The 115,343-nt window shown below is 36.4% G+C and carries 108 protein-coding genes, 1 other RNA gene and 3 pseudogenes (1 of these 112 running past the window's edge); 78 read left to right on the plus strand and 34 right to left on the minus strand.

The genetic code is table 11. The features are described from left to right. Nucleotides 1-157: 157 nt before the first annotated feature. Nucleotides 158-892 (plus strand): Gfo/Idh/MocA family protein, encoded by a 735-nt coding sequence (locus ACIQX2_RS06140; RefSeq protein WP_402847755.1) that lies wholly within the window; start codon nucleotides 158-160, stop codon nucleotides 890-892. Between the two features lie 46 nt (nucleotides 893-938). Here the strand turns inward: ACIQX2_RS06140 and ACIQX2_RS06145 are convergent, their stop codons facing one another. Next, a complete protein-coding gene (locus ACIQX2_RS06145) occupies nucleotides 939-2,294 on the minus strand; it encodes a GGDEF domain-containing protein (RefSeq protein WP_402847756.1) in 1,356 nt (451 codons plus the stop codon). Nucleotides 2,295-2,506: 212 nt separating this feature from the next. Between ACIQX2_RS06145 and ACIQX2_RS06150 the strand changes: the two genes are divergently transcribed. The 13 genes from ACIQX2_RS06150 to ACIQX2_RS06210 all read left to right on the plus strand — a co-directional run bounded on the left by ACIQX2_RS06150 (nucleotide 2,507) and on the right by ACIQX2_RS06210 (nucleotide 19,488). Next, nucleotides 2,507-3,523 carry an NAD-dependent epimerase/dehydratase family protein gene (locus ACIQX2_RS06150; RefSeq protein ID WP_402847757.1) on the plus strand — a complete coding sequence of 339 codons (1,017 nt, stop codon included), beginning with the start codon at nucleotides 2,507-2,509 and terminating at the stop codon, nucleotides 3,521-3,523. Then, nucleotides 3,523-4,578: a dihydrodipicolinate synthase family protein gene (locus tag ACIQX2_RS06155; protein WP_402847758.1), complete on the plus strand. Its 1,056-nt coding sequence runs from the start codon at nucleotides 3,523-3,525 to the stop codon at nucleotides 4,576-4,578. The genes ACIQX2_RS06150 and ACIQX2_RS06155 overlap by 1 nt, the downstream gene beginning before the upstream one ends. Before the next feature lie 12 nt (nucleotides 4,579-4,590). After that, the gene (locus ACIQX2_RS06160; protein ID WP_402847759.1) at nucleotides 4,591-5,592 is read left to right on the plus strand and encodes a zinc-dependent alcohol dehydrogenase; all 1,002 of its coding nucleotides are present in this window, start codon (nucleotides 4,591-4,593) and stop codon (nucleotides 5,590-5,592) included. 17 nt (nucleotides 5,593-5,609) lie between these two features. Beyond that, nucleotides 5,610-6,662: a Gfo/Idh/MocA family protein gene (locus tag ACIQX2_RS06165; protein ID WP_402847760.1), complete on the plus strand. Its 1,053-nt coding sequence runs from the start codon at nucleotides 5,610-5,612 to the stop codon at nucleotides 6,660-6,662. Continuing rightward, the gene (locus ACIQX2_RS06170) at nucleotides 6,663-8,231 is read left to right on the plus strand and encodes an FAD-dependent oxidoreductase (protein ID WP_402847761.1); all 1,569 of its coding nucleotides are present in this window, start codon (nucleotides 6,663-6,665) and stop codon (nucleotides 8,229-8,231) included. A gap of 17 nt (nucleotides 8,232-8,248) precedes the next feature. Next, nucleotides 8,249-9,232 (plus strand): acetylxylan esterase, encoded by a 984-nt coding sequence (locus ACIQX2_RS06175; protein WP_402847762.1) that lies wholly within the window; start codon nucleotides 8,249-8,251, stop codon nucleotides 9,230-9,232. Nucleotides 9,233-9,245: 13 nt separating this feature from the next. Further along, the gene (locus ACIQX2_RS06180; RefSeq protein WP_402847763.1) at nucleotides 9,246-10,109 is read left to right on the plus strand and encodes a sugar phosphate isomerase/epimerase family protein; all 864 of its coding nucleotides are present in this window, start codon (nucleotides 9,246-9,248) and stop codon (nucleotides 10,107-10,109) included. Then, nucleotides 10,084-10,821 (plus strand): hypothetical protein, encoded by a 738-nt coding sequence (locus tag ACIQX2_RS06185; RefSeq protein ID WP_402847764.1) that lies wholly within the window; start codon nucleotides 10,084-10,086, stop codon nucleotides 10,819-10,821. Before ACIQX2_RS06180 ends, ACIQX2_RS06185 begins: the two co-directional genes overlap by 26 nt. After that, entirely contained in the window at nucleotides 10,818-11,801 is a 984-nt protein-coding gene (locus ACIQX2_RS06190; RefSeq protein ID WP_402847765.1) for a Gfo/Idh/MocA family protein, read from the plus strand. Before ACIQX2_RS06185 ends, ACIQX2_RS06190 begins: the two co-directional genes overlap by 4 nt. Before the next feature lie 87 nt (nucleotides 11,802-11,888). Further along, nucleotides 11,889-13,574, plus strand: a complete 1,686-nt coding sequence (locus ACIQX2_RS06195) for an alpha-glucuronidase family glycosyl hydrolase (RefSeq protein WP_402847766.1) — start codon at nucleotides 11,889-11,891, stop codon at nucleotides 13,572-13,574. 28 nt (nucleotides 13,575-13,602) lie between these two features. After that, entirely contained in the window at nucleotides 13,603-15,201 is a 1,599-nt protein-coding gene (locus ACIQX2_RS06200; RefSeq protein ID WP_402847767.1) for an FAD-dependent oxidoreductase, read from the plus strand. Between the two features lie 25 nt (nucleotides 15,202-15,226). Continuing rightward, a complete protein-coding gene (locus ACIQX2_RS06205; protein ID WP_402847768.1) occupies nucleotides 15,227-16,174 on the plus strand; it encodes a GNAT family N-acetyltransferase in 948 nt (315 codons plus the stop codon). 203 nt (nucleotides 16,175-16,377) lie between these two features. Then, nucleotides 16,378-19,488, plus strand: a complete 3,111-nt coding sequence (locus ACIQX2_RS06210) for a hypothetical protein (RefSeq protein ID WP_402847769.1) — start codon at nucleotides 16,378-16,380, stop codon at nucleotides 19,486-19,488. Between the two features lie 58 nt (nucleotides 19,489-19,546). On the opposite strand, the gene ACIQX2_RS06215 is transcribed toward ACIQX2_RS06210, so the two are convergent. After that, a complete protein-coding gene (locus ACIQX2_RS06215; RefSeq protein WP_402847770.1) occupies nucleotides 19,547-20,716 on the minus strand; it encodes a M20 family metallopeptidase in 1,170 nt (389 codons plus the stop codon). Nucleotides 20,717-20,848: 132 nt separating this feature from the next. Here ACIQX2_RS06215 and ACIQX2_RS06220 point away from each other — a divergent pair, with 132 nt between their 5' ends. After that, nucleotides 20,849-21,388 (plus strand): YhcN/YlaJ family sporulation lipoprotein, encoded by a 540-nt coding sequence (locus tag ACIQX2_RS06220; protein WP_402847771.1) that lies wholly within the window; start codon nucleotides 20,849-20,851, stop codon nucleotides 21,386-21,388. 51 nt (nucleotides 21,389-21,439) lie between these two features. On the opposite strand, the gene ACIQX2_RS06225 is transcribed toward ACIQX2_RS06220, so the two are convergent. Both ACIQX2_RS06225 and ACIQX2_RS06230 read right to left on the minus strand, forming a co-directional pair. Continuing rightward, nucleotides 21,440-22,963, minus strand: a complete 1,524-nt coding sequence (locus ACIQX2_RS06225; RefSeq protein ID WP_402847772.1) for a solute symporter family protein — start codon at nucleotides 22,961-22,963, stop codon at nucleotides 21,440-21,442. Continuing rightward, nucleotides 22,960-23,361, minus strand: a complete 402-nt coding sequence (locus ACIQX2_RS06230; protein WP_402847773.1) for a DUF485 domain-containing protein — start codon at nucleotides 23,359-23,361, stop codon at nucleotides 22,960-22,962. Before ACIQX2_RS06230 ends, ACIQX2_RS06225 begins: the two co-directional genes overlap by 4 nt. A gap of 258 nt (nucleotides 23,362-23,619) precedes the next feature. Between ACIQX2_RS06230 and ACIQX2_RS06235 the strand changes: the two genes are divergently transcribed. After that, on the plus strand, nucleotides 23,620-27,441 hold the full coding sequence (locus ACIQX2_RS06235) for a DEAD/DEAH box helicase (protein WP_402847774.1): 3,822 nt from the start codon (nucleotides 23,620-23,622) through the stop codon (nucleotides 27,439-27,441). A gap of 26 nt (nucleotides 27,442-27,467) precedes the next feature. Beyond that, complete coding sequence (locus ACIQX2_RS06240) at nucleotides 27,468-28,232, plus strand: hypothetical protein (RefSeq protein ID WP_402847775.1); 765 nt, start codon at nucleotides 27,468-27,470, stop codon at nucleotides 28,230-28,232. A 206-nt stretch (nucleotides 28,233-28,438) separates the two neighbouring features. Here the strand turns inward: ACIQX2_RS06240 and ACIQX2_RS06245 are convergent, their stop codons facing one another. Beyond that, a complete protein-coding gene (locus ACIQX2_RS06245; RefSeq protein WP_402849112.1) occupies nucleotides 28,439-29,236 on the minus strand; it encodes a S1C family serine protease in 798 nt (265 codons plus the stop codon). A gap of 108 nt (nucleotides 29,237-29,344) precedes the next feature. On the opposite strand from ACIQX2_RS06245, the gene ssrS reads away from it, so the two are divergent. From ssrS to ACIQX2_RS06320, 15 genes are all read left to right on the plus strand, one after another. Continuing rightward, nucleotides 29,345-29,538: non-coding RNA, 6S RNA (gene ssrS, locus ACIQX2_RS06250), on the plus strand. A 390-nt stretch (nucleotides 29,539-29,928) separates the two neighbouring features. Then, the gene (locus ACIQX2_RS06255; protein ID WP_402847776.1) at nucleotides 29,929-31,242 is read left to right on the plus strand and encodes a GntP family permease; all 1,314 of its coding nucleotides are present in this window, start codon (nucleotides 29,929-29,931) and stop codon (nucleotides 31,240-31,242) included. 92 nt (nucleotides 31,243-31,334) lie between these two features. Then, nucleotides 31,335-32,090, plus strand: a complete 756-nt coding sequence (locus tag ACIQX2_RS06260) for an SDR family oxidoreductase (protein WP_402847777.1) — start codon at nucleotides 31,335-31,337, stop codon at nucleotides 32,088-32,090. A 167-nt stretch (nucleotides 32,091-32,257) separates the two neighbouring features. Further along, nucleotides 32,258-33,169, plus strand: coding sequence for a LysR family transcriptional regulator (locus ACIQX2_RS06265; RefSeq protein WP_402849115.1), 912 nt, complete (start codon nucleotides 32,258-32,260; stop codon nucleotides 33,167-33,169). A 340-nt stretch (nucleotides 33,170-33,509) separates the two neighbouring features. Further along, nucleotides 33,510-34,955: a GMC oxidoreductase gene (locus ACIQX2_RS06270; protein WP_402847778.1), complete on the plus strand. Its 1,446-nt coding sequence runs from the start codon at nucleotides 33,510-33,512 to the stop codon at nucleotides 34,953-34,955. A 164-nt stretch (nucleotides 34,956-35,119) separates the two neighbouring features. Next, entirely contained in the window at nucleotides 35,120-35,743 is a 624-nt protein-coding gene (gene cdaS / locus ACIQX2_RS06275) for a sporulation-specific diadenylate cyclase CdaS (RefSeq protein WP_402847779.1), read from the plus strand. Between the two features lie 134 nt (nucleotides 35,744-35,877). Further along, complete coding sequence (locus tag ACIQX2_RS06280) at nucleotides 35,878-36,294, plus strand: MarR family winged helix-turn-helix transcriptional regulator (protein WP_402847780.1); 417 nt, start codon at nucleotides 35,878-35,880, stop codon at nucleotides 36,292-36,294. 81 nt (nucleotides 36,295-36,375) lie between these two features. Next, entirely contained in the window at nucleotides 36,376-37,359 is a 984-nt protein-coding gene (locus tag ACIQX2_RS06285) for a ring-cleaving dioxygenase (RefSeq protein WP_402847781.1), read from the plus strand. A gap of 17 nt (nucleotides 37,360-37,376) precedes the next feature. After that, nucleotides 37,377-37,982: an NADPH-dependent FMN reductase gene (locus tag ACIQX2_RS06290; RefSeq protein WP_402847782.1), complete on the plus strand. Its 606-nt coding sequence runs from the start codon at nucleotides 37,377-37,379 to the stop codon at nucleotides 37,980-37,982. Nucleotides 37,983-38,129: 147 nt separating this feature from the next. Then, nucleotides 38,130-39,071, plus strand: a complete 942-nt coding sequence (locus ACIQX2_RS06295; protein ID WP_402847783.1) for a ring-cleaving dioxygenase — start codon at nucleotides 38,130-38,132, stop codon at nucleotides 39,069-39,071. Between the two features lie 46 nt (nucleotides 39,072-39,117). Continuing rightward, a complete protein-coding gene (locus tag ACIQX2_RS06300) occupies nucleotides 39,118-40,056 on the plus strand; it encodes a ring-cleaving dioxygenase (protein ID WP_402847784.1) in 939 nt (312 codons plus the stop codon). A gap of 17 nt (nucleotides 40,057-40,073) precedes the next feature. After that, nucleotides 40,074-40,676 carry a flavin reductase family protein gene (locus ACIQX2_RS06305; RefSeq protein WP_402847785.1) on the plus strand — a complete coding sequence of 201 codons (603 nt, stop codon included), beginning with the start codon at nucleotides 40,074-40,076 and terminating at the stop codon, nucleotides 40,674-40,676. 56 nt (nucleotides 40,677-40,732) lie between these two features. Next, on the plus strand, nucleotides 40,733-41,341 hold the full coding sequence (locus tag ACIQX2_RS06310; protein WP_402849117.1) for an alpha/beta hydrolase: 609 nt from the start codon (nucleotides 40,733-40,735) through the stop codon (nucleotides 41,339-41,341). 223 nt (nucleotides 41,342-41,564) lie between these two features. Then, complete coding sequence (locus ACIQX2_RS06315; RefSeq protein WP_402847786.1) at nucleotides 41,565-41,975, plus strand: MarR family winged helix-turn-helix transcriptional regulator; 411 nt, start codon at nucleotides 41,565-41,567, stop codon at nucleotides 41,973-41,975. 9 nt (nucleotides 41,976-41,984) lie between these two features. Continuing rightward, on the plus strand, nucleotides 41,985-43,178 hold the full coding sequence (locus ACIQX2_RS06320; RefSeq protein WP_402847787.1) for an MFS transporter: 1,194 nt from the start codon (nucleotides 41,985-41,987) through the stop codon (nucleotides 43,176-43,178). A gap of 66 nt (nucleotides 43,179-43,244) precedes the next feature. Here ACIQX2_RS06320 and ACIQX2_RS06325 read toward each other — a convergent pair whose 3' ends face one another. After that, a complete protein-coding gene (locus tag ACIQX2_RS06325; RefSeq protein ID WP_402847788.1) occupies nucleotides 43,245-43,634 on the minus strand; it encodes an SLAP domain-containing protein in 390 nt (129 codons plus the stop codon). Nucleotides 43,635-44,344: 710 nt separating this feature from the next. Between ACIQX2_RS06325 and ACIQX2_RS06330 the strand changes: the two genes are divergently transcribed. From ACIQX2_RS06330 to ACIQX2_RS06360, 7 genes and pseudogenes are all read left to right on the plus strand, one after another. Then, complete coding sequence (locus ACIQX2_RS06330) at nucleotides 44,345-48,745, plus strand: S8 family serine peptidase (RefSeq protein WP_402847789.1); 4,401 nt, start codon at nucleotides 44,345-44,347, stop codon at nucleotides 48,743-48,745. A gap of 387 nt (nucleotides 48,746-49,132) precedes the next feature. Next, complete coding sequence (locus ACIQX2_RS06335; protein WP_402847790.1) at nucleotides 49,133-50,596, plus strand: hypothetical protein; 1,464 nt, start codon at nucleotides 49,133-49,135, stop codon at nucleotides 50,594-50,596. Between the two features lie 225 nt (nucleotides 50,597-50,821). Beyond that, entirely contained in the window at nucleotides 50,822-51,115 is a 294-nt protein-coding gene (locus ACIQX2_RS06340) for a PadR family transcriptional regulator (protein ID WP_402849120.1), read from the plus strand. Beyond that, a complete protein-coding gene (locus ACIQX2_RS06345) occupies nucleotides 51,112-52,212 on the plus strand; it encodes a DUF2812 domain-containing protein (RefSeq protein WP_402847791.1) in 1,101 nt (366 codons plus the stop codon). Before ACIQX2_RS06340 ends, ACIQX2_RS06345 begins: the two co-directional genes overlap by 4 nt. A gap of 124 nt (nucleotides 52,213-52,336) precedes the next feature. Then, a complete protein-coding gene (locus tag ACIQX2_RS06350; RefSeq protein WP_402847792.1) occupies nucleotides 52,337-52,570 on the plus strand; it encodes a hypothetical protein in 234 nt (77 codons plus the stop codon). 230 nt (nucleotides 52,571-52,800) lie between these two features. Then, nucleotides 52,801-53,460 (plus strand): hypothetical protein, encoded by a 660-nt coding sequence (locus ACIQX2_RS06355; protein ID WP_402847793.1) that lies wholly within the window; start codon nucleotides 52,801-52,803, stop codon nucleotides 53,458-53,460. Nucleotides 53,461-53,525: 65 nt separating this feature from the next. Further along, a pseudogene (locus tag ACIQX2_RS06360) lies at nucleotides 53,526-53,627 on the plus strand (alpha/beta hydrolase); the annotation flags it as partial. Between the two features lie 119 nt (nucleotides 53,628-53,746). Here ACIQX2_RS06360 and qoxD read toward each other — a convergent pair. From qoxD to ACIQX2_RS06395, 7 genes are all read right to left on the minus strand, one after another. After that, nucleotides 53,747-54,028: a cytochrome aa3 quinol oxidase subunit IV gene (qoxD, locus tag ACIQX2_RS06365; protein WP_402847794.1), complete on the minus strand. Its 282-nt coding sequence runs from the start codon at nucleotides 54,026-54,028 to the stop codon at nucleotides 53,747-53,749. A gap of 1 nt (nucleotide 54,029) precedes the next feature. Beyond that, nucleotides 54,030-54,626, minus strand: a complete 597-nt coding sequence (qoxC, locus tag ACIQX2_RS06370) for a cytochrome aa3 quinol oxidase subunit III (RefSeq protein ID WP_402847795.1) — start codon at nucleotides 54,624-54,626, stop codon at nucleotides 54,030-54,032. Further along, the gene (gene qoxB, locus ACIQX2_RS06375) at nucleotides 54,623-56,572 is read right to left on the minus strand and encodes a cytochrome aa3 quinol oxidase subunit I (protein ID WP_402847796.1); all 1,950 of its coding nucleotides are present in this window, start codon (nucleotides 56,570-56,572) and stop codon (nucleotides 54,623-54,625) included. Before qoxB ends, qoxC begins: the two co-directional genes overlap by 4 nt. Before the next feature lie 46 nt (nucleotides 56,573-56,618). Continuing rightward, on the minus strand, nucleotides 56,619-57,542 hold the full coding sequence (qoxA, locus tag ACIQX2_RS06380) for a cytochrome aa3 quinol oxidase subunit II (protein ID WP_402847797.1): 924 nt from the start codon (nucleotides 57,540-57,542) through the stop codon (nucleotides 56,619-56,621). Between the two features lie 271 nt (nucleotides 57,543-57,813). Then, complete coding sequence (locus tag ACIQX2_RS06385) at nucleotides 57,814-58,116, minus strand: YunC family protein (RefSeq protein WP_402847798.1); 303 nt, start codon at nucleotides 58,114-58,116, stop codon at nucleotides 57,814-57,816. Nucleotides 58,117-58,200: 84 nt separating this feature from the next. Further along, nucleotides 58,201-59,067 (minus strand): hypothetical protein, encoded by an 867-nt coding sequence (locus tag ACIQX2_RS06390; protein WP_402847799.1) that lies wholly within the window; start codon nucleotides 59,065-59,067, stop codon nucleotides 58,201-58,203. A gap of 106 nt (nucleotides 59,068-59,173) precedes the next feature. Beyond that, entirely contained in the window at nucleotides 59,174-59,395 is a 222-nt protein-coding gene (locus tag ACIQX2_RS06395) for a small, acid-soluble spore protein tlp (protein ID WP_402847800.1), read from the minus strand. A gap of 147 nt (nucleotides 59,396-59,542) precedes the next feature. Here ACIQX2_RS06395 and ACIQX2_RS06400 point away from each other — a divergent pair, with 147 nt between their 5' ends. The 4 genes from ACIQX2_RS06400 to ACIQX2_RS06415 all read left to right on the plus strand — a co-directional run bounded on the left by ACIQX2_RS06400 (nucleotide 59,543) and on the right by ACIQX2_RS06415 (nucleotide 62,191). Beyond that, nucleotides 59,543-59,800 carry a hypothetical protein gene (locus ACIQX2_RS06400; RefSeq protein ID WP_402847801.1) on the plus strand — a complete coding sequence of 86 codons (258 nt, stop codon included), beginning with the start codon at nucleotides 59,543-59,545 and terminating at the stop codon, nucleotides 59,798-59,800. A 169-nt stretch (nucleotides 59,801-59,969) separates the two neighbouring features. Continuing rightward, a complete protein-coding gene (locus tag ACIQX2_RS06405; protein WP_402847802.1) occupies nucleotides 59,970-60,920 on the plus strand; it encodes an MBL fold metallo-hydrolase in 951 nt (316 codons plus the stop codon). Between the two features lie 174 nt (nucleotides 60,921-61,094). Further along, nucleotides 61,095-61,892 (plus strand): VLRF1 family aeRF1-type release factor, encoded by a 798-nt coding sequence (locus tag ACIQX2_RS06410; protein WP_402847803.1) that lies wholly within the window; start codon nucleotides 61,095-61,097, stop codon nucleotides 61,890-61,892. Nucleotides 61,893-61,993: 101 nt separating this feature from the next. Next, nucleotides 61,994-62,191 carry an alpha/beta-type small acid-soluble spore protein gene (locus tag ACIQX2_RS06415; protein WP_093061509.1) on the plus strand — a complete coding sequence of 66 codons (198 nt, stop codon included), beginning with the start codon at nucleotides 61,994-61,996 and terminating at the stop codon, nucleotides 62,189-62,191. 425 nt (nucleotides 62,192-62,616) lie between these two features. Here ACIQX2_RS06415 and ACIQX2_RS06420 read toward each other — a convergent pair whose 3' ends face one another. Both ACIQX2_RS06420 and ACIQX2_RS06425 read right to left on the minus strand, forming a co-directional pair. Beyond that, nucleotides 62,617-63,105 (minus strand): SRPBCC domain-containing protein, encoded by a 489-nt coding sequence (locus tag ACIQX2_RS06420; protein ID WP_402847804.1) that lies wholly within the window; start codon nucleotides 63,103-63,105, stop codon nucleotides 62,617-62,619. A 19-nt stretch (nucleotides 63,106-63,124) separates the two neighbouring features. Next, nucleotides 63,125-63,409 (minus strand): annotated as a pseudogene (locus ACIQX2_RS06425) (ArsR/SmtB family transcription factor); the annotation flags it as partial. Nucleotides 63,410-63,858: 449 nt separating this feature from the next. Between ACIQX2_RS06425 and ACIQX2_RS06430 the strand changes: the two are divergent. Next, nucleotides 63,859-64,275, plus strand: coding sequence for a hypothetical protein (locus ACIQX2_RS06430; protein ID WP_402847805.1), 417 nt, complete (start codon nucleotides 63,859-63,861; stop codon nucleotides 64,273-64,275). Between the two features lie 814 nt (nucleotides 64,276-65,089). On the opposite strand, the gene ACIQX2_RS06435 is transcribed toward ACIQX2_RS06430, so the two are convergent. After that, on the minus strand, nucleotides 65,090-65,626 hold the full coding sequence (locus ACIQX2_RS06435) for an MFS transporter (RefSeq protein ID WP_402847806.1): 537 nt from the start codon (nucleotides 65,624-65,626) through the stop codon (nucleotides 65,090-65,092). After that, on the minus strand, nucleotides 65,623-67,053 hold the full coding sequence (locus tag ACIQX2_RS06440; RefSeq protein WP_402849123.1) for an FAD-binding protein: 1,431 nt from the start codon (nucleotides 67,051-67,053) through the stop codon (nucleotides 65,623-65,625). Before ACIQX2_RS06440 ends, ACIQX2_RS06435 begins: the two co-directional genes overlap by 4 nt. A 193-nt stretch (nucleotides 67,054-67,246) precedes the next feature. On the opposite strand from ACIQX2_RS06440, the gene ACIQX2_RS06445 reads away from it, so the two are divergent. The 4 genes from ACIQX2_RS06445 to ACIQX2_RS06460 all read left to right on the plus strand — a co-directional run bounded on the left by ACIQX2_RS06445 (nucleotide 67,247) and on the right by ACIQX2_RS06460 (nucleotide 70,255). Beyond that, a complete protein-coding gene (locus tag ACIQX2_RS06445) occupies nucleotides 67,247-67,705 on the plus strand; it encodes an NUDIX hydrolase (protein ID WP_402847807.1) in 459 nt (152 codons plus the stop codon). Nucleotides 67,706-67,798: 93 nt separating this feature from the next. Further along, nucleotides 67,799-68,806 carry an SMI1/KNR4 family protein gene (locus ACIQX2_RS06450; RefSeq protein WP_402847808.1) on the plus strand — a complete coding sequence of 336 codons (1,008 nt, stop codon included), beginning with the start codon at nucleotides 67,799-67,801 and terminating at the stop codon, nucleotides 68,804-68,806. Between the two features lie 257 nt (nucleotides 68,807-69,063). Then, a complete protein-coding gene (locus tag ACIQX2_RS06455) occupies nucleotides 69,064-69,609 on the plus strand; it encodes a hypothetical protein (RefSeq protein ID WP_402847809.1) in 546 nt (181 codons plus the stop codon). 268 nt (nucleotides 69,610-69,877) lie between these two features. Next, nucleotides 69,878-70,255 (plus strand): peptidylprolyl isomerase, encoded by a 378-nt coding sequence (locus tag ACIQX2_RS06460; RefSeq protein WP_402847810.1) that lies wholly within the window; start codon nucleotides 69,878-69,880, stop codon nucleotides 70,253-70,255. Between the two features lie 686 nt (nucleotides 70,256-70,941). Here the strand turns inward: ACIQX2_RS06460 and ACIQX2_RS06465 are convergent. Beyond that, nucleotides 70,942-71,574: a flavodoxin family protein gene (locus tag ACIQX2_RS06465; protein WP_402847811.1), complete on the minus strand. Its 633-nt coding sequence runs from the start codon at nucleotides 71,572-71,574 to the stop codon at nucleotides 70,942-70,944. 712 nt (nucleotides 71,575-72,286) lie between these two features. On the opposite strand from ACIQX2_RS06465, the gene ACIQX2_RS06470 reads away from it, so the two are divergent. Together ACIQX2_RS06470 and ACIQX2_RS06475 are read left to right on the plus strand one after the other, a co-directional pair. Then, entirely contained in the window at nucleotides 72,287-72,949 is a 663-nt protein-coding gene (locus tag ACIQX2_RS06470; RefSeq protein WP_402847812.1) for a Type 1 glutamine amidotransferase-like domain-containing protein, read from the plus strand. A gap of 256 nt (nucleotides 72,950-73,205) precedes the next feature. Beyond that, the gene (locus ACIQX2_RS06475; protein WP_402847813.1) at nucleotides 73,206-73,706 is read left to right on the plus strand and encodes a GNAT family N-acetyltransferase; all 501 of its coding nucleotides are present in this window, start codon (nucleotides 73,206-73,208) and stop codon (nucleotides 73,704-73,706) included. Between the two features lie 220 nt (nucleotides 73,707-73,926). On the opposite strand, the gene ACIQX2_RS06480 is transcribed toward ACIQX2_RS06475, so the two are convergent. The 5 genes from ACIQX2_RS06480 to hutU form a co-directional block, all read right to left on the minus strand. Beyond that, nucleotides 73,927-74,061 carry a sporulation histidine kinase inhibitor Sda gene (locus ACIQX2_RS06480; RefSeq protein ID WP_402847814.1) on the minus strand — a complete coding sequence of 45 codons (135 nt, stop codon included), beginning with the start codon at nucleotides 74,059-74,061 and terminating at the stop codon, nucleotides 73,927-73,929. A gap of 711 nt (nucleotides 74,062-74,772) precedes the next feature. Continuing rightward, nucleotides 74,773-74,946: a hypothetical protein gene (locus tag ACIQX2_RS06485; protein WP_402847815.1), complete on the minus strand. Its 174-nt coding sequence runs from the start codon at nucleotides 74,944-74,946 to the stop codon at nucleotides 74,773-74,775. Between the two features lie 163 nt (nucleotides 74,947-75,109). Continuing rightward, on the minus strand, nucleotides 75,110-76,624 hold the full coding sequence (gene hutH, locus ACIQX2_RS06490; protein WP_402847816.1) for a histidine ammonia-lyase: 1,515 nt from the start codon (nucleotides 76,622-76,624) through the stop codon (nucleotides 75,110-75,112). 39 nt (nucleotides 76,625-76,663) lie between these two features. Beyond that, on the minus strand, nucleotides 76,664-77,923 hold the full coding sequence (hutI, locus tag ACIQX2_RS06495) for an imidazolonepropionase (protein ID WP_402847817.1): 1,260 nt from the start codon (nucleotides 77,921-77,923) through the stop codon (nucleotides 76,664-76,666). Further along, the gene (gene hutU / locus ACIQX2_RS06500; protein WP_402847818.1) at nucleotides 77,916-79,595 is read right to left on the minus strand and encodes a urocanate hydratase; all 1,680 of its coding nucleotides are present in this window, start codon (nucleotides 79,593-79,595) and stop codon (nucleotides 77,916-77,918) included. The genes hutI and hutU overlap by 8 nt, the downstream gene beginning before the upstream one ends. A 211-nt stretch (nucleotides 79,596-79,806) precedes the next feature. Between hutU and ACIQX2_RS06505 the strand changes: the two genes are divergently transcribed. From ACIQX2_RS06505 to ACIQX2_RS06520, 4 genes are all read left to right on the plus strand, one after another. Continuing rightward, complete coding sequence (locus tag ACIQX2_RS06505) at nucleotides 79,807-80,691, plus strand: DUF4349 domain-containing protein (RefSeq protein WP_402849126.1); 885 nt, start codon at nucleotides 79,807-79,809, stop codon at nucleotides 80,689-80,691. A gap of 160 nt (nucleotides 80,692-80,851) precedes the next feature. After that, nucleotides 80,852-82,747 (plus strand): PrkA family serine protein kinase, encoded by a 1,896-nt coding sequence (locus ACIQX2_RS06510; protein WP_402847819.1) that lies wholly within the window; start codon nucleotides 80,852-80,854, stop codon nucleotides 82,745-82,747. Nucleotides 82,748-83,496: 749 nt separating this feature from the next. Next, a complete protein-coding gene (gene yhbH / locus ACIQX2_RS06515; protein WP_402847820.1) occupies nucleotides 83,497-84,654 on the plus strand; it encodes a sporulation protein YhbH in 1,158 nt (385 codons plus the stop codon). Then, nucleotides 84,654-86,048, plus strand: coding sequence for a SpoVR family protein (locus ACIQX2_RS06520; RefSeq protein WP_402847821.1), 1,395 nt, complete (start codon nucleotides 84,654-84,656; stop codon nucleotides 86,046-86,048). Before yhbH ends, ACIQX2_RS06520 begins: the two co-directional genes overlap by 1 nt. A gap of 186 nt (nucleotides 86,049-86,234) precedes the next feature. Here ACIQX2_RS06520 and ACIQX2_RS06525 read toward each other — a convergent pair whose 3' ends face one another. Together ACIQX2_RS06525 and ACIQX2_RS06530 are read right to left on the minus strand one after the other, a co-directional pair. Further along, on the minus strand, nucleotides 86,235-86,366 hold the full coding sequence (locus ACIQX2_RS06525; protein WP_402847822.1) for a YjcZ family sporulation protein: 132 nt from the start codon (nucleotides 86,364-86,366) through the stop codon (nucleotides 86,235-86,237). 584 nt (nucleotides 86,367-86,950) lie between these two features. Then, on the minus strand, nucleotides 86,951-87,829 hold the full coding sequence (locus tag ACIQX2_RS06530; RefSeq protein WP_402847823.1) for an SDR family oxidoreductase: 879 nt from the start codon (nucleotides 87,827-87,829) through the stop codon (nucleotides 86,951-86,953). A 159-nt stretch (nucleotides 87,830-87,988) separates the two neighbouring features. Between ACIQX2_RS06530 and ACIQX2_RS06535 the strand changes: the two genes are divergently transcribed. From ACIQX2_RS06535 to ACIQX2_RS06555, 5 genes are all read left to right on the plus strand, one after another. After that, nucleotides 87,989-88,711 (plus strand): gamma-glutamyl-gamma-aminobutyrate hydrolase family protein, encoded by a 723-nt coding sequence (locus ACIQX2_RS06535; RefSeq protein WP_402847824.1) that lies wholly within the window; start codon nucleotides 87,989-87,991, stop codon nucleotides 88,709-88,711. Nucleotides 88,712-88,779: 68 nt separating this feature from the next. Continuing rightward, nucleotides 88,780-89,865, plus strand: coding sequence for a threonine aldolase family protein (locus tag ACIQX2_RS06540; RefSeq protein ID WP_402847825.1), 1,086 nt, complete (start codon nucleotides 88,780-88,782; stop codon nucleotides 89,863-89,865). Nucleotides 89,866-89,921: 56 nt separating this feature from the next. Then, nucleotides 89,922-90,089: a hypothetical protein gene (locus ACIQX2_RS06545; RefSeq protein WP_402847826.1), complete on the plus strand. Its 168-nt coding sequence runs from the start codon at nucleotides 89,922-89,924 to the stop codon at nucleotides 90,087-90,089. Between the two features lie 133 nt (nucleotides 90,090-90,222). After that, the gene (locus tag ACIQX2_RS06550; RefSeq protein ID WP_402847827.1) at nucleotides 90,223-91,095 is read left to right on the plus strand and encodes a patatin-like phospholipase family protein; all 873 of its coding nucleotides are present in this window, start codon (nucleotides 90,223-90,225) and stop codon (nucleotides 91,093-91,095) included. Nucleotides 91,096-91,165: 70 nt separating this feature from the next. Continuing rightward, a complete protein-coding gene (locus ACIQX2_RS06555; protein WP_402847828.1) occupies nucleotides 91,166-91,585 on the plus strand; it encodes a pyridoxamine 5'-phosphate oxidase family protein in 420 nt (139 codons plus the stop codon). Between the two features lie 36 nt (nucleotides 91,586-91,621). Here ACIQX2_RS06555 and ACIQX2_RS06560 read toward each other — a convergent pair whose 3' ends face one another. Beyond that, on the minus strand, nucleotides 91,622-92,452 hold the full coding sequence (locus ACIQX2_RS06560; RefSeq protein ID WP_402847829.1) for an EcsC family protein: 831 nt from the start codon (nucleotides 92,450-92,452) through the stop codon (nucleotides 91,622-91,624). A 265-nt stretch (nucleotides 92,453-92,717) separates the two neighbouring features. Between ACIQX2_RS06560 and ACIQX2_RS06565 the strand changes: the two genes are divergently transcribed. From ACIQX2_RS06565 to ptsP, 6 genes are all read left to right on the plus strand, one after another. After that, nucleotides 92,718-94,154, plus strand: a complete 1,437-nt coding sequence (locus tag ACIQX2_RS06565; RefSeq protein WP_402847830.1) for a PTS mannitol transporter subunit IIBC — start codon at nucleotides 92,718-92,720, stop codon at nucleotides 94,152-94,154. Between the two features lie 70 nt (nucleotides 94,155-94,224). After that, the gene (locus ACIQX2_RS06570; RefSeq protein ID WP_402847831.1) at nucleotides 94,225-96,330 is read left to right on the plus strand and encodes a BglG family transcription antiterminator; all 2,106 of its coding nucleotides are present in this window, start codon (nucleotides 94,225-94,227) and stop codon (nucleotides 96,328-96,330) included. A 15-nt stretch (nucleotides 96,331-96,345) separates the two neighbouring features. Continuing rightward, nucleotides 96,346-96,783: a PTS mannitol transporter subunit IIA gene (locus ACIQX2_RS06575; RefSeq protein WP_402847832.1), complete on the plus strand. Its 438-nt coding sequence runs from the start codon at nucleotides 96,346-96,348 to the stop codon at nucleotides 96,781-96,783. A gap of 1 nt (nucleotide 96,784) precedes the next feature. After that, on the plus strand, nucleotides 96,785-97,948 hold the full coding sequence (locus tag ACIQX2_RS06580; RefSeq protein ID WP_402847833.1) for a mannitol-1-phosphate 5-dehydrogenase: 1,164 nt from the start codon (nucleotides 96,785-96,787) through the stop codon (nucleotides 97,946-97,948). Between the two features lie 25 nt (nucleotides 97,949-97,973). Next, nucleotides 97,974-98,243 (plus strand): phosphocarrier protein HPr, encoded by a 270-nt coding sequence (locus ACIQX2_RS06585; protein ID WP_402847834.1) that lies wholly within the window; start codon nucleotides 97,974-97,976, stop codon nucleotides 98,241-98,243. Further along, the gene (gene ptsP, locus ACIQX2_RS06590; RefSeq protein WP_402847835.1) at nucleotides 98,240-99,958 is read left to right on the plus strand and encodes a phosphoenolpyruvate--protein phosphotransferase; all 1,719 of its coding nucleotides are present in this window, start codon (nucleotides 98,240-98,242) and stop codon (nucleotides 99,956-99,958) included. The genes ACIQX2_RS06585 and ptsP overlap by 4 nt, the downstream gene beginning before the upstream one ends. Nucleotides 99,959-100,022: 64 nt before the next feature. Here ptsP and ACIQX2_RS06595 read toward each other — a convergent pair whose 3' ends face one another. Both ACIQX2_RS06595 and ACIQX2_RS06600 read right to left on the minus strand, forming a co-directional pair. Then, nucleotides 100,023-100,178 (minus strand): YfhD family protein, encoded by a 156-nt coding sequence (locus ACIQX2_RS06595; protein ID WP_402847836.1) that lies wholly within the window; start codon nucleotides 100,176-100,178, stop codon nucleotides 100,023-100,025. 120 nt (nucleotides 100,179-100,298) lie between these two features. Then, complete coding sequence (locus ACIQX2_RS06600; RefSeq protein WP_402847837.1) at nucleotides 100,299-100,730, minus strand: hypothetical protein; 432 nt, start codon at nucleotides 100,728-100,730, stop codon at nucleotides 100,299-100,301. Between the two features lie 413 nt (nucleotides 100,731-101,143). Here ACIQX2_RS06600 and ACIQX2_RS06605 point away from each other — a divergent pair, with 413 nt between their 5' ends. Then, entirely contained in the window at nucleotides 101,144-102,130 is a 987-nt protein-coding gene (locus tag ACIQX2_RS06605) for a YecA family protein (protein ID WP_402847838.1), read from the plus strand. Nucleotides 102,131-102,386: 256 nt separating this feature from the next. On the opposite strand, the gene ACIQX2_RS06610 is transcribed toward ACIQX2_RS06605, so the two are convergent. Beyond that, on the minus strand, nucleotides 102,387-102,581 hold the full coding sequence (locus ACIQX2_RS06610) for a hypothetical protein (protein ID WP_402847839.1): 195 nt from the start codon (nucleotides 102,579-102,581) through the stop codon (nucleotides 102,387-102,389). A gap of 133 nt (nucleotides 102,582-102,714) precedes the next feature. On the opposite strand from ACIQX2_RS06610, the gene ACIQX2_RS06615 reads away from it, so the two are divergent. Beyond that, nucleotides 102,715-102,942, plus strand: a complete 228-nt coding sequence (locus ACIQX2_RS06615) for a hypothetical protein (protein ID WP_402847840.1) — start codon at nucleotides 102,715-102,717, stop codon at nucleotides 102,940-102,942. Nucleotides 102,943-103,021: 79 nt separating this feature from the next. Continuing rightward, nucleotides 103,022-103,459, plus strand: coding sequence for a YusW family protein (locus tag ACIQX2_RS06620; protein WP_402847841.1), 438 nt, complete (start codon nucleotides 103,022-103,024; stop codon nucleotides 103,457-103,459). A gap of 190 nt (nucleotides 103,460-103,649) precedes the next feature. Here the strand turns inward: ACIQX2_RS06620 and ACIQX2_RS06625 are convergent, their stop codons facing one another. Next, a complete protein-coding gene (locus ACIQX2_RS06625) occupies nucleotides 103,650-103,802 on the minus strand; it encodes a hypothetical protein (RefSeq protein WP_402847842.1) in 153 nt (50 codons plus the stop codon). Nucleotides 103,803-104,132: 330 nt separating this feature from the next. Here ACIQX2_RS06625 and ACIQX2_RS06630 point away from each other — a divergent pair, with 330 nt between their 5' ends. The 3 genes from ACIQX2_RS06630 to ACIQX2_RS06640 all read left to right on the plus strand — a co-directional run bounded on the left by ACIQX2_RS06630 (nucleotide 104,133) and on the right by ACIQX2_RS06640 (nucleotide 106,730). Further along, the gene (locus ACIQX2_RS06630; RefSeq protein ID WP_402847843.1) at nucleotides 104,133-104,975 is read left to right on the plus strand and encodes a YflT domain-containing protein; all 843 of its coding nucleotides are present in this window, start codon (nucleotides 104,133-104,135) and stop codon (nucleotides 104,973-104,975) included. A 326-nt stretch (nucleotides 104,976-105,301) separates the two neighbouring features. Further along, entirely contained in the window at nucleotides 105,302-106,222 is a 921-nt protein-coding gene (locus ACIQX2_RS06635; protein ID WP_402847844.1) for an exonuclease domain-containing protein, read from the plus strand. Nucleotides 106,223-106,436: 214 nt separating this feature from the next. After that, the gene (locus ACIQX2_RS06640) at nucleotides 106,437-106,730 is read left to right on the plus strand and encodes a hypothetical protein (protein WP_402847845.1); all 294 of its coding nucleotides are present in this window, start codon (nucleotides 106,437-106,439) and stop codon (nucleotides 106,728-106,730) included. Between the two features lie 75 nt (nucleotides 106,731-106,805). Here ACIQX2_RS06640 and xerA read toward each other — a convergent pair whose 3' ends face one another. Beyond that, nucleotides 106,806-107,645 (minus strand): site-specific tyrosine recombinase/integron integrase, encoded by an 840-nt coding sequence (gene xerA / locus ACIQX2_RS06645; RefSeq protein WP_402847846.1) that lies wholly within the window; start codon nucleotides 107,643-107,645, stop codon nucleotides 106,806-106,808. 187 nt (nucleotides 107,646-107,832) lie between these two features. On the opposite strand from xerA, the gene ACIQX2_RS06650 reads away from it, so the two are divergent. Continuing rightward, the gene (locus tag ACIQX2_RS06650; protein WP_402847847.1) at nucleotides 107,833-108,060 is read left to right on the plus strand and encodes a hypothetical protein; all 228 of its coding nucleotides are present in this window, start codon (nucleotides 107,833-107,835) and stop codon (nucleotides 108,058-108,060) included. A gap of 181 nt (nucleotides 108,061-108,241) precedes the next feature. Here the strand turns inward: ACIQX2_RS06650 and ACIQX2_RS06655 are convergent, their stop codons facing one another. After that, a complete protein-coding gene (locus tag ACIQX2_RS06655; RefSeq protein ID WP_402847848.1) occupies nucleotides 108,242-109,261 on the minus strand; it encodes a DUF2268 domain-containing putative Zn-dependent protease in 1,020 nt (339 codons plus the stop codon). A 260-nt stretch (nucleotides 109,262-109,521) separates the two neighbouring features. Between ACIQX2_RS06655 and ACIQX2_RS06660 the strand changes: the two genes are divergently transcribed. The 4 genes from ACIQX2_RS06660 to ACIQX2_RS06675 all read left to right on the plus strand — a co-directional run bounded on the left by ACIQX2_RS06660 (nucleotide 109,522) and on the right by ACIQX2_RS06675 (nucleotide 112,946). Continuing rightward, on the plus strand, nucleotides 109,522-109,896 hold the full coding sequence (locus tag ACIQX2_RS06660) for a hypothetical protein (RefSeq protein ID WP_402847849.1): 375 nt from the start codon (nucleotides 109,522-109,524) through the stop codon (nucleotides 109,894-109,896). A gap of 242 nt (nucleotides 109,897-110,138) precedes the next feature. Next, nucleotides 110,139-110,393: a hypothetical protein gene (locus tag ACIQX2_RS06665; protein ID WP_402847850.1), complete on the plus strand. Its 255-nt coding sequence runs from the start codon at nucleotides 110,139-110,141 to the stop codon at nucleotides 110,391-110,393. Between the two features lie 403 nt (nucleotides 110,394-110,796). After that, complete coding sequence (locus tag ACIQX2_RS06670) at nucleotides 110,797-111,513, plus strand: class I SAM-dependent methyltransferase (protein WP_402847851.1); 717 nt, start codon at nucleotides 110,797-110,799, stop codon at nucleotides 111,511-111,513. A gap of 416 nt (nucleotides 111,514-111,929) precedes the next feature. Continuing rightward, complete coding sequence (locus tag ACIQX2_RS06675; RefSeq protein WP_402847852.1) at nucleotides 111,930-112,946, plus strand: STAS domain-containing protein; 1,017 nt, start codon at nucleotides 111,930-111,932, stop codon at nucleotides 112,944-112,946. 89 nt (nucleotides 112,947-113,035) lie between these two features. Here the strand turns inward: ACIQX2_RS06675 and ACIQX2_RS06680 are convergent, their stop codons facing one another. Together ACIQX2_RS06680 and ACIQX2_RS06685 are read right to left on the minus strand one after the other, a co-directional pair. Then, nucleotides 113,036-113,365, minus strand: a complete 330-nt coding sequence (locus ACIQX2_RS06680) for a hypothetical protein (RefSeq protein ID WP_402847853.1) — start codon at nucleotides 113,363-113,365, stop codon at nucleotides 113,036-113,038. 211 nt (nucleotides 113,366-113,576) lie between these two features. Next, nucleotides 113,577-114,077 (minus strand): annotated as a pseudogene (locus tag ACIQX2_RS06685) (IS1595 family transposase); the annotation flags it as partial. Between the two features lie 189 nt (nucleotides 114,078-114,266). Here ACIQX2_RS06685 and ACIQX2_RS06690 point away from each other — a divergent pair. After that, complete coding sequence (locus tag ACIQX2_RS06690; protein WP_402847854.1) at nucleotides 114,267-115,043, plus strand: hypothetical protein; 777 nt, start codon at nucleotides 114,267-114,269, stop codon at nucleotides 115,041-115,043. A gap of 207 nt (nucleotides 115,044-115,250) precedes the next feature. Continuing rightward, nucleotides 115,251-115,343, plus strand: partial view of a hypothetical protein gene (locus ACIQX2_RS06695; protein ID WP_402847855.1) — the 5' end (the start) only. The gene runs 288 nt beyond the window's last position; 93 of the gene's 381 nt are visible here — the first part of the coding sequence; its start codon is at nucleotides 115,251-115,253; its stop codon lies beyond the right edge, outside the window.

Raw genomic sequence — 115,343 nt, forward strand, 5'->3', positions numbered from 1 at the left:
ACACCTATCTATTGGTATTGTTGGTTTAGATACTTCCCACGTCATTGCTTTCACAAAGCTTTTAAATGATTCGGATAATCCTCATTACATTAAGGGCGGGAAAGTAGTTATTGCTTTCCCTGGAGGATCACCAGATTTTGAACTTAGCAAATCTAGAGTGGAGAAGTTCACGAAGGAATTAAGGGACACTTACGCTATCGAAATTGTTCAATCAATTGACGACGTGGTAAGAAATAGTGATGCGATTCTACTGGAGTCCGTAGATGGAGCGGTTCACTATGAACAGTTAAAAGAAATAATAGCATGGAAAAAGCCAGTTTTTGTTGACAAACCTTTTAGTTTAAATACCAAAGAAGCAAAAAAGATGGTTCAATTGTCTAAGCGGTACGGTGCACCATTAATGAGTTCATCAGCACTTCGATATTCAGAAAGCTTAACTCGTATAATGCATAACTCTGAAAAAGGAGAAATAATTGGAGCTGATTGTTTTGGACCGATGGAGTTAAACCAAGCAGGCTACTTTTGGTACGGTATTCATATAGTAGAAATGCTATTTGCTATATTAGGGCAAGGAGTAAAATCCGTAAAAACAGTAAAGACAGTTGATCATGACGTATTTACAGCTGTGTGGAATGATGGGCGAATAGGAACAATAAGAGGGAATAGAAAGGGAAATAATCAGTTTGGTGCAGTGATTCATTTTGAAAAAGGTAGTGAATACGTGAATGCGGACTTGGATATTAAACCTTACTATGCAAGTTTGCTAGAGCAAATAATGAATTTTTTCATTGATGGAAATACTAGAGTTCCCTTAGAGGAAACGACAGAAATTATTCGCTTTTTAGAAGCAGCTACTGAAAGTAGTTATAGTGGGGAAGAGGTTATTATTTAATTTTAAAAAGAAGGGGCATGAACACCCCGACTTTGGAAGAAAAGCCTTATCGTTGTTCTTCATCAATAAAGCTTAAACGATAAATGCGGCGAGGTCTTCCTTTGTGAGTTACTTTTTCTTCTCCAACAATATCGACTAATTCAGCATCAGTCCATTTCAACAGAATACGGTTTGCGCTTCGGATTGTGACATTTAGAGTGGATGCTAATTCTTGAGCGGTATATTCAATTTTTTTATGCCTAGAGACACGAGCCATTAGTTTTGTCATATAGGATGCGGACATTCCAGCTTTTTCAGCTTTGTCTAGTAATTGCGGATCAGTAATTGCCAAATTGTATTGTTCATATTGTTTGTATGTTGTTATGTCCACTGGGCCCATGACACTTTGGTCTTCTCGTACTATGTAACAGACGTTTCCACCTAAATCGAGCGATTGTCGAAGTGCCAATCTAGCATGATTTCCTGATTCAGCAGCTGTTCGTCCGAAACCTACACCGAGACTTATCGTTACACCAAGTTCATTTTTTACGTCTTGTAATAGGGGAATAAATTTGTAACCTCTTGTTTCACGCTCGAAAATACCTCGAGTAGTGATAAAAGAATATTCATTTCCGCCTAGGTTAATGAGGTGTCCATCTAGCATTTTAATATATTCTAGTAGCATTTGTTGCAATTTCAATTTTAACAATTGCACATCATGCTCAGAGGAATATTTTGCGGTGACATTTTTAAAGTTATCGATATTGATTAATCCAAATACAATTTGAGATTCTTTGTTTCTTCTAGTGTCTGTTGCTAGTAAAGCTCTCTCAAAAGAGACAATCATATCTTGCTGTGTCGGTGTTACCCATTGATAGGGTATTTGAAGATTGTCTAATTGTTTAGCGACATCCGTAATTCCAGTAAGAGCTATTGAGTTATTACTTCTGTAGTTATCAATGTGGAAGTTAACAATCTCATTGATTCCTGAACTAGGTCTATTGCTCTTATAGACTAGTAAATTATAGTTATCCTCTTCAAGTTCTAACAAAATCTGTTCAACGTAATCTTTATCAAAAGTATCAATGGATAAACTAGTTAAATGATATGCAATTTTAATAAGAAATAACGATCTGTAAAGTCCGGTGCCCATTAGGGGCATGTGATGTACGGGGATTTTAAAATCGACTAGTTGTTTCGCAATATTATAAGCATGAAATTCTGTGAACATTAATACTTCTACATCTTTTATTAATTCTTTCGTAATGTCATGAATTTGACTGTCCTGTTCAATAATACGAAACACAGGTTTGAAATTAGGGAAAGCCATTAATGTTTCTCTTGATTCATTCACTAAATCTTTTGGTCCAATAATCCCGATTTTTATATCGGAGGTATCATTTAATGCCTTTTTACTTGTCACATGCTATTCCTCCTATAAAACACCAGTTTTTAGGTAGAGGTGTCTTTAAATGTAATGTTCAATCTATCTTAAGTTCTGTATATGAAAATGTCAAAATATATCGTAAATACTAATGTTGAAGTATCATTAGAAGTTTAGTCATTTAAAGACAGTTTAAAGACATAACCTTTAGTGATCAATTAATTTATAAAATAATATGAAGGAGTGATTAAATGAAGACGTTAGCAGAATTAGAGGATTTTATGACAAAGCCATCTGCCGAACTAATTGAGGATATTAAATTAGTTGATGGAGATATTTTGATATTAGGAGTGGGTGGAAAAATGGGACCTACTTTAGCAAAAATGACAAAACGTGCAATTATGGAAGCTGGTATACAAAAAAGGGTAATTGGCGCATCTCGATTTTCGTCAGGCGACTTAAGAAAAGAACTTGAAGAGTATGGAATCGAGACAATAGCGGTAGATTTACTCAATGATGAAGAGCTTCAAGCGCTTCCCGAAGTGAAAAACGTCATTTTTATGGCAGGAAATAAATTTGGTACAACAGGTAATGAGCATTTTACATGGGCAATGAACGCTTATTTACCAGGAAGAGTAGCTGAAAAGTTTAATAACTCAAGGATCGTTGCATTCTCGTCTGGTAATATATACCCATTAACAAACGTAATTAATGGAAACTGTTCAGAGGAAGTATCACCAAACCCAATTGGTGAGTACGCTCAATCTTGCTTAGGTCGTGAACGTGTATTATCTAGTTTTTCTCATAAAAACAAAACTCCAATGCTTATGTTTCGCTTAAATTACGCAATTGACTTAAGATATGGGGTTTTATTAGAGATTGCTAAAAGTGTTTTAGAAGGTAAAGCGGTGGATCTTACAATGGGAACTGTGAACGTTATTTGGCAAGGTGATGCCAATGAATATGCAGTTCGCTCTTTATTATACTGTAACACTCCACCGAGATTATTGAATATTACTGGTCCTGAAACACTATCGGTTCGTTGGTTAGCGGAGGAATTTGGCAAGCGGTTTAACGTTTCTCCTGTATTTGTAAATGAAGAAAAGAATACTGCATTGTTGAATAATGCATCTAAAGCACATCAATTATTTGGCTATCCAAAAGTCTCGCTTCAGCAAATGCTTGATATGACAGCTGATTGGTTAATTAACAAAGGCGAAACTTACAATAAACCAACTCACTTCCAGGAGAGAAAAGGGGCGTTTTAATGTTGAAGCAAGAGGTGAAGAACAGCTTACTGAAAGGCGCTATGATTCCTGCTCATCCACTAGCTCTTACTGAGGATAGACAATTAGATGAAGCTGGTCAGAGAGCGCTAACCCGATATTATATAGACGCAGGAGTTGGAGGGATTGCAGTTGGAGTCCATACAACTCAGTTTGAAATAAGAGACCCTCAATTTAATTTGTACGAAAGAGTTTTAACTCTCGCGATAGAAGAAATGGCCAAAGCTAAGGTACCTGATTCTTTCATTAAAATTGGAGGCATTAGTGGACCTACCGAACAGGCGATAGCAGAAGCAACGTTTTTAAAAAGAGTAGGCTATGACCTTGGTTTGCTAAGTATGGGTGGACTTCAAGACACTTCAGAGGAAGAGTTAATTGCTCGCACTAAAAAAGTAGCGGAAATTATTCCTGTTATCGGATTTTATTTGCAACCGGCGGTAGGAGGCAAGGTTCTTTCCTATGATTTTTGGAGGCAGCTAGCTAATATCCCTAATGTTCATGCGATAAAAATTGCTCCTTTTAACAGGTATCAAACGATTGATGTTATTCGAGCAGTATGTAATTCGGAGCGAAATGAAGAAATAGCTATTTATACGGGCAATGATGACAATATAGTAAATGATCTATTAACAACTTATAAAATTAGTGTTGGAGATAAAAAAATAACAAAACAAATTGTTGGTGGACTACTTGGTCATTGGTCTGTTTGGACAAAAACAGCAGTAGAGATATTTGAGGAGATTTCTAAATATAGGTCAGCGGAACAAATTCCTAGTGAATTGTTAACATTAGGTCAAGAAATAACAGATGCAAATGCTGCCTTTTTTGACCCAAACAATCAATTCAAGGGAAGTATTGCTGGGATAAATGAAGTGTTGACTAGACAAGGACTACTTCAAGGGAATTGGTGTTTATTGGATAAAGAAAAGCTAAGTCCAAATCAATTTGAAGAGATTAATCGTGTGTATACAGAGTATCCTCATTTGAATGACGATACTTTTGTGAGTGAAAATCTAACAAAATGGTTCTCCAAGTAAGGAGTGTGTCAAATGAATTCAATTGCCGCAAGTAATGGTGCAGTGCGAATATTAGAAAAAGAAAAGCCGACAATCAAACCTTCTTTTTTATTGATAAAAACGCTATTTTCCGCTGTGTCACCAGGAACAGAGATTGAAATTATCGGAGTTAGTGAGGGGAAGGAAATCTCTTTAGGATATAGTGCAGTGGGAGTCGTGGAAGAATGTGGAGAAGATGTCTCTGACTATCAAATTGGAGATATAGTAGCATGCTACGGTGCACCATATGTAGGTCATGCGGAGTACCTTCTAGTTCCTACAACATTATGCGCTAAAGTACCTGAAAATATGGAGACTAAACAAGCTGCTTTAGCAGGTATAGGAGCTATTGCTATTCATGCATTAAGAGTGGCTAAACTTGAATTTGGAGAAACGGTAGTTGTGGTCGGTTTAGGCTTACTGGGACAAATGATTGCAAAAATAGCTAACGCAGCTGCTTTCAATGTTATTGCACTCGATATCTCAGAGGAGCGAGTAAGTATGCTGCAACAGGAAGGAATAACTTCTTTTTCTTCGGTGGGCAATATGGAAGATGAAGTAATGCAAGCTACACATAGTAGAGGAGCAGACGCCGTTTTATTATGTGCAGGTGGAAAGCGTTCACCCCTAACGCACGAAAGCTTAAAGTGGATTAGAAACCAAGGGAAAGTAGTAATTGTAGGAGATATAGAGCCTGATTTTCCTCGTGAACTAATGTTTGCTAAAGAAGCGCAAATTCTTATTTCTCGAGCTGGTGGACCAGGAAGATATGATAAACAATATGAGTTACAAGCTATAGACTATCCATATGGTTATGTTCGCTGGACGGAAGGTAGAAACGTTGCTGAATATCTTCGATTAGTAAACACAAAGCGAATAGATGTTCAACCATTTTTATCAGAGACGGTTGATTTTAATGATGCTCCGGGGGCTTATAAAGATTTATTAGATAAAAAATCACAAGTTTTAACGTCCATTATTGCTTATAACAATTAGAAAGAGGAGGAAAAATTATGTTAAAGGTTGGAGTAATCGGTGGTGGCTCTATATCAGAGTTTCATATTAATCCATATATTGCTAACGAGAAAGCTCAGTTGTTTGCATTGTGTGATAGCAATGACCAACGTCTAGCTAATGCAGGTGAAAAATACGGAGTTACAAATCTTTATAACAATTATAAAGAACTACTACAAAATAGTGAGATAGATGCTATAAGTATTTGTACGTGGAATAATACACATGCAGAAATTGCAATCGCAGCCTTAGAAGCAGGGAAACATGTACTTGTAGAAAAACCACTTAGTTTAACGGTCGAAGAGGCATTGGCTGTGGAAGCAGCCGTAAAAAAAACCGGTAAGATTCTACAGGTTGGTTTTGTTAGAAGGCATGGAAGTAATACAAAAATTCTTAAACAATTTATCGATCAGGGTGAGCTTGGAGAAATATATTATGCAAAAGCTTCTTGTATAAGAAGATTAGGAAATCCTGGAGGTTGGTTCAGTGACAGCTCAAAATCTGGAGGGGGGCCACTTTTAGACCTAGGTGTGCATATGATTGATATCTGTTGGTATTTGATGGGGAAACCGCGTCCGGTCTCGGTAAGTGGGAATGTATATGCTAAGTTAGGGAACAGAAGCAATATAGAAAATCTGTCATTTTATAAGGCTGCAGACTATAATTCTAGCTTAAATGATGTGGAGGATTTAGCAAACGCGCTTATTCGATTTGAAAATGGTGCATCATTATACGTCGACGTTAGTTTTACGCTGCATGCAAAGGAAGATGAACTCTATGTGAAGCTGTTCGGGGAAAAAGGCGGAGCAGAAATAGAACCAGAGATAGCAATGGTAACCGAGAAAAATAATACTATATTAAACATCACTCCTCAAATCGATAATTTAAGTTTTGACTTTGTTAGTGCATTTACAAACGAAATAAATCATTTCGTTGATTGCTGTATAGCTGGAAAAGAGACGCTAGCACCAGTTGAAGATGGCGTTCAAGTGATGAAGATGTTAAATGCTGTATATGAATCTGCTAAAACTGGGAAAGAAATATATTTGTAAATGAATACAAAAAAATTAGATTTGGTAATCGTTGGTGGTGGGCTAGGCGGCTGTGCTGCAGCTTTATCAGCATGCGCAAAAGGATTAAGGGTAATTTTAATAGAGGAGACAGATTGGATTGGAGGACAGTCAACTTCACAGGGAGTTCCTCCTGATGAACACCCATGGATTGAAGAGTTCGGTTCAACTAAAAGTTACCGAACATATCGGGAAAAAGTGAGAGAGTTTTATACAAATTTGATGGATCCTCAACAGAAAAACAATAAATTAAATCCTGGAAATGGTCTAGTAAGTAATCTTTGTCATGATCCACGAGTGAGTCTACATGTTTTAAATGAAATGCTTTTACCATACGTTTTAAGAAACTTGCTAACAATCGAGTTAAATACGGTAGTGAAGTCCGTAAATAAAGAGGATAGAAAGTTATATGATATTTCTGTTGAGAATATAAAAACTGGGGAAGTAGCAAATCATACAGCCTTTTATTTTGTAGATGCAACAGAATCAGGTGATTTACTTCCTCTAGCGAATTTACCGTACGTAACGGGAGCTGAAGGTAAGAGTGATTGGAATGAACCTAATGCATTAGAAGAAGCAAATCCCATTGATATCCAAGCTTTTACGTATGTACTCGCTATGGAAAATCGAGAAGGAGAAAATCACATTATCGAAAAGCCGGAAATGTACACATTTTGGCAAGAGTTCCACCCGAATATTTGGCCAGACAAATATTTGAGTTTCTTTGCTCCTCATCCTATAACGAAGGAAAAAAGAAGATATACGCTGTTCCGTGAAGAAAATGGATTTCCACTATGGGAGTATCGTCGTATTTATGACGAAAGCCAGTTTCGTTCGCTTAATGATTCAAAAGACGTTAGTTTAATGAATTGGCCTCAAAGTGATTACTTCTTAGGCAATATTTACGATGTATCTATCGAAGAAAAAGAAAAAAATTTATATCAAGCAAAACAATTAAGTCTCTCTCTTTTATATTGGTTGCAAACGGAAGCTCCAAGACCTGATGGAGGGAAGGGATATCCGGGATTAAAGTTACGTAAGGATATATTCGAGACTGAGGATGGATTGGCGAAAGCTCCTTATATTAGAGAATCTAGACGTATAAAAGCTGAATATACGATTGTCGAACAGGATGTTTCACCACTATTTAATGTCGGAAATATAGGGAAGTTATATGAGGATCGAATTGGTATAGGTTCATATAGTATCGATTTACATCCTAGTATTTCTGGGCGCACATATCTTGATATTAAGGCGCTACCTTACCATATTCCACTAGGAGCAATTATTCCGAAGGATGCAGATAATATCTTGGCTGGTTGTAAAAATATTGGAACTACACATATAACGAATGGCTGTTATCGATTGCACCCAACGGAATGGAATATAGGAGAAGCATGTGGAGCATTAGTGGCTTTTTGTTTAGAAAAAGACATCATTCCCAAAGAGGTTCGAGAAAACAAACAAATGTTAGTGGAATTTCAAAAGCGACTAAGAATGGATGGTTTTGAATTAGAGTGGCCGGAATCATTTTATGAAAAATCTAAATAAATGATAGTGTGGGATAAATGATGGGAAGACAGGTTGGAGATTTACCAATAGAAGCACTAAGAGAATACAAGCCGAAGCTTACTAATAAACCTACGGACTTTAAACTATTTTGGGAGAAACAAAAGAATGACTTAATATCAATTCTTCCAAGTGTAGATGTAGGGTGGAGAAACTATCCTGTGCCGACAGTTAAGGTTGCGGATATTACATTTAAAAGCTGGGATGGTACACCATTGTCAGGTTTTGTAATAAAGCCAAAATCTGTTGATAATTGTCCCGTTATTATAAACTTCCATGGCTATACTGGAAGTCGCGGATTGCCGATGGATTTTTTGAAATGGACTTCCCTAGGTGTAGCTGTATACTCCTTTGACGTTCGTGGTCAAGGAAACTCTCCGGATTTTGCTAAATATGTAAATGGTAGTAGAACTCCTGGATGGATGTTAAATGGGATTCAGGAACCAACAAATTACTACTATACAAATGTCTATAAGGACCTAATTATGCTAGAACGATGGATAAGATCTGTCGATGCCCCAGTAGCATTGACTACGTTAGGATTAGCAGGTTCCTCACAGGGAGGTGGATTAGCACTTAGCTTAGCAGGAATCGTTGGTAATGTTGATCTTGTGATTGCAGACTATCCATTTAATGCTCATTTTGAACGTGCGTTAGAAGTGGCGAATTTAGGACCGTATATGGAGATTGTCAATTATTTTAAGCTATCTGATCCGCAATACAAAACATATGATAATGTAATGCGCACTTTAGGTTATATAGATTCAGTTCATTTCTGTGAAGAAATTACTTGTCCAACTCTAATGACGATAGGGCTCGAAGATGCAGTAACTCCACCTTCTACGGTATTTGCTGCGTACAATCATTTGTCATCAATGGAAAAAAGAATAGAGGTATATCCTCAATTCACTCATGAGAATAATCCATTTCACGAAGAAAATAAATTGTCATTTATCATGAAACATTTGGTGAATGCAATATAAAGGCGGAATTATGATGAAGGTAAGTGTAAGTATGTACAGTTTAGCTTCTACTATAAAGAAAGAAAACTGGTCTGTTCTTGATTTTATTGATTATGCAAAGAGTATTACTTTAGATGGTGTAGAGTTATTAGATTTTTACTGGAAAAATCCTGACGATAAAGATGAGGAGATTAAATCAGTAAAAGAGGCTTTGAAGAAAAATAATTTACAAGTTTCTGCTTATGATGTATCAAATAATTTTGTAAAGGAATCTAAAGAAGAGCAGGAAATAGAAGTGCTTAAAGTTTTAGACGGTATTCGGGTTGCCAAAAAGTTAGGTACTAATATAGTTCGTGTATTTTGCGGAGATATCCATGAGAATTTGACTTTTGAAAACGGTGCCGACTTAATAGTGAACGGTCTAAAAGAATGTGCCGAGATGGCTGAAAAAGAAGGCGTGTATCTTGCTCTAGAAAACCATGGTTTATTAGCGGGAAAAAGTGCTCAAGTGAAAAATATAATTCAAAACGTTAATAGTCCATATGTAAAATCGACATTTGATACAGGGAATTTTTTGCTCGTTCATGAGCCTCCGGAGGAAGCATTTGAACAATTGAAAAAGGAGATAGTTCATGTTCACTTCAAAGATTTTCGTGAAAAAGTAGACAAAGAGCAGTTGATTGGTTTTCGGTCGACACAGGGTATCGAATTAATCGGTGTGATTCCAGGCGATGGGAAAGTAAATCTTGAGTATATTGTAAATGGTTTAAAGGAAGTTCAATACAATGGATGGTTATCGATAGAGTATGAAGGTGTAGATGATGCGAAGTTGGCAAATGAAGAGGCTGTTAATCGTTTAAGAAAATTGTTAAATGAGGAGGGCGGAAACCATCGCTAATATTATTTTCTGCAATATAGAAAAACTAGATACTCACTCCACTTTAGCAAATCCAACCATATTAAAGTCTCTAGATGAAATTTCAGGTAGTAGTAATGAAAATACGAATTACGTAGTAGCTGCGACTGAATATGAAAAAGCTATAGCAAGAAAAAAAGAAAATATATATTTGCCTTACAGCTTATTAATGGAGAAGCATAGGAACGATCAAGTCTTCGTTTATTTTGAATTGGAAGCCTTTCCATTTTTCCAAAGTTTCTTCAAAATCGTAAAAAATGAAACTCATCCAAGAGGAGTTTTTAGATTTAGACGCACTAGTAGAAAAGAAAGTCTTCAATCATCGATGGCTGGAGAATTATATTTATTTTCTTCTTTGTTTGGGGAACTAAAAGATATTCATATAAAGAAAACTGATTCATCCAAAGTTCCAAGGCATATTATCATCATGATAAATTTTGAGAACGGAACAATGGCACATATCGAATATACTGTCGGTGATCAAGAGAAAATAGAACTTGAATGGAGTGGCATAAAAAATATTGTTGAATTTGATAGTGATCAAATGAAACCGATAATTCCAAACGATAAGACGAAATCTCCATTAACTTATTCGGCAGATGCTATCCTAAACTCCGCTAGGGTTTTAGATGAAAAAATGATTTTACAATTAGAAGACTTCCAAAAACTATTGAATGGAGGTGCTCAAAAATGAAGATTGGAATAATGAGCTTTGCCCATATGCATGCTTTTAGCTATGCAGATAGCTTAGAGAAAATCCCTCATGTAGAGATAGCGGCTATTTTTGATGAAGATATTAACAGAGGCAAAGAGGTGTCTGCTAAATATAATGTGCCCTATTATTCTAATCAGGCAGATTTTTTAAACCTCAATATGGACGCTGTAATTATCTGTAGTGAAAATAGTCGTCACAAAGAGATGGTATTAAATGCTGCAAAAGCAAAGAAACATATTTTGTGTGAGAAGCCTATCGCAACGAATGTTCAAGATGCTAAAGAGATGATTGAAGCTTGTAAAAAGTATAATGTTACGTTGCAAATTGCTTATCCAGTTCGATTTAGCTCTCCAATTCAGGAACTTAAAAAAATAATTGATCAAGGTGAGTTAGGAGAAATACTAGCCTTTCGGACAACAAATCGAGGCCAAAATCCAGGTGGTTGGTTTATAGATGAAGCTCAATCAGGTGGGGGAGCGGTATTAGATCATACAGTGCATATGGTGGATATAATGCGCTGGTATTTAAACGAGGAAGTTGTAGAGGTGAAATCTTACGTCGATTCATACTTCCATAATATAGATATTGATGACGTTGGCTTACTAACATTAGAATTTGCAAATGGTGTCATTGCTTCCCATGATGCAAGCTGGTCCCGATTTACTGAATATCCAACTTGGGGAGATGTCACAATTGAAGTAATTGGTACAAAAGAAACTGTGAAGGTAGATGCTTTTAAAGAGCATTTTAGAATTTTTTCTAACGGAAAGAAATCGCTTGAACACCATTTCTTTGGTAATGATATGGACTTCGGCTTAATTTTGGACTTCGTTAATTGCATAAGAGAAGGTAAACAGCCATCGATAACTGGATTCGATGGATTAAAATCATTAGAAGTCGCTTTAGCTGCTTACGAGTCGAGTGAACTGAAAAAAGCGGTCATACTAAATGATATATAAAAGCTACTAATTGTTTAGAAGGACTTTGGGGGATTTGGCTACAGAGTGGCGTCGTCTGCTGATTTTCTAAGAAAGGTGTTAATAATTGTGCTGAAAATAATTTATTGTCAAAGTCACGAGACTATTCTATTTGCAGTCGAAGAGTTAAAAAGGCTAGTAGAAAAAGCTGGCTATGAAAGCTCCATACATGATAAAACCTATCTTTCAGAAGCAAATGAAGCTGATATAAGAATTATCTTAATTACTACTATTCAATACCGGGAAATGATTTCGACAGAAAATGTTCCGAATATTAATGCTGATGGCTTCGCGTTCGTTTCAGCTGGCGAAGACTTGTGGATTATTGGAAATGAACCTAGAGCCCTTTTATACGGAGTGTACTCGTATTGTAAAAAATACTTGGGCTATCAGTGGATTCACTTGGATAAAGAGGAAATAGTAGAACAAAAACATAGTGAGAAAAAGAAATTATTTATCCACGAACCGATGTTTGTTAGGCGAGGAAATATTTTGGAAACGATAAATGACCCTGGGTACATAAACTCCCTCATTGATTGGGGTGTGAAAAACGGTCAAAATGAATTTTTCTTTACTTTATTTTTGTGGGATGAAATAAAATCCTACGTTAGATCCGAGTTAAAAAAACGTGATGTTCAAGTAACGTTAGGAGGGCATAGCCTAAAGTATTTACTTGGCATAATTCAAAAAGAAAAAGAAAATAATCAGATAGATAATTACGAGAACCTAGAGTTTTTTGCGGAAAATGTAGAGCTTCAAGATGAAGTGATTAATAAAATAGTATCGATTTGTAATGAGGAGGAAGTAATAACAAGAATTTCGCTATGGCCAGAGGATGTAGGAATAGAAGAAAAAAATGCAGATGGATTTTTATCTAATTATATTCGTTTTACGGAAAGACTAAATTCATCGTTAAAGGCTGCTGACTTAGCGGTCGAGGTTGAATATATTGTTTATAATGCCGGACTTTCTTGGTACATGCTCGAAAGGAAGAAAACGGAAGTATCTGCTGAAGTAGATGTCTTATACGCATATTGGGGGAGAGATTACTCCAATTCACTACATTCCAGGGAACCTAACCAAGTCAAGGCAAAACGTACTTTAGAGGATTGGAACACCCAAGCATATAGCAAGGGACGTTCATTAACAGTCTTAGAATATTATAGTGATCACTTTATGTTAAGTGAGCTTTTTCCGCCCCTTCTTACTAGAATAGCAAGTGATTTAGAGGATTATAAACAATTGCAAGTCCAAGGTGTATTAAATTTAATTGTTCCAATACATCGAAAGCAAGCAAATCAGATAGTAAGTGCTAATTATCCTTGGAAATGGATTCATCATTTGAATAATTACTTATACTCGCGTGTAGCATGGGGCGAAGAGCTTGAGAGTGTATTAGAAGAGTACTTCTCTGTTTTCCAGGATGAAAAAGAAACTTTTCGACAGATGCTATTAGATTTAGAAAAATTAATTTCTCCATATACTAAATGGAATGTCCCGCTATTTCCAGCACGAGTTGTTGACCCAGAAAAAGTGATGGAATATGCGAATTCAAAACAAATTTCCACTGAACTCAAGGAAGTAGATAAGTATTTATCCACTATTGAGTTATCAGAAATAGAATCATTGTTAGTGCTTCAAAGGAAGGATAACTATAATTCTTTTTCTCTAAAAGAGATGACACTATTTTATATTCACCATCTTCGACTGTTAAACAAAATTTATGCAAAAGAGTGGGGAAGCATTGGCAAATAAAAAGAAGTAGTAAAAGGAGGTCTTATTAATGGATTTTAACAATCTACATTATTATGTGCCAACTGAAAAAAAGGAAGACCCGGCTGTGATTGAAAAGGATTTGGTTATCTATGGAGGGACTCCTGCTGGAATAACTGCAGCAGTTCAAGCGAAAAGAATGGGTCTGAGTGTTGTTATTGCAGAATTCAGTGACAATATCGGTGGGATGACAACAAGTGGATTAGGAGCGACAGATCTTGGTGCAGAGCATGCAGTCGGAGGGCTCTCAAGAGAATTTTACGATGCAATCGCACATTATTATGATAAACAAAAGCAATGGAAGTTTGAGCCAAAAGTTGCTCGGCAAGTGTTTGATCAATGGATTGAAAAGTTTGATATTCCGGTCTATTATAGACAACATTTAAAAGAAGTGAAGAAAAATCAAACAAATATTTCTGAAATACAGATGGAGGACGGTAATTCATATAAGGGGAAGATTTTCCTGGATTGTACATACGAAGGTGATTTACTAGCGCTCGCTGGAGTTTCCTATTTTGTAGGCCGAGAATCCAATTCTACCTATAAAGAAATATACAATGGTGTGCAATTTGGTGCACCGCATCATAAGTTTGAAAAGTGGATAGACCCGTATGTCGTGGAAGGTCTGCCAGAGTCTGGGCTGTTGCCAGGAATTACTGAAAACAGTCAGCATTCACTTGGTTTTCAGGGGCAGGGAGATCATAGAATTCAAGCTTATAATTTTCGTATTTGTTTAACGAAAGATGAGACTAATCGTATCCCTTTTCCGAAACCCCCTGTCTACGATTCACACCGGTATCAATTGCTACTTCGATACATCAAAGCGGGTGTTTGGGATGCGATGAAACTCCATACTGCACTGCCGAATGGTAAATCTGATTTAAACAATCATGGAGCTATTTCAACGGATAATATTGGAATGAATTACGATTGGCCAGAAGGTAGTTATGAAAAACGTGAACAAATATATCAAGACCACTTGAATTATGATCTGGGGTTATTGTATTTCTTGTCAAATGAACCTGAAGTTCCACAATCAATTCGCGATGAAGTCTCTGTATGGGGACTACCTAAAGATGAATTTGAGCGAACAGGACATTGGCCACATCAGTTATATATCCGAGAAGCTAGAAGAATGATTTCTGATTATGTTATGACAGATCGAAATTGTTTAAAACAAGAATTCGTTAATGATTCTATCGGACTGGCTTCCTTTCATATGGACTCCCATAACTGTCGGCGGGTTGTTATAGATGGTAGATGTATGAACGAAGGAGACGTGCAAGTACCAATTTCACCGTATGAAATTTCCTATCAATCTATTCGTCCAAAAGCTGATGAATGTACCAATTTATTAGTTCCCGTTTGTTTGTCCAGTTCGCATATCGCTTATGGTTCTATTCGAATGGAACCGGTGTTTATGATTTTAGGGCAGTCTGCAGCAATCGCAGCAGCACTTGCTATTAGGAATAAAACTTCTGCTCAAGACGTGGAGTATGAAATATTGAAGAAGGAACTATTAAATTGCGGACAGGTATTAAATTGGAGCTCTGAGATGGAGGATGACCCAATTAAACGAATGGAAGAAACTTTTGGGGAAAATTTATAGAGTACTTTTAGAAAAGGAGACTGTTATGAAACTGATACCATGGGATAGAATTCGTGTAGATGAATTAATATCACTTTGGAACAACGAATTGGGTACTCATTTTCCAATGCGTAAAGAGTTATTTATTCAAAATAGCTTTGCAGATGTCAATGTCTTAGAGCAAGGGTCATTTATAGTGGAAGATAGTAATGGGAAAGTTATTGGATTTGTAGTCTCCAAAATGTGGCGAGAAAATACACCAGTCGTAATGGATTCGAAAAGAGGATGGATTCAAGTTCTTTTAGTAGACAGTGAGCATCGTGGACATGGTATAGGTACTACTTTACTGAAACATGCCGAAGCAGCTTTGATAGAGAATGGTGCAGAAGTATTACAGCTCGCTGGAGACCCTTTTCATTATTTTTCAGGAATTCCTGACGAATATTCTGAAGTTCAACGATGGTTTGAGAAATTTGGTTACTACAATAAAATAAATATATTTGACTTAATTAATCATATGTTTAAAAAATATCCTTTTCCTGAAAACAGCTCAGCATCCTTTTCAATACTTTCAATTGGAGAGAAAGAAGATTTTTTATCATTTTTAAAAAGATGTTTTCCGGGAAGATGGGAGTACGAGGCGATTAAATACTTTGAGATGGGAGGAACAGGAAGAGAGTTTGTCGTGGCAAAGAAAAATGGAAACATTATTGGATTCTGTAGGATGAATGATGCGTTATCACCATCTATTGCACAAAATGTATATTGGAGTCCTTTGTTTGAAAAGGAGATTGGTGGAATTGGACCATTAGGTATCGACCCACTTGAGCAAAAACAGGGGTATGGTCTAGAAGTTGTAGAAGCGGCTATGGCTTATTTACAAGAAAGAGATATAGAGACAATTATTATTGATTGGACAATTCTAGTTGAGTTCTATGAAAAGCTAGATTTTAAACCTTGGAAAAAGTATGGAATTTATTTAAAAGAATTGTAAAGGAACTTAGATTACTTATTTGCGAGATTAATTTTCTTAATATTCTGTTTGTAATTGTGGAGGACTAGGAAAATAAGTACCTCCCTATCCTTCTAGCTTAAGTGTTTGCTATGATTCACTTCAAGATTCTCAGCAACGGCAAAGTATAGGCACTTATGCTTTTAATATTTGCAATACAAAAAAATTATTAGGGGTGAATCGTTTTGAAAAATAATTATCGATTAATTGGACATACGATTATTTGCACAATGGTAGTGATAGGTCTATTACCTTCTGTACCTGCCACCACTTTTGCTGAGGAAGATTCAATTGAAAAAATAGTGTCGCAGCAAGCTGAAGAGATATCAAATGGAATTGTAAATTCAGGTTTTGAAATGCCTCTAGAAGATGAGATAACTATTACTGGGTGGACACCAGATAGTGGGACGCCTGGAGTTTCATTAAGCACTGACAAATTTAATAGTGGCACTCAAAGTTTAAAGTTTGAGGATGGATCCGATAAAGCAGGACTAAGAGTATTGAGTGAAAAAGTTGCAGTAATTCCAGGAAAGTCCTATTTGGCGAAAGTTATGACAAATGTAGAATCACAAACTCATAATATTGTATACGAAGTTCACTATTATGACAGCAATAACAAAGAAATTAGAGACAAAGTGAAAGTAGAACTATTTGGTAACCTTCCTAAAAATAAGTGGACGGAACTAAAAGTGTTTACTGACGTTCCTGAGAATGCTGCCTATGCCAGGTTAGCTTTTTATTCTGGAGGAATAAGTTTAACTAAGGCATATTTTGATGATGTGACATGGGAATTAGAGGTAGGAGATGTACCTTTGGATCGAAACTATGAAACTCCTGTTAATCATGGAGAAATGGTACAAGTTCAACTAGGACAAGCTTCCGTCATTCAAGAAAATTCCCTAGGTGAGAATGAAGTATATTATCATTCTAATGGGCTTCCAGGGACATTCTCTGTACTAGACGCGGAAACGGGTGAACTTAAGTTTTCGCAAGTGATTGCGGATACGGAAGCTCTATGGGCAATGACAGTAGGAAGTGATAAGAATGTCTATTTTGCTGGGACAGCTGATGGCAAGCTATATCGCTATTTACCTGAACAGAAGGTAGTGGAGGAATTAGGTGCGAACCCTTCAGATGCATGGGTATGGGATCTAGAAGCTTCAACAGATGGAAAGATCTACGGATCGACGTATCCACATGCTAGTGTTTTTGAATATGATATCGCTACTGGTGAATTCAAAGATTATGGAAATGTCAAAGAAGGCCAGCAGTATGCGAGAGGTATAGCTGTAACGGATAAATATATATATGTAGGCATTGGAACTACAAAGCATCTATTCAAAATAGACAGAATTACTGGTGAGAAAGAAGAGGTAATTATTGAAGGACATTCCGGTCAAGATGGAATGATTGAAAATATGTTTGTCGTAAATGGGAAGTTATTAGTTTCAGTTGGATCCATAACTATGCTTGTCCTCGATTTAGAAACGAATGAAATACTTAATACATTTAGTTATAGCAATATGATTTCAGAACCATCACCTCTAAATGAGAATATTATTTACTACAAATTTAAAAATGAATTATTCCAATATGATTTTGATCTCAATGAATCAAAGGTAATTGAAGGTATTCCGTTGTTACCTGACACGGTGCGTGTAAAAGACATGGAGTGGATAAACTTAAAGAGCGGTGAAACAATATTGGCTATGGTGACTCAATACGGAGAATATATTCTATATAATCCAACTAGCAATACAGTTGAGTTTGTTGAACTTGATATATCTTCACAAGCAGTGGCGATTCAAGCGCTTCATAGTGGAGAAGATGGAAAACTATATATGGGTGGCTACCAGCGTGGATTGAGTATATATAATCCTTTTACAGATGAAATTGAAGTAAATATACCATCTTTTGCACAACCTGAAGGCATCGGATTCTTAAATGGGAAAGTTTACTATGGTACCTATGTTGGGGCAATAATGTATAGTTATGACCCGCTAAAGCCAGTAGATTTAAATAGTAATCCTAATTTTGAGTACGATATTACAGACCATCAAGATCGACCATTTACAATTACATCTGGGGATGACAAATTGTTTGTTGGAACTGTGCCTGACTATGGAGTTTTAGGTGGTGTCCTAGCAATTTTTGATGAAAAGACGGACACTTGGTCGCAATATCGTAATGTTGTACAAGATCAAAGTATTATTGGATTGGCGTATAAAGACGGGAAGCTATATGGAAGTACTTCTGTTTGGGGCGGTCTAGGTATTGATCCAAAAGCTAAAGAAGCAAAAATATTCGTATGGGATGTTAAAACAGGACAAAAAATAGAAGAGTTTACTCCAGAGATCCCTGGAATAGATGAAACACCTAGGATGATTGGAGAACTGTCATTTGGACCTGATGGAAACCTATGGGGAGCAATTGATGGAACAATTTTTGCGATGAATCCCGATACGAAAGAAATTGTTAAAAGTAAAGTAATTCGTCCGAGTCTATATAATAGTAGTAAATGGTTACCGTACAGACTACAATGGGCTCCAGATGGAATGCTATATACAACATTATCACGTAAACTTATAGCTATTGATCCGGAAACTTTGTCGCATAAAGTACTTGTAGAAGACTTTATGAATAATATGACGGTGGGAGCAAACGGTAGTATTTACTATGCACTTGGAAGTGAACTGCACGAAATCGCAATCCCTGAGACAGATTCCACATTAGCGTCTATTCAGGTGGATGGAGAATTATTAACTAATTTCACGCCAGGATTGCAGGAATATACGGTTTCTGCAAAAGATAAAAGTAGCTTAGTAGCAGAAGCCAATCAGCCTGAAGCACTAGTTAACATAATAGAAGGTGAAGAAACATCGATTATTCAAGTTTCGGCAACAGATGGAAAGTCTGTAAAGGAGTATAGAGTTCATTGGGTAAATAAACCCGAGTACGCTTCAGACATAACAGCAACATTTGTTGGTAAAAAGAACAATGTAATCGAAAAATTATTACCTAATGAAAAGATAACTGCAAATGTTGAAGTTTTTAATAAACAGAATAAAAACCAAGATATCCTCATGCTGTTGGAACTTCTAGATGAGGAAGGTAATGTTGTGGCTTCTTCGCATTCTTCTAGAACAATTCCTAAAAACAAAACAATGCAAATGTCTACAAAACTAAACACGCCTGCATATGTGAAAGGGTACACATTAAAGCTTACAACATGGGAAGGTAAGAAAATTATAGAAAACATGGTGCCGTTATCGGATGAGTTTGTAATTAAAAATTAAATGATCAAAAACCGCATTAGAGTATCCTTCTAATGCGGTTTTTAAATTGTGCTATTTACTATTTATATTGAAAATTAATCGCAGCCATTCCTAACGTTTTTGCTGCTAGGAGCATTGCGCGTTCATCGAAATCGAACATTGGACTATGATGGGGGTATACATCGCCATCTGGCATAGCACCTGTAAAGAAGAAAGTACCTGGTATTTCTTCTAAATAGTAACCAAAATCCTCTCCAATCATCAATAATTCGGATTCGTTCACTTCTTTGACTCCAGGAACAGTTCTTGCAATCTCAGCTAAATACTCTGTCTCATCTTTATGATTAATTACAGGGGGATAACCTCTTTCATATAGGAAAGAATAAGAACAATCTGCTGTATAACATGTACCTTCAATTACACGTTTTAATTCATTTTCCATTAAGTCTCTCACATCGGGTTTAAATGTGCGCACGGTTCCCGTCATTTTCACAGTGTCTGCGATAATATTAAATGCATTGTCTGCTATGAAAGATCCCACAGAAAGTACTGCAGACTCAGTAGGATTCACACGTCTTGAAACTAATTGTTGCAAGTTACCAACTAATTGTGAAGCTACTACGATAGAATCCTTTGTATCATGCGGATTTGCCCCGTGTCCACCTTTACCTTGAACAGTGATAGAAAAACGATCTGCCGCCGCCATAATGGGACCACTCTTATATTCGACGGTTCCTAGGGGAGTTTGAGACCATAAATGGGTACCAAAAATTACATCAACTCCATCTAAACAGCCAGCCTCAATCATTGGTTTAGCACCACCTGGAGCATATTCTTCTGCATGCTGATGGACAAAGACATATTCACCTGCCAGTTGGTCCTTAAATTCATTTATTGTGCGAGCGAGAATAAGCAGTGTAGCAGTATGTCCATCGTGACCGCATGCGTGCATTACACCTGGTACAGTAGACTTATAAGGAACATTTTTTTCATCTTGTATCGGAAGAGCATCAAAATCTGCTCGCAAAGCAACAGTTTTCCCTGGTAATGCGCCTTTTACTCGTGCAACTACTCCATTACCACCAACATCTGCTTGGAATGGTATTTCTAAGTCTGTATAGAATTTTTGTATATATTTTGCTGTTTCAGTTTCTTGAAAAGATACTTCGGGATGCATATGTAAATAGCGTCGAATACTGACCATTTCTTCGTATGATGCCTCAAGCTTTTTGATAATATCCATACTCATTTTAATAATCTCCCTCTATTTTGAATTATATAAATTATAGCAGAAATTAACTTCATTTTTACGAAGTTTCGCATATTTCACTTTAAATTGAACAAGCTATTTGTATAGCAAATTATAAGGAGGAAAGATTAGATGAATAACTTAATGAAAATAGTGTTTATGATGCTACTCATCGGTTTACTGACTGCATGCGGAACGAATAATAATGACAATAAGGCAACTGACAATGCGGATAACGCAACAGAAAACAATGATATGATTGATGAAGATGTGAATGATAACGATAATGGTAACAATGATGCTGCAACAGGAAATGGTACAGAAAACAATGATGCTACAAATGCACATGTTGAACTGGCGGATGAAGTAGCAAATAAAATCACAGAATTGGAAGAAGTAAAATCAGCAAATGTACTCGTAACGGACAATAATGCATACGTGGCAGTTGAACTTAAAGAAGGTGTAAATGAAACGGAAGAACTAAAAACTAAAATTTCAGATGCAGCAAAGGCTGAAGATGCTAGCTTCAACAATGTATATGTGTCCGCAAACCCTGATCTTACAAAACAGTTTAATGAATACGGAGAAAGAGTTAGAGCAAATGAACCAGTTGAAGGATTCTTCGACGAGTTCACCGATACAGTAAAAAGAGTGTTTCCAGACGCAAAATGAGTAAAAACCGATTCCCACGAGGAATCGGTTTTTTACATAGAGATAAATATATTACTTCAACCCAATATTTGCTTTTACATCGACTTCGGCATATTTTCGTTGGTCTGCACGGGCTCCAATCAATGTTCCGATCCAACCACCTAAAAATCCGAGAGGAACCGAGACTAAAGCAGGATTAGTCAATGGGAAGAGAGCTTCCCCTGTAAAGGCCATCGAGCCGTCAGCAGACCAAAGGTTAGGGCTTAGGGCAACGAGTACAAGTGCAGTAACCAGACCAGTGATAATTGCCGTCAAAGCACCAGTTGTATTAAAGTTCTTCCAGTAAATTGTGTAAATGATTACTGGAAGGTTGGCGCTTGCTGCGATACAAAATGCAAGGGAAACTAAGAATGCCACGTTCATAGATTGTGCACCTAAAGCTAACAAAATGGAGAATAGAGAAACTCCAACAGAAGCAAGGCGTGCCGCATTCATTTGTTCTTTTTCTGTTACTTTTCCTTTTTTAATAATTTGTCCATATAAGTCATGTGCAAATGCGGATGCCCCCGATAAAACAAGACCTGCGACAACTGCCAAAATGGTAGCGAATGCAACTGCCGAAACAAACGACATCAGAATATCTCCACCTAAAGCTTGAGCAAGTAATGGAGCAGCCATATTTCCAGCGGGATTTGCAGCTTTGATTGCATCAGAACCTACCATTGCAGCAGCACCAAATCCTAAGAAAATAGTTAATACGTAGAAAATCCCTACAATCCAAGTAGCGTAAACAACCGAGCTACGAGCAGTTTTTGCATCTTTTACAGTAAAGAAACGCATTAATATATGTGGTAAACCAGCAGTTCCAAGTACTAATGCAATCATCATAGATATCGTATCTAAGCCATTTGTATACTTCACTCCGGGATGTAAATAAGCTTCACCATTAGCGGTGGCGGATTTCATTTCGGTAAACATCCCTAAAATATTAAAGTCAAATTCCCATAATACCAAGAAAGAAATTAGAACTGTTCCGACCATTAACAAAGCCGCTTTAATAATTTGTACCCAACTAGTAGCGGCCATTCCACCCCAAAGTACATAAATGGTCATCATAACGCCCACTAATAGTACGGCAATCCAGTAATCGATTCCTAACAATAATTGAATAAGTGCGCCTGCACCTACAAGCTGTGCAATCATGTAAAATAAAACAATCGTCAATGTACTAATTGCTGCTGCTGCACGAATTTTCTTTTGATCGAAACGAGCTGTGATCATGTCAGCGAGGGTATACTTTCCGAGATTTCGAAGTGGCTCAGCTACAATATACAACACGACCAAGTAAGCTACTAAATATCCAATACTATAAAAGAAACCATCGAAACCAAAAAGTGCGATTGCCCCTGCGATACCTAAAAAGGAAGCAGCTGATAAGTAATCTCCAGCAATCGCAATCCCGTTTTGCCAACCAGATAATCCTCCACCAGCTGTATAAAATTCACTTGCTGAATTTGTTCGTTTGGAGGCGATATATGTAACAAATAAGGTTAGTCCTACTATTCCTACAAAAAATGATAATCCTATTGCATTCATTCATAATCACCAGCCTTCTCTTTTTCAAAAATTTTCTCAGCTTCTTTATCAAAGTCATTAGCTCTACGCACGTAAATCATGCATAATGCCCATGTCATTACAAAGAGGGCAAGTGCATAAATCCATACCCAAGCGATATCTCCGAATGCATTGTTATTTAATACAGTCGTATAAGAGGTCAGAATTGGTAACAAAATGTAGCTGAGTAGGAAAAATATTGTCATCGGTAAAATAAACTTATTTTTTTTCCTTTTCAAGGTCTTGAATTCTGTACTTTCTGCAATTGCGGAATAGTTAGGAATCTTCGTTTCGTTTGAACCTGACACTTTCTTTGACATTTGTTTCTTTTTTTCTAGGGGTTTCACCGTATTTAAAGCACTTTCCATATTATTCGCCATCCACTTTCCTCCTAAAAAATATTCAATTTTTAGAATTTTCAACTTAAAAACTGTAAGTCTATCATAATAAACATTCATAGAGTTAGCAATAAATAGTTCACAAAATATTCATATTTATGACATAAATCCTATTGGAGTTAAATAGAAATAGTTTTAGAAAAATATAGATAAGTTGGATTATGCAATTTCTCGCGCAAAAATGATAACATAGATAGGTTGGACAAAATATAAACGCTACATTATAAAGGAGGTTTGTTCATGAGCCAATCAGCAACCTTAGTTAAAACGATGCGCTGCAATTTAATGATTACAAATAAGGCGCGCAAAGGAATTCAGGAATGGTCAACTGATGAACATGCCTTTTTTAACATACAGAGTTCTTTTGAAGTACATATTGAAAAGCGACCGGTAAATAATCATGGAAATACGTCTCTTTCCGTTTATTTTGATAATGTTACAAACGATAAGTTAGCTGAAAAAGTAAATAGTCGAGTAGTAGTGATGGAGTGTATCTTGCAAAAGGACGGCTTACTTGCAACGGGTCTTTATGTTAGAGGTCCTAAAGTACCTGTACGTAATAATCGCCGTCTTCCAGTTACTTTGACTTTTGTTACCGCTAAAAATAACGGAGCAGGAATGCCCCTTGCTTTGCACACCAAAATTCAAGATCTTCCTGTTGCAGAAGAACGTTCAGAGTATGTGAAAAAAAGAATATCTAGCTGGGAAGGTTACTTGAAGATTCAAGAGCGTAATGCAGATATCGCAGATATCACGAGTCCCTATTCTAAACTTTTTTTCAATGCGGATTTTAGTCGTATGACATTGCATGGCTGCATGATGAATGCTAACGAATGGAAAAATCTAAGAGGACTTAGTGTAACGTTAAAAGGATTTCAAAATGACGTAGGCGATATCTTGAAAGCAGATCGACTAAAACAAACAATAGAAATAGAGATCAAACCTAAATTTCGTGAGATTGCAAGAAAAAACGAGTGGAATCCTAAGTCGAAAGAAGCGGTATTCAGCAATTTCGCATCCCTCAGCCAAATAAGACGTCTCCGTAAAGGATTTGAAGATTTACAAAATGGCTTTGCTGCCAATCCAAACCTCGAGAAAATCTTATTTGAGGATCGCCCGACCATTCGCATGAACGCAAAGCGTAAGGAATTGGAATTTCATAATCAGCTAAACGAATTCCAACAAGAAGCTGTTATAGGTGCGATGTCTGCAGAGGATTTGTTTGTTATTCAAGGTCCACCCGGAACTGGAAAAACGACCGTAATTTCTGAAATATGTCAGCAAAATGCCAAGGCAGGCTTACGTACACTTGTAGCGTCCCAGTCTAATTTGGCAGTAGACAATGCTCTTAGTAGATTACTTTCAAACAAAGAAATTCGTATTTTACGATTTGGTAGGACGGAAAGTATTGAAGAAGAAGGCAAGAAGTTTATAGAAGAAAACGTAGGACATTACTGGAAAGAACAAACTTTAGCAGCTTTACAAAAAGAACTGGACGAGCATACTTTAAAAGATGGCCAACTTCTTAAACAAATAGCTGGATGTGAGCTTCAAATTGAAGTGCTTAGTAAGGAACAAATATTACTAAATAAAGCTATTGTACAAAAAGCGGATGCAAAAGTGGAACTCGAAGTAAGAATAGAAGAGATTAAACAGTTAAAAAAGACATTGGTTTTATTGAAAAAAGACCGTGAAAATCTCGAAGCGAATCTTCTGAAAGAACGAAAAAAGTTAGAAACTTTAACAGATGAGATAAATACTATGGAAGAGTTCGTTGATTCGAACCCTTCAAGAGATCAATTGCTGGAAAAGATAGAACAGTTGCAGATTGAAACAAAAGTAATACAAAACCACCTTTCATATCGAGAGGCAATAGATTCCTTAAACATAATAGAGTCAACTATGGAAGAAGCAAGAGAAAAATACGAAAGTACGCAAGTGAAACTAAATCGTCTAGAAATGTTCCAAAAAGAAATAGATTCGATTCGGAAAATAGACCAGCTAAAAAGTCAAATGGTGGAATATGGTTTGGAGCTTTCAATGTCCCTGCAACAGCAAATTGCGGAGTTAGATGAACTAATTGATCATATTAAAACCTTCGCTGATTGGCAGGATTTAAACGCTCGCCTATTAGCTGCAATAGATTACGTGGAAAAGTTACTTCGAAAATACAAATTTCCCGTGGAAAATGTTCGCAATAATATTGGGAGAAGTGGTATCCTGTTTGATTCCTCGTATACGATAAAGGAAATTCATCAATTTATGAATCGTTTAAAGAATATGATGACTTCTGGCGATGACGATCTTACTACAGAGAAATTAGCAATTTTACTAGAAGGACTCTATGTGAGAGAAAAATTTGTTATGAAGCAGAAATCGGCCGTTCAGTTGGCAAAAAATAGTTCTATAAAAAAGTTTCAAACGATTAAAACACAGGTGGTTAGCGATACTAGCAGGGAGCAATTAGCGCTTCAACAACTCAAAAGTGAATTAGTTAATAAGGCAACTAGTCAAAAAAATCAGCTTGAGCTTTTGCAAAGAACAGTGAATCAGCTAGAAACAGAAATGGATACAACCGATTTACTATCGACCTCATCAGAATTAAAAGACAAAAAATTCGAGCTGGAGGACTCTATTTTAGCATTGAAGAAAACGGATGAAACCGTTACAAGCTATCTGGAACAACTAGAAACGAAAAAGTCTCATTTACAAAAATTGGCTCAGGAACTAGAGGAGATTGAAGCGATTCTTCAAGAAAATGAAATAAAAACTAAACAAGTGAATGCAGATGGTTTAGAGCAAGAGCGTACACTAAAAGCTTTAGATGAAATTCTGCTTCAAAACCCTGAACATGCACTCGCAAAAACAGTTGAAGCGATAAAGGAAACTGAAGAGGAAATAGTAAAACTTAAGCTAGAGAAGGACCACCTCCCAATCACCCAAGCGATCCAAAAAGAATGGTATTCATTATTAAAAGAAGCAAATGAACACGATCTTGATGAAATTCGTAAACTTTACGTGCGCCATGCCAATGTGATTGGAACAACATGCGTTGCATCTGCTCGTAAAGAATTTATGGAAAACTACCCTGTATTTGATGTAGTTATTATAGATGAGGTTTCAAAAGCGACACCACCTGAATTGCTTTTACCAATGTTAAAAGGGAAGAAAATAATATTGGTAGGTGACCATCATCAGCTTCCACCACTTGTTGGGGAGGATACGCTAGATGAAACACTACAGGCAATTCTAGAAGAAAGTGAAAGTCTTGAAGAAAAAGATGAGTTAAAAAAGCTTTTGAAGGAATCCTTATTTGAACGTTTATTCAAAAATTTACCTAAGATGAGTAAAACAATGCTAGCTATTCAATATAGAATGCATAAAAGCATCATGGAGACAATCACACCATTTTATGAGGAAGAAAATTATCGACTGCAGTGTGGGCTAGTCGATTCAGATTCTGCACGCGATCACCTATTGGAATCGCGCTATGTAAATAGAAGAGACCATCTGCTATGGCTAGATATGCCAAATGAAAAAGCCTATTTTGAAGAGCGAATGAAAGATGGGAAAAGTAGGTTCAACCAAGCAGAGTTAGACGCTATCGGTGATGTACTTATAGATTTGAATGAAGCTACAGCAATTGCTAAAAAAGAAGGAAGAATGAACCCAGATGAACGTAAAAGTATTGGGGTCATTAGTTTTTATGGAGAACAGGTCAAACGAATTGACCGTCTTATAGGGCAACAGGTGAACTTATCTCATTTGACCTTCCGAACAGGAACTGTAGATAAGTTTCAAGGGATGGAAATGGATGTCATTCTATTAAGTATGGTAAGGAACAATCAAGAAAAGAGTGGAGACATTGGATTTGCCAATGACTATCGTCGCTTAAATGTGGCATTATCACGAGCGAGAGAGCTGCTTGTTTTAGTCGGGAGTTCCGAGATGTTTACCAAACGGGCAAAACAAAGAACTTCTAGAGAAATGTATGGCCGCTTGCTTCAAATTGTAAAAGATAAAAACGGTCTAACCGACCCACAAGGGAATAGGAAAAAATAGCAATTTGGTTATAGGAGTATAATAAAATGATTGAACTAGAGAAACGTCTTAAAAAGGAATTACAGCAAAATATTCAAGCTAAGATAGTTTCATCCAATGCGTGGACGATTCCACTTCATACAATTGAAGTAGAATACAAACCTGTAAAACGTATAAAAATGGATGTTTTAATGAAAATGATGTTGATAACCTGCCAAAAAGCAAAAATGACAACTGCTAAGCAAATCAGTGAGATACTACTTGTGGACCAGCTATTTATAGAAGACTTGGTCAATATTATGAAGAGAACTCGTTTAATCGAAAAAAAAGAACACGTATTTACACTAACAGAAAAAGGGATCCAACAACTTGAGGATGGAATTTTTGAAGAAGAACTAGATGCCCTCAGTCAAAATCTAATTTATAGCCCAAGTCATCACATTTTTTTGCAGGGGGAAATAAAACCTGCACTGGATGGGGAGGAAGCATTGAACCTCTATCGTTATGCCCCGGAGAAAAAGGCTAGAATAAAGTGGGACGATGCGGTACTTATAGATGCTCTTCAAGCAAACCGAATGGAGATAGTGGATAGCGAACTTCAAACGGTAGTTTCTGAAATTGTCTCCGACTCTGAACTATATGTGGATGATGTTCCTTGCTTTGAATTTGTTTTGTACAATAAATCAGAGGATCTCCTATACGCTCGAGTCTGGAACACATTCCTTGACCAATGGGATGAAACACTGGAAAACGAGCTAAACGAAAAAGAACGAGTTGTTTGGCGGGAGAAATATTTAAAAGTAGATAAATGAGTGCTGTGCGAGAGTAATTCAGTTCTAACCGAGAGAATTGCAGCCAAGCAAGAGTAAATCGGTGTTAAGTGAGAGGATAAACAGGTTCCATCTGAGAGAACCGCAATAATGCGATAGTAAAACAAGCGCAAACGAGTGTTATTTCAGCACAGCCGAGAGAAATAAAAGAAAACCCGCTTAGCAAATGCTAAGCGGGTTTTCTGCAATCATTTTTGGGTTTTATAATATTCCTCAATCGGTACAAATAGTCCAACTTTTCCGTGCTCATCATGATCAAGAGTGGCAAATACAACTCCAATTACTTGCCCGTCTTTATCCAACACAGGACTACCACTATTTCCTCGATAAACTGGGGCTTCCATCATCATCACGGGTACATCCCAATCACTTAATTGATAAGTTTCAATTAAAGATCCCTCATTCGCAATACCAGTAAATTTGAGTGGATTTCCGATAAAAGTGATAGGATCACCAAATTCATAAGAAGGGTTTTCCGAAAGTTCTAGATATGGCAATTCCTCTTCATCCACTTGCAACACTGCAAGGTCTATAGACGGATAGGTTTGTATAACATCAGCCTTAAAACGTCCTGCTTCAGGAAAACCGACTATTACGCTATCATTATCCTCGACAACATGATAATTAGTGAGAACCTTACCTTCACTTGAAATGGAAAACCCAGTTCCTTTGCTATCATCCGTTAAAACAACAACGACAGCCTCTTTATATTGAGCAATATCCTCTTGTGCCGATAACCTAGCGGAGGTTTTGATAAATTCAATGGCTGGAATGGAGTAAATCTGAAAAATCATCGCAAATGTATTGACGAACAAGACGAAAGCCATTGTCCAAAATATCCATCTTGGAAAAGGACGTTTTGGTTTTGGTCTAGTTTTTTCTAATGCCTCTTTTTCAAGTGCTTCTTGTTGTGCTTCTAAAACTAGCAATTGTAATTCTTCATCACTAATTTCTTCAATCTCTCCGTCTATTGGCTTCTTATTCATATCCACTACATCACATCCTCATCCCAGCTTCTCTATTTTCTATTATACCTGATTAAAGGTTGAAATCATTTCCATTGAAAAACTGTAGAGAAAGGTATATTATATAAACATAAGCTGCATTGTACGTATGGATATTAAGTTTTAACCTTTAAGCTGTAACAGGGAGTTTTATATAGAGCTGGAATGACAAGCCTTATTCTCTTCGGACAATGAGGACATGCAGGATAGTTTCTGCGAACACCCACTTTGAGGAGTGGTGGTTTAAAACTTTCTAATGAATGTACGGCAAAGGCGGCTTACTAAAAAAAATAATATAGCAACACTTATAGAGCACTCTTGCCAGGAATGGTAAGGGTGTTTTTTTGTGCTTAGTATTAATTACGAAGTAAATTTTATAATATCCAGAAACTAAGTTTAACAAGAATAAATGAATGCCATAACTAAAATTAAAGACTAATTGAGAAGGTGGGTATAAAGGCTTAATTAAATAAAAGACTTATTTATCTAATAATTATAGTGACTTGTACACCAACGTTTTGATAGTGCTATAACATTTTAGTTATAGAAATAATAACCTTTCTACTATTTTTCATAAAAGATATATTGTGCAATAATGTGTCTTGTGTTTAGACATCAAATATCCACATTATTGATGAATTATTGTCACAAAGCAGGAAAAGGAGATAATCAAAATGGGTACTATCGGTATAGTAATTGCGATTGCGTTAATCGTCATTCTAGCAATGAAGGGTTATAGCATCGTTTTCATAGCACCACTTGCAGCAATTGTTGTAATTGTGACAAATGGTATGGATTTCTTTCCATCATTAATAGGAAATGAAAGTTCATTTATGACAGGTTTAGCAGGTTTTATAATTAATTATTTTGCAGTGTTTTTATTAGGGGCGATTTTAGCTCAATATATTGAAAAAAGTGGGGCAGCTCAATCCATAGCGCAAAAAGTATTATCCATTACAGGAACGCAAAAACCATTTTCTGTATTGGTTGCAGTTCTAGTAATTAGTGCAATTTTAACATACGGCGGAATTAGTTTGTTTGTCGTATTGTTTGTTGTTATTCCATTAGCGAAACCATTATTTAAAGAGCTAAATATTGCATGGAACTTAATCGTTATCCCAGTATTCATAGGGATTGGAACGTTTACTATGACGATGATGCCGGGAACACCGTCTATCCAAAACGTTGTTCCAACGAAATATTTAGGAACGACACTAACCGCCGCACCATTAATGGGGTTTGTTGCAACGCTAGTAGCGATTATCGTTGGTCTTGTATATATGCGATATGCTTTGAAAAAGAGCATTGCGGAGGGTAATACTTTTGCTCCTTATGCGGAGGGAAAAGAAGAGGCGCTTGCTTTAAAAGAAAAAATTCCTTCATTCTTTTTAAGTATCTTACCAATTCTACTATTAATCGTCATCATATTTATAGGTAGTGCGATGAAAGTGGATAATATCGTATTAATCGGCTTAGGTGCAGCGATTTTGACTGCAGCAGTACTGTTTCATCGTTATATTCCTTCGCACAAAACAGCACTTAGTTTAGGTGCAAATGGGTCCATCACACCTATATTCTTTACTTCAGCGGCTGTTGCTTTTGGTGTTGTAATTACAATGGCACCAGGGTTTAAGGTAATATCAGATTTTATCTTAGGTATTCCTGGTAATCCATTAATCAGTTTAACGATTGCTTCGGCTGTACTAGGAGCAATTACGGGTTCAGCTTCAGGTGGTCTTGGAATAGCGATGGAAGCATTTGCACAGACATATTTGGATATGGGCGTGAATCCTGATGCGATGCACCGTATTTCCGCGATTGCATCCTCTGTACTGACGGGGTTACCACATTCTGGTGCAGTTTTGTCATTGTTTGCATTGGCAGGATTAACTCATAAAAATTCATTTAAATATGCATTCATAAGTATGACATTGCCAATTTTTATTGCACTAATCGTAGCATTAATAATAGGTATTACATTCTATTAATAAAAATCATTGGGGGGAAAGTTTAGAGTCTCTCCCCAGTGAACAAAAATAAACAAACCAATCAAAATAAAAAAGTTGGAGGGTATTTAATTATGAAAACAAATCGTACAGTATTAATCACTGGTGCTGCGCAAGGTATTGGTTATGCAATAGCACAAGAATTTATTGCAAATGGTGACTTCGTAGCGATCTTTGACTTAAATGAAGAGGCTGCTATCGCTTCTGCTGAAAAATTAGGTAACGCAAAAGGTTACAAAGTAAATGTAGCTGATGAATCTTCAGTTAAAACTGCTATCGACACAGTAATCGCTGAGCGCGGTTCTGTAGACGTAGTTGTTAACAACGCTGGTTTACAATTTATCTGTAAAACAGAAGATTTCCCAGTAGAAAAATGGGATCTATTAAACGATGTTATTTTAAAAGGTACATTCTTAATGACGAAACACTCTTTAAAATCAATGCAAGCTCAAAACTACGGTCGTATCATCAACATCGTATCTGCACATGGTCGTATTCCAGATGCGTACAAATCAGCTTACTGTGCTGCTAAAGCAGGACAAACTGGTTTCTCTAAAGTGGTAGCTTTAGAAAATGCTACTAACGGTATAACTGTTAACTGTATCGAACCAGGTCCAGTACGCACTGAGTTAATCGAAAAACAAATTCCAATTTTAGCTGAAAAAGACGGCACTACTGAAGAAGAAGCAGTAGCTCATCACATCTTAGGTAAACAATGGATCAAACGTTTACTAGAACCTTCTGAAATCGGTAAAACTGCGGTATTCTTAGCTTCTGAAGGTGCTGCTGCTATTACAGGTGAATCAATTCCTGTAACTGGTGGTATGTAATTTAATACGCATTTTTAGAATTGTCTCCTTTCATAGGAGGCAATTTTTTTATCCTGTAACACGAGGAGAATTATTGTTGAGTTCTTATCCTCTTATATTTCAATAGAAATTGATTATAATGAAAGTGTTATGAGTTATAGGTAAAGGAGCGACCTGGTTTGAGTCAAATGAAAGACATGTCGGCCTTATATTTAGATACAATTCTGGAATATGGGAATATTTCACATGCTGCGAAAGCGCTTTATATCTCACAACCTTACTTAAGTAAATATATTAAAAATATTGAGTTAGAACTTGGGGTTGAGCTTGTTAATCGTCAAGTGACACCATTAACACTTACTTATGCCGGCGAACGATATCTTTCATATATGAAGGAAATCGAAGAGAAATATGTGAAAATGAAACATGAGTTTGAAGCAATTTCAGATTTAAAAAAAGGAAGACTTACTATAGGTATTAATCCTACTTTAGCATCCTATACATTGTATAAATTTCTACCTAAATTTATAAAAGCTTACCCAGGATTAGAAATTGAACTAGTAGAAGAAACCGCTTCGGTTATGGAGTCCTTACTTTTACAAAACAAAATTGATATTTGTTTAAATATGCTGCCTATTACCAATCCTGAATTAGATTATGTAAAGCTATATGAAGAGAATCTGTATCTATTGGTACCGAAAGGGCATCGATTACACGAATCAAAGTATAAAGGACCTACGCATATCCCTTTTAATCCGAAATTTTTGCAGCATGAACGTTTTGTCTTACTAAAACCTGGACTTGGTTTACGTAGACTGGTAGATCGAGTTTTAGACCATTATAATATAGAGCCAGAAATAGTTCTCGAAACGGAGAACGTTGAAAATGCATTTAGATTATCGAATAACGGTTTGGGTCTAACAATTATTCCAGGCTGTGTGGTTGAACGAGATAACATTATAACGGAGGCGAATTTATTTACTTTAGGAAATCCTGCATTTAAAAATATAGTGGTTATTAGCTATATGAAAAATGCAACATTGTCACCTGCAGCCATTGCTTTTTTACAGATGACGATAGAAGAGTATGCCAGATATTAAAATTTAAATTGTTTAAGACGACTCCCATTCAAGGATTGTCTCAAGCGACAAGCATAAGAGGGAGACGAAGAAAGCCCCTGATTGAAGTTTCACTTTATAGAGCACTCTTGCCAGGAATGGCGGGGGTGTTTTTTAAATTTTGACCTGGGTAAATAAATGGGAAGAGTCAAGTTAATTCAAACCCACAGTAATGTTGTGTGTAAATCTGTCCAAGGCCCACTTGAAACGATACAGAACAGCTTTTGCCTAAAGGGCGTTAAAACTTACCGTATTTGAACAAATCAAACAGTGGTGCATATCTTAAAGTGATAATTAAGAAAGAGGAGAGTGTACTACTATAGTGGTGAAATATAAGAACAATTGGATTCCAACGAAAACACTTGAAGAGATGTCAGGGACAAATTACGATGTACTTATTGTAGGAAGTGGTCCTGGTGGAGGAGCAACACTGCAAAGGCTCTGCGAACTGTGGAAAGGTCAAGGTGCAAAAAAAATAGGAATACTTGAAATGGGTGATAAATTGTTTCATTCTCATTCCCTAAATATTCCAACGCAAAATGTTAATACAGCAAGAGATCAACTCCTTCCAGACAATTCAACAGTAGTTGGCGAACGATTGCCAGAATTCTCCGGTGCCAGAATGGTATATGCACTTGGTGGCAGATCATTGTTTTGGAATGCGGCCACTCCAAGACCAATTCGAGAAGAACTCAATAAATGGCCAATTCACCGTCAGGAATTAAATGTATATTATCGGATGGCCGAGAAATTATTGCATGTGACAACCGATTATGCGGAAGGATCATCTATGCAAAAGATTCTTTTAAGAAAGCTTCATGCAGGGGGGATCCTCGAAGCGAATGATATGCCAGTTGCTTTTGATATGACACCTTCTCGTCAAGGAGAAGTCCACTCAAATCCTTGGTTTAGTTCTATCAATGCTCTTGCAGCCGCCCTTTTTGATCATCCATATGATCTTGCAATAAATGCCAATGTGTCACGAGTATTTTTGGAAAACGGGAAAACAGCTGGCGTAGAAGTATTTTCTCCAGATAAAACAGCGCATTTTATTCGAGCTAAAAATGTAGTGTTATCTGCGAGTACTTTAGAGACACCTCGTATATTGCTTAATTCAGGAATTCAAGGTCCTGCTATTGGACGCTACTTAACTGGGCACGTGTCCATCATTGCAATTGGAACAATAGGTAGAAATCAGTTTTCCGATAAAAATGGAAATTTATCAATCTTGAAATTTGAAACAAAGGAATCTCCATATCAAATCCAAATCTTAGGCCCAGATCAGTATTTTTCTTACCAGCAATTTGAGGACAAAGAGCTAAAGGATACTTTGATAATCGCATTCGCTGCATTTGGAAGGGTTGAGCCTAGGGCTGAGAACAGAGTGTATATTGATCCAGATGAAAAGGATGAGTTCGGTGTACCTTTACAACAAGTTCAATATTCATTAAGTGATAAAGACCTTCAAGTGGCTGAACAAGTTAAGCAAGGAATTATCGAATCTGCAGCCGCTATGGGAGTTACTTTAGATACTTCTACTCTAACTCTTCGTCCACCTGGAAGTGATATGCACGAGGCTTCCACTTGTAGAATGGGTGACGATCCAAATACTTCAGCTACAAATCTCCACGGTCAAGTACATGGTGTTCCAGGACTATTCGTCGCCGATAATAGTGTTCTTCCAACGTTAACAGCAGCCGGACCCGTTCTTTCTAATGTTGCTTTAGCTATAAGATTAGCAGATCATATTGTTCGCCAATCGAGTTAAATAATCTTATTTCAGCCCCGTTCTACTATTGGAATGGGGCTATATTTGTTTAAAATAACCCAGGCCAACAGATGGTCGTTCTATGTATGATTTACTACATTTTGGGTCAAATTAAAGATACACAGCAAGCTGTCGTTATTATTTTGAAACGAGGTATCTAGATTATGTCTCAGAATGTTTTTGATTTATCACAACTAAAATTGAAATTAACGGAAAGCTTAGAAAATATATCATTTGATATAAATAAAGGAATAAAAACTTTAAACAATGATAGTTATTGTGTTTTGGGGGAGCTTAAAGACCTCAAAGATAAGTTTGAAGAAGTAGAAACGATGGCTGCTACCTTTTATCTTAATAATTATTTGGCGCCTTATACCGATAAATACTTGGAAATATCTACTTGCATTCAGCATTTGTCTCACCAAAGACATGGAGCATTAATAGTTATTGAACGTAAAGATCAAGTGGACTTATTCATTCGAGCTGGTACGTCTATTGGTGCGACATTAACACAATCATTATTAGAGTCGATTTTCTATCCAGGAAATCCATTGCATGATGGAGCAGTATTAATAAGAGGAGATAAAATATATTCTGCAGCAAACGTACTCCCTTTATCTGGCATAGGGTCAGGGGGTAAAAAACTCGGTACTCGACACCGTGCGGCAATAGGACTCTCTGAAAAATGTGACGCGTTAGTACTTGTAGTTTCAGAAGAGACAGGGGTAATTTCTTTTGCAATAGAAGGAAGTCTTTTTCCCATGAGTGTGACTAGTTCGATGATTTGATGGGTTAAATTTATTATTTATTGATATTTACAAAACTGTTGACAGCTATAATGCTTTCATGTTATATTTAGTTCGAATTAAAGATACTTTAATTGAAGATAAATTAATTATAAGTATTAAGAGGAGTGATACGATTGGATTTTGCCACAGAAAAATTGAATGCTGTTACCGATATCCTTCGTGCCTCCCAATCGATTCAAGAAATTATTAGAAAAGATGCAGCTAGATATGAATTGAATCCTACAGAGTTTGCTGTATTAGAATTACTCTTTCAAAGAGGAGATCAGCCGATTCAAGTAATTGGGAAAAAGGTACTTATTTCAAGTAGTAGTATCACTTATGTGGTAGATAAACTTGAGCAAAAGAAGTTTGTTATTCGTAAAGCATGTCCGGAAGATCGTCGTGTGACTTATGCTAGTCTGACGAGTCATGGAAAGTCACTTATGGAACGGATTTTTCCTCAACATGAGAAAATGAAGAGTGGAGTATTTTGTAAGTTCACAAAAGCCGATTTGAACAAAATGATTGAACTGCTAAAAAAAATTGAATAATTGGTTTTAAATAATATTTTTTTAATAATTATCTCGAACTGAAGAATAATTAATTCTATATAAAAATTAGGAGGAAACACGATGAATCACTTAAAAGGTATACATCACGTAACAGCAATTACAAGTAGTGCAGAAAAAAACTATGAGTTTTTCACATTTGTATTAGGAATGAGACTAGTTAAGAAAACTGTCAATCAGGATGATATTCAAACGTATCACTTATTCTTCGCAGATGATAAAGGATCGGCTGGTACAGATATGACGTTCTTCGATTTCCCAGGCATTCCTAAAGGAACCCATGGAACGAATGAGATTTATAAAACAGCTTTCCGTGTACCGACAGATGCGGCTTTAGATTACTGGGTGAAACGCTTCGAAAAGTATGAAGTAAAAAACACTGGTATTAAAGAAGTGTTTGGTAAGAAGACTATTTCATTTGTGGACTTTGATGATCAACAATATATGTTGGTTTCTGATGAATTTAATGAGGGTATTGCATCAGGGACACCTTGGCAAGATGGACCAGTTCCATTGGAATTTGCGATTACAGGTTTAGGACCAATTCATATTCGTATCGCACAGTTTGATTATTTTAAGGAAGTATTGGAAAAAGTAATGTTAATGCGTGAAATCGGACATGAAGGTTCCTTGCATCTATTTGAAGTTGGAGAAGGTGGAAATGGTGCACAAGTAATTGTAGAACATAACACGATTCTCCCAGCAGGACGTCAAGGTTTCGGAACAGTACACCATGCAGCCTTCCGCGTAGAAGACACGAAAGTATTGTATGAATGGATTGACCATATGCAAGCGTCTGGTTTTGGTACTTCTGGTTATGTAGACCGATTCTTCTTTGAATCTTTATACGCTCGCGTAGCACCTGGAATCCTTTTTGAGTGGGCAACTGATGGCCCTGGATTTATGGGAGACGAGCCTTATGAAACAGTAGGAGAAATCTTGTCGTTACCACCATTCCTTGAAGGAAAACGCGAACAAATCGAGGCAGCTGTGCGACCAATCAACACCGTTCGCAGCACGCTCAACATAGAAAAAGAGTACTTATAAGGAGGTGAAATTAAAAAATGGGCTTTTTAAATAAATTATTTGGATCACAACAACAACAACAAGAGGAGGAAAAAACAATGACAAAATCAAATATAGGTATAATTTTAGGTTCGACACGTGAGGGACGCGTAAGTCCACAAGTAGGGGCATGGGTAAAAGAATTAGCGGACAAACGTGGAGATGCAAACTACACAATTATCGACATCGCAGAATACAAATTACCACTTTTAGGTGAAGCAGGCGGAGACGCATCAGGTGCAGCAGCATGGTCAGAAATCATTTCTAAACAAGACGGATTCGTATTCATCGTTCAAGAATACAACCACTCTATTACAGGTGCACTTAAAAATGCATTAGATTACCTACGTGAAGAATGGAACAACAAAGCTGCAGGTATCGTATCATACGGTTCAGTAGGTGGAGCTCGTGCAACAGAACATTTACGTGGTATTTTAAGTGAATTATTAGTAGCACACGTACGTGTACATCCTGCATTATCATTATTCACAGATTTCGAAAATGGTACAGACTTCAAACCAGCTGCAGTACAAGCAGATTCAGTAAACCAAATGCTAGACCAAGTTATTCCTTGGACAAACGCATTAAATACAGTTCGTAAATAAGGTATTTGATAGTGAATTCTTTAAATTACAAAATGTGCATGAGCGCATGTACATTTTGTGATTTATAAGATTAAATTCTGAACAAAACGCTATCAAGTATATTGAAGGTTTTGTTCAGAATTTAAAGCAAAAAAGGGAGGAAGTAAAATGAACAAGATAGCTGGCCATCATCATATTTCCATGATTACGAAAAAAGGCCGCCAAAACAACCAGTTCTATCAAAAAGTGCTCGGGCTTCGTAGAGTGAAAAAAACGGTCAATCAAGATGATCCAAGTATGTATCACCTATTCTATGGAGATTTAACAGGAAGTGCTGGAACTGAGCTTTCGTTTTTTGAAATACCTATGGTAGGGTCTACAAAAAGAGGGACGGATGCAATTACTCGTATAGGTTTACTCGTTCCATCTTATGATAGTTTACTATATTGGAAGAATAGATTGGAATTACTCGATGTACAGCATGGAGAGATTACTACCTATGCCGGACGTGATGCACTTCATTTTGAAGATTGCGAGGGGTTACGACTTGTCCTTTTAAATAATAATGGAGATGAAGTGCCAGATTACTGGCAGTCTTGGTCGGATTCAATCGTATTAGAAGAGCATCGTATTCTTGGTATGGGTGCAGTAGAAATAACCGTAAAATCTCTTGAAAGTCTAGCAAATACATTAGAGAATTTATTTGAATATGAGCTTGTTTCACGTAATGACAACGAAGCTATCTACCAATCGGTAAAAGGTCAGACATTTGGTGAAATTGTCATAGTGGAGCAGGACGGTCCAAAAGAAAAACCGGGTAAAGGCAGTGTACACCACGTAGCTATCCGTGTAAAAGATGGAGAAGAACTGCGACAGTGGCAACAGCGTATTAAAGACTTTGGTTTTAGTGTAATGAAAATTACAGACCGGTATTATTTTGAGAGCTTATATTTTAGAGAAAACAACGGAATATTATTTGAGTTAGCAACAGACGGACCAGGTTTTACAGTGGATTCAACGATTGAATCTTTAGGTAAAGAATTAGATTTGCCACCATTTTTAGAGGGCAGACGAGCAGAAATTGAAGCAAAATTAGAACCGATTGATTAAAAATAAATTAAATTGAGAAATTTAGCTTGTTGAGAGGAACATAATAATGAAAAAACAAACAGCAGGTATTCACCATATTACAGCAATCGTTGGTCATCCACAGGAAAATATTGATTTTTATGCGGGAGTATTAGGTTTACGTTTAGTTAAACAAACGGTGAACTTCGATGATCCTGGCACTTACCATTTATATTTTGGGAATGGCGGAGGAAAACCGGGTACAATTATTACATTTTTCCCTTGGGCAAATGCTTATCCAGGAAAAATTGGGGACGGTCAAGTTGGGGTTACAACGTATGTAGTGCCATTAGGGTCATTAAGTTTTTGGGTAAATCGATTTGCAACATTATCGATTCCATTTAAAAAAGCAGAGCGTTTTGGGGAACAAGTGATTCAATTGGATGACCCTCATGGCTTGCAATTGGAGCTTGTTGAACGTGCAGAGGGTGAGCAAAACGACTGGACATTTGGCGGAGTAACACCAGAAGTTGCGATTAAAGGTTTTGGTGGGGCCGTACTATATTCAAGTAGACCAGAAGAAACTGCTAAAACATTAACAGAAGTAATGGGACTTGAAGTAGTTGGAACAGAGGGAGATTATACACGTTTTAAAGCTCCTGCTGATTTAGGAAATATTATCGATCTAAAAATGGTAACAGGAGAACGTGGCACAATGGGTGTTGGTACTGTTCACCATATTGCTTGGCGTGCACAGGATGATGCAGATCATCTTGAATGGCAACAGCATGCAATTAGTCTTGGTCAGCGTGTAACGGAAATAAAAGATCGTTACTACTTTAATGCATTGTACTTCCGTGAATCAGGAGAAATATTATTTGAAATTGCAACAGACCCTCCAGGATTTGCACATGATGAGTCTCAAGAAACTATGGGCGCACAGTTAATGTTGCCATCGCAATATGAACAGCACCGTGACCAATTAATGAATTCACTTATTCCAATTCAAGTGCGTCCAATCGACTAACAGAGGGGCTGAACTTATTGATTTCTATTGATCCTAAACAAAATAGTGAGCGAGATAATTATAAACTTTTAATTGGGTCTATAATTCCAAGACCTATTGCTTTTGTGACCACACAATCGAGCAATGGTGTTGTTAATGGCGCTCCATTTAGCTATTTCAATATTGTTTCATCTAATCCGCCGATGGTATCCGTTTCTATCCAGAGACCAAATAAGCTAAAAGATACAGCACGTAATATTTATGATAACGAACAATTTGTTGTGCATATTGTGGATGATGAGAATGTAGCGAAAATCAATGAAACAGCTGCTTCATTACCTCCTGCAGAAAGTGAAATCGAATTAGCAAATCTGACACTTGTACCTAGTACAAACATTTCTGTTCCTGGTATAAAGGAATCGAAATTTCGAATGGAGTGCAAACTTGTGCAAGCCATTCCTTTAGGTGGAGATGGACCAGGAAGTGATTTGTTCATCGGAGAAATTGTAACATTTCATGTCGATGATGCAATTTATGAAAATGGTCGTATTGATCCAAGAGGTTTAAACGCGGTCAGTCGTTTAGCTGGCTCCAGCTATGCAAAAATCGGAGAAATCTTTTCAATAGATAGACCTAAATGAGGAACCTAATTTTATACTTTTAAACTAGCTCTTTTTGAAAGGAGAGAATAATGACTATGCAACATATTTTCAAGCAAGGAACAAATAGCGAAAAACCAGTTCTATTACTATTACATGGTACTGGTGGCAATGAACATGATTTACTATCTTTAGCCGATATAGTGGACCCAGATGCATCTGTACTCAGTGTACGAGGTAATGTATTAGAAAATGGGATGCCCCGTTTCTTCAAGCGCCTAGCAGAAGGTGTATTCGATGAAGAGGATTTAATATTCCGTACAAACGAGCTTAATGCTTTTTTAGATGATGCTTCGACGAAGTATGAATTTGATCGTCAAAACATTGTTGCTATTGGTTATTCCAATGGAGCAAATATTGCAGCAAGCCTACTATTCCATTTTAAAGATGCACTTAAGGGTGCGATTTTACATCATCCGATGGTACCAAGACGCGGCATGACTCTTCCAGATTTAACAGGAACCGAAGTGTTTATCGCTGCAGGAACAAATGATCCAATTTGTCCTCAACGAGAATCAGTTGATCTTCAACAACTATTAGAAGATGCTAATGCTACGGTTGGTGTTCAATGGGTAAATACTGGACATCAACTTACAATGGCAGAAGTAGAAGCTGCAAAACAATGGTACCAACAAATTTTTAAATAAAACTATGAGGTAGTATTAGGGGGATATTTGATACCCTTTATAGAGCACTCTTGCCAGAAAAGGTGAGGGTGTTTTTTTGAGTTTGTCGAAAGGTCTAAAATAGTAAACGGGTCCAGCAAAAGTAATTGTGTATTAAAGTTCCTTTACAAAACAAGTCAAATGCTTTTTAATTAATTAGGTTAACTAACTAATTTTGATAAGTTTTTAGGAGGGTACTACTAGTATGTATTCGATGTTTGCTAAATTTAAAATTTTTCATCGACCTTATGCGAATAATTTACAGCAAGTGTTAAGCCCTTATCATATGTCAGAAGCCCAGTGGGGATTAATCCGATATATATATGAGGTTGGTCCTGCAACAAATTCAGAAATTGCTTTATATTGGAGTGTTGAGAAGCCTTCTGTCACAGTACTTGCGCAGAAACTAATAGATCAACATTTGATATACGTACTTCACGGAACAGATAAACGCAAAAAAGTAATGCATTTAACAGAGGAGGGCATAGTAAAATATAAGCAATTAAAAAAGGCAGTTCATTCTTTCCAGTCTTCTCTTTTAGAGGGTGTTACAGAAGAAGAATGTGAGATAGTGGAAAAGGTTTTAGACAAATTACAACAAAATATAAGAAAGTAGTGGTAGGTGATGAACAAGGAAAAACTTTGGACAAAGGAATTTATAATCGTTTCAACTATCAACTTTTTAGCAACATTAATATTCTTTTTGTTAATGGTAACAATCGCATCTTATGCAAAATTGGAATTTGGGGCCACTACTAGTACGGCGGGCTTAGTATCAAGTATTTTTATAATTGGTTCATTGTTAGGGCGACTTGGTGCTGGACGTTTCATCGGTCAAAAAGGACCTATTAAAATTTTATGGATTGGTTTAACTTTCTTTGCTACTACATCGGCACTTTACTTCTTGGCGAATAGTATTCCCCTACTATTGGCTAACCGATTAGCGCAAGGGATTGCCGTTGGAATTATTGGTACTGCAACGGGCACCATTGTGGCTCATATATTACCAAGTGCTCGTAAAGGAGAGGGGATTGGCTACTTTAGCTTAAGTGCTATATTAGCAACAGCTGTTGGTCCATTTATCGGGATTCTACTATTAAAAATGGATGATGGATTTAAAATCATGTTCACGATGAACCTAGTTTTGTCCGTCGTTTGTATATTATTCTTTGCAGCTGTAAAACTAAAATTACCTCCTATTAAACAGCCAGAGATAAAAGAAGAAAAAAGCTCGATTTTTTCTCAATTTATCGAACCGAAGGCAGTACCTATTTCTTTTATTGCATTGATTATCGGCTTTAGTTATTCTGGCGTTATGACATTTTTGTCATTTTATGCGGAGTCCATTAATCTAGTTAGTGCAGCTAGTTATTTCTTCTTAGTTTATGCAATTGTAATTATTTTCTCCCGTCCATTTACAGGTAAATTAATGGATACTCGAGGTGCGAATATCATTGTTTACCCTTGCATAGTTATATTTGCAATCGGCATGTGGTTCTTTAGCCAAGCTACGGCAGGATGGATGCTACTTCTTGCAGCAGCATTTATAGGATTTGGTTACGGTAACTTTAATTCAATCGCACAAACGATTGCAGTTAAAGTGACAGAGCCTCATCGTTTTGGTTTAGCTACTGCAACCTATTTTATCTTATTTGATATCGGTTTAGGTATAGGACCTTACGTTCTAGGTTTTATCGCACCAGAGACTGGGTACCGTGCAATCTTTGTTGCAATGGTTTTAGTAATTATTCTTTGTATTCCACTTTACTATTTACTACATGGTAGAAAAGATAAAGAATTAATAAAATCTGAGCTTTAAAAACACAACGCCTAACGAAATATCATTTCGTTAGGCGTATTTTCTATTTTACTTGAATTTAGGTCTTTAAAGACGTTTTGTTTCCATTTCTAACTTTCCATTCCCACAAATTTCTTTCCTTATTAAACCTTCAATCGGAAAGATAAATGTCCAAGGTGTACTTGTTATTGGATTTATAATTAGTTTTGGAACAGTAAATGTATGCTCTGCAATAATTGTTTCCTTTTCTATATAGGTAAGTTTTTGATTTTGAAATGTCAGTTCCGTATCGGTAAAGTTATGAATCAAGACAGTAATCAAAATCTCTCCTTTATAATTCATCGCTTCCCAAATGGGCTCCAATCGAATACTTTGTCCATCTCCCTCTTTACTATTTTGAAAAATATCGGTTATTAGTTCTCTATCCTTGATAGCAATAGCCTTTTCCCATGAAGATTCAAATTGTAACTTTTGCATACACAAAACTCCTTCGTTAAATAATCCACTTTAACCATACCAGTTAACTTCACACAGTAAAATCTTTCAACTTTTTAGCTGTGATACATGTCGAAATGAGCTCTGTATTATTCGACAGTTTGGAAGGAGTAGTTCTAAAAGTATAGGGATTATTAGAGTTTATAGTATAAATATACTTTCTATTCTTTGTGATGCAGAATAATTTTATTCTTAATAAAAATGATAGAAAACATTGGATTACTGTCTATTTACAAGAGATTAATTATAGTTAATAAGGACTATTTAGAAAAGTAGATAAATTTATTAGTACAGACCCGCTTTATGAAACTGGGTAGAATTAATTATTTATTTAAAAGTATAAAAAATATGTAGAAATAACAAAAAGTTATTATTTGCACTATTCATATTGGTACCAACGATTCTATGGATTTTTTTCTCATAGTTTGATTTTGAAAGCAGTTACTATTAACCTATGAAAAAAATATTAAAAATAGTTGATTATTATTAATTTTGAAAATTCGGATAATTGGCGACATAGTTCGACAGTAATTAGAATTAGTTTCCTTTATTGTTGTAGATACACCAAGAGAGATTTAGATTGTCACCATTGATTCTATTTACCAAAATATTTTGGGAAGGAGGAGAAGGTGTTTTTTTGTGGTCTTTTGTAAGTTCTTTTGGTAATAAAATCTAACAAAATTCAGGGAGGAATGAAGTTGAAGAAGAAAAAAAGTCAAACTAAAGTTCTTAGTGTTGTAGCTAGCGTACTTATGACGTTTTCACTTGTTGCACCAAATGTTGTAAGTGCTGAAACAGCAAACAAACTTCACCAATCGTTCAGGGATTCAAGCTCTAATTCTATTTCTGCGAAGGGCAAGCTGAACAGTCGATTACTGGAAAGCTTCAAAAGCGATGATAAAGTTACGTTTCTAATAAAATTCAAGGAAAAAGCAGATTCTTTACAAGTAGCTGAGGAAGCTAGGGAAGATGCTGAAAAGGCAAATTTGTCTTCTCATAATGCTAAACTTATCCAACGCTCTGCAGTTGTATCAGAGCTGAAATCTACTTCCTTAGAATCTCAACAAACCGTCACAGAGTTTCTAGAGCAAGAAGTGGCGAAAGGGAATGCGAAGGATATTGAATCGTACTATATAGTAAATGGAATGTCTGTTACAGCAACGCAGGAAGTTGCTGAAAAATTGGCTACATTCCCAGAGGTAGAGAAAATCTTGCCGAATGAAACCCGTCAATTATTTACTACAAAAACAGAAAATGCAGTCGCTCCAAAGGCGGAAACTGCAAATGTCGAATGGAATGTGGAACGCGTCAAAGCGCCGGAAGTATGGGATATGGGGATTGATGGTGCGGGAACTGTTGTAGCAAGTATCGATACAGGTGTTCAATGGGATCATCCTGCTCTAAAGGAAAAATACCGTGGCTATAATAAGGCAAGTGGAGCAGTTTCTCATGACTATAACTGGTTTGATGCAACTGCAGGACGGGCTACACCATATGATGACCAAGGGCATGGAACACATGTAACGGGAACAATGGTTGGTAGTGAACCGAATGGTGCAAACCAAGTCGGGGTTGCTCCAGGAGCAAAATATATTGCAGTTAAAGCATTTACTGCAAGTGGTGGTTCAGATACGGATTTACTCGAAGCAGCTGAGTGGATTTTAGCTCCAACGGATGCAGCGGGCAATGTACGTGTCGATATGGCTCCAGATGTTGTGAATAACTCATGGGGTGGCGGAGCCGGACTGGATGAGTGGTACCGTGATGTCGTGATCAATTGGCGTGCAGCAGAAATCTTCCCTGAATTCTCTGCGGGTAATACTACACTTTCAAACCCAGGTGGACCAGGGTCTGTAGCAGCACCTGCGAATTATCCTGAAGCATTTGCTACAGGAGCAACAGATATTAATAATGCTGTAGCTGGTTTCTCATTAAGAGGACCTTCTCCATACGCAGAAATTAAACCTGATATTTCTGCACCGGGTGTTAATATTCGTTCATCAGTACCTGGAGGCACCTATGAGGGTGGGTGGAATGGTACTTCGATGGCTGGTCCAGCTATATCAGGTGTAGCCGCTTTACTTCGACAAGTGGATGCGAATCTAACAGTCGATGAGATGGAAGAGATTCTTTTGAATACTGCAATTCCATTGACAGATTCGGTGTATCCAACAGTGCCGAATCATGGATACGGGTATGGATTAGTAGATGCCTATGAAGCAGTTGGGTCAATCATTACAGGTCTTGGAACATTAAAAGGGCAAGTTTCAAAACAAGGCGATGACAATGAGGCGCCTGTATTTGAACATACTGCACCAAGGGAAACGTATACAGGAATGGATTTACCTTTGACAATCTCAGTTACTGACAATATTAGTGTTGCTTCAGTTAACCTGAACTATAAAGATGCAGATGGTGTATGGCAAATGATTGAAGCTAGACGCACATCTGGCGACTATACGGATGGAGTATATACTGTATTGGTACCTGGAGATTTTATTACAGGTGAAACATTAACGTACAAATGGACAATAAATGACTTTGGTAATAATGAAGTAGTTAGTGAAGAATATGTAATTCAAGTGAATCCAGGTATTTCCGTAGGTTATTCAGAAGACTTTGAAACGACTCCTGTCGGCTGGACATCTTTTGGACAGAAAAATAGCTGGGAATGGGGTATTCCAACAGTAGGCCCTGAAAGAGCGGCATCTGGTGAAAAAGTATACGCTACTAATTTAGATGGAACTTATGAAAGTTCTATGAATGCGACACTCGTTATGCCTCCAGTAGATTTACCAGAAGGAAATTCATATTTGCAATTCAAGCAATGGCATGAGTTTGAACAGTCTTCTTCAGGAAGAGCGTGGGATTATGGTCATGTATTTATTTCTACAGATCAAGTCGAGTGGACACAACTGTTAAAGGTTCAAGGAACATCTAACGGATGGATCGATGCAGAAGTTGATTTGTCAGCATATGCAGGGCAACGTGTTTACATCGGATTTAACGCTTTTTCAGATGGAAGTGTTGTGAAAAAAGGCTGGTATTTAGATGATGTTGTTTTAGCAGACCTTTCTCAAACTGGAAAAGTATCAAAAGGAAATAGTTCAAAGAAGGAAAACAAAGATAAAAACAAGGAAACAGACAAAAAGTCATTAAAAGAAGCAATTGATCCTAAAACAATTAGACCTGTATTGCCAGTAAAAGAAGCACCTCCAGTAGTAGACACAATCGTTAATCCAACACTTCTACCACTAGGTGCTCAAGTAAGTGTCTTAGAATCTGGTCGTTCGGTATATTCAAGCCCAGCTGACGGGACATATTCACTAACACATGGTGCAGGAACATTTACAGCTAAAGCAGAAGCTTATGGATTTGAATCGGAAGAAAAATCAGTAATCATTGAAGCAGATGGTACTACAACTGCAAACTTTACATTAACGGAAATTGCAGAAAATACGGTAAGTGGTTCTATTACTGACCAATCGACTGGAGAAGGAATTGAAGGTGCCACAATTATCCTTGTCGAAGATGCAAATATTACACCTGTAGTTACTGATGCATCAGGTAACTACTCGCTAACAGCATATGAGGGAGACTACACATTAAAGGTAATTGCTCGTGGCTATCATAGCCAAGAAGTTACCATCACAATCGGTTCAGATGCGACTGTACAAAATGTTGCCTTAGAACCTTACTACACATATCCAGGTGGAGAAATTGGCTATGATGATGGAACTGCAGAAAATGCACGTGCTTTCAATGCAGCAGGAAACGCTTGGGCTGTGAAAATGTCACTTCCGGAAGGCAAAGAGAATGGAATTGTTACGGATGGAGTTTTCCGTTTCTGGGATACTGAATGGCCAAACCCAGGTGGTACGGCATTTGCAGTTGAAGTATGGGATGCGACTGGTGCAGATGGTACCCCGGGTAAAAAACTTGCAGGTCCTATAGATGCAACAGCACTTCGTAATGGTCAATGGACTGTAGTCGACCTTACGGAACACAATATAACCGTGAATGGTGACTTCTTTATGGTGTATCGTCAAACTTTTGCGAATCCCAATACACCTGGATTAGCAACAGATGAAAACGGAGTAAACGCAGAAAGAAGTTATCAAGGAGTTTCCGGAGCATGGTCGCCTTCTCCAGCAGCAGAAGGGAATTACATGATTCGTGCTCGTGTTAGTTATGAAGTAGTTGGTCCAATTATTACTTCGCCAGAGGCTGGTTTAGTAACAAATGAACCACAGTTTACTGTAGAAGGAACAGCTTCGCCTACAACTACAATTAAGCTAAAACAAAATGGCGAAGATGCTGGCTCTGTGGTCGTTGACGAAAGCGGTAAATTCTCTATTGAAACTGAATTGACAGAAGGGTCCAATAAATTTGTAGCAGTTTCTGTGTTAAACGATCGAGTAACAGGTCAATCAGAGCCGGCAACAGTTATTCTGGATACAGTCAAACCTAAACTAACTATCGATAGCCCAGTAAACGGTGAAAAAACAAATCGTGAAACTGTAACTGTTCAAGGGACTATTGCAGATGAAAATCTAAACTTTGTTCGTGTGAATGGAGAAGTTGCTACCGTTTCAAATGGTAAATATTCTAAACGAATTCTTTTAGATGAAGGAATCAACGAAATTGTAGTGAAGGCTAGTGATAAAGCTGGTAATAGTGAATCCAAAAAAGTCACAGTTACAGCAGATTACAATGCTCCTGAAATTACAAACCTGAAGCCTGCAAGCGATCTTTATCTAGCAACAGGTAGAAGCGTCAAAATTGAATTTGATAGTGACCCAGGATTAAAACCTTCATTTGTTATCCATATGCCATTAACAAATGTAGGGAATGTGAACAATGCAACAGAGCTACCAATGATGGAACAAGGCGCTGGACATTACGTTGGGTATTGGACAGTACCTGCTGATACTGTTGCGAATGGAGCAGTTATCGAAGTAAAAGTGGTAGATGAATTTGCAAATGAAACAAGACAAAAAGCTACAGGTAAACTATTTATCAATGTTCCTACACCAGCGGGAGGCGCTACAGCAGTAAAAGAAGAAACACCACTCAAAGATATAGCAGAATAAGTTCAATATAAGGATGCTAGAGAGGAAAATTTCCTCTTTGGCATCTTTTTGCTTGGAAAAAGATACTTGATCAAGTAAATAAAATGCGATACCAAGTATTTTTTTGACTAAAGTAGAGAGAGAGAATATTTCTCCCGGTTTAACAGGTTGTAATACCCCCACATAGAACATAAACGAAAAACGCCACAATATGTGGCTTCATCTATGTTACTCACATCCTGTGAGCCTCGGTTAAACAGGATGTTGGCCACCCAGGCATACCGCACTACGCGGCGATATTTGACTGAGTTCAATTTTTTCATTAGAGGGGAACGAAGAAGAAAGAACCCTCCACTGATGGAAGTTTCATTTTATTGGAGCATATGATGGTTTAAAAGGGGTGTAAACGTGAATGATTATGTGAATGTGCTATTGAATTTTCTACCACCAACCGCATCCATCCTTGAATTAACTGGACTTCCTAATAATCCAGCGGTGTTGTTGGCTGATATCGATGATGATCAAATCAGTGAATTAATCGGAGCATACAAATATAAAGACCAAAATTACCTTGTAATTCTAAAAAAAGTCCATGACCAGTGGCTACCTTTAATACATATAAAAGGAAGTGGATATGGCATTTCAAGCCTAATGGCGGCACCAATTACAACTAATTGGGTGAACACACTCATTGTCGGCTGGCAAATAGGTAGTGAATGGTCCGTGTTAGATTTATTACAATGGGTGGATGGTGGAATTATACGATTGCCTACATCCAATATAGCTTATAGCAAATTGGATGTAGAAGACATGCCTGGTCTATACGGCCCTGATGGTCAATATGAACTCGCTATATGGGTTCATGATACAGGAGAAGCGTATAAAGTAGATGTATACCGTTTCGAAGAGAATAAGCTAGTTTTAGCTAAGGATGTATATCCGTATTACTTTAAGAGAGTAGAGGATTATTATGAAAGACTACTACAATCCAATGATTTCTCTTATTATTGGTACTATTTAGCAGAGGCTCAGAAGAAGGCAGGTGATTTTGAACAGTTTATGATCTCTATTGATAAGGCTTTGTCTTTCAGTGAACCGTACCCTTCACTTGAGTATTTACTAAATATGAGGCGGCGAGTGTTAGAGCATATGCAAAATAATAGCCCTAACAATGATGAGATTATTGTTTATTCTAGAGGTGATTTGACCGGGAATGGATTTTTGGACACTGTTTATCTAACTGGGGAAAAGACGAAGGGAAGTCCATTTTGGCAGAACATCACTTTAAATGTTTTGTATCAACATGAAAATACGTTAGAGAGAATTTATCTGAACCAAAATGTTGGATATAATCCGACCATTTTTCTTGGTGACTTTACTGGTGATCAAGTAGATGACATTTTAGTTGTTATTGATACTGGAGGAAGTGGGGGGACAATTTATGCATTTGTCTTTTCCTATTTTGATGGGAACATGCAACAAGTATTTAACGTAGAAGAGTTTAATGAAACCTCCAAATATGAAGTTCATTATCAAAACTACTACCAAGTTAAAGTAGTTAGCTCTTATCCAAACAAGCAATATATATTAGATCTGACGTATAAAGGGAAAGAATATTTATCGGAAATTTATGATGAAGACGGAATTCTAAAGGAACCGATAGAGGGCTGGGTAGACCCTGTTAGTGGGTTGTATCCTATTGACTTTGCTAGGGACGGTACCTACGAACTAATGGCTTTTCAAGAAATTGCAGGAAGATATCATGCAGATGCATTGGGATATGTTGAAACAGTACTTAAATGGGATGGGCAAAAGTTTATATCTGATAGGCAGAATGTTTCCATTTACGGAGAGGATATCTCTTCGGATTAGTCAAAAGAATTGCTACCAAGTTCTCAATTTGGGGCAATTCTTTTTTGATGCAAGACTATTAATCCTTGGTCAACCAAGTAAGCTTGCTATATTCTCCTACAATAGCTTCATGATGAAGAAACAAATGAGAAAAAATATTGCATGTTTATGTCGCATCGTGATATAGTCGTATCGTGACATAGTGGAGGTGCGGAATTGGAAAAAATACTAAAAAAATATATACCGATGTCTGAAACAGCCTTTTATATATTGCTTTCTTTAACTGAACCATCTCATGGATATGGAATTATTAAACGTGTCGAGGATTTAACAAACGGTAGATTAAAACTAGGGTCAGGTACTATTTATGGCACTTTAACCAAAATGCAAAACGATGGAATGATTATCGTATTTTCTGACGAAAAGCGTAAGACCATTTATGAAATAACTAAGCTTGGCAAAAATGTAATGCAAGCAGAAATTGGTCGCTTAAAAGAATTGCACACGAATGCATTAAGTTTAGAGGAGGAATTCAAATGAAAAAGATGAGGTGGTTGTGGAGTTATCGAATCGATTCGACTGAAAAGTGGTTCGAAAATCTGATGGGAAAAGGTTTTCACTTAAAAAGTTTTAACCGTTTTTCAAGAATTTTCACTTTTGAGAAAGGAGATTCTATAGAAAGAAAAGTACGAATTCATTATGGTGAAAAAGTTATTGCCCCTAAGCTTGTTTCTGCTGACTGGAAAACTGCAGCGGTGTCCGGAAAGTGGCAAGTGCTTACAAATGAGAACATGGATATTTCCGTTTTTCCTAGCAAGGATCAATTATTTAAACGTACTCGAATGCATGCTTATTTGTATTTGTTACTCTCGGCCTTTTACTTATCTTCCTATTTATCATTTATATTTTTGTTTGGCATGCTTATTAATATTACTAATGAAACTTTTCAAATTGGACCACTATTAGTACCTATTATTATATATGTTGGACTAGTGACGTTAACCATTATTGTGTTTAAAGCTTATCGTAGGTTTGAAAAGCAATTACTTGGTACTGACGTCATCAAAAAGTCTGGAAATAAAATTCGTAGATTTCGTCCTGGTTGGATGTATGAACCACTACGAACCAAGATTTGGCTCGATGAAATGGTAAAACAAGGTTTTGAACTTGAGTCCGTTTTTGCAACGATTTTTACATTCCGCCCTAAGAATAAAAATAACATTGCCTATGAAGTAACATTTGAACCTAAAATTAATGCTAACTACTTTCAGCTTCACAAGGATTTTGGGTGGGAGTTAAAATACACATCCAATATTACATGGTTGAATTATACGATCTGGGGGATGCCTTATGAGGAAGAGAGCGAAAAACCTGCATTTTCCTATGATGAACTAGAGAGAAAAAAAGCGGCTAAAAAGGCGTTTATGATGAACATTGGAATGACTGTCCTTCTATTATTAGTCATGGCACAGTCTATATATATTAATATTATCGCCTTTAAGCATTCATTTTTTGAATGGTCTATTATGGGGGCCATTCGTTTAATGCTAGTAGTAATGAGTGTGTTTTGGCTTGTAATGTTTGTTCGGATTGTTATGGGATATCGAAAAGAATTGAAATTAATTAATTCATACTAATTTTGACATGAGATGTAATCCTTTTTGTTTTGCTTATACTAGATAGCAGTTCACAAATTAGACAATAATAATTGACAAATTTGTGAACGTGTTGAATAATATAAGTATAAAGGAGTGTTACAGTATGGAAAATTACGTTAAAATGTTGCACGCCACTAAATATGTTGGTGCTACTTTACTTACAATAGGAATTGCTATCTTTTTATACGGAGCATTAATCAGCGGACTAAGTACAGCTATAGGTATTGGAATAGGTGTTGTTATGGGAGCGGTTTTCATCTTTTTAATCGGAATGATTTTAGTTGCTTCGGAAGAAATGATTCTTAACTCCAATCAATGCAAAAAAGAAAGTATCTAAAATAATAATGGGTTCCTTTACCCTATCGTAAACATTCAAAATGTAGTAAAAAATGACTATCAAATTGTATATCAATTTGATAGTCATTTTTGTTGATATCTTTAAAAAACATTTTTAAAAGCAAATAATAACTTTAATACTAAAGACGCAATACACCAAGAAGATGACATTGTATTTTCATGGCATTTTTGGCGGATACAAGACATACCTTCTTCTACAGGAGGGATTATATGTTTAAAAGGATATTGATTATTTTTGGAATATTTATAGTGGGAATATCCTCATTAAACCTGTTAAATAAGCCTTTAGAAGTTAATACTTCTGTTGCAAATAAAGAGGAACAAGACCATTTATTTACTAAGGAAGAAGAGCTAAATATTTCTACAATGAACATTGTAACTGAAAAAATTCATGAGAAATATAAGGAGTTGCAGTTTGCTGTAAGCTCGAATTCAAAGAAAGAGCTGAAGATACAAGTTGAAGAGAATGAAGAATATTTTGATTCGGTTAATAAGGATATTGAGTCCATTGCAAAAAGAGTAATTATATCCTCCACATTAAAAGATTATACAGTTTTTGTAGAAAGACTAGATTTATCGTCCCTTACCGAAAAAGTTGAAGATATTAACCAAGAACTTCTCCACTTATCATCTACTTTAATGAAAGGGCTTGAAGCTTACGGCGTAATCGGAAATATAAATACTGATTATCAAAAATCCATTAACATTCAAACGTCAATAAAAGGTTCAGATAACGATGCACTTAAGCTAGCAATGCAAATCGAAGAGACAGTAAATGAAATCTTAGATTATAAAGAACTAAAATCTGTATCTCATATTGACTCTTATGAAATTAATATATTGAATAACAAAGGGAATGTAGTAAATTAGTCAGCTTATTAGGCTAAATAGTATTTGCGTATTAAGAGCTGAAAAATATTTCAATATGATTAAACGAACAAAAGGAGTTTATTTCTTTTGAGCAATCCACTCATTATCTACAATTTGAAGAAAAAGAAAAGTTTTTTGAATGGTTGTCCGATACATTTATAAAGTAAATAAAGGTAGGTTTAAGTCAATATAGTTTTAAAAAGTTAAAAAAAGGAGGATCGAGACTGTAGTCCCGATCCTCTTTTCAATATAGTTAGAGTTTGTACAAACACTCCGGACGAACTTCTTACATATCCCAAACCAACACAAGTAGTGTACCGAAAATAGTAACTAGAGCAATGAGTAGAGCATAGTAGATATTAAGATAGATTGAACCTTTATCCTTCGTCTCTCCAGCATGCATAAAGACAACTACCTGCAGTCCTGCTTGAACGAAAGCAGTTATTAGAAGTACTGTCATACCCACAGTGTAGGACATGTCAGTAAAGTAAACTAATAGTGCCACTACAGTTAGAACTAAAGAAAATGCAAAGCCCATTACTTGTTTAATAGGGAATAATTCTTTCATATTACATCATTCCTTTCAAGTAGATGAAGCTGAAGATGAAAATCCAAATGATATCTAGGAAATGCCAATAAAGTGAGAAAATAAATGACTTATTAGCTGTTTCTGGAGTTAATCCACGTTTTTTTATCTGTAGTAGTATAAAGAATCCCCAGAATAATCCCAATGTAACGTGCAGACCATGCGTCCCTAAAGTTGTTAATAGAGCTGCAGTAAATGCACTAACTTGAAGCCCTGCACCAACATGTACATAATGGGTAAACTCATAAATCTCTACTCCTAGGAAAGCTAATCCTAATATCAATGTGACGATAAAGAATCCCATTGTTGCTTTTTTCTTATTTAAACGCATAGCATGTATACCTAGACCAATGGTAAAACTGCTTGTTAAAAGTAAAATAGTTTCTATTAGAACTGGTGTGATCTCAAAAATCTCTGCACCAGTGGGGCCGTTGCCAGTACGATCTACTAAAGTGAAATATGCAGTGAAAAGTGTTGCAAAAAGCATAATTTCAGCACCAATGAAAATCCAAAACCCTAGGATCTTCAGGTTGTTTTCTTCCGTACTGTATTCAAGTGGAAGCGAGTTATCTACCTTCATTTTTTAGCACCTCGCAATCTGTTTTCTGTTTCTTTAATTTCTTCGACAGAAATATATCTTCCGTGATCTTTTTCAAATGAACGGTAAGTCATACAAGCTAATATACCGATTAATGTGATTATTGCCAGTGGCCATATACTAAAGATCATAGCAAAGCCAAATACAAAGAATATACAACTCATGATAAATGGCAAACCACTGTTATTTGGCATATGAATTTTTTCTATATCGCCTTTAAATAACTCATGTCCATTTTTCTTTGAGTCCCAGAATGATTGAGTAGAAGCAACCTGTGGTGTAATCGCAAAGTTATATTCTGGTACTGGAGTATGCGTAGCCCATTCAAGTGAGCGCGCATCCCAAGGATCACTACCGATATTTCTTGGAGAATATCGAATACTATAGTAAATGTTATAAACAAGTAGAACAAAGGCAATTGCCATAATGGCAGCACCGACAAATGAAACCATGTTCAATAAACTAAAACCAGTAGATTCAGAGTACGTATACATACGACGTGCCTGACCATCTAAACCAGTAATATACATTGGTATAAAGGCTAATACAAAGCCGATTGAAAGTATCCATGCAGTCCATTTACCAAGTCTTTCATTCAGCATGAAGCCAAAGATTTTTGGCCAATAGTACGTTAGACCAGCTAGCATTGCATAAACTACTCCTGGAATAATTACGTTATGGAAGTGAGCCACTAAGAACATCGTATTATGATATTGATAGTCTGCTGCTGACATCGCTAACATTACACCAGTAACTCCACCTAATGTAAACAGTGGGATAAAGAGCATTGAATAAAGCATTGGTGTAGTAAAATCGATTTTTCCTTTCCACAATGTGAAAAGCCAGTTAAATATTTTAACACCCGTTGGAACAGCAATTGCCATTGTTGTAATAGAGAATATACTATTTGCTAATGGACCTTGACCCATTGTAAAGAAATGGTGTGCCCAAACTAAGAAAGATAATACAGAAATAACAACCATTGAAGCAACCATCGATTTATAACCATACAGATTGCGTCGTGCAAACGTTGGAATGATTTCACTGTATAGACCAAAGGCTGGTAATATCAAAATGTATACCTCAGGATGTCCCCAAACCCAGAAAAGGTTAGCCCAAAGCATATCCATACCACCATTATCTGTTGTAAAGAAGTTTGTTCCAAATAGTCTATCCATTGTCCCCATTGCTAGTAATACTGTTAACACAGGGAAAGCAAAGACAATGATAACGTTGGCTATGAAAGCTGACCATGTGAACATTGGCATTTTCATAAGAGTCATGCCAGGTGCTCTCATTTTTAAAATAGTCGTAATAAAGTTAATACCAGTCATTAATGTACCAATACCTGCTATTTGTATAGCAATCATGTAATAGTTCGTACCAACAGACGTACTAAATTCATTACCTGCTAGTGGGAAGTAAGAAGTCCAACCTGCATCAGGTGATCCACCTACTATAAATGAGATGTTAAATAACCCCATACCCATAAAGAATAACCAAAAACTTAAAGCATTTAAGCGTGGAAATGCAACATCTCGTGCACCTATTTGTAGTGGAACAAGATAGTTAAAGAAAAATATAATGAATGGCATAGCCATAAATAGAATCATTACTACTCCGTGAGTAGTGAAGACTTCATTATAATGTTGTGAATCTAAAAATGTATTTTCAGGCATAGAAAGTTGATAACGCATCATAATTCCATCTACACCACCGCGGAACAGCATTAGTAATGCTGATAGCAAATACATGATACCAATTCGTTTATGGTCAACAGTAGTTATCCATTCGCGCCATAGGTATCCCCATTTCTTAAAGTAGGTGATTCCTACAACAATCGCAAGCATAGTTAGTCCAATACCAACCATGGATGCATATATTAAAAAGCTTGGATGTGGTACTGCAAAGCGATCAAAGAAATCCATACTTTTTGTAACTCCTTTCAAAACAATAGTGTGTAGCTATCGTGCATTAATGATTTGAATGCTCTTCTGAATTATGTGAATCGTGTTTCTCATGACCTTCTAAATCTGATTCTTCTGTATTGTTATCAGTGGAACCATGGTCATGTTCAGGTGGAGGAGCAAATTCTAAGTGTGTTCCTGTATAAGTAGAACGGCCGAGATGTCCTGGCTCTAGCAATTCTTCAAACTTTTCTTCTGTAAGAGGTGAAGCAGTTTCATGTACTTCCTCTACCCATTCCTCGTAATCTGCAGGAGACATTGCAGTAACCTCAAACGTATTTTCAGCAAATCCAGCTCCACTGAAGTTTGCGTTTCTACCCATGAATTCTCCAGGTTGATCTGCAGCTAAGTGTAAAGTTGTGATCATATCAGACATAGCGTACTTTTGACCTCCTAGCTGTGGAATCCAAAAGCTTGTAATTGGACCATATGAATATAGTTTAAATTCAATAGGACGGTCCTCGGGGATATATAAATAATTTACTGTTTCGATATTTTCTTCTGGATAACTAAAATGCCATTTCCAGTTAGATGAAGAAGCATAAATAATTAAAGGTTCTTGGTCTTCGTATCCTGCTGGAGTTGCTTCGACTTCATAGTTACTTTTTACAGAAACGACTGAAAGAAAAGCAACGATAATAATTGGAATACCGATACAAATTGCTTCAACTATTGGACTTCCTTCAATATGTGGTGGCTCGTAGTCTTTCGGTTGTTTAGAAGCACGGTATTTTAATAAAACAAACACTAAAATAGCTAAAACGACAACAACTATACCCAGCATAAGCCAAATTGATAACATAATATCGTCAGCCTGTGTTTTTGCTTGAGGGCCTTTCGGATCTAAAACTAATAATGGTTCACAACCGGTTAACACGGTGGAAATAGTGATAACCATCGTTAAAAGAATCCATTTCATTTTTAACTTCATCGTTTTACCCCTTCCTAGATTATTTAAGTAATCGCATCAGAAACAGAAGTTGTCTCTGTATGCCTTAATCTTATTACCATGGATTGAAAATACAAAATGATAAAACGCGACTTCACAAAACGTTCATGAAGATATGAACAAATTAAATAAAATTGGTCACGTAATTGTGACTTCTACTGGAATCTGTGGGAATCTAGGAATAATTAGGCATGTCAAAAGGCTACAGAACAACGGTATGTTGTTCTGTAGCCTTTGAAAGTGAAAAATATCTTTATATCATTTTTAATAGAGCTTCTCTTCCTATCATACCTTCAGTGATACCGAGTTCCTCTGCTTCATAGGTAATTGATTCGAGTGGAGCATCTAGAAGCTGGGGAATTGTTTTTACTCCTACTGCTCTTCCAGCAATGACCTTCCGATCTTTCAATTTCTCATTAAGTAATGCAACATCTAGAGCGCCGCACATTATATACCCTTTGTCATTAGTAACAACGAGTAAATTCGTTTTAGGTAGCTCCACAGAAATCGATAAAAAAGTATATCCCTCAATATTAATTGGTTCTAGGCTAATCATGACTAAACAGTCCTCCTTTTCCTATCTCTACAATTTATGTAATCAATAGAAAAAGCGTGTTTATTTTCATTTTAACGGGTTTACTTATTTAAATTGAAAGAATTTATGAAAGGGTTCTTTAGGCAGGTTTTCTAATTCCAATTCGAACTCATACCATTTCCGTTCGGCTTCTGTCATATTGCTAATTATGAAAGGGATATTGTTATCCTGTGCAATGTCTTTAATTTGATTGCCTACATGAAGATCATGTTCGTGCAAATTTTGAAATCTATAAAGAACGTCCTCATTTGAATCAGATTCTATTACCATTGTCCAAGATATATGTGTTTCATCATTTTTATTACTTAAACGAGCATAGTGAACATAAGGGTCTATATAAATTCGAGTGACATTCTCCCAGGGGATAGATTCTTCCACACCATTCCATTTATTAGTGACCAAACCTTTATCTGCATGAATTCCTCTATAATCCTCCCATAAGACATACAAAGAGATGCCATATGCAAAAAGAGTAACTACTATTAATAAATTTGGTATCCATTTCCGACGTATTTCCGTACTAAATATACGTATCCCCACAAATAATATCAGAGAATACATACAACCAAAAGAAAGACCTTCTACATTAAATGAGGAACTAGACTTATATAGAATGAAGTAATCGTTAAAAGTCTCTGATTTTAATTGTTCATAATGTGTATAGCTAATAAATAGAAGAGGAATGAACAAAGCGACAAATGCATAAGCGACAGACCACTTTATTAACTTCTCTTTGAAAATTATTAAAGTTCTATGTAATCGATGTCCTAAAATATAGAGTGGATAGCTGACTAACATTATGATTAGTATGTACGTTAGGGTATTCTCTGGAAAATTTTCTAAATTAGCATAAGCAATGACTATACTTAACGCTATAAGTATTATTCCAATTATTTCTATTAATCTTTTCATTATCTCACCTCAACTTCTCTACGAAATGAAGTTAAAATAAGTTTCGATTTGTGAAATGAAAAAAGCTAGCCTCGATATATTTTATATCTGGCTAGCTAAAAAAGTGTTATAGGTATCCTTTTAATCCTAAATTTTCTGCTGCGTTTATTTCTTTCTCCAACTCTTCTATGCTTTTTGCACGTTGTTCATTTTTCTTTTCAATTCCAGCAAGGTCTTTTGCTGGTGCGTATTCCTTCGCTATTTCAGCAGCTTCCATATGTCTGATTGTTTTCTTTAGTCTTTCTTCACTATTCGAACGATCATTTGGGCCACGTCTGGTTTTAGGCATAACTTTTCCTCCTTATAATTTGAAGCTTTCAGAAGATAGTGTTCCCGAATCTAATAAGACTATGAGCTACCATGTTAATCCACCGGTGAATAAATATAGGCTTAAGTTGCCATAGTAATCCTAATAATAACTAAGGGGGACTTTAATATGGATCACACTCAAGTAAGTTGGAAAGAAGATAATGTTATTGCTCGATTACACAATTCTGTGGATAATGTCACGCTCGCTGTTGGTCAAGCTTTAACAAATCCTACCGAAAGGTCCATCCAAAATGCAGAGGATATGATAGAACGTGCCAATCGATCAGTTAAAATGGCCTTAGAAAGTAGAGGGAACTTGGAGCCTATAAGTACACTTCAGGAGCAGCTGCATCAAAATATACAAAAACTAAATACGTTACACTAGCTAGAACCAATATGCGACAAACCTACTGCCATTTTAAAGCAGTAGGTTTTTTTAGGCTTGAATTTATTAATTGCGGCAGTTGCGTAGTTATTCAGAAGAACAATGGTAAAATAAATGAAAGGATTTATTTACGCAATATTCAAAAATATAAATATGGAGGGAAAGGAAAATGGGAAATAAGTATCCAAAAAAAATAAATGAACGTATATATTTAATCGATGGATTTGATATGGGTGAATCAGAACGTACAGGTACATATGTCATTGACGAGGAACAGCTAACTATAGTAGAAACGGGACCAAGTCCATCGATCAAGCATGTGAAAAGTGGATTGGAAGCAATAGGTTTCTCACTAGACCAAGTGAAATACATAATCCTTACACATATTCATTTGGACCATGCAGGTGGTGCCGGGCTGTTATTGAAAGAATGTCCAAATGCACAAGTGGTAGTTCACCCAAAAGGAGCAAGACATCTGGCGGAACCAGCAAGGCTGATAGCTGGAGCAAAGGCTGTTTATGGGACAAAATTTGAAGAGCTATTCGATCCGATTATTCCTATTCCAAATGAGCGACTGATTATAAAAAACGATGGGGATTTATTAAAAATAGGGGAAACATGTATATTAAAGTTTTTTGATACGCCTGGTCATGCTAACCATCATTTTAGTATATTTGATCCAATTAGTAATGGTATGTTTACGGGTGATACTGTTGGCGTTCGATACGAACAATTGATAGCAGACGGTGTTTCTTTCTTCTTGCCATCTACTTCCCCGAACCAATTCAATCCAGCTGCAATGCAAAAGGCAATAGAGCTTTTTGCTGCAATGGATCTTCAATATATTTATTATGGACATTATGGAATGACGGATACTCCAGAAGAAGCTCTTTCTCAAGTTTCCATGTGGTTGAATATTTTTCTGTCTGAAGCAGAAACTGTGTATGCAGAAAAAGGTGGATTTGAAGAAATAGCAAGTAGACTGGCTAAGCTGGTGAAAGAGCATCTGAAAAATGAAGGTATATCTAAAAGTCATCGTGTATTTAGATTGATCAAAGTGGATTTAGAAGTAAGTGCGATGGGATTGATGGATTATTTAGCAAAAAAGGTAAAAGTATAATAACCAAACGTGCCGAATGATTTCCGTCAACGGCATATGTAGTTATTTATCTTCTAAGACCGGACACCTATTTGTCCGGTTTTTTTATTTTACAAAATTTAATCATTCTTTTTTCGGTGTAATCCTTTAATCGAAGGTGATACTACAAAGAGTTAGACGAAGGAGGAAGATAGGATGACGATTAATAAAGAAATTGAAGCGTTGAAAGCATACACCACTATTGATCGAAGTGTTTTGAGTATTTATTTGAATACCAATCCGGCTGATCCTGAGCAACTAAATGGTGCTTGGGCGATTCATCTGAAAAGTGGTTTGAAGCGTATCGGTGAATATATAGAAGCCTCCGGTGATGAGAAGGAATTAAAAGCATTTAATCATGTGAAAGAAAAAGTAAAAAACGAAATGGAAAAAAACTCATTGGAGTTACGTAAGGGTGCCGTCATTTTTGCCAGTGGTGCAAATGATGATTTATGGTCTGTACATTATGTGCAGGTGCCTGTAAAAACTAATTTCTATTGGGAGAATCATCCTGTCACTGAGCAACTCGAGTATATGTATAAAGCATATCCAGAAGCAGGTATAATCATGCCTAGCTTTGGAGAAGTTCGCATTTTAGATACGGCATTAGGATTTGTTCGTGACGATGTAACATTCAAATATGACCCCGTTTCAGAAACGTGGAATGAAAAGGTCAAATTAGATAGTCGTGGAAAACGAGCAGCTGCTGACAGTAAAACAGCTGTGCTGGAACCACAATATAGAGTGAATGCGAGTACTTTTTACAAAGGGATGAGAACCACCATTGAGCAGCTAAAGAAAAAACGAGGCTGGCGTGAGTTTCATGTAGCAGGAGAAGCAGAAATGGCGAATGCCTTTACTGACACGCTCAGGGATTCACCAGCAAGCTGCATTTATAAAAATTTAAACAATAGTAAAGCCAATGAAGTGATTAATCAAATCCTTGAAAAGTAAATTTAAGCATACTTGAAAAATATTAACAAAATCTCCTGTTTTATATGGTGGTATAAATGATGAAAAAAAACACAATATAACGTTACAAGGAGGTGAACAACATGCCAAACAACAATCAACTTCTAGTACCAGGCGTAAAACAAGCTATTGACCAAATGAAATATGAAATCGCACAAGAATTCGGTGTTCAACTTGGAGGAGAAGCTTCAGCGCGTGCTAACGGTTCCGTTGGCGGAGAAATTACTAAGCGTTTAGTAGCTCAAGCCCAATCACAAATGAACGGAAATCAATATAGCTAATAAATATTAGGTCGGTGGAAAATTCCACCGGCTTTTTTTTGAATATAAGGAATATAAATTCCCCCGTGAGCACGGAGATAAAATGCTTTTTAGAATGAAAAATCCTACTGACTTCCGTTACAGATCGACACTTTCCGAGGGGTAAGCGATGAGCTAACACCGTCGCTAACGTGCACGGTGATGTGATACCTTACCTCATCTGTATCACTCATCCCACTGCTTCGAAAACGATCGTTAAACTAACGCGGCAGGTTAGTTGAAGAGTGTTGTTTAACTTGTGTTCAACAATCGGACCAGATTGTAGAGTAACTTATTTTACGAACGATGAAATTTTAAACTAATTATTGTTAAGCTAAAGAAGGGATGGTCATAAAAAACAAAAAACACCGATGGTCGGTGTTTTTGTTGTGGCTATTTTAAACGGCTTAAATCTTTGTTAGGTATTCATCTAATTGATCAAAGGTTCCGGAATGACCTTCCTGAACCATCTCTTTTGAATCCTCGAAGGTTTTGATCTCTTCCTCAGTCGGAGATATGGGAGCCACAATCATTGTAAGAGTTGTTTTATCTTCGTCCTCGGTTAACGTAATGGTATTCAGGGTTTCCATTGGCCAATTTGCGTCAAATGGAGCACGTACAATATTACCTTCTTCATCAGAAAAGAAACTGGTGTAAACAATTTTCTCTGGTGTAATAATTTCACTATATACAAATTTAACCCACATTACGTTGCCGTCAACAGGTCTCTGGCTGTAGTGAAAGACACCACCCGGACGGAAATTCGATTTAGAAACCTCAAATGTCCATCCTTTTGGACCCCACCAATTCATTAGGTGTTCTGATTTAGTTAATGACTTAAACACAAGTTCACGTGGAGCATTGAAAGTATGAGTGATTTTGATTTGAGTTGACATTGTGATTCCTCCAATAACTTTAGTTTTCATTCTCTTTATTTTCTCTCTTTTGCAGATCCTCCAAATATCGATCCAAGTTGTCGAATTTTTCTTCCCAAATGTCACGGTATTATTATAGCCATAAATCTAAGGCTTTGAAGGGCTCTGACCTCAGCTTGTAGATTCGACGATTCGCTTCAGCATCAAACTCCACCATTCCTGCTTCATGTAGTACACGGAGATGTTTAGATGCTTGAGGCTGGCGAATATGAATATGGTCCGCTATTTCCCCTACTGTTAGTGGGCCTTTACGAAGTAATTCAACCTACTGGGCTAGGCAAGAGTGCTTAGGATTGTTGAATAATCCATCTCTTATTCTCCCACTTCCTTTTAATTAGTATTCGTAAAATACCTAAAAAGGAATATTAATAATAAATGATTATTAAAATTATTAAAGTCATTACTTATATTAAAAGACTTTTGTGAAATATCATAGGCATCTATTTATCTAAAAATATTGTTGCACAATCTTCAAAGGGCGCGATTGTGGAATAAGCGTCACTTTCCTTCTTCAACTAACGGGTGATTTACTTCAATAAGGAGTAAAGCATTTTTTCTTTTTTAACTAACGAGGCAGGTTAGTTGAATAAGAAATATTTCTGGAAATTAAAATTTAACAAAATTATTAGTTCGAGAGCACCTTTCGCAGAAATCCTAATTTTTTGAAACCTTCCCGTTTTTCAATCTGTATATATTTTAGAAGGAGGAATTGTGATGAAAAAGATAGTGTTAATGTTTTTCTCAGCTTTACTTTTAGTTGCTTGTACTGATAGTTCCAAGAATGATGAATTAAAAGCATATGTCTCAGATTTTGAAAACTCAGGGTTTATAAATAATTCTAATCAAATCATTGTTTTATCAGAAGAGGGAATTATGATTGATAGTCATGTTCTGAGGGGAAAGAGTCACAGAAAAAGCAATATTGATAAAGTTCTTGAAAAAGAAAATATTCCACTTACCCAACAATTTAATAAAGTTTATAAAGACGCCACGATTAAGACAGATGGCTCTAAATACTATGTAACTCTTGACGAAAATATTAAGTTAGAGTTTGAAAAGGTAGGATTAAGAATTATCCAGGACACAGAAGGTGTCGAGTATTACACACAAGAATATTCTGAGAAGAATTAAAATGGAATATTCAACTAACGGGTGCTTTACTTCAACAAGGAATAAAGAATTTTTTTTCTTATTAAACTAACGGTGCAGTTTAGTTTAAGAAGGAGTTCTAAAGACTATTGGTGAAATAACCAATAAGTATATTTAAGAGGAGATTATTTTGATTGGGGTGAGTCACATGGTTATTAGAAAGTTTGTTGCCGCGGTAATGGTTTGTGTATTGGTTATGTTGAGTTCTTTCCTAGCAGGAGAGACCGCTTTTGCCATCGTATTAGGCATGTACCTATTGCCAATACTTTTGGTTTACGGAATACCAGCATCTATCCTTTCTGATTTTGTTACAAAAAATCTAAGCGGGCTCTCTCGAGCAAGTATTGCGTTATTAATGCACTTATTCCTAGCCACTTTGTTTGTTGTGATTCCAACCTTATTTTCAGAATTGGAAAGGAATTTGTTACTCTCTCACATCGAGAGTTTATTTGATAACTTTTTTTTATCATATCTCTTCTTTCTTCTTTTTTGTTCTACTGTTTAGATGAGTTTCTTCGGTCTAAATTAGCTAAATATTTGCATCAAAAGATACTGTTGTCTAAAAGAGCTCAAGCTCTTTGTGAAAAGATTGGAGATTTGAGAATTTAGTGAAGTTGTCTTACCTTATTGCTCTCTATTTTTATTTTACAGAGAGTAAGTTTTTTAATTTGCATTATTCTATATGCTTGATTCCTTGCTTAACCCAATTTACTAATTGCTATTGTAAAATACAATTAGATGCATTAATGCTCTGAAAAGTTAAAATAACTTTACGCACATTACGTCTGGAACCCCCTTATACTTTTTCCCCTTTAATAATGATGAAAGAGGCTATGATATAAACAAATGAAATCAAATAGAATAGACTTGCAATGGTTAAGAAATCGATTAGGTAACCGGTTAGGATAATACCTATCCCACTCCAAAGTGATATATACAAATGATAGTTTCCAATTTGTTTACCAGCAGTCTCAGTATCATTATTACGAGCCAAGAAAGCTTTTTCTGTATTTTTTTGAATCGCACCAAGAATCCCCATAACAATCTGTATCGTATAAACGTGCCATACCTGATAAAGAAGCGGGATAAGCAACATTACAGCTGCCATGCCTATTGTATAAATAAGGAGCATATTCTTATCACCATACCTATCACCAAGTCGACCGATGATTGGATAGGTAAAAGCAGCAGTTAAGGTGAACAATCCATAGGCCCAACCAAATTGAGAATAGCTATCCCCAACATTTTTAATCAATAATAAATAGAATGGAAAGACTACACTACTTGCTGTAATTAAGATACTTTGGCTGATGAGAAACTTACGGAAATTCATTGGCTATACTCCTTGTAAAAAAGATTCATAAATACTTCATTCGGATCAAATTGTTTCTTTAGCTGAAAAAACTCTTTGTTACGTGGATAGGCTTCATCCATTTGGTCTTGTGTAGGATAAGAATAATAAGGCAAATAATAAGAGCCATCGTGTTTTAAGGTAACATCGATCATTTTATGGATAACATTTTCAGTTTTTTCAATGTCATTTTTGCTTTTACCTTGATTAATTAACAAGACAAGAGCAAACATATCCTCTTTTGCATAGGATAAAACTGCCTCTTCATCCTTATTTACGTAACGCACTGTAATATTTAATAGATTTATCTCTTCCTTTTCAAGCACTTTGCGTAAATTATCTAGATAGCTAGTAAACTCGTCAACTGGGATAAAGTATTCTTGTAAGATTTCTGTTCTATATGCATTGTCATACTCCATAAATTTACTGGCACCACGCATGGCATTGTTACGAGTAATGTAGTTACCATCTTGGCCAACATATAACTTGTTTTGCAATTCCCAAAGTAGATTCTTTCCCCAGTCGTTGTAGCGTGAAAGGCCGAGCATGAATTTTTGAGGTGCAGCAAGTGTATCTCTTTTTAATTTAGCGTAATTCGTTAGGTTGTCTTGGTTCTCTATTAATTCATAATCAGTAATATACATATCTCGTAGCAAGGTCTTTGGAGCTATCGATAATCTAGCAATGTGCATTCGGATATCGTTATTTTCTTTAACATGCTCAATAAAATAATCCGGATAATCTTGATAGTCGATTGATTTTGAACGAATTTGATAGAGTTCATCTTCGGTCAAATGTATCGTGACATCTAGAATAATACCGAATAGACCATATCCACCGATTACGAGAGGAAATAGTTTGCTATTTTCTGTTCGACTGACATTGATGATCTTCGCTTCTGGAGTGAGAAGTCGGAAAGATTCAACGTTATCAATAAGCGACCCATAGCGAATATCTCTCCCATGGGCATTAACACTTATAGATCCACCAACAGTAAAAATATTTTGTGACTGCATCACACGAACTGATAGGTGATCAGGATTAATTTTCTTTTGGATATCCTCCCAAGTAACTCCACTTTGAACTGTAATAGTTTTTTCATTAGGATTATAATCAAGGATTTTGTCATAATTCTTCATATCTATCACATTACCATTAGGATAGTATGTATGCCCACCCTGGCTATGTTGCATCCCGGCGACGGAAATTTTCTCATCGTTATCGATTGATTCTTTCACCCAACTTTGCAATTCTGCTTCACTTGTAGCGCTATGAACTTCTTTTATCTTAGTGGGTAGTAACTGACCGACATCTTCAATGATCATTGGCTTGTGATTATATAGCCAAAGAGAAAATACTAATCCTATTCCATACAAAGTGCCTATGAGTAATATATTTTTTTTCAAAATAATCCTCCCTAATAGGTTTATGGCAATTAACGTAGCTGTGATGAGTATAAAATAAAAAACTCTATCCAACAATATTCACTAATACCTAATATGTATTAAATAACTTAATAATGAAAGTAGGAAATAGTTCAATAAGGGATAGAAATATAAATAATATGTACATTAAGGTGATAACTTAATTTTGGGGGTTTATATGGGCTATATTATGAATTTAAGAAAGTTAGTAGGTAGTCGGCCGCTTATAATTGTTGGTGCCTGTGTCATTGTAATAAATAAAGAGAATAGGCTGCTATTGCAACTACGTAAGGATAATAATTGTTGGGGATTAGCTGGTGGTTCCTTAGAAATGGGTGAATCTTTAGAACAAGCAGCTAAAAGAGAATTACTTGAAGAAACAGGATTGGTAGCAAATAAATTAGAGTTATTGAATGTCTATTCTGGCGAAAAGTTCTACTATAAATATCCGCATGGTGATGAGGTTTATAATGTGGTAACAGCTTACATATGTAATGATTATGAAGGAGTATTAAAAAAAGAGGATAGTGAAGTTCAAGAATTACATTTCTTTCGATTCAACGAACTTCCGTCGAACATTAGCCCACCCGATTTACCAGTAATACAAGAATACTTACATAAGTTTATGGTCAACTAACGGGTGCTTTAGTTCAAGAGTTGAGTGGTTATTCCGCATATTACTACAAAACAATTAATTGTTTTATGAGACGAAAAAATAGAGGTGTTTAGAGTGAGATTACTATTTAGTGTATTAAGAAAAATACTTGAGAAAGAGTCTTTTTCACACAAAACATACAATATTGATGAATCTGAGTTTTGGGATTTTCTGAATATGGCTATAAAGAATGATTATATTTCTGTCCTAAAGGGTCGTATTGAAAATACATATGCTCTTACAGAAAAAGGATTAGAGTTCCTGAAGTCTAATATTCGATTTAATAGGGAGGTTCCAAATGATCCTAAAGAACTGCCTCAATGGGTCCGGTTCGAAGGGGAAGTTTATACACCAAAAAACAAAAAATCGGAGCAGGAACAGAATAGGTACGAACCAGAAACTATCGAATATTTTCATTGGCGTGAAATTCTACATTCAACACTTAATTCCATTAAAAACAAGGGCGGCATAGGGGATCTATTTATTGATCAACCTGCATCAGAAAGTGACGTGCTGCAGATTGAAAGCATCATTGGGTTTCAACTTCCAGTATCATTTAAAAAGGTTGTGATAGATTTTTCGCGTCAATGTGATTTTTATTGGAATACACAAGAAAATTCAACATGTGTGTTGGATGATCCTAACATCTATTCAGTACAAGGCGAACCATATACGAACAGGAGTATATTGAATGGGGGCCTATTTGATTTTGGGCTATGGAATCTAGATAAGCTAATCCATTTAAACGCCATAAGGGTAGACCATGATTACCTTGATGAAAAGATTGAAGAATTTCACTTTTGGTCAAACTCATTTATTTTTTCTGGGGATGGAATGGGAAATTACTTTGGAATAGACCGAAAATACAATATAGGTGAAGTTGTTTATTTAACAAAAGATAAAGATTTTCATGGTTGGAGGCTAGGGAAATCATTTGAATCCTTTATGAACAACTGGATTAAAGCAGGTTGTGCAGGTGGTTTTATCAATGATTATATTGCACTATCATCACGACGCATACCTTATATTAACAATAAGACAACGAATTCTCTAAAAATAAAAAAATGGCTAGAAACTAGTTAGTTGGAGATACCAATGGGTAAAAAGCATTATATGAATATAGATATGAATTATAAATGATGAAGACAAGTGTACTTTTTTCTTTTGTGTAAATTTAGGTTCTCGAATCTTCAACTAACTGGTGCTTTACTTCAAGAAGGGGTAAAGCTTTTTTATTGTTTAACTAATACAGCAGTTTAGTTGAACAAGTTACCAGGCAACTCGTTGAAACGAATGCTACTTCATCTTCGTCTAATTTATGTAAAGAAAGAGGGATGATATTGAAAAAACATAGTTTAATTGTGTCTTTTATACTTTTAACAATTGGATTATTGGGCTGTCAACAAAACAATAACGAAAAGGTTGCTAACGAACTGCCTGCTACCCAACCCTTAGAAACAAAAGCCGAGGTCATAGAAGAAGATTTTGTATATCGACTTGTGACAGAACAAGCAGAGTACGGTAAGAATGAACCTATAAAGATTTATGCGGAATTAGAATATACTGGCGATAAAGAAGAAATTGAAATTTTTCATTCTGCTTCGCCATTCTATTTTCCAATGATTGAGACTACGAGAAATTATGTAATTGAATACGGTATGAATGAACCATTATTAAGTACGAAACTAATTAAAGGGGAACCACTTCGTGAAGAATTTAGGGGGGGAAGTGGGAGCTACGTTTCAGAGGATAAGAAAGAATATAGAGATTTTATAAGGCAAATTATGAAACAGGAATTTCCAGAAGGAAATTATGTAGTAAATGGCGTTGCAGATTTTTATGTTATAGCTAACAGGTTGAATTTAGAGTCAAAAAATATTAATTAGATAATAGACTTTTTTTACTAACGGGTGCTTTACTTCAAGAAGGCGTAAAGCCTTTTTTCTTATTGAACTAATGCCGTAGGTTAGTTCAACTAGGAGTATGTAAAGAAAAGCTCTCAAATACGATTGTGGGAACGGATTCGTATTTAAGAATTACCCCTTTAACTTGGATTAAGATTAATTGTACAATGTTACCAAACCAGGGAAGGGCTTTTAATAAGTTTGTGGAATAATAACTTATGAGCACAAAAAAAGAAGGGAGAAAATTAAATTGAAAAAACTAGTTTGTTTAATGTTATTTTTATCATTGATATTAGCAGCTTGTAATTCATCAGAATTGAGTATTAGTGAAATCCAGAGTGTACCTAATAAGGTACAAAAAGGGATTAACTCTGATTACACGCTGCAACTAATTAATGAGGGTGAAAATACTGCGTATATTCTTTTTCAATCTAAAGAAACAGTTACAGCCGAACTTGAAGTGAAAGATAACATATTAAACATAAAGTTAGAGAAATCAAATCAAGAAAATAATGAGCTAAAACAGTACGTATATAAACTGACTCGTGGTGAGGCAGAATATGACACAATTAATGTTCTAGTTAATGGACAAGCTATGCCTTTTGATAACGTTACAGGTGTTAACTGAATAAGATATGCGTATATAGACAATTTATTAACACTAAAAAATTGTCTCTCAACTTCAACTAAAGGCGCAGGTTAATAATCAAGGACTTAGTAAATTCAGAAATTATAATGGAGGTTATTAGCTTTGCAAAAATGCGAGAAATGTAATGCACATTTTAGTTGAAGTAGAGTCTATGAATCCTTCTGGCTGAGTTATAAACCTATTAAATGTAACGAATGCGATACAACACATAAGATAACAATACCAAGCAGGTTAATTTTTGTATCTTTTACTATTCTTCCAATGCTCACCTTCGGTTATTTTCTGTCTCCTTTTAGCGTTTAGCAATGGTCTTGTGACACTTGGCATAGCTATTTTTATTTTTATAATTGGTTCTTTGTTGGCACCTTTTCTTGTTATTTATAAAGAGTTTTTGTGATCTAATGTACTTAAACTAACGGGTGATTTACTTCAAGAAGGAGTAAAGCTTTTTTTCTAATTGAACTAAAGAAGTAGGTAGTTGAAGAACGTTTGATGATAAATTTAGAATATATATGGAAAATTTTAAAAATAAGTTCTATATTAACTTTGAAACTAATAATAGGGTCAGATTTTTTCAAAAAAGAAGCAATCCAACTCTATTTGAATCGGACTGCTAGTTTAGCATGTTATTTGAGGTTTAAATTCAAACTTTTCAAGCCACCTTACTATTGACTTTCATTTACATTTCCTTCTGCCGGAATCGGATGCTCTTTTAGCAACCGGGCAAAATGGAGTAAATTGTAAGCAGTTATTTTTGCGTGTTGCATCGTAAAATCGTTCTCTCTCCCGTTTGCCTCAATAAAGGATGGACCAGGGCCCGCTTCTCCAACCCAATAGGTATCCACATTTGGAGGAATCGTAAACCCAATATGCGACAATGCGTAAATTAGGTAGCTTGAGACGTTTTTCGCACCGTCTTCATTCCCGGTAACAACCACTCCGCCCACTTTGTTATAGTAAATGTACTGGCCTTTTTCGTTCGTAAGGCTGCTTCCACCATACAACCTTTCTACAACCAAAGTGGCCAGGCTACTCTGTTCGCCAAGCCAAATCGGCGAGCCAAGCAAAAGGATATCCGCCTGCTTCACTTTTTCAAAAATCTCTGGCCATTGATCCTTATCATTCACTGCCTCATGTGTAATTCCAAAACCGATATTATAATCAGCCATCCTGAGCACTTCCGTCTCCGCTCTGTTTTCATCAAAAATCTTTACAATCTCGTTAATGAGCGCACGGGTATTGGATTTCTGCGTGTTGTCTTTCAAACTGCAATTTAAAACTAGCGCTTTAATGCTCATTGCTACATCTCCTTAGTTCATGGTAATAGTATTTCTTTACCCTAAGAATTTTTTATAAAACTAGAAATCCTGTTCGTTCGCGGTATAAAAAGCTGTTGCAGCCATTATCATTGAAAGTTAGTCCCTTCCATACTTAACTAACGGACGCTTTAGCAGAAAAACGCTGTCAGTAGATAGCCTTTATTCATCTTCAATTAAAGGGGCAGTTTAGTTCAACAAGAAATGGTAAACTAAAAAAATTACTAGTGAGATTATTTTAATATGGGAGAAATTTAGGAGAGATGGGAACCAATACATAGTTTTCCTGATGGAATTTATCTAGACTGCTTAGCCGATGATAAAAACGTCTTACTTTACGATGTGAAACGGATTATGATAAAACTTGTAAGTGCTGTATTTTCAGAATATTATAAAAGTAGAATGTTGTAAGTTGGTAGTCTAAAAAGTTTATGAAAAATTATCTCTAAAGCTTCGAAGATAGGAGGTGCATAAACCTGAAACTTCTGATATTACTTCTTAACTTGTTCATCAGAGAGGTTCTTGAGTAGGTTCTTTTCTAGAAGTAAGGGTTAGTAAGTACTTTATTACATTTATTAGGTAAATAATATATTACAAGAATTGTTCTAATCATGCTGTTAGAAAAATCAATGAGTTGCTGTCTTAGAAATATGAAAATCTTTTACAGTACCACACAAAGATAAGGAGTGAAGTTATGAAATTTCTGCTTACATCTGCAGGTATTAAGAACAAGAGTATACACGACACGCTGGTTGACATGCTGGGCAAACCAATTGCCGAGGCCAATGCCCTCTGCATTACCACTGGGTTGTACGCCATACCCGGTGGTGCAGGCAAAGCATGGCAGTTCTTCAGTGGGCAGGCTACCACACCGATGTGTGAGCTGGGGTGGAAGTCAATGGGGGTGCTCGAGCTCACCGCGCTGCCCAGCATCGATAAAGAGCTTTGGGTCCCTATGGTCAAGGAGACTGACGTCCTACTAGTGAATGGCGGTGATCCGTTATATCTCTGTTACTGGATGCGGCAATCCGGACTGGCAGACCTTTTGCCTTCGCTGCGCGCAGTCTATGTGGGACTGAGCGCCGGGAGCATGGTGATGGCACCTAACGTCGGGGAATACTTCGTTGGTTGGACTCCACCCAACGGTAGTGATGAAACGCTTAGACTGGTCGATTTTGCAATGTTTCCGCACTTGGATCACGAGATGCTGCCGGGGAACACCATGGCTGCTGCAGAGAGATGGGCCGCCGGGATGCAGGGGCCGGCGTACGCGATTGACGATCAAACCGCCATCAAAGTGATTGGCGGATCGGTCGAAGTTGTGTCCGAAGGGCATTGGAAACTGTTTTCGCCCTGATATTAAGCCTCCCTCCGCTAAAAATATCAAAAAACGTAGGCGAGATTCATTGGATGCAATTTAGAGGATTGTATAGGTTTCTTGTCAATATATTTTGAAGGGTTTCACTTAAGCTAACGGGTACTTTAGCAGAAAAGGTTTTAAGTAGACAGCCTTTATTGTTATTCAACTAAAGCGGCAGGATAGTTGAAGAAGGAATTTCTCTAAACTTGGAAGAATTTATATTCAAAAATATGTTAAGGAGCTTGTGAATTATATGGAATCCATTAGCAAAAGCGAAGTGAAGCTACGAGATATCATAGAGGAAGATCTTCCTATCTTTTTCGAACAACAACTAGATTCAACTGCGAACTATATGGCTGCCTTTACAGCTAAAGTCCCCACTGATAAGGACGCATTTTTTGACCATTGGACAAAAATTATCGCTGACGAGACCATCACAATTAAGACTATATTATTTAATGGCATTGTCACTGGGCACGTCTCGAACTTTGAACAGTTCGGCGAATCCGAAATAAGCTACTGGATTGGGAAGGAATATTGGGGTCAAGGTATTACAACTAAAGCGTTGTCAGAGTTTCTGGAGTATATTAAGGTACGCCCGCTCTATGCTCGTGCCGCTAAAGATAACCTCGCCTCCAGCAGGGTAATGGAAAAATGCGGGTTTAAAATCATCTCTGAAGATAAGGGTTTTTCCAACGCAAGAGGCAAGGATGTTGAAGAATTTATTTTGAAGCTTGAACCTTATGATATGTAATTTAATACCGTACTACGATTGGAGCGGTTCTTGACTAAGAAACCTTCTGCTGTTTAACTATCGGGTGCTTTAGTAAAAAAAGAAAATCAAAAAAACAGTGAGCTTGGGGATACATTTTCCAGCTCATTTTTTATGTGTAGTTTTAAATCAACCTCTAACTTTAACATAGCCTAATAAAAAAAAGCTGGGGAGCTTCCTCAGCTTTTTATTCAAATGCTGCTTAGCTAGCGCTTTGGATGGATAGGCTGCGGCGAGCTATTTCGGATTTTAACAGTTCTAGAAATTCTGGATTTAGCTTTAGTTTTTTTGCCAACAAGTAAGACTCGATTAGAAGATCATCAGACATTCTATTCATAACCCTAGCACCTCCGTTCTCAATTTTATAAAGAAATATAGTCAATTAACTTTTGTAAGACTAATTTAACAAATATCACACATAAGAACAACCGTTCCATTATCCACAGCTAAAAGTGGATAATATGTTAACAACTTGTTAATAGGAATGAAGAAATGATATATACCAACGTGGATTTTGTGTATAAAGTTATCCACATTTTTAAAAAACTCGAATTTTGTCGAAACATTTATCTTATAAACCTAACTAAATAATGTTCTAAAAGCGTAATTCTAAGAATAAAATAGAATTTTTTTATGTTTTGTCTAAATTTTGGCTAATTTAATCTTCAAGTTAGTATTACCAGTCAAAGAAATGTTAATATCTTATTTCTTATCCACAATATACAGTGGATAAGATGTGGATTAATATTATTTTTAGTTCAATAGTATAGAAATAGTGTCATTTTAATTGTGCATAACCTTATCCACAGAGATTAATTTATTGGTGTGTCGAATAATAGGAGTAATAGGACAATCCGATACCAACATATTTTAGGTTAAATCATTAAAAGGAAGTGAATAGGATATCCAAAAAGAACTGTAAAAAATGCAATAAACTAAATGGGAAAGGAACCTGTCAATGTAAATAAAAAGGCATGACCCTTACGAAGAAAGTAAGGGTCATGCCTTTTTTCTAATAATTTTGGTGAGCTCCAATTCAGTTGAACTTTTATTCTCCGTCTTGATCTTCTTCTTCAAGCTCTTGTTCTACTTCTTCTTCTGAATTGTCGTCTACATCCGACTCGTTTTCTCCGTCACCACAAGCTGCTAATAAACCTACAGATAAGAATGCAGCTGCTCCAATTTTCCACCATTTTTGTCCTGCCACAGAATTTTTCATCATTTAGTATTCCTCCATTTTTATAATTTATTATTTAGTTACTGTACTAGTAAATAGTTACCCCCAAAGTTATCCAGCATAAACCTAAATTTTTATAAAATACACTCTTGTTACTTTATTTACATATTTGTAACATCGAGATAATGAAAAAAACTACTACTTCTCTTTATGAAGTAGTAGTTAAATCTTGAATAAGAGCTGTATCTTTCTTTAAATATGTGTTCGTTTTTTCTATGTCGATACTGAAAATGCGGTCTTCTACAATGGGGGGGACAATAGCTCGTATTTCCTGCCATTTTTTTTGTAGAGCTGGTGAGATAAGTGCATTACCTCTATATTGTACTCCTTGGACTGCACAAATAGCCTCAATTGCAATGACTCTACGGGCATTTTGAATGATTTGATAGGCATGTCGTGCTCCGATTGTTCCCATGCTTACATGATCCTCTTGGTTTGCAGAGGAAGGGATAGAGTCTACAGAAGCGGGATGAGCAAATGTTTTGTTTTCAGAAACTAAGCTGGCTGCTGCATATTGTAATATCATAGCTCCAGATTGTAATCCAGGTTGTGGGCTTAAAAAAGGTGGTAGACCCTCGTTAAGCTGAGGATTTACTAACCTCTCAATTCTACGCTCTGATACATTTGCTAGCTCAGCCATCGCAATCTTTAAGAAATCCATGGCAAATGCAATTGGTTGTCCATGGAAGTTTCCACCAGAAATAATTACTTCTCCGTCCTCCACAATTAGTGGGTTATCTGTCGCTGCGTTCATCTCAATTTCCAATTTTTCCTTTGCATAAGCGAGAACCTGCCAGCTAGCTCCATGAATTTGGGGTATACATCTTATAGAGTAAGCATCCTGTACACGTTTTTCCCCTTGTTTTGTGACTAATTGACTGCCTTTAAGCCAAGTGAGCATTCTTTTTGCCACTTCTACTTGCTCGGGATAGCCTCGTGCTTCGTGAATAGCTGGATGAAAAGCATCTGTAATGCCATACAAAGCTTCCATCGTCATCGCAGCAATCCATTCACTCTGATAAGCAAGTGTTTCGGATTCTAACCAGTTTATAACTCCTTGGGCAGTCATCGCTTGCGTTCCATTTATCAATGCCAATCCTTCTTTTGCTTCTAATACAATTGGTGTTAAATTGTGTTTTTCCCATACTAAATGAGCTGGAATTTGGTTATTACCGTCCCAAGCGAATCCTTCTCCTATCAAAACTAGAGCAAGATGTGAGAGGGGAGCAAGGTCACCAGATGCTCCAAGTGACCCTTGCTGAGGGATTACTGGGTGAATATGATGGTTTACCATATATGTCAACCGCTCTAATACTTCTAAACGAATACCGGAGAAACCTTTGAGTAATGCATTTAATCGAAGTACAACCATTGCACGTGACACAATTTCCTCGAATGGTTCGCCAATACCGCATGCATGGGACCTAATTAGATGTAGTTGCAGTGCATGAACATCGGATTCGTTTATATTCACATCACTGAATTTTCCAAAGCCAGTATTAATACCGTAGACGGTATGTCCTTCTTCTACAATCCGTTCCACGACCTTCCGACTTTTCACTACATTTTCTTTCGCACAATCATCTATAATAATTTGTTCATCTTGATATAAAATTGCTCTCATATGTTCGAGAGTAAGACCATTACCTTTTAAGCTAATCAAGATGAATCACATTCTTTTCGGGTTGAATTAATTGCATTTTTAACCGACCACCTTTACTCCTTTTTTCCATACGCTGTTCACATGATTTACCCCAAATAAGTACTGCAGTTGCTGGTAATTTGGAACATTCCAAAGTACAATATCTGCTTGTTTACCGATTTCTAGAGAGCCGATTTTATCCTCCATTTTTATAGCGCAGGCAGCATTATAGGTTGCTGCACATAAGCTTTCAGCCGGAGTAAGTTTCATCGAAATACAGGCTAAATTCATCACGAGTGGCATAGACGTGGTAGGGGAGGAACCAGGGTTGCAATCGGTTGAAATCGCCACAGGTACGCCAGCGTCAATCATTGCTCGACCTCTGGCAGCAGTTTCTCGTAAATACAAAGCAGTTGCGGGCAATAGACATGCGATAACACCTTTCTTAGCCATTGCGGCAATACCAGTATCGGATGCTTTCAATAAATGCTCAGCGGAAATGGCTCCAACCTCTGCTGCAAGCTCAGCACCACCATAAGGCTCGATTTCATCCGCATGAATTTTAGGAGTTAGTCCAAGGTTTCTCCCAGCCACTAAAATTCGCTTAGATTGCTCTGGGGTAAAGACGCCTACTTCACAAAATACATCATTGAACTGAGCGAGCTTCTCTTCAGCCACCTGTGGTAGCATTTCATTCACGATTAAATCAACGTATTGATCCTCCTTGCCTTTAAATTCAACTGGAACAGCATGTGCTCCCATAAAGGTCGGAACAATATCAATTGGATGCTCAATCTGCAAGCGTTGCATAACTCGAAGCTGCTTTAGCTCCGTTTCCATATTTAAGCCATAGCCACTTTTCCCTTCGATAGTAGTGACGCCGTGAGTTAAAAAAGAATTTAGTCTTTTCTCGGTTTGGTCAAAAATTTCCTCTTCCGTTGCTTCCCGTGTCATGCGACTAGTCGCATGTATACCTCCACCTGCATTCATAATATCCATATATGTTGCGCCTTCTAAACGCATTTCAAATTCGTGCTCACGACTTCCGCCGTATGCCACATGGGTATGTGGATCAATAAGTCCAGGTGTAACTAGTTTTCCAACAGCCTCAATGATTTCCGCTTCAGTTATTCTATTGTTATACCTTTTTTTAAGCTCCTCTGTTGTTCCGATAGCTTGAATTACGCCATTTTCAAGCCATATACTTCCATCTTCTATAATAGAAAGCTCACTCATGGCTACTTTCGTTCGTGGACCCTTATGTTCACTAGCCATGGTAACTAGTTGAGATGCATGTTTGATCCAAACGGGTTTACTCATGAATTTTAGTCCTCCTTTCCATCATTGGGATATGAACACCTTTAGCACGTGCAGTTTTTTCTGCAAGCTCATAACCAGCATCAAAATGACGAACAATTCCCATACCTGGATCTGAAGTGAGAACTCGTTCTAATCTTGCTTCAGCTTCTTTTGTTCCATCAGCAACTATGACCATACCAGCATGAATAGAATATCCCATACCGACCCCACCGCCATGATGAACAGAAACCCATGTTGCTCCGCCGACAGCATTAATCATCGCATTAAGTATTGGCCAGTCTGCAACAGCATCCGAGCCATCTTTCATCGCCTCTGTTTCACGATTTGGGGAAGCCACTGAGCCTGAATCTAGGTGATCTCGCCCAATGACGATTGGTGCACTTAATTCACCTGAAGCAACCATATCATTTATAATTTTCCCGAAGCGCGCTCTTTCGCCATAACCTAACCAGCATATGCGAGAGGGAAGACCTTGGAATTGAATTTTTTCACGTGCCATTTTAATCCAGTTGCATAAATGAGTGTTATAGCTAAACTCACGTAAAATTACCTCATCTGTTTTATATATGTCTTCAGGATCACCCGACAATGCGACCCATCTAAATGGACCTTTGCCTTCACAAAACTGTGGTCGGATATAAGCAGGGACAAATCCAGGGAAGTCAAACGCTCGATTGAACCCTTCATCCTTGGCCACTTGGCGAATATTATTACCATAATCGAATGTTATCGCTCCTTTATCCATTAACTCGACCATAGCGCGTACGTGCGTGAACATGGAGGATTTTGATAGCTTGAGATATTCATCAGGATTTTCTTTACGTAAAGCTGCTGCATCCTCCAAAGAGGTTTGGGAAGGGATATAGCCATTTAATGGATCGTGCGCTGAAGTTTGATCGGTCAATACATCCGGTGTAAAACCACGAGCAATCATTTCAGGCAGGATATCTGCCGCATTTCCAACAAGCCCTATAGATAGAGGTTTACCAGCTGATTTGGCTTGTTCTGCTAGTTGAATAGCCTCATCTAATGTATGCGCTTTCAAATCTGTGTAGCGTGTTTCGATGCGTCTATCTATTCTCGTTTCATCTACTTCAATGGCAATACATACTCCACCATTCATCGTAACTGCTAATGGCTGGGCTGCTCCCATACCACCTAACCCGGCCGTAAGCGTAATGGTGTTTTTTAATGTTCCATTGAAATGCTGTTTAGCAAGTTCAGCAAATGTTTCGTAGGTGCCTTGAACAATTCCTTGGGAGCCAATATAAATCCAACTGCCAGCAGTCATTTGTCCATACATCATTAATCCTTTTTTATCGAGTTCATGAAAATGCTCCCATGTGGCATACGCTGGTACTAAATTTGAGTTCGCAATTAAAACACGTGGGGCATCAATGTGTGATTTGAATACTGCAACTGGTTTTCCAGATTGAACAAGCAATGTCTCATCATTTTCGAGTTTTTTTAAGGAGCGAACTATTGCGTCAAAAGCTTCCCAGTTACGCGCTGCCTTTCCAATGCCACCATATACAACTAAGTCTTCAGGATGCTCCGCTACTTCTGCGTCTAAATTGTTCATAAGCATGCGAAGTGCCGCTTCCTGTAGCCAACCTTTTGTATTCAACTTGGTTCCTCTATAACGAATAACCCGATCGTTTGCTTTTCCCATTTAAATACCTCCTCGGTTTCTTCTTCTATTCTATCGAAATATTAAAACTATTTAAGTGTTTTTGTGAAAAAAGTAAAAATTTCTCATCTGCTAACTGAGTACTTTATTAGCATAGTAGTGTACTGTGAAAGTGAAATGAAACTCTTTCCAATATTATCCGTCTGATTATTCAGATATATATATATAAGGGGGAAATTATATTTTGAAGAAAGTGTGGTTATTGTTAGTCACTATAAGCCTTTTCGGGTTATTAGCAGCCTGTAGTAGTAATGAAGATTCAGCTAAAATGAGTACTGAAGAAAGTGAAAGTGCATCTGATTCGGCTGAATTTGCAACTGAAGAAGCAAAAAGTGAAGAAGCAGACATGGAACAAGAAAATGCAAGTGCAACAGCCGATATTGCAACACCTAACAATCGAATGATTATTCATCAGGCTAGAATTAGCACGACAGTAAAGGACTTAGAAAAGGCTCAGCATAATATGGAGCTAAAGGTGAAGAAGTATGATGGTTATATAGTAGAATCCAATGTGTATATGGAATCTGACGAAACAAGTACTGGGAATATGGTGGTGCGAATTCCAGAGAAGCATTTTGAAACATTTTTGTCCGAAGCAGAGGCAGAAGCAACCAAAGTCTTGGAGAAAAATGTAACAGGACAGGACGTAACCGAGCAATACGTAGATTTAAGCTCTCGAGTAAAATCGAAACGTGCAGTAGAGGAGCGCTTACTAGCGTTTATGAAAGATGCAGGAAAAACAGAGGACTTACTTAAAATTTCCACTGACTTAGCAAAGGTACAAGAAGAAATAGAGGTATTAGTAGGTAAAATAAATTATTTAAAAAACCAGACATCCTTTTCCACCATAGAATTAACTATGAATGAAAGCCGTGTCGTCATTCCGGAAATAGAAAACAAAGAATTAAATACATGGGAAAAAACAAAAAAGCAATTTATAACAAGTACAAATTCACTTTTGTCGATAGGCTCAGGAATAATAGTATTTCTAGTGGGAAATTTACCCGTTTTAGTGCTTTTAGCAATTATTGCTGCTTTAGTAATTTGGGGAATTAAGAGGAGGAAAATAAAAGAATAAAATTCTACAATCGGCTATTCTAATGTGAACAACCCCATAAACAATGAGTAAAGCATCTCTTCATTACCTAAGAGATGCTTTATTCGTGTAGAGAAATTGGTATCATAATTTCTAAAACTTCATACTATGGTATAAATAACTCCCATGAATGGAGGGAAACATGGACATTTTAAACAAAGTAAGAAATTACCGAGAAGAAGAGAACCAGCTCAAGTGGGAAGGTACGTTTAGAGAATTTTTAGCGATTGTGAAGGAACGTCCAGAGGTTGCCCAAACGGCACATGCACGGGTTTATAGCATGATAAAAAATGCAGGACTTAGAGAACTAGAAAACAAAAAACAATTTACTTTTTTTGAAAAAGAGATTTTTGGATTAGAGGAAGCATTAGAGCGATTAGTAGAAGAATATTTTCATCCTGCTGCTAGAAGGCTAGATGTACGAAAAAGAATATTATTATTAATGGGACCTGTAAGTGGAGGGAAGTCTACTATTGTAACACTTTTAAAACGAGGATTTGAACAATATTCTCGTACAGACGAGGGAGCGGTATATGCTATTAAAGGCTGTCCAATGCATGAAGATCCGCTGCATTTAATCCCACAGCATTTACGTGAAGACTTCTTTGATGAATATGGAATACGTATTGAGGGTAGTTTGTCTCCTTTAAACTCGATGAGGCTTGAAAAAGAATATGGTGGGCAAGTAGAAGATGTCATGGTGGAGCGTATTTTCTTTTCTGAAGACAAACGAGTAGGGATTGGTACGTTCACTCCCTCTGATCCCAAATCTCAGGATATCGCTGACTTAACTGGATCTATAGACTTTTCTACAATTGCAGAATACGGTTCAGAGTCAGATCCTCGCGCGTATCGCTTTGACGGAGAACTGAATAAGGCAAACCGAGGAATGATGGAATTTCAAGAGATGCTAAAATTGGATGAAAAATTTCTTTGGCATTTATTATCGTTGACGCAAGAAGGGAATTTTAAGGCAGGACGCTTTGCATTAATCAGTGCGGATGAGTTGATCGTAGCGCATACGAACGAAACAGAGTACCGTTCATTTATAGCCAATAAAAAGAATGAGGCCTTACATTCTCGTATTATCGTCATGCCCATTCCTTATAACCTGAAGGTCAGCCAGGAAGAGCGAATATATGAAAAAATGATTAGGGAAAGTGATATGACACATGTTCATATTGCTCCACATGCACTCAGAGCTGCAGCAATTTTTTCCATACTGACGAGACTTGCGATTCCGAAAAAAACAGGGATAGATCTCGTAAAAAAAATGCGGCTATACGACGGTGAAAATGTGGAAGGCTTTAATGACATCGATGTGGAGGAATTGAAGAAGGAATACCAAAACGAAGGGATGAACGGTATTGATCCGCGGTATGTGATCAACCGTATTTCCTCTGCAATTATTCGTAAAGAAGTGCCTTCTATCAATGCACTAGATGTGTTGCGTGCCTTAAAGGAAGGGCTTGATCAGCACGCATCTATCTCTGATGAAGATAAAGAGAAATACATGAATTATATCGCAATTGCGCGCAAGGAATACGATGAAATAGCGAAAAAAGAAGTACAAAAAGCATTTGTTTACTCGTACGAAGAGTCAGCCATTACACTGATGAATAATTATTTGGATAACGTAGAGGCTTTCTGTAACAAGAACAAAATGAGAGATCCATTAACTGGGGAAGAGATGAACCCCGATGAAAAACTAATGCGCTCGATTGAAGAACAAATTGGCATTTCCGAAAATGCAAAAAAAGCATTCCGTGAAGAAATTCTCATTAGATTATCGGCATACGCTAGAAAAGGAAAACGTTTTGAATATAATTCGCATGAGCGTTTACGTGAAGCTATCCAAAAGAAATTGTTTGCTGATTTGAAGGATGTTGTGAAAATTACAACTTCCTCCAAAACCCCTGATGAAGCACATCTGAAGAAAGTAAATGAAGTAGTAGCAAGATTAATAGATGAACATGGCTATAATTCCACATCAGCCAATGAGCTATTAAAATATGTTGGTAGTTTACTTAATCGATAGTCGTAATTGAGACAGTTAAAAGGCAATTCCATCACCGGTTATTCGGTAATGGATGCCTTTTTTAAAAGATAAAAAGTATATAAAAATGTGTCGTGAAAACTAGGTTTAAGAGACTAGTATGAAAAAGAATCCTATGATTTCCGTTTCAGGTGGAGTACAAAGGAGAAAAGCGCAAAAACGCGATCGCAGCGCCTTCGTGACCAACATCCTTTTGGCAACCGCGGGGTGAGCGATGAGCCATCACCGTCGCTTTGCGCCGCTTTGATGTCTCATCTGTCTCACTCATCCCGCCGAAGTCGCCACCTGTAACGAAGATCAATCCATGTGTAGTACTACACGAAAAGATTTGGCATAGCAAATCGCTAACATAAAAAGATTGGGCAGATTTTTGTGATTAGTATCAATTACTTGTAATCCTTTATGAATTATAAATGCTACCAAATAATAAGAAAAATCACTTATTTGTGTGATGTTGAATTTAACTTTCAGAATAAGAAGTGGTTTTGTTGATTGAAGCGCAGGTAGGCGACTCCAGTGGGACAGCACAAGGGAGAGACTATAGGCTTGAGCCGTTCCCAAGGAAAGCGTCCGGCCTTCGCTACAATCAACGGTATATCTAGGTTTTTGTTCTTAAAAGACCGGTCGTCTTTTTGACCGGTTTTTCTTATTAACTCCTATATTTTTCATTTTCATCTGCAATAAGAATGATAACCAGGCATATGATAAAAAATAGGTAGGTGTTGAGAAAAATGGAGAATAAAGAAGCAAAACAATTTGTCGTTTCTCAGGAAAACTGGTCCTTGCATCGAAAAGGACATCAAGACCAACAACGCCATATGGAGAAAGTGAAAGAAGCGATTCAAAACAACTTGCCCGATTTAATCAGTGAAGAAAATATCATTATGTCTAATGGACGAGAAGTCATTAAAATTCCGATTCGTTCATTAGATGAATATAAAATTCGATATAATTATGATTCATCCAAGCATGTTGGGCAAGGTAATGGAGATAGCCAAGTAGGGGACGTTATTGCAAAAGGCTCTGGAGATGAACAGGGTAATGCAGGTCAAGGGAAACAGGCCGGCGACCAAGCAGGTCAAGATTATTATGAAGCGGAGATATCCATTGCAGAAATAGAGCATGAGCTTTTTAACCAAATGGAATTGCCTAACTTAGAAGAGAAGGAACAAGCGGAAATTACAACAGAACATATCACTTTTAACGATATACGGAAAAAAGGCCTTATGGGTAATATTGATAAAAAGCGAACGATTATGACAGCTATTAAGAGAAATGCAATGAAAGGGAAGGCAGAAATAATGCCTATTCATCAAGATGACTTGCGTTTTAAAACATGGGATGAAGTCGTAAAGCCAGAATCGAAGGCAGTTGTATTAGCAATGATGGATACTAGTGGTTCGATGGGGAAATTTGAAAAGTATTGTGCCAGAAGCTTTTTTTTCTGGATGACAAGATTTTTACGCTCTCAATATGAAACGGTGGAAATTGAATTTATTGCCCATCATACGGAAGCAAAAGTTGTAACGGAGGAAGCATTTTTTTCAAAAGGAGAAAGTGGAGGTACGATTTGCTCCTCGGCATATTCGAAAGCCCTAGAGCTCATTAAGGAGAAGTATAGTCCCTCCCGATATAACATTTATCCTGTACATTTTTCTGATGGAGAGAATATGACCAGTGATAATATGAGATGTATTCAACTAGTGAATGAACTAATGGATGTTTCCAGTATTTTTGGCTACGGCGAAGTAAACGCACATAGCAGATATTCCACCTTAATGAATACCTATAAAAAAATTGAAAATCCAAAGTTCAGATACTATGTATTGAAGGAAAATCAAGATGTCTACGAAGCGCTAAAGCGTATTTTTCAAAAGGGAGCCAAGTAATGGAGAGAAAACTACAACATGCCATTGCGGAAATTACTGAAATTGCCACTTCGTTCGGCCTCGATACGTATCCCATGAGGTATGAGATTTGCCCCGCAGATATCATTTATACTTTTGGTGCGTACGGCATGCCCACACGTTTTGCTCATTGGAGCTTTGGTAAACAATTTCATAAGATGAAGATGCAATATGATTTCGGGCTCAGTCAAATTTATGAATTAGTAATTAATTCAGATCCATGCTACGCGTTTTTATTGGATACCAATAGCCTTATACAAAATAAGCTTATAATTGCACATGTACTCGCCCATTGTGACTTTTTCAAGCATAATGTCCGTTTCTCTAATACACGTAGAGATATGGTGGAAAGTATGACCGCAACCGCGGAACGAATTGCAGCCTATGAGAGACTATATGGAAAAGACGAGGTTGAGAGTTTTTTAGACGCAGTATTAGCAATACAAGAACACATCGATCCGTCTATTATGAGACCAAAATTGCCGGTTTACGATGACGAGGAAGAAATAGAGGTAGTAAGAAAAACAGATTATGATGATTTATGGAAATTGGATCATCGAGAAGATATAACAAGATTGGTGCTTCCGTATCGAAAAAAATTCCCTCCGAAACCCGAAAAAGACCTGCTTCTTTTTATAGAGGAATACAGCAGTGAGTTAGAGGAATGGCAACGGGATATTTTAACTATGATGCGAGAGGAAATGCTCTACTTCTGGCCGCAATTAGAAACAAAGATAATGAATGAAGGTTGGGCTTCCTATTGGCACCAACGTATATTAAGAGAAATGGACTTAACGAGTGATGAAACAATTGAATTTGCCAAGTTAAATGCCAATGTAGTGCAACCTTCCAAAACAGGTATCAATCCATATTATTTAGGTGTGAAAATTTTCGAAGATATAGAAAAGAGATATAATAATCCAACAAAGGAAATGAAAGATTTAGGAATTGAAATTAATTCTGGTCGAGAGAAAATGTTTGAAGTACGAGAAATAGAATCAGACATATCTTTTATTCGAAATTACTTAACAAAGGACTTAGTCAAACAGGAAGACTTATATCTATTTGAGAAGAAGAATGGAAACTATGAAATAACAGATAAGGATTATGAAAATGTCCGTGACCAACTTGTGTCTATGAGAGTGAATGGAAGCTTTCCTTATATTGTAGTAGAAAATGGGGATTATATGAGGCTTGGTGAGTTATATTTGCATCATGGATATGAAGGAACGGAACTAGATCCTCATTATTTGGAAAATGTTCTACCGTATATTCGTCAATTATGGGGGCGGACCGTACATTTGGAAACGGTCGTAGAAGGGAAACAGGTGTTATATTCGTTTGATGGTAAAAAAGTTTCGAAAATGAATATATAAAATGAAAACGAGATTCTGCATAAAGAGAATCTCGTTTTTCTCTATAGATAATAATTTAGCGTCTCATTTGCGATATGCAACATTCAACTTGTGATTTGTCACGGTGAACTTGCGAATTGTCTTTATCAACTTGCGGTTTACCGGGTTGAAGTTGCGATTCGCACCACTCAACTTGCTATTCGCCTTTTAATAACCGGAGTCACCATAGCCACACATAAAAGAAGCACCTACAATAATAAGCAAAATGAATAAAACAACAATCAGTACAAAGCCTGAACCAGACCCACTAGCACCATCGTAACCATTATTACCTGACATATTAATCATCCCTACTTTCTTTGTGATAATAATAGAGTATTAACAAAACTAAAATTTATCAGGGCTACAAGGTAAAAAAGGTATTAAAAACATAAAAAATGCTCAGAGAAAAATTCACTCTGGGCATTTTTTCCGTACTTTCGTCCAGACTCAAGTGCCTAGTTCACTTGAGTCGCTTAGACCGACTACCTAGACATAGGTGCTTAGAGCTTTTGTTTAAAGATAAGAAAGTATATAAAAACATCTCGTAAACACTGGGTTCAAGGGACTTATAAGCATGAATAATCATATGATTTTCGTTACAGCGCACTTTCATGTTTCAAAGCTAGCGTAGCGATGCAGAAACAGGTGGACGCTTTCTAGTTAAGCAAAGGCTAATTTTATACTATATAATATGCATATTTCCTTATATTAAGGGTTTATTGTTGATTGTAGTGCAGGTGGCGACTCCAGTGGAAAGCACGAGGGAGAGACTACTGGCTCGAGCTGTGCCCATGGAAAGCGTCCGACCGAAGCGGAAATCAATAGCATATCTAGGTTCTAGTTTTTTAAGAACGGGCGTCTTTTTGCTCGGTTTTTGTTCTTTAAGAACCTACAAAATCTCCGCCATTTACATGAATCGTTTGACCAGTCATATAACTAGAATCAGTGGATGCTAAAAAAACATAAGCTGGTGCATTTTCTGCGGGTTGCCCGCGGCGACCAATTGGCGTATTAGCTCCATGCTGTTTCACCTTTTCTTTATCGAAGGTAGCAGGGATGAGTGGCGTCCAAATGGGACCTGGGGCAACTGCATTTACTCTAATTCCCTTATCGATTAGGTTTAAAGCTAACGAACGCGTAAAGGTTGTTATTGCTCCTTTAGTAGCAGAGTAATCGATCAGCTCGGGCGAACCATTGTAGGCTGTAATAGAGGAAGTATTAATGATTGTATCCCCTTTTTTCATATGCGGCAGTGCTGCCTGGGATAAATAAAACATCGAATAAATATTGGTAGAGAATGTTTCCTGTAATTGATCAGGAGTTATGGCTAGAAAGTCCTCTGTTGGGAACTGCTTTCCTGCATTATTTACTAATACATTCAGTTGCCCGAACTCCTCCATCACTTTATCTATTGTTTGTTGACAGTTTTCATCATCACTTAAATCAGTTTTAATGGCTAATGCTTTTCCACCATACTGTTCTATTAGCTTTGCCGTTTTATCTGCATCGGGCTGCTCGTCTTCATCTAAGTAGACAATTGCGACATTTGCGCCTTCCTTCGCAAATGCAATCGATACAGCGCGACCTATACCACTATCTCCACCTGTAACTAAGGCAACTTTGCCAGTTAATTTTCCAGATCCTTTATAGTTCTGGTCATCAAAAATAGGCTCTGGGTTCATTTCCTCTTCAATACCTGGTTGCTGTTGCTGTGTTTGACCAGAAACTTTATTGTCTATTTTCTCGTATTTATCTGCCATTATGAATTCCTCCTTTAACTTAGTTGTTTCAATTATTCCCTTCAAAAATAAAAACAAACGTCAAAGTGAGGATTTGTTCGAATAGTCCGTTACGTTTTTTATCATTACCAAGCGGGTATATATAGAGAGAATATACTTAAGAGAGAAGAGAGAATATATATGAAACCAATAATAGGAATTACTACAGAAGTTCAACCAGATGGCTGTTATTTTATGCCTCCAGTTTACGCAAATGCTATAGTACAAGCAGGAGGAATCCCTATCTTAATACCTTTAGTCCCTGAGGAAGACATAGATGAGCTAAGTAAACGGCTAGATGGTCTTTTTGTAACAGGTGGAGAGGATATTGATCCAGGTTATTATGATGAAGTTCCTCATGTGCATTTAAAGCAGATTACTCCCCAATTAGATGAAATGGAATACAAACTAATTCAAAAAATGCTGCAATTAGATAAACCTTATATCGGTGTATGCCGTGGATTACATATGTTAAATATCGTTCAAGGTGGATCACTGTATCAATCCATTCATTCGCAACGGGAAGAACCGGTAATGCAACATCTTCAAAAGGCTATTAGGACGCATAGATCGCATCCGGTCAAACTAGAAAAGGGTAATCGAATTTATGATTTCCTGCAGGAGGAAGAATTTAAAGTGAACTCTTTTCATCATCAGGCTGTCAATAAAATTGGTAAAGGATTAGAAATACTTGCGAAAGCCTCAGATGGAATAGTAGAGTGTTTAGAAAGTAAAGAGCATAGCTTCGTTTTTGGCTTTCAGTGGCACCCAGAGGAATTTGCCGTTGATGGCGATGAACCATCTAAACGTATATTTAAAGCATATATAGATGCAGCGTTAGAGCGCAAAGATAAAAATAAATAACTTGAATACTTTCCGTACTGAAATGATAAAATGAGAAGAAAATTCCTAAATTACGGGAGGAAAAGGATATGATTGAAAGTATTTCTTTAATTGAAGCATATAAACAAACGCAATATCAAATAGCTGGAAATGGAAAAAGAAATATTCAAGTTCTAAAAGATGCCTTTGAAAAGATAGAGGGAGAGCAAGAAAGTGATATATACGGAAATGGGGAAGTTATTGAGGCATTTCAAGTGAAGATGGCTACTTATTTAGGGAAGGAGTCTGCTGTATTCTTCCCCAGTGGTACAATGGCTCAACAAATAGCCTTACGAATTTGGTGCGACGAAAAAGAGGTGAAGAAAGTCGCATACCATCCATTAAGCCATCTAGAAATTCATGAAGAGGATGGGTTAAAGGAATTGCATCATATAGATACAGTTTTACTTGGTGAAGAAACAGGCTTAATAGGATTAGAGGATGTCCTAAATTTAGATCAAGAAATAGCCTGTTTGTTACTAGAACTGCCTCAGCGAGAAATTGGTGGACAGCTCCCGGACTACAAAATGATTGTAGAAATCTCGGAGTATTGTAAAGCAAACGGTATCAGATTGCATTTAGACGGAGCAAGACTTTTTGAAATTCTTCCATACTACCAGAAATCGGCAGCAGAGGTTTGTGGTCTATTTGATAGTGTATATATATCCTTTTATAAAGGACTTAGTGGATTAGCTGGTGCTATTCTTGCGGGGAACAAAGAGTTTACACAACAATCGAAAGTCTGGAAGCGTCGACACGGTGGAGATTTAATAAGCCTTTATCCGTACATCATAAGTGCGAATTATTATTTTGATAAGAGAATTTCAAAAATGGACCAATATTATGAAAGTGCAAAAGAATTAGCGGCACTATTCAATTCATGTCCCTTCATCCAAACTAAACCAGTTGTTCCCGTATCTAACATGTTTCATGTACATATAAACCGAACCAAAGATCAGGTAGAAGCTGTACTCAAAGAAATATACAACAAAACAAGTGTAGGCTTGACTAGCTATCTTAGAGAAACTAACCAATCTAGCTATAGTTTTGAAGTGAGTGTCGGGGATCAATACAGTTCCATACCAAAAGATAAATTACATGATGCATTTCAATTACTTCAAGTTAATCTTCAGTAACCGATGAATAATATCGAAGAACTTACACACCTTATTCTTCATGGAGGTGAAATTTCATGTCGCAGAAAAACAACAAAAACAAGAGTAATTCATTAGACCGTGAAGAATTTGGTTTCGGATATGATGTCAGTCCAGATGATTTAGATGTATATGTGCAAAACAATAATGATCAAAAAAAGAAAAATAACGAAATCAAGTCTAATAAGAACAAACGAGAAAAATAACAATATGTATCCCATTCACAAGACGGCACAAGTTTTGGAATGGGCTTTTTTTAGTGTTCCCAAATTTTGAAGTTCTATTTCTGCCCTTTTTTTCTTACAGTGTAACAACAGCTAGAAAAAAGGGGATGTTCACTTGTTAATAGATGGTGTTTTTTCAGGAGGTGGACTAAAAGGCTTTGCGTTAGTAGGAGCCTATCAAGTGCTAGAAGAAAAAGGATATCGATTTAAACGAGTAGCAGGAACTAGTGCAGGAGCTATTCTTGCTAGCTTTATTGCTGCTGGATTTACGAGTAAAGAAATAGAGGGATTATTAAACGAACTTGATACTTTAACCCTTTTAGATCCCCGCAAAACAATCCTCCCATTGCCATTAATGAAATGGATTAATCTTTATTTTCGCTTAGGGTTATATCAAGGAAAGGCGCTCGAAAATTGGTTTTTAGAAAAACTGGCCATAAAAGGGGTATATACTTTTTCAGATATTGAGCCAGGTTCGCTGAAATTAGTTGCTTCTGATCTTACAAACGGTAAAATGATGGTTCTTCCAGATGACTTAGAGCGTTACGGAATATCAGCAGCAAGTTTCCCAATTGCACGAGCTCTCCGTATGAGCTGTGGAATTCCCTTTTTCTTTGAACCAGTCAAATTGAAGGTTACGTCAGCTGATACGATTATTGTGGATGGTGGTGTGTTAAGTAATTTTCCAATGTGGATTTTTGACAATGGTAATAAAGAAAGGCCAGTTTTAGGCTTAAAATTAAGTAGCAAGTCAGAAGAAATGGAGCCTCGTAAAATAACGAACGGCTTACACTTATTTGAAGCATTATTTTCCACTATGAAAAATGCACATGATGAACGATACATTTCGAGGAAAATTGAAAAGAACATTATATTTATACCTGTGGAGGATTATGGAGCTACTCAGTTTAATATGAGTGAAGAAACGAAACAGGAATTACTGGAAAAGGGTAGAAGTCGTGCCAATCAATTTTTGAAATTTTGGTAAGTAAAATGTTTAATACGAGCAGTCAAAGGAATAATACGAAAGAGGATATATGAAAAGGAGAGTGTTATACATGGCAAAGACCGCAAAAGAGGAAGCGCTAAAAATCTTAGATAAGAATATGATTGGTACGATGGCAACAGTTCAGGGAAATAAACCACATTCTCGTTATATGACGTTCTTTAACGATAACTTTACACTCTATACAGCGACAAGTAAAAAAACGCATAAAGCGGAAGAACTGAAGCAAAATCCAAATACACATATCCTATTAGGCTATGATGGACATGGACTTGGGGACAGTTTTTTAGAAATAGAAGGAACCGTTATTGAATCAGATGACGAAGCCATGAAAGAAAAAGTTTGGAATAAGGCTTTGAAAGGCTGGTTTGATGGTCCCGAAGATCCAGACCTATTAATTTTAAAAGTCACTCCGACACAAATGCGATTAATGAATACAAAAGGAGAAGAGCCTCAAGTCCTTGAACTGTAAGAATCCTCTTCCTTATATTGCGAGACCTATTTGTTGTTAAAGTAGGTCTTTTTTTATTGGAAAGTTATAAATGCTATTTTCACTCAATCTTTCCACAATTCTTCTCTTTCTATAAAGCATCATGCCAGCTTCTGCAATATCATTAATAGCGGAACGATTAATAAAGGCACCAAATATTAGTCCTGCAATTGGAACCATTTGAAATAGCTTTTTCCAACCAAATTGGTCTCGGTAAGCTAATACCACCTCACGCCAGCCTTGAATTTCAGATAAAACCTCACGTTTTGTCTCTTCATCTTGTTTATCGAACTTAGATAACTGAGCCAAAATAACTTGTTTACCCACAATATCGGAAGAAACAAATTGAAGCGATTTAATAATGAACAAACGCTCTTTCTTATCATTGGGATCATAACCATAGCAAATGGCAATATCCTGTAACGTTTTCAGTTGTAAACCTAACAAAAATGGAATATCAATCGATAACGTAAAGATGCCCCCAATACCTGTTCCGGCGCCTTGGACAGTAGCAATATTTTTTCTATTTTTAGTAATTCCTTCAACGGCCTTGTCCATTGTTGAAATAGCCAATCCTTTTACATCGTCTATATTTTCTGTGCCCATGTTTGGATAATAGGATTTGATTTTAGTTGTCGAGCTTAAATAGCTGCCGCCAGTTTGTATATATTGACCAAGTTCATCGATTAACGAACCCATTTTTGTTTGAAAAAACTTTGGAGTCCATTTATCCATAATTTTAAACGGCAATCGCCCTAGCTTTTCCCAAAACCATAGGTCACCTTGATTCTTTTCCCAAGCCTCTACTTTTAAAAGCTCAGACTGCAACCAATCTTTTGAATCTACCATAACTATCACCTCGTTTATAATACGTCCTTTCGCCAAAATAGTTTCATATCAAGATAAATGCATGATTTAAAAAATATAAATAGGGAAATTAAAGAAAGATACTAAGGGAAATTCGTAATTTAAGAAATATGACAACCAATCAAGTGCAATTTTGGCATGAACAAAGAGGACATGATAGCGTTTACAAAGTGTTGAATATGAAATGTAAACGCTTTAATATGATAATCAACAAGAATAATAAAAAACAAGTAGGGGGGAAAGAAAAATGACGACAGACCAACAAGAACGTTCAGGGTTCAAGGTTAAAGTACAGCGTTTTGGTAGCTTTTTAAGTGGGATGATTATGCCAAACATCGGTGCATTCATCGCATGGGGTCTTATAACAGCATTATTTATACCAACAGGATGGTGGCCACGTGAGGATTTTGCAGAGCTAGTCGGTCCAATGATCAATTATTTACTACCAATCTTAATTGGTTTTACTGGTGGTAGACTTGTTCATGGTATTCGAGGTGGAGTAGTCGGTGCTACCGTGACAATGGGGGTAATCGTTGGAGCAGATATTCCAATGTTCCTTGGAGCGATGATTGTTGGTCCATTAGGTGGATGGGCTATCAAGCAATTTGATAAGCTAGTAGAAGGTAAAATAAAAGCTGGTTTTGAAATGCTTGTGAATAACTTTTCAGCAGGTATTATTGGTGGTTTTTTAACACTTGTTGCATACAAATTAATAGGTCCAGCAGTTAACGCATTAACAGATTTCCTTGCGGCTGGAGTTCAATTCATATTTGATGCAGGTCTCTTGCCACTTGCAAGTATTTTCATAGAACCAGCTAAAGTACTATTCTTAAATAATGCTATTAATCATGGAATATTAGGACCTTTAGGAATTGAGCAAGCTGCAGATGCAGGTAAGTCAATTCTGTTCTTATTGGAGTCAAACCCGGGACCTGGCCTTGGTATTTTACTTGCATTCATATTCTTTGGGAAAGGAGCAGCTAAACAAACTGCACCTGGAGCAGTAATTATTCATTTCCTAGGTGGAATTCATGAAATTTACTTCCCTTATATTTTGATGAAACCATTTCTACTTGTAGCAGCTATTGCTGGTGGAGCTTCTGGTATCTTTACACTGCAATTATTCAACGCAGGTCTAGTAGCAGCACCTTCACCTGGAAGTATATTCTCGATACTTGCTTTAACACCAAAAGGAAGTCATGTAGGAGTAATATTAGCCGTGGTAGTTGCTACTGCAGTTTCCTTCTTGATCGCTTCTATCATTCTTAAAACATCTAAAGAAGTAGCGGAAGATGATTTGATAAAAGCAACGGAGAAAACTTCTTCACTTAAAGGGAAAGAAAGCAGAGCAACTGAATTCATAAAACCAACAACAACTGGTGATTCTATTCAAGAAGCTTCTCTTGCAAATGTACAACATATTATATTCGCATGTGACGCAGGCATGGGCTCAAGTGCTATGGGGGCATCTATTTTAAGAAATAAAATGAAAAAAGAAGGACTTGATGTATCTGTAACGAATACTGCTATTAGCAACCTTCCAACAGATGCAGAAATAATCATTACTCATAAGGATTTGACGAGCCGAGCTAAAGATCAGGTTCCAAATGCGCATCATATTTCTGTAGAGAATTTCTTAAATAGCCCAAAATATGACGAGCTAATTGAACAATTAAAAAAATAAAGACACATCCGAAACTCGGCCTATTTTATAGGCTGAGTTTTGCCAATGATTTTGGATCGTTAGGAATGAGGTGTTGACGATGTTTATTTCGAGCAGAGAAAAAATGATTATTGAGACACTAATCGTAGAGCGGGAAGAAATAACGATTAAAGAATTATCTAAAAAAATCGATGTTAGTTCGAGAACTATACAGCGTGATCTAAATAATATTCAAAGTATTTTAGATTCCTATCAGCTTGAACTGATCAGAAAATCAGGAGTTGGAGTTCAGATTATAGGAAATGAACAAAGAAAGAAAGAATTAGTTCAGCAGCTTAAAAAGTTCACCCAGAGGGAATATACCCAAGAAGAAAGGTTAACGTTAATCCTATGTATTTTGTATGAATCTGCTGAACCAGTAAAGCTCTACTCCCTTTCAAAGGATCTCGGAGTTTCTATTTCAACAGTCAGTACTGATTTAATGAAACTTGAGGAACAGCTACAGCCTGGCCAACTTTCTATCTTGAAAAAAAGAGGGTATGGGGTTGAGTTATCAGGAACGGAAAATGCGAAACGAAGAGCGATAAGTTACGCTATATCTAAAACCTTGAAGGAAGAGGGCCTATTTTCATTAATTAAAGAAAAGATTCATCAAAAATCGAACAATTATGAAGATCCCATCTCCGAAAGACTAATGCACCTTGTAGATAGAGAAAAGTTAGGAATGATTGAAGAGGCGATGAAGGATTTATATCCAGATTTCTCTTTGTCGATGACAGATAGTGCTTATGTAGGGTTAATAGTTCATCTTGCCTTGGCTATTGAGCGTATTTTGCAGGGTGAAAACATTACTATTGATGAAGCATACTTAAAACAGATAGCTCTTGAACCAGAATACCCTATTGCGAAAAAGATTATTAATATGCTGATGGACCGTTTTCAGGTGGATATCCCTGAAGCAGAAGTCGGTTATATAACGATGCATCTTCAAGGAGCCAAACTTCGTCAACAAGAAGGAGTGTTAGTTGAGGCTTCCAATTTAGAGTTATATAGACTTGCAAAGAAATTAATTCAGGAGATGGAAGTGCAAACTGGCTTCCATTTATCAGATAATGAATCCCTTCTTGAAGGACTCGTTACCCATTTGAAGCCTGCAATCTATCGTATAGAGCAAAATATGGGCATAGTTAATCCATTACTTGAGGAAATTCAAACGAATTATAAGGATTTGTTTGACCAAGTTAAGGCCGCCACTCGAAAAGTTTTTCCAAAGCTAATAGTTCCAAACGAAGAAATTGGTTATTTGGTTATGCATTTTGGATCTGCTTTAATTGGGGTATTAGGTAAAGGAGACCTAAAGGCATATATTATTTGTTCAAGCGGAATTGGAACTTCTAAATTACTCGCATCACGATTATTGCGGGAAATTCAAGAGATATCAGAGGTATCTAATATTTCCGTATTCGAACTAAATAAGCTTGCTACTACTATTACAGATAGGGATCTCATTATCTCCACAATTTATCTGCAGGATTTTAACAGAGAATACATTATGGTTAACCCATTTCTATCTACAGAAGAGATTAACCAAGTTCAATTGTATGCAAGAAGGAAAATGCTTATACAAAAAAAACCTCCACTAGTAAAGAAAAGTCATCTAACTGGAGATGTATTAACGGAAAAAATAGAAAAGCTACATCAATACTCAGGAGTAATGCTAAAGGTTTTAAAGAATTTTAGACTTTCTTTGCTAAAAGAACAAGCTACAGTTAAGCAATATATGCAAAAGATTTGTGTGCTGTTGGAGGATAGGCTGGTCATAGAAGAAAAGGAAATGGTTGTAGAAGCACTGTTGGAGAGGGAAAGAAGTGGTGGTATTGGTATTCCAGGAACAAAACTTGCGCTATATCATACTCGTAACAAATATGTCCAAAAACCTTCGTTCACAATTCACAAACTCGAACAGCCTATTTGGATAAAAGGAATGGATGGAAGTGACGTGAAAGTGGACACACTACTTGTATTACTTTCACCCGAATCATTACTAAAAGCAGGTTTAGAAGTACTAAGTTTGATCAGTACTTTAATAATTCAAAATGAACAAAATATCCAATTATTTGAAACAGGAGATGAATCTCAAATCCATTCATTTTTAGCAGAAGAATTTGAAGTATTTATCAAAGATAATATAAATTAATGGAGGCGTTTTACAATGGCATTACCAATTTTAACAGAAGAAAATATTTTACTAAGCCAACAATTAGCAACAAAGGAAGAGGCAATCCGTTTAGCTGGTCAGATTCTAGTGGACAAAGGATATGTGGAGGCTGGTTATATAGAAAAAATGCTAGAAAGAGAAGAGATGACATCTACGTTTATGGGGAACTTTGTTGCAATTCCACATGGTACAGATGATGCAAAAAAAGAAGTGAAAGAATCAGGAATCACTATTATTCAAGTTCCGGATGGTGTAGATTTTGGAGATGGCAATTTAGTGAAACTGATTTTTGGTATTGCCGGTAAAGGTAATGATCACTTGGATATTCTTTCTAATATTGCAATTACGGTATCAGAAGTAGAGAATGTAGAAAAGATAGTTAATGCAACTTCACCGAAGGATGTTCTTTCCTTTTTTGAAGGAGTGAACTAATATGAATGCTGTTCATTTTGGAGCAGGAAATATCGGTAGAGGTTTTATCGGTTTATTGTTGCATCAATCGGGATATAAAACCTGTTTTGTAGATGTGAATGCAGAAATCGTTAATTTATTGAATGAGAAAAACCAGTACACCGTAAAACTTGCTGAAGCATCTGGGGAAGAGCTGATCGTTGAAAATGTTCATGCGATTAATAGTCTAAAGGATCCCGATCTAGTGATTGATGAGGTAGCAAACGCAGATATTGTAACTGCTGCAGTAGGACCAAATATACTTCCACTTATAGCAGGCTTAATAGCAAAAGGATTGAAAAAACGGCTTACACAATCGAAAAAGCCTTTAACGATCATTGCATGTGAAAATATGATTGGTGGTAGTACATTCTTAAAGGAAAAGGTATATGAAGAGCTAACGAATGACGAAAAGGTCCAATTTGACACGAATTTTAGCTTTCCAAATGCAGCGGTAGACCGAATTGTTCCAAACCAAACAAATGCCGATAAGTTAGCAGTAACAGTTGAACCATTCTATGAGTGGGTTGTAGATGAGTCAGAGATAAAGGGAACTAATCCATCAGTACAAGGAGTTACATTTGTTCAGGATTTGGAGCCGTTTATTGAACGTAAGTTGTTCACTGTAAATACTGGGCATGCTGTTGTTGCTTACTTTGGTTATTTAGCCGGAATTCGCAGTTTGCATGAAGCTCTTGCAAATATAGAAATAAGAGAAATGATTGAGCAGGTTCTGAAGGAGACTAGCAGATACCTGACTGCAACCTACTCGTTTGATGAAAAAACGCATGCTGAATACGTTCAAAAAATCATAAATCGTTTTGCTAATCCATATATATCAGATGATACAACTAGAGTAGGGCGTTCACCGATGCGTAAGCTTAAAAATAACGATCGTCTTGTCCGCCCAGCTACAAAATATGTAGAAATGTTTAACGAGAATCCTTTATACTTAGCTAAAGGGATAGCAGCAGCTTTACATTATGACTTCCTTGAGGATCCAGAAGCAAATGAAATACAAGCTATGATTGAACAAAAAGGAATCCAATTTGCGATAGAAAAAACTACTAGTTTAAAGCCGGGTTCAGATCTATTTGAAATGATTCATAAGCAATATGATGAAATGGCATTAAAGAAGAATAAATAAAACAAATTTAAAGGAGTAGATTATTATGACAAATCATACGTATACAGTAGTAGCAGAATCAGGAATTCACGCAAGACCAGCAACGGGGCTAGTGCAAATTGCTTCCAAGTATGTTTCAGATATTTTCATGGAGTATAAAGGGAAAAAAGTTAATCTAAAATCGATTTTAGGTGTTATGTCATTAGGTGTTGGACAAGGAGGGGATATTTCTATATCCGCAGAGGGAACAGACCAGCAGGAAGCATTAGAGGCTATTGAAAGCTTCCTTAAATCAGAAGGGATTATTGAGTCATGACAGAAAACTTAAAAGGAATTGCTGCATCCAGTGGGATCGCCATTGGTAAAGCCTTTCTAATGATTGAACCCGATTTAACTGTCACGAAAAGCACTGTAATAAATAAAGAAGAAGAAGTTGCTCGATTTCATGAAGCTGTAAATGCAGCTAAAGTAGAGCTTCAAAAGATTCGCGACCGCGCTGAACTTGACTTAGGGGCGGAAAACGCTGCAATTTTTGATGCACATTTGCTTGTTCTAAGTGACCCTGAATTATTAGGTTCTGTAGAAGGTAAAATAAATGAAGAAGCAGTAAATGCAGAGGCAGCTTTGCAAGAAACTGCCGATATATTAATTGTCATGTTCGAACAGCTTGATAATGAGTATATGCGAGAGCGAGCAGCTGATATCCGAGATGTAACTAAACGAGTGATTGCAAGACTTTTAGCTGTAGAAATCCCGAATATCGGACTAATAGATGAAGAAGTGATTATTATCTCCAACGATTTAGCTCCTTCAGACACAGCTCAACTAAATAGAGACTTCGCTAAAGGGTTTACAACGGATATGGGAGGTCGCACATCCCATTCTGCTATTATGGCTCGCTCTTTAGAGATCCCAGCGGTTGTTGGCACCAAAAATGCTACCTCGACTATTAAACAAGGTGATTTAATCATTGTGGATGGTAATAATGGGGAAGTAATTATAAATCCCCCTAACGATGTTATCGAACGCTACGTTGAAAAAAGAAATGAACAAGCTGCTGAGAAAAATGAACTCGCATTGCTAAAAAATAAGCAAACAATTACTTTAGATGGTATACATGTGGAAGTTGCTGCAAACATCGGAACTCCAAAGGACGTAGAAAGCGTACTCGAAAACGGTGGAGAAGGAATAGGGTTATATCGTACCGAGTTTCTGTATATGGAACGAGATTCTTTACCAACAGAGGAAGAGCAGTTTCAAGCATATAAGCAAGTGCTTGAACAAATGGCTGATAAGCCTGTAGTTGTTCGAACACTGGACATTGGAGGAGACAAACAGCTTCCATATTTAAATCTTCCAGAAGAAATGAATCCATTTCTTGGTTTCCGAGCAATTCGACTTTGCTTAGAGGAACAAACAATTTTCAGAACTCAACTTCGTGCTTTACTACGTGCAAGTAAATTCGGTAATCTCAAAATAATGTTTCCAATGATTGCAACGCTAGAGGAATTCAGAGAAGCAAAACAATTACTACTAGAAGAAAAAGCCCAGCTTCAACAGGAAGGTACACTTGTATCAGATCATATAGAAATTGGTATTATGGTAGAAATTCCTTCGACTGCAATACTGGCAGATCAATTTGCAAAAGAAGTTGACTTCTTCAGTGTAGGAACAAATGATTTAATTCAGTATACAATGGCTGCAGATAGAATGAATGAATCAGTTGCCTATTTATATCAACCTTATCATCCATCTATTTTACGCTTAGTTAAAATGGTCATCGATGCTGCGCATGCTGAAGGCAAGTGGACAGGTATGTGTGGGGAAATGGCGGGAGATTCAATTGCTATTCCATTATTGATCGGTTTAGGGTTAGATGAGTTCTCTATGAGTGCGCCTTCTATGCTAAAAGCAAGAAATCAGATAAACCAACTGACTCAACTGGAAATGAAACAGCTTGCTGAAAAGGCTCTGGCTATGCAAACGTCCGAGCAAGTGAAGCTATATGTAAAAGAGGCATTAGAAGTTTAATAGATTGAGATTAAAGCTTCATGAAAACCCACTCAAGATGATTTAAGTGGGTTACTCGTGAAGCTTATTTTCTTTTTGCTTTTGGTGTATTTTTTTCTAATTCTTTAAATTCCTTTGCAAATTCCTCTCGGATATCGCTTGGTTTGATTTTTAGATTTTTTGGTGTTTGAGGTAGTGTATCCTTGTTATTACTTTGTCCTTGCTTATTATCTCTCCCCATACAAATCTCCTTCCCTTTATTCGTTCTATTTAATATGGCTAATTTCAATCCATTTAAACAGGAAGAGATAATAAAAAAACTCAAGTACATGGCTTAAACTTTCCAAGTACTTGAGCACCTTTAATTTTTATTGAAAAAAGTGATAAGTTGTTTCTTAGTAGGGGCTTGAATTTTGTAGGTTAACTCTCGGTCACCACTATTTTCTATACGGGGAATGATGGACTCAATTACATTGAATTTCCAAAAAGAAGGTTTACTTTTTGTACTCTTTTCTGTGTCCTTTGTCATCATTTTGCGTTGAAATGGGTGTAGTTTAGCCATTAAAAACTTTTCTTTAATACGAATAAGTAAATAACCTTCGTCTGTTTCGGGATTGTACTTTTTCATTAGGGATTCCCCTAACTCGAACGTATTCGATTTGTTTTGAACAGATGGTGATAGAACTAAAATATTTCCTTTACGGAACAAAGCTGTATTCGACACTTGCTTGAGACCTAAATCATTAATAAGAAAATCTAAGTTCACTTGAGACGCTTCACTAGCGACTGACATATTCCATACCTCCTCAACATTTACAGACTCCTATGTTTAGTATACCCTATTTTCGTGAGGAAATCTTAGTTAGACAAAGATTTGATTGTTATTTTTTGAAATTTTATAAAATGGTTCCGTATATTTTTATCTATTTTTGACTAAATCTTAAATTTTTCTAACTTGAATCAATTTAGTATAAGCATATTACATAGTGAAATCAGAACAACGGAGATTTCCGCTCTAGGCGAACGCATTCCGCGGGCACCGCTTCAATCTCCTCATGTCAACACGAAGTTGGTCACGAAGGCGTTGCCAAACGATGTGGCACTCACCTTTAATCCTCAAATCGTTTCTCTTAAATAAGTAATTATGAAATTGACTCACTTTCATGTTAAAATAAGCACTTACCAAAAGAGAAGGAAGTGTTATATATGGTAGGTCGAAATGATCCTTGTCCATGTGGTAGTGGGAAAAAATACAAAAAGTGCTGCGAGTCAAAGCAGAATGATTCTATAGAAGAGGTAAAAACAGAAGAACTAGAACGTATATTGCAATCTTTTTATGAATATTATCCCGAGCGAAAAGACATGGAAGAATACGCTGATTTAGTAAGTACTTGGAGCAAGGAAACAGGTGATTACTTAGATTTAGAAATGTTGGAAGCTATCGTAATGGATGAATTCTTTTTCCATTATAAGCAGGAAATCTGGTTAAACTATCTTGAAAAGCAAAAGAAACTAATGGTACGACCTTCTACACAAAATGTATTGAGTCAGTGGAACGATCCACAGGTTTTTGTTGGGAAAGTGGAAAAAGTAGACGAGCATTATATGACGGTAAAACATATACTAACGAAAGAAAGCATTTTACTTAGAAGAGAAAGCGATAAGCCCGTACCCATTGGAGTTCATGTATACTGCTTCATCTTGCCAGACGGCACTAGCAAAGAAAATCATTATTTAGCAATTTCTAGCTTAGTTTTCTTCCCAGTTGATCATCAAGTAGTCTTTGATAAAATGGAAAAACAATTTGAAAAACAAGAGACATTATCTGCTTCAGCCTTTCTAAAGGAAACAGGAGCGAATTTATGGAAATTACTTGGAGAAAATGGCTACGAGGGTGGAGAATATACACGCTTTGAAGTCGGAGTATTACAGGTAGCGATAGATTTCTTAGAGAAAAACAATCGTGAATATGGCAAGTTTATAGAAATAATAGAGAATTATTTAGTGGAGCAACAGCCGAATGCACGTAAGGAAGTTGCAATTGCTGCTGGGGCTATTCGATTTGGTCAAGAAAATGGATTATTTGAACCTTTGGATATGACGATTAAAGAACTCGCAGAGACTTTTGAAGTTTCAACGTCTTCTTTAAATAAGTACTATAATGATTTAACTGAATACTACACAGCAAAATAATATTAATTAAAAAGGGCTGTGCTTCTTAAAGTTTAAGAAGCACAGCCCTTTTTTTAGAATGAAGGATACTACTGATTTCTGTTACAGGTGGACGCGTGGGCGAGGAGCCATAAAGATTATCAAAAAAAGATACTGGTTGGTTGTTGACAAACGTCACAACCAACCAGTATCTTTAAAAATTAATCGGTAATCACATAGCAAAATGACTGTTCAAAGCCCTTCGAAAACGCTAGAAACAGGTTTTTCTTATGCTCATTTAATTAAATAGTCCACCTAAAATACCTTTGTTTTTACCTGAGTTAGTGGATGTATCTCCCGTTTTCGTTCCGCGAATAGGAGTATTGGTAAAACTATCAAATTGCTTTGTTATTTTATCACGTGACTCTTTATTTCTCATTAAATATGCAGCTCCAAGTCCTAATGCAGTGAGTGCCATCTTGTTTCTATTCATAATAGTTTCCTCCTCTAATTCTTTGGTTAACGATTGTTTTCCCACATTTGAAGATTTTAAACAAACGATTTGGCGATGTTTAGTAATCAAAAAAAGGGATAAACAAATTAAAACGAGAAGAGGAGAGATAGTTATGACGAAAAAGCATCCAGAAGATAAAGAGAAACAAGATATCCCAGGACGCATTATGGATAATCCTGATCTATTAAAAACTGAAAAAGAAAGTATTTTTGATGCCGATGAAGATATGAAGACGGTGGATCCTATACCAGTGGAAGAGTTAAATGAAAAGGTGAAGGATGAGAAAGACAAACGAAATACGAAGTCTACATCTTCGAGTGAAGAGCGATACCCAGGATAATATATTCCGAAGTTGTTTATTATCCTTAAACAATGGTGATAATAAAAATGAAAAATATTACTCGAGGGAGCTCTTTAAAATGAAAATAAGAAAGTACCCGTTACTTGGAAGTGCAATTATGTCTTCCTTCTTATTGTTAGCAGCATGTGGGGATAAGGAAGAAGTAACTGATGCACCAGACAAAGATACAACTCAAAGCGAATTTGGTTTTCAGTCATTTGATTTAGATATAGATACTGCAGATCAAAAAGATGCAATTGAGGCTTCCTTTGACATTGATGTATCAGACACGGAAGCGGAATACGTGAATCAGTTAGAGTCCAAAAACCTTTCAGGTAACGAGGCTTATGCAGAGCTTGAACCAATCTTTAAAGAATTGAGTTTAACAAAAGATATGAGCAAGGAAGAAGTAATTGAAAAGGTTTCTAAAGCTTTTGGAGTAGATGAGTATACCGAGTTCGAGTTAGAGATTGAGTTTGCTGATGGAGATACACAGGAATTTAATGATAAAAAATAGGAAAAAACCTCGAGAGCCGATGAAAATCGCTCCTCGAGGTTTTTTTTATAGGCATTATTAAAGTTAGCGGTTGATACTGTGTATAAAAATTAGTTAAGAGCAGCATTTACCGGCAGTCTAGTTTGCTAAAGCGGCAGTCAGTTGAAGTGCAATCTATTGTACATTTTATACAATACGAAAAATCTTCTTTTTATTTTGTATGGTTATTTCGATTGTCTATATTAAAATACACATCTGTCATCAGTAAAAATATACAACCAACTAAAATTAAGCTAGCAATGATTGTTCCACGGGTGTCTTCGCCCCATCTAGTCAAGATTGTAAAGATTTGAAAGATACTCAAGAGAATTAGTCCCACCTTTAAGGGTAATGTTTTCATTTTTACCACCATTCCTAGTATTTATCTCTAATTCAGGCTTTTGCTAAATCATCCGTTTTACTTACACAAATCGTATTTCGATTTTTTTTTTGCTTTCACAATCTTAAATTTATTTTAACATAAAAATCCAGTAGCAATCTTCCCATTTTCGGTACTCATTAACGGTTAATCATCTTTTACTTTTAATAGAACCTTCTTTTATTACAAAGATATTAATAATAGACATATAGTGTTTAGGAGTTATCTTAAGGGGGGTACGTATGGAATAAGACTAAATTTTGAGGAGGCAATACCATGAACATGGAATCAAACAGACGAATTGAAATTGCTCGTACGGAAGAAGAAATGTATGAAAGATTGGAAGGCCTACAAAATCAAGGTTATGCAGAAAGCGATATACATGTAATTTCAACAGAAAATGCACATTTAAATGCACTTAGTCGCCATTCAGACGTTTCAACACACGAGGCTGGAACATTCATGGACAAGTTTAAATCTTGGTTTACTGGAGAGGATGCAATAGCAGAAGGCTTGCGTAAATTAGATTTAACGGAAGAAGAAAGAGCAAGTTATGCGGAGGAGGTTGCTAGGGGGAGTATTGTTCTCTACACGGATACTCTTACGCATAATGATGAACCATTGTATGGTACTCATGAAAATGAATTTGAACAAGAGTATACAGATACAATTGGAACAGATATGGTTCAAAATCGTTTTATGGAAAACGAAGAACCAATAAGTGATTATTCTAAAGAGCAAGGGTTCACACCATCAACTAATGAGTTCGTAAATGAAACAGATGGACGTTTCGATGAACCACAGGATCGCTTTGAACGTGGGGAGACTTTTGCAACCGATCCGTATCTAGCTAGAGAAGAGAATCATATTGGGCACTCCATGCAGGAAGATAGAGAGGTTAGAGATGCTCGTCCGACGATAGATGAAAGTGTAACGATGGAAGAAAAATCATATGGTATGCAGTCTCCGGGTGCTGATCCAAATTTAGGTCCAGCAGCATATGGAAGTGAAGCAGTTGAAGAAGAGGAAGAAGAAAGACTTTCTCATGATCAATACGAAGAAAAATTGGAATATCAAAAGAAACTAGATGATATCCCTCCAACTAATCGTCTATATTAAAGTTTAGTAAACTAATAGATAGAACCTCTCTAATCAGAGAGGTTCTTCTTTGTTAAGGAATTTATAAAAATTGCTCTATGGATTCTTTCCAGACTCCAGCGTCTAGCCCACCTGAGACGCTTCAGTCTTGCGAATAAAGGCAAAGAGCTCCTTTGTTGCAATTCTTCCAACGCTTTTCGGAGGCCCACAGGATGTGGGTGATGCAGTCGTTGCGACACGAGGTCGCGTCCTTAGACTGTATTTCTCTAATAGGCGCTTGCGCTTTTGTACTTGTATTCTATTATGAGATAATGAGAGACAATCTAATATAATGAGGTGACTTAAAAGTGGACTTTGTAGCAATCGATTTTGAAACAGCTAATAGCCTTCGTTCCAGTGTTTGTTCGGTAGGAATCGTGCAAGTTAAGAATGGAAAAATATATAGAGAAGTGCAATCCTTGATAAATCCTTTAAGTGAATTTCATTATTATAATACTAAAATTCACGGAATTTCTGAATACATGGTACATGATGCGCCAACCTTTGAAGAATTTTGGCCAGACATGAAAAATATGATTGAAGGTCAACTAATCATCGCTCATAATGCTAGTTTCGACATGGGAGTTTTACAGGAATCCTTACGTCAATTTCATGAGCCCTCACCAGCTTTTGAATATGGATGCTCTTATCGCATTGCCAAAAAAGTTTGGCCGCAGCTATACAATCATAAGCTATCTACTGTAGCCAACTATTTAGGTATTAGCTTAAGACATCATGATGCTCTAGAGGATGCTCGTGCCGCTGCTATCATTACAATAGAAGCGATGCAGAACACCCAAACAAATACAGTTAAACAACTGGCAAAACTACATAAGGTGAAAATAAATTCATCGATTCAAACGAAGAAACAAATACCACCAGCTCGTAAAAGTAAAGCTGACATTGCAATTGAATTTTTAGAACCAGTTAATACCGGGTTAAATTCCAAGCATCCATTTTTCGGAGCTCAAATTGTCTTCACAGGAAGAATGCAATCTATGACTAGATCAAAAGCTGCGCAACTTGCAGTAAATTGTGGAGCAGTTTGCAAGGGGACTGTAGACTATCAAACAAATTACCTCGTAGTAGGAGATAATGACTTAGCTAAATATATACAGGGGATAAAAAGTACTAAAATGCAAAAGGTAGAAGGCATGATTAAACAAGGACTTCCTATTGAAATTGTTGGAGAGCAAGACTTTTTGCGGTTAGTTCGGTACAATCCTTAAATGAAATGGTGCTACGTTTTAAAATATAATATTTAACAGACATCCTATGAGTAGGGTGTCTTTTTTTTAAGGCTATGTTATAGGTAAGGGTTGATCTTTCATAAGGTACCCATTATTTTGTGAAATGTTACACTTAAACTAACGCGGCAGTTTAGTTGAACAAGGGGAATCTAAATAGCTTGGAGAAATAGATAGAATAAAAGGGGATGAAAACATGGAAAGAAAGTTTAGTAAGTTTTCCATTATATTAATTGTTGTTGGAATTTTTGTTGCGTATATGGCATTCCCACCGATTAATATTGATATTTTTGGTTGGTGGGGAATATTCATTGGCTTTGGTATCTATCTAACAGGCTTAGTACTGGGTATCTGTGCTTTCTTTAAGAAAGAAAAAGGATTTATGAAGTATATATCCTTACTTTCCATTTCATTAGGCGTTTTATTTATTGCATTTATGCAATCGTTGGCAGTGTTTAAACGATTAAAACGGGGCAGTTTTCTCGAATAAGGGGTGAACTTATTCAACTAACGGGTGCTTTAGTCAAAGAGAGCAACGTCTTTTAAGACGTTGCTCCTTTTCCGATTAAAAGTACTTCTGATAATACTCCTTCCTTAACCTTCCACTCAGCTGAGCATAGATCTTGGTGGTTTCACTCTTCTCATGACCCATAAGACTTTGTATGACTTCAATAGGAGCTCCATTATTCATCAAATGAGTTGCGTAACTATGTCTAAGTTGGTGTGGGTGAATCTCTTTATTAATTTCCGCACGATTGGAGATTCGCTTGATGATGTATCGCATTTGGGCGACGCTCATTTTGTGTGGTTGTCTGGCTGTTACAAAAATAGCAGAGTTATTATCATTACGGCTTTCCATATAGCGTTTAAGCCATATATCACAACGTGTATTAAAATAAACTTCCCTTTCCTTATCGCCCTTGCCTCTCACGATCGCGGATTGATTGGACCAATTAATATGGTTCTTTTCTAAGGAAACTATTTCGCCAATTCGACAACCGGTAGAAAACATGAATTCAAAAATTGCTTTTTCTATTGGGGAATGACAGGATTCACGAAGGTGTTCGATCTCCCGTTCGGTTAAATATTTTGGTATCCGCTTTCCCACTTTGGGTTCTTTGATTTTGGAAGTTGGATTCTTACCCAAGTATCCTTCTTCATGGGACCAACGAAAAAATGACTTCATAAAACGAACACGATGTGCAAGACTGGCAGGTTTTAAATGCTTGCCGGATATCGCAAGATATTCCTTCAGTTGATTTGTGTCCAGTAACTCAATCTCTATATCCTTAAAATAATCTATTAGTAGCAAAGATTGTAAACGGTAGGCCTTCAATGTTTGTTGCGAGAAGCCCTCTATTCGCTTATCAGCCTCAAACGAGGACCATGCTTTTGATAGTAACAATTCTATTCCCCCTAAAATAGTAATATTAAAAGGATTATTGCCAATTTAATAGAATTATAGACATAGGGTGTTTTTTACTAACGGGCAGTTTATTTGAATAAGCAGGCATACTTGGAACGACATCAAAGTAGTTTAAAAAAGGAGTTACTCAAATAAAGGGAAGGAAAACCATAAAGGGGGGAATATTGTGACTAAGAATAAAAAGATTTTAGTTTGTTTAGTAATTGCATTTATTTTTGGAGTTCCATTTAATTGGATTCGATATAAAGGTCAAGAAATGGTATCGATTTTCCAAGTATTTGATTTGGGAATACACAATATGTTATTTGATGTTTCAATATTAGTATTTAATACCTTTATTATATTCATAGTATGGTCTGGTATTTTGAAATTTAAAAACAAGAAAATAGTATAATCATAGTGCTCTCCCATTAAGCTAACGGGTGCTTTACTTCAAGAAGGAGTAAAGCCTTTTTTCTTATTGAACTAAAGCAGCAGGTTAGTGAAAGAAGGGTAACGGGAATATAAAACAAAAAAGTCCTTTTCTAACATGTAGAAAAAGACACATTAAATTTTGTAGACCATTGATAAAAAAACTACTCGTAATTAGCCATGTAATCCCCTTCTTCAAAAATTTCTCTCGGACTTTTGGAAGTCCATTCCTCTACTGTCGCATCGGGATGCAAATTTAAGTAAGACCTAATCATTTTATAGCCTTCACTATAGCCATAATAATCAGGCAAACCATTAGAGCCACCTAATATAAACTCATTATTACCACTGCTCTCAAGATATGTTTCAATCTTACTCCAATATTCTTTGTTAAAGCTTTCGTCAAGCACATATTCTATACTGTTTGTATCGGGGTACACTAAGGTTTCAAACATCACGGCAGACCCTTCCGCAATAAAATTATCTAAAACTGTCATGAAATAATCTTTTGTATAATGTTTTTCAAACCAAACACTATGATGATATTCATGAGAAATACCTGATTTATTATAATTATCAAGCTCACTCAATTTAAAATAATTATTCAGCTCACTGAGAAAGACCGTAATTTTTCCTGTTCCAAATGTTATCATGTCAGAAGGAAATTTTTCATTTTCAGGAAACACACATACTGTTGTTATTTTATCTGATGAAAGTATGTCTGAGGATTTAACAAGGGATTCCTCAATTAACTTGTTCATATGTTCTTTATCCAATGAATCAATTTGATTCTTGATACTATTAAAATCACTTTCTTCCGGTGTCCATTGAAATAAACTAAATTTATAATATTCCGCATCTTTAAAACACGCATCATACACAGGTTCGATAATCCCTTGTTGATATAATTCGTATGGTGATTCATTAGGATTATCCTTTACTGTTTCAAAATAGTTTTCATAAAGCATGTAAGCATGAATTATATTAAATTCCTGTCCTGTATTGGAATTTATAAAAGAATAAGATATATTTTGTTGTTCATTTTCCATAATTATATCCTCTTTGGACTGTTCATTTTGCATAATGATATTCTCTTGAGATTGTTCAGTTTGCTCACAGGCTGATAAAATAATAATTAATAGAAGCATACAAAATGAAATTATAACTTTATTAGCAATATTCATTAATTCATCTCCCTTTGCTACAACGAATTACTTCCTTTACGTTCCATTATTTCTAAAAGTTTCATTAATTTAATTGATAAATATTCATATTGAACTAAAGATAATTTGGTTGGCTCGGAATAGTTGGAAGAGAGATTCTTGAAGCGGAAGACTACTTTTCAATTACAAATAAAATCTTTGTGAAATAATGCACTTAAACTAACGGGTGCTTTACTTCAAGAAGGAATTGTTAAATTAGAGATAAAAAAGGTGAGGAGAAAATGACTATATTTCCAGAAGAAAACGATTTTCTTTCATTATTTGAATGTGAACCAATGTTATTAGATAGCAATTCAAAAGACTTGCCATTTTATTACAATCAAGCAACATACCGATTTTCTAATGGAGAAGAAGACTTTATTGTTACACTTTCTCCCTCTTATGGTGAAGTGAAAGTACAAGCAACTCAGCGTTCTTCAAATAGATTAATATCACTTTTGGAACTAAAACGGGTTGTTAAATTTGAAATTACAGCAGATAAGAAAGACCGTTCAAGTGTGCTATTAACAGTTGTTAATGAGGACTCTCAACAAATGATTGAAATTGAGTTTAAGCCTTATTTTCAACAAATTTTTAAAGAACATTTTACTGGGTAACTACAAGTTCTTATTAAGCTAACGGGTGCTTTAGCAAAACATGGCCATCATTTCGATGGTCTATTTTTATGTCTATAACATTAAGTTGATCTCAGATATGCATTGTGAAATGTTACACTTAAACTAACGGGGCAGTTTAGTTGAAGAAGCAGGTTTTTTTGAAAAGAAGTAGAAGTACTTGTTATGGGGAATTATTCAATTAGGTTAGTTAGAGGGAATTGTAATGAGAAAGGGAGATTTAAATGAATTTAAAGCATTTTCTTTCTGGTGTTTCAGTAGCGTTTGCGGTTATTCTGTTTAGACTAATCGATGAATATCTAATCGACATTCCTACTTTAATAGGTGCATTAATGGTAGCTCTCTTTGCAGCGGTAGTTATAAAAGTTATTCAATCTATACCAACATTAGATAGAAAACTAAAGAAACCTACATATTTGACTTTATGGATAATGGCTTTTGTCTGTATTTTAGGTTCTTTTCATTTTTTTGATTTGTAATAATGAACTCAGTATGTAGTACTTTTGTAACTAACGGGTGCTTTACTTCAAGAAGGGTAAAGCATTTTTCTTATTGAAGTAACGAAGCAGTATAGTGCAACAAGGACTATCGTCAGATTTACAACGCTAAGTAAAGAAATGTTACCAAAAGACGACTGGGGCACATTTTTGTTCTACATATCACTAATAGATTATTATTTTAGAAAATTAAGATATAATGAGAGTAATTTTATTTAGGAAGGATTGATTAATATGAAACAGGTAACAAAGGTGATTGAAAAGTAGATATAGTTTTTCTTTTAAAGCAATAGTTAGTTCGTATAGGTTTTACAACATGGTCTGGGAACGAAAGAATGACTTATGTTGGGAACAAACAAGTATGATTTAGGAAGTAGGCAAATAAATGATTCCACTAGTGTATGACCAAGTTAATGGCTGGGGCAAAGACGATGAGTTTTTTTTAGCACTATTGAAGAAGATTAATGTAAAAACTATAGCTGATTTAGGCTGTGGGACAGGGAGATTGACAACTCATTTTGCGAAAGCAGACTATCAGATTACAGCTATTGACCCGAACGAAGAAGCGATTGAATATGCGAAAAGTAAAGAGTATCCAGGAGAAGTGATATGGATTGTTGGTGATAGTACAAATTTACAAACAAATGCGTTTGAAGCTATCATTATGACAGCGAATGTTGCACAAGTGTTTCTTACAGAGGAAAGTTGGGGAAATGTCATTGCTGATGCGTATCGGGCATTAAAACCCGGTGGACACTTTATTTTTGATACACGTAATCCATTAGCAAAGGCATGGGAACAGTGGGAAAAGGACACGGCACCGGATGTTGCAACAGATTTGGTGAACGGTGAACCACTTGAAATTTGGACGCAATATGAGGGATTAATAGACAATGTTTTTACGTTTTATGAAACGGTAAAAAAAGCACGTACGGGGGAAGTAGTTATTCATGAAAGAATGCAATTAAAATTTAGAACACAGGAATCAATCTATGAAGCATTAAAAAAAGAAGGTTTTTCACAGATTCAAGTTTATGGAGATTGGGAGTTTAAACAAGCAACATCAAAGACAAAATCTTTTATTTTTCACAGTATAAAATAAATAATTTTCTTGATTTTTCAGGAATTAAGTTGATATAGGCGTAAAAAGATTGTGAAGTATTGTACTTAAACTAACGGGTGCTTTAGCAAAATCTGGCCATCTTTTCGATGGTCTATTTTTATGTCCAAAATATTAAGTTGATTCCAGATATGCAATGTGAAATGTTACACTTAAACTAACGGGGCAGTTTAGTTTAATAAAGGAAAACGTTTTTTTAATGGCTCTGTTAAACGTTAATGTTGATATTTCATCAAAAGAAAAGAACCCATTTATGAGTTCTTCTTGCAGGCATCTTCTTCAACTAAGCACCCATTAGTTGCGTAAAGAAAAAGCTGCCTTAAAGACAGCTAAGAAAGTAGAAAATTTTTTGTTTTTCATATAAAATAAAGATAATTCAAAATATATAGGTGAAATTAATGACTAATTTAAAGGTCCAAGTAAACAAAAATGAAATTATCTGGAATGAAGAAAAAGGGTTATTTACTTTTGACGGTGCACCTGCACTCTTATTATGGGACTCTGCAATAGAATTGTTTTTAAATACAATTGAAGAGGTTTCCGGAACTGACGTGTCCAAGACTGTATATGAGGCAACCTTTTATCGGATGGGACATTTAGTAAGTTCATATTACCAAGAACGTCAAGACATTGAACAACTTTTTACCGAATACAGTGATATTTATAAAACTGCTGGTTGGGGAAACTTTAAGATTACTTATTACTCATTTGAGGAAAAAAGAGCAGTTATTCAATTAAAAAATAGCTGGGAAGATAGAATCTTTAAAAATTCCAATAAAGAAAACACGGGAGTTTTATTACCAAGTCATTGGGCAGGCGTCTTTGGAGGACTATTTCAACAAGATATGTGGTATAAGATTAATAAGAGTCAAGCGGAAGGTGAAGAATTTAATGAAATTGAGGTATTCCCTTCTAACATTACTCCAACAAAAAATATTCACGACTTAGCGAGGAAAAAGGAACAACAAAGTATTAAGGAATTAGAGGAAAAGGTAAAAGACCGCACCGAAGAGTTATCCTTATTGGTTAAGGAGTTATCTTCTCCTATTATACCTGTTTTAAAAGGAATTCTTGTTATACCATTAATTGGAAAGTTTAGCCAAGAACGACTTTCAGATTTGGTTGAAAACGCTTTAATTGAAATATCTCGTCAAAAGGCAAATTACTTACTAATTGATTTAACTGGTATTACTAGTGTTGATGACTTTACTATATTTGGCATTCGAAAATTAATTGAATCTATTCGTTTGCTAGGAGCTGAGTGTTTCATAGTAGGAATTTCTTCAAAGCTCGCCATCGAAATTTCCATTTTGAACCTCAATATAAGTACAGTTCGCACTTTTTCAACCCTCCAACAAGGAGTAGAGTTTGCAATTGGATTAAATGGTTTTGAATTAGTCGCAAAGGAAAAATAAAAGGTAGGTTCTAAAAAAAGGCTCTGTTAAATAATACTGTTGATAATGGAAGATAAATCAAGGACCTTAGATTGGGTCACTGATTTATCTTATTGAATAGTATTGTAAATCATTTTATATGCCCAAATGGTAAAGATAACAATTGCCTTTTGCTCTGACATAGAAATTATCCTTCTAAGTTGATTAACCACTTCATCACGATTGATATTAATTCTTTCGTATACTCCATCTTGTTCGTTATCCCCATAAATAAAATTTCCTTTTATTTCAAAGATATTTAGTGCATTCTCAAATAAATCTCTCCAAGATGTAAAAATACCTTTTGATGATTTGGAAGATTGTTCATCAAAAAGAGTGACTCCATAATAATTAATGCCTTGACCATCTGGATTCCCTTGAAATGTATTGGACAATATCATCGTGAATTACAACATTATCAATCACCCTGTTGTTTTCTCTGAGTGTCCAAATTTCATTTATTTCAATTGTTTAAGAAACAAGGTAAAATTCGTGTTCTAAACCCATATTTCCCTCCATAAAATGAGACTTTTTTGTTGTATTATCATATATTGTTTAACTAAACACATCGTATGTTCAAGAAAAAGGGCACCACTATAACTTAAATGCCGATCATCTTAATCTCTCATAACTAGCATTAGTTGATAATAAACAACTATCAATCACCATTTTGCTTACCGTTGTAGAATCATTACGGAATCTGATTACATCCAGGAATTGAAACCAACTCAAATAGTGGTCGAGGTATTTCGTTGCCAAACCCTTAAAACGGTCCATCCAACCTTTCAGACAGCTATGATAGTTATTAACATTTTAAATATGGTACAGCCCTTTTACTCTTTCCTTCCGATCTGATTTGAACGGATAATGCTCTAGTCCTTTATCTTTTGCATAGATTTTGAAAGCCCGCCAAGCGTCCGTACATAAGGTATTCGATTTGGATAGCTTGGAGCCGATTGCTTTCTCTAAACAAGATTTTACAATACGTCCTTGTCCAATCACTTTGGAATAAGTCAGTTTTTGACGGTCTCTTGCGACCAAAACGCAGACCTGTTCCTTGCTGATGCCACGAAATTGAGAAGAACCGCCACGCTTGCGAGCTTTACGCCCTGTTAATGGCTGCCTTTAAGGGTAGCTTTTTCTTGTTGAACTAACGCCGCAGTTTAGTTAAACAAGAAAAGCGGTTGAATGATGTTCTTTTTTGTATCGGGATCTGATTGATTTGTATATTAGTTCTTTAAGTATTTATTTTTAATATAAGGGGAAGATACCTACAAAATTCTTTAGAGGTGGCGACAATTCTTGAGAAAGTTAGTCATACTAGTCATGGGGATTGTTGGATTATTTTACCCGATGCAAATGTTATTAGTAAAGGCGAATATTCAACCAAAATTAGAAGCAGAGGATGTTTCATATATTCAAGTAAACCGTTTAAACGGGGAAACTCATTCATTTGAGGAAAATAATGGATATGAGGAAGTAATCATCAATAAGGTTGTTAACTGGATAAACACATCAAGTCCATCAGAAGAAGCAATTGAGTTAGAGTTAAATAAAACTTCCATAGTCTCCATGATGAAAATAAAATTGAAAAATGGGGACGTTGCGGTTATTGAACCTGCATATAATTGCGTGTTTGAAAACCAAGTAAAAACATGCATGATTGCAGATGGTGAGGTTATATATACCCGTAATAATAAAAAAATTCGATTGAACTCACTAGAACTTTATGATTGGCTCTTAGTTGGATGGAAATATGAAAGTGTTGGGGCACCAAAAGATGAGTTGCTTGAAGAAACTTTATATACCAGATATTTTTCCCATCTCGACAAAGCTTACTCAGACTTTATCATGTGTCCAAAAATAGATAAAGTTGAAAGAATAAATTTCGATACAAGAAGACATATCATTCATGCAAGTGCGTTAAATTATAGTGCACATCATGGTGGCGTTCTCTTTGATAGAATCCATATCACGTTGACTGATACTCCAGAAAATGGTGTTAAAATAAATAAAGTTACTATACAAAAAGGTATTTCTGATAGAGAAAGCAGAATACAATGTAGGCGGGAAAGTTAAAGTTTCTTCTTCTACTAACGGGTGCTTTACTTTAAGAAGGGGATCACCTTTTTCTTGTTCAACTAAAGGGGCAGACTAGTTACGTAAACGTCGAACTGATCCCTGTGTACATCATCAAGTCAAATACCATACAATATATAGTCAATTAACTATTGCATATTATTGTGAGGTGAAAATAAAATGCTAACCAATCAAAGCGACCGCCAGATGATAACTCATCCCATACTTCTGGAGGTTAGACAAATTGCTCCAAACCAAATTTTGATTCAGTATGATCAGCGGACTGATTTAGCATCAGCA

It is taken from the genome of Psychrobacillus sp. NPDC096623 (assembly GCF_044762655.1).
Classification (GTDB): Bacteria; Bacillota; Bacilli; order Bacillales_A; family Planococcaceae; genus Psychrobacillus.

What these genes read in the sequence shown, in the direction of transcription:
- ACIQX2_RS06150 (WP_402847757.1), top strand. Translation starts at nt 2,507, where the DNA reads ATGAAGACGTTAGCAGAATTAGAGGATTTTATGACAAAGCCATCTGCC.
- ACIQX2_RS06155 (WP_402847758.1), top strand. Translation starts at nt 3,523, where the DNA reads ATGTTGAAGCAAGAGGTGAAGAACAGCTTACTGAAAGGCGCTATGATT.
- ACIQX2_RS06160 (WP_402847759.1), top strand. Translation starts at nt 4,591, where the DNA reads ATGAATTCAATTGCCGCAAGTAATGGTGCAGTGCGAATATTAGAAAAA.
- ACIQX2_RS06165 (WP_402847760.1), top strand. Translation starts at nt 5,610, where the DNA reads ATGTTAAAGGTTGGAGTAATCGGTGGTGGCTCTATATCAGAGTTTCAT.
- ACIQX2_RS06170 (WP_402847761.1), top strand. Translation starts at nt 6,663, where the DNA reads ATGAATACAAAAAAATTAGATTTGGTAATCGTTGGTGGTGGGCTAGGC.
- ACIQX2_RS06175 (WP_402847762.1), top strand. Translation starts at nt 8,249, where the DNA reads ATGATGGGAAGACAGGTTGGAGATTTACCAATAGAAGCACTAAGAGAA.
- ACIQX2_RS06180 (WP_402847763.1), top strand. Translation starts at nt 9,246, where the DNA reads ATGAAGGTAAGTGTAAGTATGTACAGTTTAGCTTCTACTATAAAGAAA.
- ACIQX2_RS06185 (WP_402847764.1), top strand. Translation starts at nt 10,084, where the DNA reads ATGAGGAGGGCGGAAACCATCGCTAATATTATTTTCTGCAATATAGAA.
- ACIQX2_RS06190 (WP_402847765.1), top strand. Translation starts at nt 10,818, where the DNA reads ATGAAGATTGGAATAATGAGCTTTGCCCATATGCATGCTTTTAGCTAT.
- ACIQX2_RS06200 (WP_402847767.1), top strand. Translation starts at nt 13,603, where the DNA reads ATGGATTTTAACAATCTACATTATTATGTGCCAACTGAAAAAAAGGAA.
- ACIQX2_RS06205 (WP_402847768.1), top strand. Translation starts at nt 15,227, where the DNA reads ATGAAACTGATACCATGGGATAGAATTCGTGTAGATGAATTAATATCA.
- ACIQX2_RS06215 (WP_402847770.1), bottom strand. Translation starts at nt 20,716, where the DNA reads ATGAGTATGGATATTATCAAAAAGCTTGAGGCATCATACGAAGAAATG.
- ACIQX2_RS06220 (WP_402847771.1), top strand. Translation starts at nt 20,849, where the DNA reads ATGAATAACTTAATGAAAATAGTGTTTATGATGCTACTCATCGGTTTA.
- ACIQX2_RS06225 (WP_402847772.1), bottom strand. Translation starts at nt 22,963, where the DNA reads ATGAATGCAATAGGATTATCATTTTTTGTAGGAATAGTAGGACTAACC.
- ACIQX2_RS06230 (WP_402847773.1), bottom strand. Translation starts at nt 23,361, where the DNA reads ATGGCGAATAATATGGAAAGTGCTTTAAATACGGTGAAACCCCTAGAA.
- ACIQX2_RS06235 (WP_402847774.1), top strand. Translation starts at nt 23,620, where the DNA reads ATGAGCCAATCAGCAACCTTAGTTAAAACGATGCGCTGCAATTTAATG.
- ACIQX2_RS06240 (WP_402847775.1), top strand. Translation starts at nt 27,468, where the DNA reads ATGATTGAACTAGAGAAACGTCTTAAAAAGGAATTACAGCAAAATATT.
- ACIQX2_RS06245 (WP_402849112.1), bottom strand. Translation starts at nt 29,236, where the DNA reads ATGAATAAGAAGCCAATAGACGGAGAGATTGAAGAAATTAGTGATGAA.
- ACIQX2_RS06255 (WP_402847776.1), top strand. Translation starts at nt 29,929, where the DNA reads ATGGGTACTATCGGTATAGTAATTGCGATTGCGTTAATCGTCATTCTA.
- ACIQX2_RS06260 (WP_402847777.1), top strand. Translation starts at nt 31,335, where the DNA reads ATGAAAACAAATCGTACAGTATTAATCACTGGTGCTGCGCAAGGTATT.
- ACIQX2_RS06265 (WP_402849115.1), top strand. Translation starts at nt 32,258, where the DNA reads ATGAAAGACATGTCGGCCTTATATTTAGATACAATTCTGGAATATGGG.
- cdaS (WP_402847779.1), top strand. Translation starts at nt 35,120, where the DNA reads ATGTCTCAGAATGTTTTTGATTTATCACAACTAAAATTGAAATTAACG.
- ACIQX2_RS06285 (WP_402847781.1), top strand. Translation starts at nt 36,376, where the DNA reads ATGAATCACTTAAAAGGTATACATCACGTAACAGCAATTACAAGTAGT.
- ACIQX2_RS06290 (WP_402847782.1), top strand. Translation starts at nt 37,377, where the DNA reads ATGGGCTTTTTAAATAAATTATTTGGATCACAACAACAACAACAAGAG.
- ACIQX2_RS06295 (WP_402847783.1), top strand. Translation starts at nt 38,130, where the DNA reads ATGAACAAGATAGCTGGCCATCATCATATTTCCATGATTACGAAAAAA.
- ACIQX2_RS06300 (WP_402847784.1), top strand. Translation starts at nt 39,118, where the DNA reads ATGAAAAAACAAACAGCAGGTATTCACCATATTACAGCAATCGTTGGT.
- ACIQX2_RS06310 (WP_402849117.1), top strand. Translation starts at nt 40,733, where the DNA reads ATGCAACATATTTTCAAGCAAGGAACAAATAGCGAAAAACCAGTTCTA.
- ACIQX2_RS06315 (WP_402847786.1), top strand. Translation starts at nt 41,565, where the DNA reads ATGTATTCGATGTTTGCTAAATTTAAAATTTTTCATCGACCTTATGCG.
- ACIQX2_RS06320 (WP_402847787.1), top strand. Translation starts at nt 41,985, where the DNA reads ATGAACAAGGAAAAACTTTGGACAAAGGAATTTATAATCGTTTCAACT.
- ACIQX2_RS06325 (WP_402847788.1), bottom strand. Translation starts at nt 43,634, where the DNA reads ATGCAAAAGTTACAATTTGAATCTTCATGGGAAAAGGCTATTGCTATC.
- ACIQX2_RS06330 (WP_402847789.1), top strand. Translation starts at nt 44,345, where the DNA reads ATGAAGTTGAAGAAGAAAAAAAGTCAAACTAAAGTTCTTAGTGTTGTA.
- ACIQX2_RS06340 (WP_402849120.1), top strand. Translation starts at nt 50,822, where the DNA reads ATGTCTGAAACAGCCTTTTATATATTGCTTTCTTTAACTGAACCATCT.
- ACIQX2_RS06345 (WP_402847791.1), top strand. Translation starts at nt 51,112, where the DNA reads ATGAAAAAGATGAGGTGGTTGTGGAGTTATCGAATCGATTCGACTGAA.
- ACIQX2_RS06350 (WP_402847792.1), top strand. Translation starts at nt 52,337, where the DNA reads ATGGAAAATTACGTTAAAATGTTGCACGCCACTAAATATGTTGGTGCT.
- ACIQX2_RS06355 (WP_402847793.1), top strand. Translation starts at nt 52,801, where the DNA reads ATGTTTAAAAGGATATTGATTATTTTTGGAATATTTATAGTGGGAATA.
- qoxD (WP_402847794.1), bottom strand. Translation starts at nt 54,028, where the DNA reads ATGAAAGAATTATTCCCTATTAAACAAGTAATGGGCTTTGCATTTTCT.
- qoxC (WP_402847795.1), bottom strand. Translation starts at nt 54,626, where the DNA reads ATGAAGGTAGATAACTCGCTTCCACTTGAATACAGTACGGAAGAAAAC.
- qoxB (WP_402847796.1), bottom strand. Translation starts at nt 56,572, where the DNA reads ATGGATTTCTTTGATCGCTTTGCAGTACCACATCCAAGCTTTTTAATA.
- qoxA (WP_402847797.1), bottom strand. Translation starts at nt 57,542, where the DNA reads ATGAAGTTAAAAATGAAATGGATTCTTTTAACGATGGTTATCACTATT.
- ACIQX2_RS06385 (WP_402847798.1), bottom strand. Translation starts at nt 58,116, where the DNA reads ATGATTAGCCTAGAACCAATTAATATTGAGGGATATACTTTTTTATCG.
- ACIQX2_RS06390 (WP_402847799.1), bottom strand. Translation starts at nt 59,067, where the DNA reads ATGAAAAGATTAATAGAAATAATTGGAATAATACTTATAGCGTTAAGT.
- ACIQX2_RS06395 (WP_402847800.1), bottom strand. Translation starts at nt 59,395, where the DNA reads ATGCCTAAAACCAGACGTGGCCCAAATGATCGTTCGAATAGTGAAGAA.
- ACIQX2_RS06400 (WP_402847801.1), top strand. Translation starts at nt 59,543, where the DNA reads ATGGATCACACTCAAGTAAGTTGGAAAGAAGATAATGTTATTGCTCGA.
- ACIQX2_RS06405 (WP_402847802.1), top strand. Translation starts at nt 59,970, where the DNA reads ATGGGAAATAAGTATCCAAAAAAAATAAATGAACGTATATATTTAATC.
- ACIQX2_RS06410 (WP_402847803.1), top strand. Translation starts at nt 61,095, where the DNA reads ATGACGATTAATAAAGAAATTGAAGCGTTGAAAGCATACACCACTATT.
- ACIQX2_RS06415 (WP_093061509.1), top strand. Translation starts at nt 61,994, where the DNA reads ATGCCAAACAACAATCAACTTCTAGTACCAGGCGTAAAACAAGCTATT.
- ACIQX2_RS06420 (WP_402847804.1), bottom strand. Translation starts at nt 63,105, where the DNA reads ATGTCAACTCAAATCAAAATCACTCATACTTTCAATGCTCCACGTGAA.
- ACIQX2_RS06430 (WP_402847805.1), top strand. Translation starts at nt 63,859, where the DNA reads ATGAAAAAGATAGTGTTAATGTTTTTCTCAGCTTTACTTTTAGTTGCT.
- ACIQX2_RS06435 (WP_402847806.1), bottom strand. Translation starts at nt 65,626, where the DNA reads ATGAATTTCCGTAAGTTTCTCATCAGCCAAAGTATCTTAATTACAGCA.
- ACIQX2_RS06445 (WP_402847807.1), top strand. Translation starts at nt 67,247, where the DNA reads ATGGGCTATATTATGAATTTAAGAAAGTTAGTAGGTAGTCGGCCGCTT.
- ACIQX2_RS06465 (WP_402847811.1), bottom strand. Translation starts at nt 71,574, where the DNA reads ATGAGCATTAAAGCGCTAGTTTTAAATTGCAGTTTGAAAGACAACACG.
- ACIQX2_RS06470 (WP_402847812.1), top strand. Translation starts at nt 72,287, where the DNA reads ATGAAATTTCTGCTTACATCTGCAGGTATTAAGAACAAGAGTATACAC.
- ACIQX2_RS06475 (WP_402847813.1), top strand. Translation starts at nt 73,206, where the DNA reads ATGGAATCCATTAGCAAAAGCGAAGTGAAGCTACGAGATATCATAGAG.
- ACIQX2_RS06480 (WP_402847814.1), bottom strand. Translation starts at nt 74,061, where the DNA reads ATGAATAGAATGTCTGATGATCTTCTAATCGAGTCTTACTTGTTGGCA.
- ACIQX2_RS06485 (WP_402847815.1), bottom strand. Translation starts at nt 74,946, where the DNA reads ATGATGAAAAATTCTGTGGCAGGACAAAAATGGTGGAAAATTGGAGCA.
- hutI (WP_402847817.1), bottom strand. Translation starts at nt 77,923, where the DNA reads ATGAGTAAACCCGTTTGGATCAAACATGCATCTCAACTAGTTACCATG.
- hutU (WP_402847818.1), bottom strand. Translation starts at nt 79,595, where the DNA reads ATGGGAAAAGCAAACGATCGGGTTATTCGTTATAGAGGAACCAAGTTG.
- ACIQX2_RS06510 (WP_402847819.1), top strand. Translation starts at nt 80,852, where the DNA reads ATGGACATTTTAAACAAAGTAAGAAATTACCGAGAAGAAGAGAACCAG.
- yhbH (WP_402847820.1), top strand. Translation starts at nt 83,497, where the DNA reads ATGGAGAATAAAGAAGCAAAACAATTTGTCGTTTCTCAGGAAAACTGG.
- ACIQX2_RS06520 (WP_402847821.1), top strand. Translation starts at nt 84,654, where the DNA reads ATGGAGAGAAAACTACAACATGCCATTGCGGAAATTACTGAAATTGCC.
- ACIQX2_RS06525 (WP_402847822.1), bottom strand. Translation starts at nt 86,366, where the DNA reads ATGTCAGGTAATAATGGTTACGATGGTGCTAGTGGGTCTGGTTCAGGC.
- ACIQX2_RS06530 (WP_402847823.1), bottom strand. Translation starts at nt 87,829, where the DNA reads ATGGCAGATAAATACGAGAAAATAGACAATAAAGTTTCTGGTCAAACA.
- ACIQX2_RS06535 (WP_402847824.1), top strand. Translation starts at nt 87,989, where the DNA reads ATGAAACCAATAATAGGAATTACTACAGAAGTTCAACCAGATGGCTGT.
- ACIQX2_RS06540 (WP_402847825.1), top strand. Translation starts at nt 88,780, where the DNA reads ATGATTGAAAGTATTTCTTTAATTGAAGCATATAAACAAACGCAATAT.
- ACIQX2_RS06545 (WP_402847826.1), top strand. Translation starts at nt 89,922, where the DNA reads ATGTCGCAGAAAAACAACAAAAACAAGAGTAATTCATTAGACCGTGAA.
- ACIQX2_RS06555 (WP_402847828.1), top strand. Translation starts at nt 91,166, where the DNA reads ATGGCAAAGACCGCAAAAGAGGAAGCGCTAAAAATCTTAGATAAGAAT.
- ACIQX2_RS06560 (WP_402847829.1), bottom strand. Translation starts at nt 92,452, where the DNA reads ATGGTAGATTCAAAAGATTGGTTGCAGTCTGAGCTTTTAAAAGTAGAG.
- ACIQX2_RS06565 (WP_402847830.1), top strand. Translation starts at nt 92,718, where the DNA reads ATGACGACAGACCAACAAGAACGTTCAGGGTTCAAGGTTAAAGTACAG.
- ACIQX2_RS06575 (WP_402847832.1), top strand. Translation starts at nt 96,346, where the DNA reads ATGGCATTACCAATTTTAACAGAAGAAAATATTTTACTAAGCCAACAA.
- ACIQX2_RS06580 (WP_402847833.1), top strand. Translation starts at nt 96,785, where the DNA reads ATGAATGCTGTTCATTTTGGAGCAGGAAATATCGGTAGAGGTTTTATC.
- ACIQX2_RS06585 (WP_402847834.1), top strand. Translation starts at nt 97,974, where the DNA reads ATGACAAATCATACGTATACAGTAGTAGCAGAATCAGGAATTCACGCA.
- ptsP (WP_402847835.1), top strand. Translation starts at nt 98,240, where the DNA reads ATGACAGAAAACTTAAAAGGAATTGCTGCATCCAGTGGGATCGCCATT.
- ACIQX2_RS06595 (WP_402847836.1), bottom strand. Translation starts at nt 100,178, where the DNA reads ATGGGGAGAGATAATAAGCAAGGACAAAGTAATAACAAGGATACACTA.
- ACIQX2_RS06600 (WP_402847837.1), bottom strand. Translation starts at nt 100,730, where the DNA reads ATGTCAGTCGCTAGTGAAGCGTCTCAAGTGAACTTAGATTTTCTTATT.
- ACIQX2_RS06605 (WP_402847838.1), top strand. Translation starts at nt 101,144, where the DNA reads ATGGTAGGTCGAAATGATCCTTGTCCATGTGGTAGTGGGAAAAAATAC.
- ACIQX2_RS06610 (WP_402847839.1), bottom strand. Translation starts at nt 102,581, where the DNA reads ATGAATAGAAACAAGATGGCACTCACTGCATTAGGACTTGGAGCTGCA.
- ACIQX2_RS06615 (WP_402847840.1), top strand. Translation starts at nt 102,715, where the DNA reads ATGACGAAAAAGCATCCAGAAGATAAAGAGAAACAAGATATCCCAGGA.
- ACIQX2_RS06620 (WP_402847841.1), top strand. Translation starts at nt 103,022, where the DNA reads ATGAAAATAAGAAAGTACCCGTTACTTGGAAGTGCAATTATGTCTTCC.
- ACIQX2_RS06630 (WP_402847843.1), top strand. Translation starts at nt 104,133, where the DNA reads ATGAACATGGAATCAAACAGACGAATTGAAATTGCTCGTACGGAAGAA.
- ACIQX2_RS06640 (WP_402847845.1), top strand. Translation starts at nt 106,437, where the DNA reads ATGGAAAGAAAGTTTAGTAAGTTTTCCATTATATTAATTGTTGTTGGA.
- ACIQX2_RS06655 (WP_402847848.1), bottom strand. Translation starts at nt 109,261, where the DNA reads ATGAATATTGCTAATAAAGTTATAATTTCATTTTGTATGCTTCTATTA.
- ACIQX2_RS06660 (WP_402847849.1), top strand. Translation starts at nt 109,522, where the DNA reads ATGACTATATTTCCAGAAGAAAACGATTTTCTTTCATTATTTGAATGT.
- ACIQX2_RS06665 (WP_402847850.1), top strand. Translation starts at nt 110,139, where the DNA reads ATGAATTTAAAGCATTTTCTTTCTGGTGTTTCAGTAGCGTTTGCGGTT.
- ACIQX2_RS06670 (WP_402847851.1), top strand. Translation starts at nt 110,797, where the DNA reads ATGATTCCACTAGTGTATGACCAAGTTAATGGCTGGGGCAAAGACGAT.
- ACIQX2_RS06675 (WP_402847852.1), top strand. Translation starts at nt 111,930, where the DNA reads ATGACTAATTTAAAGGTCCAAGTAAACAAAAATGAAATTATCTGGAAT.
- ACIQX2_RS06680 (WP_402847853.1), bottom strand. Translation starts at nt 113,365, where the DNA reads ATGATATTGTCCAATACATTTCAAGGGAATCCAGATGGTCAAGGCATT.